At 60.9% G+C, this 115,343-nt stretch carries 96 protein-coding genes, 1 tRNA gene and 1 pseudogene (2 of these 98 cut by a window edge); 24 read left to right on the forward strand and 74 right to left on the reverse strand.

All coding sequences use genetic code 11. The features are described 5' to 3' along the window. Both gltX and INS93_RS12000 read right to left on the reverse strand, forming a co-directional pair. Window positions 1–251: the beginning of a glutamate--tRNA ligase gene (gltX, locus tag INS93_RS11995; protein WP_192982161.1), read on the reverse strand. It extends 1,231 nt beyond the left edge of the window; the window shows 251 of its 1,482 coding nt (coding positions 1–251); it begins with the start codon at window positions 249–251; the stop codon falls past the left edge of the window. A 33-nt stretch (window positions 252–284) separates the two neighbouring features. Then, complete coding sequence (locus tag INS93_RS12000; protein ID WP_059391720.1) at window positions 285–1,205, reverse strand: LysR family transcriptional regulator; 921 nt, start codon at window positions 1,203–1,205, stop codon at window positions 285–287. Window positions 1,206–1,312: 107 nt separating this feature from the next. Between INS93_RS12000 and INS93_RS12005 the strand changes: the two genes are divergently transcribed. Then, window positions 1,313–2,362, forward strand: coding sequence for an HlyD family secretion protein (locus tag INS93_RS12005; RefSeq protein ID WP_192982164.1), 1,050 nt, complete (start codon window positions 1,313–1,315; stop codon window positions 2,360–2,362). A gap of 49 nt (window positions 2,363–2,411) precedes the next feature. After that, complete coding sequence (locus tag INS93_RS12010; RefSeq protein ID WP_192982420.1) at window positions 2,412–3,905, forward strand: MDR family MFS transporter; 1,494 nt, start codon at window positions 2,412–2,414, stop codon at window positions 3,903–3,905. Window positions 3,906–4,306: 401 nt separating this feature from the next. Here the strand turns inward: INS93_RS12010 and uvrB are convergent, their stop codons facing one another. Beyond that, window positions 4,307–6,322 (reverse strand): excinuclease ABC subunit UvrB, encoded by a 2,016-nt coding sequence (uvrB, locus tag INS93_RS12015; RefSeq protein ID WP_160016679.1) that lies wholly within the window; start codon window positions 6,320–6,322, stop codon window positions 4,307–4,309. A gap of 245 nt (window positions 6,323–6,567) precedes the next feature. Between uvrB and INS93_RS12020 the strand changes: the two genes are divergently transcribed. Together INS93_RS12020 and INS93_RS12025 are read left to right on the forward strand one after the other, a co-directional pair. Next, window positions 6,568–7,764 (forward strand): amino acid aminotransferase, encoded by a 1,197-nt coding sequence (locus tag INS93_RS12020; protein WP_192982167.1) that lies wholly within the window; start codon window positions 6,568–6,570, stop codon window positions 7,762–7,764. A gap of 227 nt (window positions 7,765–7,991) precedes the next feature. Further along, window positions 7,992–8,067 (forward strand) — tRNA-Asn (locus tag INS93_RS12025). Between the two features lie 421 nt (window positions 8,068–8,488). Here INS93_RS12025 and INS93_RS12030 read toward each other — a convergent pair. From INS93_RS12030 to INS93_RS12050, 5 genes are all read right to left on the reverse strand, one after another. Beyond that, a complete protein-coding gene (locus INS93_RS12030; protein WP_192982170.1) occupies window positions 8,489–10,096 on the reverse strand; it encodes a malate:quinone oxidoreductase in 1,608 nt (535 codons plus the stop codon). Between the two features lie 297 nt (window positions 10,097–10,393). Further along, window positions 10,394–11,077: an LrgB family protein gene (locus tag INS93_RS12035; protein WP_160016681.1), complete on the reverse strand. Its 684-nt coding sequence runs from the start codon at window positions 11,075–11,077 to the stop codon at window positions 10,394–10,396. After that, the gene (locus INS93_RS12040) at window positions 11,074–11,427 is read right to left on the reverse strand and encodes a CidA/LrgA family protein (protein WP_017674822.1); all 354 of its coding nucleotides are present in this window, start codon (window positions 11,425–11,427) and stop codon (window positions 11,074–11,076) included. Before INS93_RS12040 ends, INS93_RS12035 begins: the two co-directional genes overlap by 4 nt. Continuing rightward, window positions 11,424–11,942: a DUF934 domain-containing protein gene (locus INS93_RS12045; RefSeq protein WP_192982173.1), complete on the reverse strand. Its 519-nt coding sequence runs from the start codon at window positions 11,940–11,942 to the stop codon at window positions 11,424–11,426. Before INS93_RS12045 ends, INS93_RS12040 begins: the two co-directional genes overlap by 4 nt. Then, window positions 11,939–13,606 (reverse strand): nitrite/sulfite reductase, encoded by a 1,668-nt coding sequence (locus tag INS93_RS12050; RefSeq protein WP_192982176.1) that lies wholly within the window; start codon window positions 13,604–13,606, stop codon window positions 11,939–11,941. Before INS93_RS12050 ends, INS93_RS12045 begins: the two co-directional genes overlap by 4 nt. On the opposite strand from INS93_RS12050, the gene INS93_RS12055 reads away from it, so the two are divergent. The 3 genes from INS93_RS12055 to mapR all read left to right on the forward strand — a co-directional run bounded on the left by INS93_RS12055 (window position 13,605) and on the right by mapR (window position 17,127). After that, window positions 13,605–13,934, forward strand: coding sequence for a hypothetical protein (locus tag INS93_RS12055; RefSeq protein WP_192982178.1), 330 nt, complete (start codon window positions 13,605–13,607; stop codon window positions 13,932–13,934). The two genes, INS93_RS12050 and INS93_RS12055, sit on opposite strands and share 2 nt — an antisense overlap. 12 nt (window positions 13,935–13,946) lie before the next feature. Then, a complete protein-coding gene (gene ccoG / locus INS93_RS12060) occupies window positions 13,947–15,359 on the forward strand; it encodes a cytochrome c oxidase accessory protein CcoG (protein ID WP_192982181.1) in 1,413 nt (470 codons plus the stop codon). A 355-nt stretch (window positions 15,360–15,714) separates the two neighbouring features. Then, on the forward strand, window positions 15,715–17,127 hold the full coding sequence (gene mapR / locus INS93_RS12065) for a GntR family transcriptional regulator MpaR (protein WP_192982184.1): 1,413 nt from the start codon (window positions 15,715–15,717) through the stop codon (window positions 17,125–17,127). Between the two features lie 341 nt (window positions 17,128–17,468). Here mapR and INS93_RS12070 read toward each other — a convergent pair whose 3' ends face one another. From INS93_RS12070 to INS93_RS12105, 8 genes are all read right to left on the reverse strand, one after another. Then, the gene (locus tag INS93_RS12070) at window positions 17,469–18,707 is read right to left on the reverse strand and encodes a carbohydrate porin (RefSeq protein WP_192982187.1); all 1,239 of its coding nucleotides are present in this window, start codon (window positions 18,705–18,707) and stop codon (window positions 17,469–17,471) included. A gap of 169 nt (window positions 18,708–18,876) precedes the next feature. Next, window positions 18,877–20,037: an ABC transporter ATP-binding protein gene (locus INS93_RS12075; protein ID WP_192982190.1), complete on the reverse strand. Its 1,161-nt coding sequence runs from the start codon at window positions 20,035–20,037 to the stop codon at window positions 18,877–18,879. 10 nt (window positions 20,038–20,047) lie between these two features. Next, window positions 20,048–20,875 (reverse strand): carbohydrate ABC transporter permease, encoded by an 828-nt coding sequence (locus tag INS93_RS12080; RefSeq protein ID WP_192982193.1) that lies wholly within the window; start codon window positions 20,873–20,875, stop codon window positions 20,048–20,050. A gap of 70 nt (window positions 20,876–20,945) precedes the next feature. Beyond that, window positions 20,946–21,854: a carbohydrate ABC transporter permease gene (locus INS93_RS12085; RefSeq protein WP_192982196.1), complete on the reverse strand. Its 909-nt coding sequence runs from the start codon at window positions 21,852–21,854 to the stop codon at window positions 20,946–20,948. 262 nt (window positions 21,855–22,116) lie between these two features. Then, complete coding sequence (locus INS93_RS12090) at window positions 22,117–23,370, reverse strand: ABC transporter substrate-binding protein (protein WP_192982199.1); 1,254 nt, start codon at window positions 23,368–23,370, stop codon at window positions 22,117–22,119. Window positions 23,371–23,534: 164 nt separating this feature from the next. Beyond that, entirely contained in the window at window positions 23,535–24,977 is a 1,443-nt protein-coding gene (locus INS93_RS12095) for an ATP-binding protein (protein ID WP_192982202.1), read from the reverse strand. After that, window positions 24,967–25,701, reverse strand: a complete 735-nt coding sequence (locus INS93_RS12100) for a response regulator (RefSeq protein ID WP_192982205.1) — start codon at window positions 25,699–25,701, stop codon at window positions 24,967–24,969. Before INS93_RS12100 ends, INS93_RS12095 begins: the two co-directional genes overlap by 11 nt. A gap of 55 nt (window positions 25,702–25,756) precedes the next feature. Then, window positions 25,757–26,743: a glucokinase gene (locus INS93_RS12105; RefSeq protein WP_192982208.1), complete on the reverse strand. Its 987-nt coding sequence runs from the start codon at window positions 26,741–26,743 to the stop codon at window positions 25,757–25,759. Window positions 26,744–27,061: 318 nt separating this feature from the next. Here INS93_RS12105 and ubiM point away from each other — a divergent pair, with 318 nt between their 5' ends. After that, a complete protein-coding gene (ubiM, locus tag INS93_RS12110) occupies window positions 27,062–28,231 on the forward strand; it encodes a 5-demethoxyubiquinol-8 5-hydroxylase UbiM (RefSeq protein WP_192982210.1) in 1,170 nt (389 codons plus the stop codon). A gap of 67 nt (window positions 28,232–28,298) precedes the next feature. Here the strand turns inward: ubiM and INS93_RS12115 are convergent, their stop codons facing one another. The 3 genes from INS93_RS12115 to INS93_RS12125 form a co-directional block, all read right to left on the reverse strand. Beyond that, window positions 28,299–28,955, reverse strand: coding sequence for a TIGR04211 family SH3 domain-containing protein (locus INS93_RS12115; protein ID WP_192982213.1), 657 nt, complete (start codon window positions 28,953–28,955; stop codon window positions 28,299–28,301). Window positions 28,956–29,184: 229 nt separating this feature from the next. Beyond that, the gene (locus INS93_RS12120) at window positions 29,185–30,546 is read right to left on the reverse strand and encodes a putative bifunctional diguanylate cyclase/phosphodiesterase (RefSeq protein ID WP_192982216.1); all 1,362 of its coding nucleotides are present in this window, start codon (window positions 30,544–30,546) and stop codon (window positions 29,185–29,187) included. 176 nt (window positions 30,547–30,722) lie between these two features. Continuing rightward, on the reverse strand, window positions 30,723–31,622 hold the full coding sequence (locus INS93_RS12125) for a LysR family transcriptional regulator (RefSeq protein WP_192982219.1): 900 nt from the start codon (window positions 31,620–31,622) through the stop codon (window positions 30,723–30,725). 102 nt (window positions 31,623–31,724) lie between these two features. On the opposite strand from INS93_RS12125, the gene INS93_RS12130 reads away from it, so the two are divergent. From INS93_RS12130 to INS93_RS12150, 5 genes are all read left to right on the forward strand, one after another. Beyond that, on the forward strand, window positions 31,725–32,588 hold the full coding sequence (locus INS93_RS12130; RefSeq protein ID WP_192982222.1) for an MBL fold metallo-hydrolase: 864 nt from the start codon (window positions 31,725–31,727) through the stop codon (window positions 32,586–32,588). Window positions 32,589–32,867: 279 nt separating this feature from the next. Beyond that, complete coding sequence (locus INS93_RS12135; protein WP_192982225.1) at window positions 32,868–34,646, forward strand: acyl-CoA dehydrogenase C-terminal domain-containing protein; 1,779 nt, start codon at window positions 32,868–32,870, stop codon at window positions 34,644–34,646. 130 nt (window positions 34,647–34,776) lie between these two features. Next, window positions 34,777–35,322 (forward strand): chalcone isomerase family protein, encoded by a 546-nt coding sequence (locus tag INS93_RS12140; protein WP_192982227.1) that lies wholly within the window; start codon window positions 34,777–34,779, stop codon window positions 35,320–35,322. An 8-nt stretch (window positions 35,323–35,330) separates the two neighbouring features. Next, window positions 35,331–35,864 (forward strand): DUF3833 domain-containing protein, encoded by a 534-nt coding sequence (locus tag INS93_RS12145; RefSeq protein WP_192982229.1) that lies wholly within the window; start codon window positions 35,331–35,333, stop codon window positions 35,862–35,864. Further along, the gene (locus tag INS93_RS12150) at window positions 35,861–36,559 is read left to right on the forward strand and encodes an SDR family NAD(P)-dependent oxidoreductase (protein WP_192982231.1); all 699 of its coding nucleotides are present in this window, start codon (window positions 35,861–35,863) and stop codon (window positions 36,557–36,559) included. Before INS93_RS12145 ends, INS93_RS12150 begins: the two co-directional genes overlap by 4 nt. Window positions 36,560–36,586: 27 nt before the next feature. On the opposite strand, the gene INS93_RS12155 is transcribed toward INS93_RS12150, so the two are convergent. Further along, window positions 36,587–37,138 (reverse strand): TetR/AcrR family transcriptional regulator, encoded by a 552-nt coding sequence (locus INS93_RS12155; RefSeq protein ID WP_160016702.1) that lies wholly within the window; start codon window positions 37,136–37,138, stop codon window positions 36,587–36,589. Window positions 37,139–37,310: 172 nt separating this feature from the next. On the opposite strand from INS93_RS12155, the gene INS93_RS12160 reads away from it, so the two are divergent. From INS93_RS12160 to INS93_RS12170, 3 genes are read left to right on the forward strand one after another with little or no spacing between them, the layout of a single operon-like run. Then, window positions 37,311–38,483 carry an efflux RND transporter periplasmic adaptor subunit gene (locus INS93_RS12160; RefSeq protein ID WP_192982233.1) on the forward strand — a complete coding sequence of 391 codons (1,173 nt, stop codon included), beginning with the start codon at window positions 37,311–37,313 and terminating at the stop codon, window positions 38,481–38,483. A gap of 15 nt (window positions 38,484–38,498) precedes the next feature. Next, on the forward strand, window positions 38,499–41,633 hold the full coding sequence (gene tmexD, locus INS93_RS12165; RefSeq protein WP_192982235.1) for a multidrug efflux RND transporter permease subunit TMexD: 3,135 nt from the start codon (window positions 38,499–38,501) through the stop codon (window positions 41,631–41,633). Between the two features lie 4 nt (window positions 41,634–41,637). Continuing rightward, window positions 41,638–43,038: an efflux transporter outer membrane subunit gene (locus tag INS93_RS12170; protein ID WP_192982237.1), complete on the forward strand. Its 1,401-nt coding sequence runs from the start codon at window positions 41,638–41,640 to the stop codon at window positions 43,036–43,038. 234 nt (window positions 43,039–43,272) lie between these two features. On the opposite strand, the gene INS93_RS12175 is transcribed toward INS93_RS12170, so the two are convergent. Continuing rightward, window positions 43,273–43,674 carry a hypothetical protein gene (locus INS93_RS12175; RefSeq protein WP_192982239.1) on the reverse strand — a complete coding sequence of 134 codons (402 nt, stop codon included), beginning with the start codon at window positions 43,672–43,674 and terminating at the stop codon, window positions 43,273–43,275. Between the two features lie 117 nt (window positions 43,675–43,791). Here INS93_RS12175 and INS93_RS12180 point away from each other — a divergent pair, with 117 nt between their 5' ends. Beyond that, complete coding sequence (locus tag INS93_RS12180; RefSeq protein ID WP_116618157.1) at window positions 43,792–44,469, forward strand: DUF4197 domain-containing protein; 678 nt, start codon at window positions 43,792–43,794, stop codon at window positions 44,467–44,469. 33 nt (window positions 44,470–44,502) lie between these two features. On the opposite strand, the gene INS93_RS12185 is transcribed toward INS93_RS12180, so the two are convergent. Both INS93_RS12185 and INS93_RS12190 read right to left on the reverse strand, forming a co-directional pair. Further along, entirely contained in the window at window positions 44,503–45,858 is a 1,356-nt protein-coding gene (locus INS93_RS12185; RefSeq protein ID WP_192982241.1) for an ATP-binding protein, read from the reverse strand. Then, on the reverse strand, window positions 45,855–46,568 hold the full coding sequence (locus tag INS93_RS12190; protein ID WP_160016707.1) for a response regulator: 714 nt from the start codon (window positions 46,566–46,568) through the stop codon (window positions 45,855–45,857). Before INS93_RS12190 ends, INS93_RS12185 begins: the two co-directional genes overlap by 4 nt. Before the next feature lie 167 nt (window positions 46,569–46,735). Between INS93_RS12190 and INS93_RS12195 the strand changes: the two genes are divergently transcribed. After that, window positions 46,736–47,536, forward strand: a complete 801-nt coding sequence (locus tag INS93_RS12195; RefSeq protein WP_226945490.1) for a VacJ family lipoprotein — start codon at window positions 46,736–46,738, stop codon at window positions 47,534–47,536. Continuing rightward, complete coding sequence (locus tag INS93_RS12200; protein WP_160016708.1) at window positions 47,523–47,783, forward strand: hypothetical protein; 261 nt, start codon at window positions 47,523–47,525, stop codon at window positions 47,781–47,783. The genes INS93_RS12195 and INS93_RS12200 overlap by 14 nt, the downstream gene beginning before the upstream one ends. 87 nt (window positions 47,784–47,870) lie before the next feature. On the opposite strand, the gene INS93_RS12205 is transcribed toward INS93_RS12200, so the two are convergent. From INS93_RS12205 to mtnA, 50 genes and pseudogenes are all read right to left on the reverse strand, one after another. Then, the gene (locus INS93_RS12205; RefSeq protein WP_192982243.1) at window positions 47,871–48,650 is read right to left on the reverse strand and encodes an EAL domain-containing protein; all 780 of its coding nucleotides are present in this window, start codon (window positions 48,648–48,650) and stop codon (window positions 47,871–47,873) included. 51 nt (window positions 48,651–48,701) lie between these two features. Beyond that, complete coding sequence (locus INS93_RS25100; protein WP_420707304.1) at window positions 48,702–49,565, reverse strand: methyl-accepting chemotaxis protein; 864 nt, start codon at window positions 49,563–49,565, stop codon at window positions 48,702–48,704. Beyond that, window positions 49,557–50,333, reverse strand: a pseudogene (locus tag INS93_RS25105) (CHASE3 domain-containing protein); the annotation flags it as partial. The pseudogene INS93_RS25105 and the gene INS93_RS25100, both read right to left, overlap by 9 nt. A gap of 200 nt (window positions 50,334–50,533) precedes the next feature. Continuing rightward, window positions 50,534–52,495, reverse strand: coding sequence for an acetate--CoA ligase (gene acs, locus INS93_RS12215; protein WP_192982249.1), 1,962 nt, complete (start codon window positions 52,493–52,495; stop codon window positions 50,534–50,536). 365 nt (window positions 52,496–52,860) lie between these two features. Next, the gene (locus INS93_RS12220) at window positions 52,861–53,184 is read right to left on the reverse strand and encodes a helix-hairpin-helix domain-containing protein (RefSeq protein WP_192982251.1); all 324 of its coding nucleotides are present in this window, start codon (window positions 53,182–53,184) and stop codon (window positions 52,861–52,863) included. Window positions 53,185–53,274: 90 nt separating this feature from the next. Continuing rightward, a complete protein-coding gene (locus INS93_RS12225) occupies window positions 53,275–55,275 on the reverse strand; it encodes a nucleoside-diphosphate sugar epimerase/dehydratase (protein ID WP_192982254.1) in 2,001 nt (666 codons plus the stop codon). Window positions 55,276–55,284: 9 nt separating this feature from the next. Beyond that, window positions 55,285–55,872: an acetyltransferase gene (locus INS93_RS12230; RefSeq protein ID WP_192982256.1), complete on the reverse strand. Its 588-nt coding sequence runs from the start codon at window positions 55,870–55,872 to the stop codon at window positions 55,285–55,287. Further along, window positions 55,869–56,885 (reverse strand): MraY family glycosyltransferase, encoded by a 1,017-nt coding sequence (locus tag INS93_RS12235; protein WP_192982260.1) that lies wholly within the window; start codon window positions 56,883–56,885, stop codon window positions 55,869–55,871. Before INS93_RS12235 ends, INS93_RS12230 begins: the two co-directional genes overlap by 4 nt. Continuing rightward, window positions 56,882–57,844, reverse strand: coding sequence for a UDP-glucose 4-epimerase family protein (locus tag INS93_RS12240; protein WP_192982263.1), 963 nt, complete (start codon window positions 57,842–57,844; stop codon window positions 56,882–56,884). Before INS93_RS12240 ends, INS93_RS12235 begins: the two co-directional genes overlap by 4 nt. 2 nt (window positions 57,845–57,846) lie before the next feature. After that, complete coding sequence (wecB, locus tag INS93_RS12245; RefSeq protein ID WP_192982266.1) at window positions 57,847–58,974, reverse strand: non-hydrolyzing UDP-N-acetylglucosamine 2-epimerase; 1,128 nt, start codon at window positions 58,972–58,974, stop codon at window positions 57,847–57,849. Further along, the gene (locus INS93_RS12250; RefSeq protein ID WP_192982269.1) at window positions 58,967–59,977 is read right to left on the reverse strand and encodes a nucleoside-diphosphate sugar epimerase/dehydratase; all 1,011 of its coding nucleotides are present in this window, start codon (window positions 59,975–59,977) and stop codon (window positions 58,967–58,969) included. The genes wecB (INS93_RS12245) and INS93_RS12250 overlap by 8 nt, the downstream gene beginning before the upstream one ends. Window positions 59,978–60,095: 118 nt before the next feature. Next, a complete protein-coding gene (locus INS93_RS12255) occupies window positions 60,096–60,953 on the reverse strand; it encodes a dTDP-4-dehydrorhamnose reductase family protein (RefSeq protein WP_192982271.1) in 858 nt (285 codons plus the stop codon). Window positions 60,954–60,961: 8 nt separating this feature from the next. Continuing rightward, window positions 60,962–63,373, reverse strand: coding sequence for a hypothetical protein (locus INS93_RS12260; RefSeq protein WP_192982275.1), 2,412 nt, complete (start codon window positions 63,371–63,373; stop codon window positions 60,962–60,964). Next, window positions 63,374–64,591, reverse strand: a complete 1,218-nt coding sequence (locus INS93_RS12265) for a glycosyltransferase family 4 protein (protein WP_192982277.1) — start codon at window positions 64,589–64,591, stop codon at window positions 63,374–63,376. It lies immediately after the preceding gene. Then, complete coding sequence (locus tag INS93_RS12270) at window positions 64,588–65,892, reverse strand: glycosyltransferase (RefSeq protein ID WP_192982280.1); 1,305 nt, start codon at window positions 65,890–65,892, stop codon at window positions 64,588–64,590. The genes INS93_RS12265 and INS93_RS12270 overlap by 4 nt, the downstream gene beginning before the upstream one ends. Window positions 65,893–65,953: 61 nt before the next feature. Further along, complete coding sequence (asnB, locus tag INS93_RS12275) at window positions 65,954–67,783, reverse strand: asparagine synthase (glutamine-hydrolyzing) (RefSeq protein ID WP_264294426.1); 1,830 nt, start codon at window positions 67,781–67,783, stop codon at window positions 65,954–65,956. 99 nt (window positions 67,784–67,882) lie between these two features. Continuing rightward, window positions 67,883–69,343 carry an oligosaccharide flippase family protein gene (locus INS93_RS12280; RefSeq protein ID WP_192982285.1) on the reverse strand — a complete coding sequence of 487 codons (1,461 nt, stop codon included), beginning with the start codon at window positions 69,341–69,343 and terminating at the stop codon, window positions 67,883–67,885. Further along, window positions 69,336–70,586: a glycosyltransferase gene (locus tag INS93_RS12285; protein ID WP_192982287.1), complete on the reverse strand. Its 1,251-nt coding sequence runs from the start codon at window positions 70,584–70,586 to the stop codon at window positions 69,336–69,338. Before INS93_RS12285 ends, INS93_RS12280 begins: the two co-directional genes overlap by 8 nt. 80 nt (window positions 70,587–70,666) lie before the next feature. Further along, on the reverse strand, window positions 70,667–71,179 hold the full coding sequence (locus tag INS93_RS12290) for an acyltransferase (RefSeq protein WP_192982289.1): 513 nt from the start codon (window positions 71,177–71,179) through the stop codon (window positions 70,667–70,669). Window positions 71,180–71,192: 13 nt separating this feature from the next. Then, window positions 71,193–72,281 carry a DegT/DnrJ/EryC1/StrS family aminotransferase gene (locus INS93_RS12295; protein WP_192982291.1) on the reverse strand — a complete coding sequence of 363 codons (1,089 nt, stop codon included), beginning with the start codon at window positions 72,279–72,281 and terminating at the stop codon, window positions 71,193–71,195. Next, on the reverse strand, window positions 72,278–73,255 hold the full coding sequence (locus INS93_RS12300) for an NAD-dependent epimerase/dehydratase family protein (protein ID WP_192982293.1): 978 nt from the start codon (window positions 73,253–73,255) through the stop codon (window positions 72,278–72,280). The genes INS93_RS12295 and INS93_RS12300 overlap by 4 nt, the downstream gene beginning before the upstream one ends. After that, the gene (locus INS93_RS12305; RefSeq protein ID WP_192982295.1) at window positions 73,252–74,205 is read right to left on the reverse strand and encodes a Gfo/Idh/MocA family protein; all 954 of its coding nucleotides are present in this window, start codon (window positions 74,203–74,205) and stop codon (window positions 73,252–73,254) included. Before INS93_RS12305 ends, INS93_RS12300 begins: the two co-directional genes overlap by 4 nt. 4 nt (window positions 74,206–74,209) lie before the next feature. Continuing rightward, window positions 74,210–74,716 carry an acyltransferase gene (locus tag INS93_RS12310; RefSeq protein ID WP_192982298.1) on the reverse strand — a complete coding sequence of 169 codons (507 nt, stop codon included), beginning with the start codon at window positions 74,714–74,716 and terminating at the stop codon, window positions 74,210–74,212. Then, the gene (locus INS93_RS12315) at window positions 74,706–75,779 is read right to left on the reverse strand and encodes a DegT/DnrJ/EryC1/StrS family aminotransferase (RefSeq protein WP_226945491.1); all 1,074 of its coding nucleotides are present in this window, start codon (window positions 75,777–75,779) and stop codon (window positions 74,706–74,708) included. The genes INS93_RS12310 and INS93_RS12315 overlap by 11 nt, the downstream gene beginning before the upstream one ends. 265 nt (window positions 75,780–76,044) lie before the next feature. Next, window positions 76,045–77,280 carry a glycosyltransferase family 4 protein gene (locus tag INS93_RS12320; RefSeq protein ID WP_192982300.1) on the reverse strand — a complete coding sequence of 412 codons (1,236 nt, stop codon included), beginning with the start codon at window positions 77,278–77,280 and terminating at the stop codon, window positions 76,045–76,047. Continuing rightward, window positions 77,277–78,515: a glycosyltransferase family 4 protein gene (locus INS93_RS12325; RefSeq protein WP_192982303.1), complete on the reverse strand. Its 1,239-nt coding sequence runs from the start codon at window positions 78,513–78,515 to the stop codon at window positions 77,277–77,279. The genes INS93_RS12320 and INS93_RS12325 overlap by 4 nt, the downstream gene beginning before the upstream one ends. Next, the gene (gene asnB / locus INS93_RS12330; RefSeq protein WP_192982306.1) at window positions 78,508–80,439 is read right to left on the reverse strand and encodes an asparagine synthase (glutamine-hydrolyzing); all 1,932 of its coding nucleotides are present in this window, start codon (window positions 80,437–80,439) and stop codon (window positions 78,508–78,510) included. The genes INS93_RS12325 and asnB (INS93_RS12330) overlap by 8 nt, the downstream gene beginning before the upstream one ends. A 12-nt stretch (window positions 80,440–80,451) precedes the next feature. Continuing rightward, window positions 80,452–81,468, reverse strand: a complete 1,017-nt coding sequence (locus tag INS93_RS12335) for a hypothetical protein (protein WP_192982308.1) — start codon at window positions 81,466–81,468, stop codon at window positions 80,452–80,454. Between the two features lie 35 nt (window positions 81,469–81,503). Continuing rightward, window positions 81,504–82,805 carry a D-glucuronyl C5-epimerase family protein gene (locus INS93_RS12340; protein WP_192982310.1) on the reverse strand — a complete coding sequence of 434 codons (1,302 nt, stop codon included), beginning with the start codon at window positions 82,803–82,805 and terminating at the stop codon, window positions 81,504–81,506. A 14-nt stretch (window positions 82,806–82,819) separates the two neighbouring features. Further along, window positions 82,820–83,986: a hypothetical protein gene (locus INS93_RS12345; protein ID WP_192982313.1), complete on the reverse strand. Its 1,167-nt coding sequence runs from the start codon at window positions 83,984–83,986 to the stop codon at window positions 82,820–82,822. After that, entirely contained in the window at window positions 83,970–85,295 is a 1,326-nt protein-coding gene (locus INS93_RS12350) for a glycosyltransferase (RefSeq protein ID WP_192982315.1), read from the reverse strand. Before INS93_RS12350 ends, INS93_RS12345 begins: the two co-directional genes overlap by 17 nt. Before the next feature lie 9 nt (window positions 85,296–85,304). Beyond that, complete coding sequence (locus INS93_RS12355) at window positions 85,305–87,719, reverse strand: methyltransferase domain-containing protein (protein ID WP_192982317.1); 2,415 nt, start codon at window positions 87,717–87,719, stop codon at window positions 85,305–85,307. Further along, window positions 87,716–89,470, reverse strand: a complete 1,755-nt coding sequence (locus INS93_RS12360) for an ABC transporter ATP-binding protein (protein WP_192982319.1) — start codon at window positions 89,468–89,470, stop codon at window positions 87,716–87,718. The genes INS93_RS12355 and INS93_RS12360 overlap by 4 nt, the downstream gene beginning before the upstream one ends. After that, window positions 89,463–90,245: an ABC transporter permease gene (locus INS93_RS12365; protein ID WP_192982321.1), complete on the reverse strand. Its 783-nt coding sequence runs from the start codon at window positions 90,243–90,245 to the stop codon at window positions 89,463–89,465. The genes INS93_RS12360 and INS93_RS12365 overlap by 8 nt, the downstream gene beginning before the upstream one ends. A gap of 1 nt (window position 90,246) precedes the next feature. Beyond that, window positions 90,247–91,335 carry a non-hydrolyzing UDP-N-acetylglucosamine 2-epimerase gene (gene wecB / locus INS93_RS12370; RefSeq protein WP_192982323.1) on the reverse strand — a complete coding sequence of 363 codons (1,089 nt, stop codon included), beginning with the start codon at window positions 91,333–91,335 and terminating at the stop codon, window positions 90,247–90,249. Then, window positions 91,332–92,423 carry a DegT/DnrJ/EryC1/StrS family aminotransferase gene (locus INS93_RS12375; protein ID WP_192982324.1) on the reverse strand — a complete coding sequence of 364 codons (1,092 nt, stop codon included), beginning with the start codon at window positions 92,421–92,423 and terminating at the stop codon, window positions 91,332–91,334. Before INS93_RS12375 ends, wecB (INS93_RS12370) begins: the two co-directional genes overlap by 4 nt. Next, window positions 92,420–93,004: a UDP-2-acetamido-3-amino-2,3-dideoxy-D-glucuronate N-acetyltransferase gene (gene wbpD, locus INS93_RS12380; RefSeq protein ID WP_192982326.1), complete on the reverse strand. Its 585-nt coding sequence runs from the start codon at window positions 93,002–93,004 to the stop codon at window positions 92,420–92,422. Before wbpD ends, INS93_RS12375 begins: the two co-directional genes overlap by 4 nt. A 5-nt stretch (window positions 93,005–93,009) precedes the next feature. Beyond that, entirely contained in the window at window positions 93,010–93,960 is a 951-nt protein-coding gene (locus INS93_RS12385) for a Gfo/Idh/MocA family protein (RefSeq protein WP_192982329.1), read from the reverse strand. A gap of 66 nt (window positions 93,961–94,026) precedes the next feature. Continuing rightward, a complete protein-coding gene (gene wbpA, locus INS93_RS12390; protein ID WP_192982425.1) occupies window positions 94,027–95,328 on the reverse strand; it encodes a UDP-N-acetyl-D-glucosamine 6-dehydrogenase in 1,302 nt (433 codons plus the stop codon). Window positions 95,329–95,411: 83 nt separating this feature from the next. Beyond that, on the reverse strand, window positions 95,412–96,104 hold the full coding sequence (locus INS93_RS12395; protein ID WP_226945493.1) for an MBL fold metallo-hydrolase RNA specificity domain-containing protein: 693 nt from the start codon (window positions 96,102–96,104) through the stop codon (window positions 95,412–95,414). Between the two features lie 297 nt (window positions 96,105–96,401). Then, window positions 96,402–96,686: an integration host factor subunit beta gene (gene ihfB / locus INS93_RS12400; protein ID WP_003243558.1), complete on the reverse strand. Its 285-nt coding sequence runs from the start codon at window positions 96,684–96,686 to the stop codon at window positions 96,402–96,404. Window positions 96,687–97,101: 415 nt separating this feature from the next. Then, window positions 97,102–98,784: a 30S ribosomal protein S1 gene (gene rpsA, locus INS93_RS12405; protein WP_017677358.1), complete on the reverse strand. Its 1,683-nt coding sequence runs from the start codon at window positions 98,782–98,784 to the stop codon at window positions 97,102–97,104. A gap of 149 nt (window positions 98,785–98,933) precedes the next feature. Further along, window positions 98,934–99,599 (reverse strand): (d)CMP kinase, encoded by a 666-nt coding sequence (gene cmk, locus INS93_RS12410; RefSeq protein ID WP_079783982.1) that lies wholly within the window; start codon window positions 99,597–99,599, stop codon window positions 98,934–98,936. Beyond that, window positions 99,596–101,836 carry a bifunctional prephenate dehydrogenase/3-phosphoshikimate 1-carboxyvinyltransferase gene (locus INS93_RS12415; protein ID WP_192982333.1) on the reverse strand — a complete coding sequence of 747 codons (2,241 nt, stop codon included), beginning with the start codon at window positions 101,834–101,836 and terminating at the stop codon, window positions 99,596–99,598. The genes cmk and INS93_RS12415 overlap by 4 nt, the downstream gene beginning before the upstream one ends. After that, window positions 101,833–102,942: a histidinol-phosphate transaminase gene (gene hisC / locus INS93_RS12420; protein WP_192982336.1), complete on the reverse strand. Its 1,110-nt coding sequence runs from the start codon at window positions 102,940–102,942 to the stop codon at window positions 101,833–101,835. Before hisC ends, INS93_RS12415 begins: the two co-directional genes overlap by 4 nt. Before the next feature lie 39 nt (window positions 102,943–102,981). Next, window positions 102,982–103,578, reverse strand: a complete 597-nt coding sequence (cysC, locus tag INS93_RS12425; protein WP_319017546.1) for an adenylyl-sulfate kinase — start codon at window positions 103,576–103,578, stop codon at window positions 102,982–102,984. Continuing rightward, on the reverse strand, window positions 103,579–104,685 hold the full coding sequence (pheA, locus tag INS93_RS12430) for a prephenate dehydratase (RefSeq protein WP_178094176.1): 1,107 nt from the start codon (window positions 104,683–104,685) through the stop codon (window positions 103,579–103,581). Next, entirely contained in the window at window positions 104,685–105,770 is a 1,086-nt protein-coding gene (gene serC, locus INS93_RS12435) for a 3-phosphoserine/phosphohydroxythreonine transaminase (RefSeq protein WP_192982338.1), read from the reverse strand. Before serC ends, pheA begins: the two co-directional genes overlap by 1 nt. A 157-nt stretch (window positions 105,771–105,927) precedes the next feature. Next, window positions 105,928–108,696 carry a DNA gyrase subunit A gene (gene gyrA, locus INS93_RS12440; protein WP_192982341.1) on the reverse strand — a complete coding sequence of 923 codons (2,769 nt, stop codon included), beginning with the start codon at window positions 108,694–108,696 and terminating at the stop codon, window positions 105,928–105,930. Window positions 108,697–109,043: 347 nt separating this feature from the next. Next, a complete protein-coding gene (gene mtnA / locus INS93_RS12445) occupies window positions 109,044–110,120 on the reverse strand; it encodes an S-methyl-5-thioribose-1-phosphate isomerase (RefSeq protein ID WP_192982343.1) in 1,077 nt (358 codons plus the stop codon). Window positions 110,121–110,280: 160 nt separating this feature from the next. On the opposite strand from mtnA, the gene INS93_RS12450 reads away from it, so the two are divergent. The 5 genes from INS93_RS12450 (at window position 110,281) to INS93_RS12470 (ending at window position 115,136) form a co-directional block, all read left to right on the forward strand. Continuing rightward, entirely contained in the window at window positions 110,281–111,600 is a 1,320-nt protein-coding gene (locus INS93_RS12450) for a TRZ/ATZ family hydrolase (protein WP_192982345.1), read from the forward strand. Window positions 111,601–111,771: 171 nt separating this feature from the next. Beyond that, window positions 111,772–112,470 (forward strand): bifunctional 2-polyprenyl-6-hydroxyphenol methylase/3-demethylubiquinol 3-O-methyltransferase UbiG, encoded by a 699-nt coding sequence (ubiG, locus tag INS93_RS12455; protein ID WP_192982348.1) that lies wholly within the window; start codon window positions 111,772–111,774, stop codon window positions 112,468–112,470. Continuing rightward, window positions 112,470–113,141 (forward strand): N-acetylmuramic acid 6-phosphate phosphatase MupP, encoded by a 672-nt coding sequence (mupP, locus tag INS93_RS12460; RefSeq protein ID WP_192982350.1) that lies wholly within the window; start codon window positions 112,470–112,472, stop codon window positions 113,139–113,141. Before ubiG ends, mupP begins: the two co-directional genes overlap by 1 nt. Before the next feature lie 86 nt (window positions 113,142–113,227). Then, window positions 113,228–113,968 (forward strand): YciK family oxidoreductase, encoded by a 741-nt coding sequence (locus INS93_RS12465; RefSeq protein WP_125878914.1) that lies wholly within the window; start codon window positions 113,228–113,230, stop codon window positions 113,966–113,968. 241 nt (window positions 113,969–114,209) lie between these two features. Continuing rightward, window positions 114,210–115,136, forward strand: coding sequence for a GGDEF domain-containing protein (locus tag INS93_RS12470; RefSeq protein ID WP_192982352.1), 927 nt, complete (start codon window positions 114,210–114,212; stop codon window positions 115,134–115,136). A gap of 114 nt (window positions 115,137–115,250) precedes the next feature. On the opposite strand, the gene rluB is transcribed toward INS93_RS12470, so the two are convergent. After that, on the reverse strand, window positions 115,251–115,343 hold the final stretch of the coding sequence (rluB, locus tag INS93_RS12475; RefSeq protein ID WP_160016736.1) for a 23S rRNA pseudouridine(2605) synthase RluB. It continues 1,065 nt past the right edge of the window; the window shows 93 of its 1,158 coding nt (coding positions 1,066–1,158); its start codon lies off the right edge, out of view; the stop codon is at window positions 115,251–115,253.

The following is a 115,343-nucleotide window of genomic DNA, read 5'->3' on the forward strand; positions in this document are numbered from 1 at the left end:
TGCCGGTACGGACCGTGCGGGCCGCCGACATCCGGGCCCTCGTCCCATTCGATGCCCAGCCAGCGCAGTGCATCGAAAATCTGCTGTTCGGACTCACGAGTCGAGCGAACCTGGTCGGTGTCTTCGATGCGCAGGATGAACTGGCCACCGTGCTGACGAGCGAAGCACAGGTTGAACAACGCGATATAGGCGGTGCCGACATGGGGGTCGCCAGTGGGCGATGGCGCGATACGGGTACGGACGGTGGTCATGAATGCTCTCGGAAGGAAGACACGAGGTTTGAATCAAGCGGGCGATGTTAGCAGGCCGACGGCCCCCGGCTCCAGCAGCCCGCCACGGGTGATCGGCAAGCTGGCGATGAGGAAGTCGAGGAAGGTCTTGACCTTCATCGCCTGGAAGCGCCGTGACGGGTAGATGGCGTAGACCTCTCCCACCGGCAGGCGCGCCTCGGGCAGCAGCTCGACCAGACGCCCGCTGCGCACCGCCTCCTCACTGATCATCACCGGCAGCCCGCAAATCCCGGCCCCTGCTAGCGTCGCCTCACGGGCAAAGGTGATGTTGTTGCAGGTCATCACCCGCTGGCACGGCAGATGCTCGCCCAACAGCGGCCAGTAACGCGGAGCGTCATGCTGCAGGAGTATCGCCCGATGCCCCTCCAGCCCGGCAACGCTGCGCGGCGTCCCGTGCGCCGCCAGATAGGCGGGACTGGCGCACAGACGCCGGCCACTTTCGAACAACTTGCGCGCGATCAGCGTGGAGTCCTGCGGCTGGCCGACCTGGATGGCGATGTCCACGCCCTCCTCCAGCGGGTCCACGGATCGCGAAGTCAGCTCCACCTCGGCGTCGATCTGCGGGTACTGACGCATGAACTCGCCCAGCACTCGCCCGAGAAACAGCTGGCCGAACTCGATCGGTGAAGTGATGCGTAACAGTCCGGACGGCTCGCGCTGCAGTTGCATCACGGCCTGCTCGGCCTCGGCGAAGTCGAGCATGATCTGCCGGCAACGCTCGTAGTAAGCCTGCCCCACCTCGGTCAGGCGCAACTTGCGCGTGGTGCGATTGAGCAGACGTACGCCAAGACGCTCTTCCAGCAACGCGATACGCCGGCTCACCGTCGATTTCTGCATCCCCAGGCTGGTCGCCGCCTGCGTGAAACTGTGGCACTCCACCACCCGGGTGAAAATCAAAGCATCATCCAGCCCCATGATTGTTCCTCATACGCAACAAAGCATGCCAAGCCGAGAGTCTACTAGCGAAAAGGGAACGCTGTTAAATTTACTTACATTTCTCCGACGCATCCCGAGCCTCAAGCATGCCCGCCAAACTGCAACGCCGCCTTCTTGTATTCGTGATCCTGCTGGCGTTGATCGCCGGCGCCCTGCTCGCCCACTGGCTGCTGATCGGTCGCTACCACGAGAGCACGGACAACGCATACGTGCAGGGCGAGATCACTCGCGTCTCCAGCCAGTTGAACGCACGAATCGAGAAAGTACTGGTACGTGACAACCAACACGTGGAGGCCGGCCAACTGCTGGCCGTTCTGGAGGACGCCGACTTCCGGCTGGCTCGCCAGCGCGCCCTCGCGGCTCTGCAAACCCATCAGGCCGAGCGCGCCCAGGCGCAGAGCAAACTCGACCAGCAGGCCAGCCTGATTGCCGCCAGCCAGGCCGACGTCGCAGCCAGCCAGGCCACCCTGGACCGCTCCAGGCTCGATCTCGGCCGCGCACAGACCCTACGCAAACCGGGTTACGTCTCCGAAGAGCGCGTCACCACCCTGGCCGCCGACAACCGCGTGGCCCGCTCGCAAGTGGCCAAGGCCCAGGCCGATCTGCAGGCTCAGCGTCAGCAGATCGCCAGCCTGGAAGCCGAACTCAAGCGCCTGGACGCACTGATTCTTTCCGCCCAGGCCGACCTGGAACAGGCCGATCTCAACCTGTCGCGCACGCAGATCCATGCGCCGATCAGCGGCCTTGTCGGCCAGCGTTCGGCCCGCGAAGGCCAGGTGGTGCAGAGCGGCGCCTACCTGCTGTCGCTGGTGCCGGATCAGGACATCTGGATCCAGGCCAACTTCAAGGAAACCCAGATCGGCCGCATGCGCCCGGGACAGAAAGCCGAACTGCTGTTCGACAGCTACCCCGATACGCCCATCGAAGGCCGCATCGACAGCCTGTTCGCCGCCTCCGGCGCGCAGTTCAGCCTGCTGCCGCCGGACAACGCCACCGGCAACTTCACCAAGGTGGTGCAGCGCATTCCGGTCAAGCTGACCTTCGCCGCCGACAATCCGCTGCACGGTCTGATCCGCCCCGGTATGTCGGTGGAAGTCAGCGTCGACCTGCGTGGCGACGAACACCATGGCGGGTGATGCGCTGATCCGCCCCACGGCGGAACCCAGCCGCCGCGACTGGATCGCCGTGATGAGTGCCATGCTCGGCGCCTTCATGGCGGTGCTGGACATCCAGATCACCAACTCCTCGCTCAAGGACATCCAGGGCGCGCTGTCCGCGACGCTGGAAGAAGGCTCGTGGATCTCCACCTCCTACCTGGTGGCCGAGATCATCATGATCCCGCTCACCGCCTGGCTGGTGCAGCTGCTCTCGGCGCGGCGCCTGGCGGTGTGGGTATCGGTGGGCTTTCTGATCGCATCCTTGCTCTGCTCCCTGGCCTGGAGCCTGGAGAGCATGATTCTGTTCCGCGCACTGCAGGGCTTCACCGGCGGCGCGCTGATCCCGCTGGCGTTCACCCTGACGCTGATCAAACTGCCCGAGCACCACCGCGCCAAGGGTATGGCCCTGTTCGCCATCACCGCCACCTTCGCCCCCTCCATCGGCCCAACGCTGGGCGGCTGGCTGACCGAGAACTGGGGCTGGGAATACATCTTCTACATCAACGTGCCGCCCGGCCTGATCATGATTGCCGGCCTGCTCTATGGCCTGGAAAAGAAGGCGCCGCACTGGGACCTGCTGAAAACCACCGACTACGCCGGCATCGTCACCCTGGGCCTGGGCCTGGGCTGCCTGCAGGTGTTCCTCGAGGAAGGTCATCGCAAGGACTGGCTGGAGTCGCAACTGATCGCGGGGCTCGGCAGCATCGCGCTGGTCAGCCTGATCCTGTTCGTGCTCCTGCAGATCTCGCGGCCCCACCCGCTGATCAACCTCGGCGTACTGCGCGAACGCAACTTCGGTCTGGCCAGCATTTCCAGCCTTGGGCTCGGCGTCGGTCTCTACGGCTCGATCTACGTGCTGCCGCTGTACCTGGCGCAGATCCAGGGCTACAACGCCATGCAGATCGGCGAAGTGATCATGTGGATGGGCGTGCCGCAGCTATTTCTGATTCCGCTGGTGCCCAAGCTGATGAAGATCATCTCGCCGAAATGGCTGTGCGCCCTGGGTTTTGCCCTGTTCGGCGCGGCGAGTTTCTTCTCTGGCGTGCTCAACCTGGACTTCGCCGGCGAACAGTTTCAGCACATCCAGATCATCCGCGCCCTGGGCCAGCCGCTGGTGATGGTCACCGTGTCGCTGATCGCCACCGCCTACATCCTGCCGCAGGACGCCGGCTCGGCCTCCAGCCTGTTCAACATCCTGCGCAACCTCGGCGGCGCCATCGGCATCGCCCTGCTGGCCACCCTGCTGGATGCTCGCGCCAAGGTCTATTTCGACTACCTGCGCGAATCCATCGTGCCGACCAACCCGCAGGTCGAAGAACGCCTGCACCTGCTGACGCAGACGCTGGGCAGCGAACAGGCCGCCCTGGCCAAACTCAGCCAGATCGTGCACGAACAAGCGGTCATCATGGCCTACAACGACGCCTTCCACTTCATCGGCATCGCCCTGGGCGTGAGCATGCTGGCAATCCTGCTGACGCGAAAGCTGCCGCAGAACATGGCAGGCGGTAGCGCGGCGCATTGAACCTACTCTGTAGGAGCCGCGCCCCGCGGCGAATCGAAAGAACACCGCAAAGCCAAAAGCTTCGCGCCGGGGCGGGGCTCGAACAGGACCGTAGTCCGGATGTAATCCGGGGAGCCCGGGCTGCTGGCCCCGGATTGCATCCGGGCTACGCGGTCTGCGGTATCAACCTTTGTGGGAGGCGCTTTAGCGGCGATGGTTTGTCGCGGCTGAAGCCGCTCCTACAGTTTGCGGCGGTCTTCTAGGCGGGGCATTTCGCGGCTGAAGCCGCTCCTACACACATTCCACAGCCACCCCCCCCTGACGGAGCTGCGCCACGCGGCGAATCGAGAGAACACCGCAGAGCCAAAAGCTTCGCCCCGGGGCGGGGCTCCTACACGGCAACCCCGCGCCACGCGACAACATCAAACCTGCAACAACCGATCCCTCAGCTTCTGAATCTCGTCACGCAACTGCGCTGCGGCCTCGAACTCCAGGTCGCGCGCCAGGGCGTACATCTTCTCTTCCAGCTGACGAATACGCTTGGTGATCTCGCTCGGCGAGCGCAGCTCGTTCTCGTAACGCGCGCTCTCCTCCGCCGCCTTGGCCATGCCCTTGCGCTTGTTGCTGCGCGAACCTGGCACCACGGCACCTTCGAGGATGTCCTTGACGTCCTTCTGCACGCCCTTGGGCACGATGCCATTGGCTTCGTTGAAGGCGATCTGCTTGGCACGGCGCCGTTCGGTCTCGCCGATGGCGCGCTGCATCGATCCGGTCATGTTGTCGGCGTAGAGAATCGCCCGGCCGTTGAGGTTACGCGCCGCGCGACCGATGGTCTGGATCAGCGAACGCTCACTACGCAGGAAGCCTTCCTTGTCCGCATCGAGAATCGCCACCAGCGACACCTCGGGCATGTCCAGGCCCTCGCGCAGCAGGTTGATGCCCACCAGCACATCGAAGGCGCCGAGGCGCAGATCGCGAATGATCTCCACCCGCTCGACGGTATCGATGTCCGAATGCAGGTAGCGCACCTTGACGTCATGATCCCCCAGGTAATCGGTCAAATCCTCGGCCATACGCTTGGTCAGGGTCGTGACCAATACGCGGTCCCCCGCCGCCACGCGCAAACGAATCTCCGAAAGCAGATCATCGACCTGAGTGCGCGCCGGACGCACCTCGATCTGCGGGTCGACCAGGCCCGTCGGTCGCACCAACTGCTCCACCACTCGCCCGGCATGCTCGCCCTCGTATGGCCCAGGCGTGGCGGAAACGAAAATGGTCTGCGGGCTGGCCGCCTCCCATTCCTCGAAACGCATCGGTCGGTTATCCAGCGCAGAAGGCAGACGAAAACCGTACTCCACCAGTGTTTCCTTGCGCGAGCGGTCGCCCTTGTACATCGCGCCGACCTGCGGCACCGAGACGTGGGATTCGTCGATCACCAGCAGCGCCTCGTCCGGCAGATAGTCATAAAGAGTGGGTGGCGGCGCGCCGGATGGGCGGCCCGACAGATAACGCGAGTAGTTCTCGATACCGTTGCAGTATCCCAGCTCGAGAATCATCTCCAGATCGAAGCGCGTGCGCTGCTCCAGGCGCTGCGCCTCCACCAGCTTGTTCGCCCCACGAAGGTACTCCAGGCGCTGCTGCAGCTCGACCTTGATGTGCTCAACCGCCTCCAGCAGCGTTTCACGCGGCGTGACGTAGTGGCTCTTGGGGTAGAAGGTGAAGCGCGGCAGCTTCTGGATCACCTCCCCGGTCAACGGGTCGAAGGCACTGATGCTCTCCACTTCGTCATCGAACAGCTCGACGCGAATGGCTTCGAGATCCGACTCCGCCGGGAAGACATCGATCACATCGCCACGCACGCGGAAGGTGGCACGAGCGAAATCCATATCGTTGCGCGTGTACTGCAGCTCGGCCAGGCGCCGCAGCAGCGCGCGCTGATCCATCTTGTCGCCACGGTCGAGGTGCAGCACCATTTTCAGGTACTCCTCGGGGCTGCCCAGGCCATAGATAGATGACACGGTGCAGACCACGATGACGTCCTTGCGCTCGATCAGTGCCTTGGTCGCCGACAGGCGCATCTGCTCGATGTGATCGTTGATCGAGGCATCCTTCTCGATGAAGGTGTCCGACGACGGCACATAGGCTTCCGGCTGGTAGTAGTCGTAGTAGGAGACGAAGTACTCCACCGCGTTGTTCGGGAAGAACGCCTTGAACTCGCCATAGAGCTGCGCCGCCAGGGTCTTGTTCGGCGCCAGAACCAGCGTCGGGCGCTGCACTTGAGCGATCACGTTGGCGATGGAGAAGGTCTTGCCCGAGCCGGTCACGCCCAGCAGGGTCTGGTGCGACAAACCGGCCTCCAGCCCCTCGACCATCTGCCGGATCGCCTCGGGCTGATCGCCGGCAGGTTTGAAGCGGGTCACCAACTGAAACTCGGACATGCAGCACCTCGACAAATGGCTGTGACGCATCCTCTCGGACTGCGTCAAAAGCCATGAATTGCGGGGCGATTCAGCGATAGTTCCAGGTAGAGTCAAATTACCTGGCAAAAGGCCTTAATTCAGGGCTTTGCGCTGTCGCCCCCTGGATTCAGGGCCGTTATACTAACGCCCCGTTTACGCGCCCCCTAGCGCTTTTGTCGGGGACGCCTGGCCACCCACCCCTCACTCGAGTTGCCGCACCCATCATGAGTCTCTTCTCTGCCGTCGAAATGGCTCCGCGCGATCCCATCCTGGGCCTCAACGAAGCATTCAACGCCGACACCCGCACCACCAAGGTCAACCTTGGCGTGGGCGTCTACTACAACGAGGAGGGGCGAATTCCGCTGCTGCGCGCCGTCGCAGAAGCCGAAAAAGCGCGTATCGAGGCCCACGCGCCGCGTGGCTACCTGCCGATCGAAGGTATCGCCGCCTATGACAAGGCCGTGCAAGAACTGCTGTTCGGCAAGGGCGCCGCGCTGATCGAAGCCGGCCGTGTGATCACCACCCAGGCCCTGGGCGGTACTGGCGCACTGAAAATCGGCGCCGACTTCCTCAAGCGCCTGCTGCCGGACGCCACCGTGGCCATCAGCGACCCGAGCTGGGAAAACCACCGTGCCCTGTTCGAGTCCGCCGGCTTCCCGGTGCAGAACTACCGCTACTACGATCCGTTCAGCAACGGCGTAAACCGTGGCGGCATGCTCGAAGACCTGCGCAACCTGCCGGCCCGCTCCATCGTCGTACTGCACGCCTGCTGCCACAACCCGACCGGCGTCGATCTGCAGCTGGAAGACTGGAAGGCCGTGCTGGACGTGCTGCGCGAGCGCGAGCATGTGCCCTTCCTCGATATCGCCTACCAAGGCTTTGGTGACGGCATCGAGCAGGACGCCGAAGCCGTACGCCTGTTCGCCGAGTCGGGCCTGGAGTTCTTCGTCTCCAGCTCCTTCTCCAAGTCGTTCTCGCTGTACGGCGAGCGTGTCGGCGCCCTGTCGCTGGTCACCAGCAGCCGTGAAGAGTCGACTCGCGTCCTGTCGCAGCTCAAGCGCGTGATCCGCACCAACTACTCCAACCCGCCGACCCACGGTGCCACCGTGGTCGCCAGCGTACTCAACAGCCCCGAGCTGCGCGCCATGTGGGAAGCCGAGCTGGGCGAAATGCGTGACCGCATTCGCAGCATGCGCCTTGCCATGGTCGAGCAACTGGCCTCACTGGGCGCCAAGCGCGATTTCGGCTTCGTCGCCGAACAGCGCGGCATGTTCTCCTACTCCGGCCTCACCGTGGAGCAGGTAGAGCGCCTGAAGGAAGAGTTCGGCATCTACGCCGTCGGCACCGGCCGCATCTGCGTCGCCGCGCTGAACAAAGGCAACCTGGACAGCGTCACCCGCGCGATCCACGCCGCGCTGTAAGTCTCTGCGATAAACAAGAACGCCGGCCCATGAGCCGGCGTTTTTGCATGCACCAAAGCCATACACCTGCAGGAACGGCTTCAGCCGAGATCTGTCGCGGGCCAACTGCTGTCGCGGCTAAAGCCCCTCCCACGACACCACCGCTGAACACCCCGAATTCTGACCACATAGATATCGCGGCAAAGTGTTGACTTCTCTTTTTTAATCAGTAACATACGCGCCGTTGTTCCGCGATAGCTCAGTCGGTAGAGCAAATGACTGTTAATCATTGGGTCCCTGGTTCGAGTCCAGGTCGCGGAGCCAAATTCAAGAACCCAGCCTAACCGCTGGGTTTTTTATTGCCTGCGGACTCTCACCAGGGACCATGTCCCAGGTTATTCGCTTCGCTCACCCCTCCGGGGCCGCGCTGAAGCGCGTTCAGCTGCGCTGTCGAGTCCAGGTCGCGGAGCCAAATTCAAGAACCCAGCCTAACCGCTGGGTTTTTTATTGCCTGCGGACTCTCACCAGGGACCATGTCCCAGGTTATTCGCTTCGCTCACCCCTCCGGGGCCGCGCTAAAGCGCGTTCAGCTGCGCTGTCGAGTCCAGGTCGCGGAGCCAAATTCAAGAACCCAGCCTAACCGCTGGGTTTTTTATTGTCTGCGGACTCTCACCAGCCTGCGAAAAACCAGAAAAAACCCGCCGAGCGCAGGACGCAGGGCGGGTTCTGGTGCAACGTGATTGCCTTACAGCGTCACGGCTGCCGGCTCGGGCTCAGCGGCCATTTCCACGTCCGGAGCCACTTCGATGTGCTGCAGCTCGAGACGCTCGCTGCTCCACTGGCGAATGCGGTTGGTCAGCGCCAGGTCATCGTTCAGCTTCTGCCCGTAGGACGGGATGATGCCCTTCAGGCGCTCCTGCCACTCAGGGGTGGCGACCTTGTCGGCGAACGCCTTCTCGATCAGGTGCAGCATGATCGGCGCAGCAGTGGACGCACCCGGCGAGGCGCCCAGCAATGCGCTGATGCTGCCATCGGCAGAGGTCACCACTTCGGTGCCGAACTGCAGCACGCCACCCTTCTCGGCATCCTTCTTGATGATCTGCACGCGCTGGCCAGCATTGATCAGTTCCCAATCGGCATCCTGCGCCTGTGGGAAGTACTCGCGCAGCGAGGCCATGCGGTCTTCCTGGCTAAGCATCAGTTGACCCATCAGGTAGGTGCTCAACGACCAGTTGTCCATGCCGGCATTGACCATCGGCATGAAGTTGTCGGTGGTCATGCTGCTGAACATGTCGAGCAGCGAGCCGTTCTTGAGGAACTTGGTGGAGAAGGTGGCGAACGGGCCGAAAAGCAACACGTTCTCGCCGTCGATCACACGGGTGTCCAGGTGCGGCACGGACATGGGCGGCGAGCCGACCGAAGCCTTGCCGTAAACCTTGGCCAGGTGCTGAGCCACGATGTCCTGGTTACGCGTCATCAGGAACTGGCCGCCGACCGGGAAGCCCGCGTAGCCCTCGGCTTCTTCGATGCCGGACTTCTGCAGCAGCTTGAGCGCGCCACCACCGGCGCCAATGAAGACGAAGCGCGCGTTGATGCTCTGCTCGGCGCCGTCCTTGGCCAGGTCGGCCACGGTCACGCGCCAGGTGCCGTCATCGTTGCGCTGCAGGTCGCGAACTTCGTGCTCCAGGTGCAGGCTGGCCTGCTCCTTGCCGATCAGCGAGTCGATCAGCTGACGGGTGATTTCGCCGAAGTTGACGTCGGTCCCAATGGCCATGCGCGTGGCAGCGACCTTCTGCTGCGGATCACGACCTTGCATGACCAGCGGCACCCACTGCGCGATCTGCGCCTGGTCCTCGGTGAACTCCATGCCACGGAACAGGTTGCTGTGCTGCAGCGCAGCATGGCGCTTGCGCAGGTATTCGACGTTGTCGTCACCCCAGACGAAGCTCATGTGCGGAGTGATGTTGATGAAGCTCTTGGGCTTGCTCAGCACCTCGCGTTCGACCTGGGTGGCCCAGAACTGCTTGGAGATCTCGAACGACTCGTTGATGGCGATGGCCTTGCTGATGTCGATGCCACCGTCGGCGGTTTCCGGGGTGTAATTCAGCTCGCAGAACGCCGAGTGGCCGGTGCCGGCGTTGTTCCAGCCGTTGGAGCTTTCGGCGGCTACCTTGTCGAGGCGCTCGTAGATTTCGATGCTCCAGTCCGGCTGCAGCTCGTGGAGGTAGGTGCCGAGGGTGGCGCTCATCACGCCAGCGCCGATCAGCAGCACGTCGACGGTTTTCTCGGGCTCGCGGGGCTTGGAGCAACCGATCACGCTGAGACAAAGCAGCGTCAGCAGGATTTTTTTCATGGGACAGTCCAGTTCATCGCACGACGACAACAGCCGTGCAGGCAAGGTTTCGGGCAGCGGCCGTTTGGGCCGCACATGGGCGATAGCCGCAGATCTGCGGCGCGGCGGGAGGAAGGGTGTTTCCAGGCCTCTTGGCGGGCATATTCCGATCGCGCCGCGGACTGGAGCAATATGCGTGCCGCTGAAAGGATTCAGCAGCCCCGATGCGGCTTTCTGCCACACAGCAGATTCCAGGCTGGCGGGAACTCGCCAGTTCCACGGGAGTAGCCCCCTGGAAATGGCGGAATCCCGCCCGAATCAGGCCAACAGCAGTGGCAATAGCAAGGCGGTGCCGATCCCCAGCAGGCTCATCGCCAGGGCGGCGAAAGCGCCGCACTCCTCGCCTTCCTGCAAGGCATGCGCGGTGCCGATGGCATGGGCATTGATACCGTAGCTAAGGCCACGGGCCGCCGGGTGATCCACCCCGGCCCAGCGCAGCAGCAACGGCCCCATGGCCGTGCCGATCACGCCGGTAAGCATGACCATCACCGCCGCCAGCGAAGCGACACCGCCAATCTGCTCGGCCACCGGCATGGCAATCGGCATGGTCACGAACTTCGGCGCCAGGCTCATCACCACGCTCCAGTCGGCGCCCAGCGCCCAGCCGATGGCCAGGGTCAGCGCCACCGACAGAGCACCACCGGCCGTGAGGGTGATCATCACCGGCCAGAACAGTTGGCGGATGCGCTTGATGTTGTGCTGCAGCGGCACTGCCAGGGCAACGGTGGCCGGCCCCAGCAGCCAGGCCACGGGCTCGGCGCCGGCGCGGTAGGTGGCGTAATCCACCCCACAGAGCAGCAAGGTGGCGACGATCAGCGTCACCGATACCAGCACCGGCTGCAGCACCAGCCAGCCGCTGCGGCGATAGAGCCAGGCGGCGATCAGAAACGCCGCCAGCGTGAGGGCGATGGCGAACAGCGGATGATGAGTCAGCAGCGTCATCCCTTGCGCTCCTGACGGCGGATCAGCGTCTGCAACAGCCAACCGCAGAACGGTACGGTCACCAGCAGCGACAGCACCAGCGCCGTGGCGATCACCGGCAGTTCACCGAGCAGCAGGTCACTGCTGGTCATGATCCCCGAGGCTGGAACGGCCAGCAGCAGCGGCAGGTAAGGCAGTAAACCACCTGCGGCCTGCTGCAGCGGCTCAGGCACGGCGCCGCGCCACATCAGCCAGACCGAGAGCAGCAGCAGGCCGATGATCGACGCTGGCAGCATCGGCAACAGCCAGTGATTGAGAGCTACGCCGAACAACTGCAGCAATACCAGCCAGAACAGGCCACGCACCATCATGATCTCGACTCCTCCTTATGGCGCCCCCGACGAAACAGCGGACGCGGCTCGATAACCGAGCGACCATACAACACACTGAGCCCTTGCAGGCCCTTGAGTGCATCCTCCAGCGATTTGTCGGCGCGTACGGCGAAGGCATCGAAGCCGCACTGGCGCATGTGCGCCAGTTGGTCGCGCAGTACATCGCCCACCGCGCGCAACTCACCGCGCCAACCCAGTCGGGTACGTAGCAGGTAGGCCTGGCTGTAGCCACGGCCATCGCGAAAGCTGGGGAAGTCGATCGCGATCAGCGGCAGGCTGGCGAGAAACGGCTGCAGCGCCTCCGGCTCGTCATCCACCTGCAACAGCAGGCCGTCGGCGCTAACCACCCTACCCTCCAGCACCGCAGCAGGCTGCCGCTCGCGCCAGGCTGCCAGCGGCAGGATCAGCGGCGCGTCCCCTTCAGCATCGAGTTGCCAGGGATCATCACTGACGATGCAGGCCTGGCCCTCGACCAGGCGAATCAGGTTGTTCATGCCACCTCCTCGCGGCTGTACACGCGCTCCTTGAATGGCTCCAGGCCGATGCGCTGGACGGTGTCGAGAAAGCCCTCGTTCACCTCTCGGTAATCGACGTAGGTACGCACGATGCGCTCGATCACCTCGGGCACCTGTTCGGCGGCGAACGACGGGCCGATCACCTTGCCCAGCGCCGCCTGCTGGCCCTGGCTGCCGCCTAGGGTGAGTTGGTACCACTCGCTGCCGTTCTTATCGACGCCGAGGATGCCGATATTGCCGATATGGTGATGGCCGCAGGCGTTCATGCAGCCGGAGATGTTCAGGCTGATATCGCCGAGGTCATGCAGGTAATCGAGGTCGTCGAAACGCTGCTGGATGGCCTGGGCAATGGGGATCGACTTGGCGTTGGCCAGCGAGCAGAAGTCGCCACCGGGACAGGCAATGATGTCGGTAAGCAGGCCGGCGTTGGCCGTGCCCAGCCCCGCCGCCTGCGCCTCGCTCCAGAGCGCATGGAGATCGCTCTTGCGCACGTCGGGCAGCACCAGGTTCTGTTCGTGAGCGACGCGAATCTCGCCGAAGCCGTAGCGCTCGCTCCAGTCAGCCAGCGCGTCCATCTGCTCGGCGCTGACGTCACCGGGCGGTGCACTGATGCCTGGCTTGGTCGACAGCACCACGCTGAGGTAGCCAGGCACCTGATGCGCCATGACGTTGCGCGACACCCAGCGGGCGAAGGCCTCGTCGCGCGCCAGGTGCGTGCCGAAGTCGAGGTCGAGGGCGTCCTGCGGCACGTAGGCCGGTTTGTGGAAGGAGGCGGCGACGCGCTGGTACTCGTCATCGGTGAGGCGCGCCGGGCCATCCTTGATCGGCTGCCACTCGCGCTCCACCTCGGCGGCGAAGGCGTCGATGCCGAGGGCCTTGACCAGGATCTTGATGCGCGCCTTGTACTTGTTGTCGCGCCGGCCGTGGCGGTTGTACACGCGCAAAATGGCCTCGACGTAGGACAGGCAGTCCTGCCAGTGCAGGCCCTCGCGCAGAGTCTGGGCGATGATCGGCGTGCGTCCCAGGCCACCACCGACCAGCACACGCAGGCGCAGTTCGTTGGCCACATCGCGATAGAGCTGCAGGCCGATGTCATGCACCTGCACCGCTGCGCGGTCCTGTTCGGCCGCGCACAGGGCGATCTTGAACTTGCGCGGCAGGAACAGAAATTCCGGATTGATCGTCGACCACTGCCGAAGGATCTCGGCCAGCGGGCGTGGGTCGAGGTACTCGTCGGCGGCGACGCCAGCGAAGGCTTCGGTGGTGATGTTGCGCACGCAGTTGCCGGAGGTCTGGATGGCATGCATGTCGTGCTCGGCCAGCCAGTCGAGGATGTCCGGCACGCGCTCCAGCTCGACCCAGTTGAACTGGATGTTCTGCCGCGTGGTGAAGTGCCCGTAGCCCCGGTCGTACTCGCGGGCGATATGCGCCAGCGCGCGCATCTGCCTGGCCGACAACGTGCCGTAAGGGATCGCCACACGCAGCATGTAGGCATGCTTCTGCAGGTACAGGCCGTTCTGCAGGCGCAGCGGCAGGAACTCCTCCTCGCTCAGCTCGTCGGCCAGGCGCCGCTGTACCTGGTCGCGGAACTGGGCGACGCGCTCGCGCACCAGCGCGCGGTCATAATCGTCGTATTGGTACATGCCGGCAGGCCTCCTGATCACGGGGCGTCGACTATGCCTGCCGGGCGCGTACCGAAAACAGCGCCAGAAAAGCCTTAAAAAACCGGATCAGATCGAGACGAGAGTGGCCGGCGCAGAGCACGTATTGGCGCGGCGCGATGTCGCAGGGTGGTCTCTGCATCGCTCGACATTGAGGCTCCTGGCGCCAGAAGTGACGCGGTTCGGCGGCCGGTCAGCGGTTTTACCCGGAGCACCACTCGATCATCTGATCCGCTTTTTTATCGAAAACCTGAGTCTGTTTTGCGAACAGTTCCACTCGGATCATGGCGCCAGCCTGATAAACGCCTGATGAGGGCACGACATGACCGATCTGATCCCCGTGCGGGCCGTCGAGAGCATCGACCCCGCCAAACCGATTCGCCTGACACCGGCCCAGGCCGGTGGCCCGATCCACACGCGCAGCTTCACCGGGCGCTTTCGCAACCTGCGCCTGCTCGGCGCCGGCCTGCTGTTCCTGCTGTTCTTCGGTACCGCCTGGATCGACTGGAACGGCCGCCAGGCCGTGCTCTGGGACCTGGATAACCGCCAGTTCCATATCTTCGGCGCGACCTTCTGGCCGCAGGATTTCATCCTGCTCTCGGCCATCCTGATCATCGCTGCCTTCGGCCTGTTCTTCATCACCGTGCTGGCCGGCCGCGTCTGGTGCGGCTACGCCTGCCCGCAGAGCGTATGGACCTGGGTCTTCATGCGCGTCGAGCAGATCACCGAGGGCGACCGTGGCCAGCGCATCAAACTCGATGCCGCGCCCTGGTCGCTGCAGAAACTGGCTCGGCGCAGTGCCAAGCACGGCCTGTGGCTGGTGGTGAGCGTGGTCACGGCGATGGCCTTCGTCGGCTACTTCACGCCGGTACGCCAGTTGACGCTCGACCTGGCGACCCTCGAAGTCGGCGCCACCACGGCGTTCTGGGTGCTGTTCTTCACTGCCGCCACCTACATCAACGCTGGCTGGCTGCGCGAGAAGGTATGCCGCGACATGTGCCCCTACTCGCGCTTCCAGAGCGTGATGTTCGACAGCGATACGCTGGTCATCTCCTACGACGCCGCCCGTGGCGAGAACCGTGGCCCGCGTCGCAAGGACGCCGACTACAAGGCCGAGGGCCTGGGCGACTGTATCGACTGCACGATGTGCGTACAGGTCTGCCCCACCGGCATCGACATCCGCGACGGCCTGCAGCTGGAATGCATCGGCTGCGGCGCCTGCATCGACGCCTGCGACAGCGTGATGGACAAGCTCGGCTATGCCCGCGGCCTGGTGCGCTACAGCTCCGAGAATGAGCTGGCCGGCGGCAAGACCCACTGGCTGCGCCCGCGCCTGATCGGCTACGCGGCGATGCTGGCGGTGATGATCGGCGCCTTCGTCTGGGCGCTGGCCGAGCGGCCACTGATCTCCCTGGACGTGACCCGCGACCGTGGCCTGTTCCGTGAGAACGCCCTGGGCCAGATCGAGAATATCTACAGCCTGAAGATCATCAACAAGACCCAGCAGCCACGCAGCTACGCCATCTCGCTGGCCCAGGCCGGCGACTTCGAACTGCATGGCCCGAGCACACTGAAGCTGGCGCCGGGGGAGATTCGCGACCTGCCGGTGAGCGTCGCGCTGACGGCATCGCACAACGCGGCCGGCCCGCAAACCCTGCGCTTCGAGGTAAGCGATCAGGCCGATTCGCAGAGCCGCGTGAGCACCCAGAGCACCTTCCTCGCGCCGTTGCGTTGAGGCCTCGGATGCAATGGCTATGTCCCTGTTAGCTGTTGCCGGGGTTCCAAGGAAGGCTCGGGAGCCAGGCAGGGTGGGCTTTACACCGCTGGTGGGCTAAAGCCCACCCTTGTATCTACGGACTGTTCACTTAATGAAAGATGAATGCGATCAATCCCCTCTCCCCTCCGGGGAGAGGGGAGCAAGCGTCGCAGCCCGGATGCAATCCGGGGCGGTTCAAGGTCCTTCCCCAGGTTGCATCCGGGCTACGGTTGCCACAACCGTGATACGTCCCCCTTCACGAGGCACTGCCATGTCTGCCGCTCACCCCGTAAAGTGTTCGCCCGTACCCTTTGCCTCGGTGAACCAGGACAGGATGAAACGCTACGAAAAATTCGCCGACGAGCTCGCCGAGCTGATCCGCACCGGCGTGCTCGGCCCCGGCGAGAAGGTGCCCTCGGTACGCCATGCCAGCCGCACCTACGGGGTCAGCCCGTCCACCGTGTTCCAGGCCTACTACCTGCTGGAGGATCGCGGCCTGATTCAGGCGCGCGCACGCTCCGGCTACTTCGTGCGTGAACACGCCAAGCGCCCGCTGCACGAGCCGGAACTGACTGCCCACGCGGCGCAGACCACCGAAGTGGACGTCAGCGAGCTGGTGTTTTCCGTGCTCGCCTCGCTGAAGGACCCGCACACCGTGCCCTTCGGCTCGGCATTCCCCAGCCCCGACCTGTTCCCCCTGCCGCGCCTGGCCAAGAGCATGGCGCACGCGCTGCGCAGGCTCTCGCCACACGAGATCATCGCCGACATGACCGCCGGCAACGCCGACCTGCGTCGACAGATCGCCCTGCGCTACATGGTCAGCGGCGTGATGCTGCCGATGGAGGAGCTGGTGATCAGCAACGGCGCCATGGAGGCGCTCAACCTCTGCCTGCAGTGCGTGACCCAACCGGGCGACCTGGTGGCCATCGAGTCGCCGACCTTCTACGCCTGCCTGCAGGTGCTGGAGCGGCTACAGCTCAAGGCCGTGGAGATTCCCGTGCACCCGCGCGAAGGCATCGACCTGGGCGCCCTGTCGGAGAGCCTCAAGCAACTGCCGATCAAGGCCTGCTGGTTCATGAGCAGCCTGCAGAACCCGCTGGGCGCTAGCATGAGCGAGACCAAGAAGCAGGCGCTGTACGAACTGCTGGTCGAGCATCAGGTGCCACTGATCGAGGACGACGTATACGCCGAGCTGTACTTCGGCAGCCACCCACCCAAACCGGTGAAGAGCTTCGACCGTGAAGGGCTGGTGATGCATTGCAGCTCCTTCTCCAAGAGCCTGGCGCCGGGCTATCGCATCGGCTGGGTGGCCGGTGGGCGTTATGCCGAGCAGATCGCCCGACTCAAGCTGATGACCACCATCTCGCCTTCGGTACCGGCCCAGGCGGCGCTGGCCGACTACCTGCAGCACGGCGGCTACGACCGCCACCTGCGCAAGCTGCGCCACGCCCTGGAAATGCAGCAGAGCGCGATGCTGGCCTCGGCTGCCCGGCACTTTCCTGCCAGCACGCGGGTCACGCGGCCGGCGGGCGGTTACTTCCTCTGGTTCGAGTTCCCCGAGCGCCTGGACTCGCTGCAACTGCTGCGTCTGGCGCTGGCCCAGGGCATCAGCCTGGCGCCGGGGCCGATATTCTCCGCCAGCCAGGGGTTTCGTCACTGCGCGCGGCTGAACTACGGCCACCCCTGGAGCCCGCGCAGCGAACAGGCCATGGAGGTGCTCGGGCGCCTGGTGGCGGGGTTGCTCTGACACCTGGTGCGCACCCTAGGATCAGCGGTGCCCTTCGTAGGGTGGATGACGCCGTTTTCATCCACCATCCCGGCATCCACGGTGGATCGGTGAAGCGTGATCCACCCTACGTCTGGCTACGCGCACCCCAGCATCAGCGGCGCCCTTCGTAGGGTGGATGACGCCGTTTTCATCCACCATCCCGGCATCCACGGTGGATCGGTGAAGCGCGATCCACCCTACGTCTGGCTACGCGCACCCCAGCATCAGCGGTGCCCTTCGTAGGGTGGATGACGCCGTTTTCATCCACCATCCCGGCATCCACGGTGGATCGGTGAAGCGCGATCCACCCGGCGCATAAGCTACTTCCACCAGTACTCGACCTGAACGCCGAAGTTGGAGCCGTTGCGCGCGCTGCCGAAAGCGCCGTTCTCGGACAAGGCCGAGCCGTCGGCCAACAGGTTGGCGGCTTGCTGCGCTGCGCGGTTCCAGCTGGCGTAGGTGTAGTACAGGCGAATTTCCGGACGCGCCCAGAAACCGGGGCCGGCTGGCGACCAGGTCGGCGCGATGGTGAACTTGGTCAGCTTGCGCGTGCCGCCGGGCGCCTCGACCTGATCGCGGCCGATCTCGCCGACCAGCTTGAACTGCTCGGTGAAGGCGTAGCTGGTACGGCCGCCGATGGACAGCCAGTTCTGATCCGCACCGTCCGGGCGCTTGTCCTTCTGATAAACAAGCTGCACCTGGCCACCGAGGCGCGGCGTCATCTGGAAGTCGAAGAACTCCACCAGGCGCCAGCTGCTGTTGCTGCTGTCGAGCGTCGGGTCGCCGGTGTAACCCAGCGCGGTGCCCGGCCCGCGGCCGTATTGCAGGGCGACGGTGTTGACCCCGCCGAAGAAGCCCTGCTGCTTGTGCTGCGCGCTCACTGCCCAGCCGCTATTGGCGTCGGTGCTGTCCGGCTTGTCGATGTAGCTGACGCCCACTTCCAGCTCGCCACCGGGGTTGATCTGGAATCCGCCGACGTTGAAATCGTGGCGATTGATGTAGGGCTCCTGGTCGTAGTTGTCCTTGCGCGAGAACACGTAGCTGTACTTGAGGTCACCGATCTTCATCTCGTCGATACCGAAACCGGTAGCGCTCTGGTTCCAGTAATAGAAGTCGGAAATGTGGATGTCGTTGCGCTTGTAGAAGCGCCGCCCGGCCCACAGCGAACCGCCGCCCAGCGCCGGCATGTTGCTCCACTCGGCGTACATCTGGTTCATCCGCGCGAAGCCGTAGTCACCGGTGAATTTGGGCGTGTGGCCGTACTGGTTGTAGAGCTGCGCCATGCCCTCGACGCTGATCACCGAGCCGTCGTCCAGGCGAAACAGGTCCTGGCGCAGGTCCAGCTCGATGTACTGCTCGCACTCGTTACCCAGGCGATACTTCGATTGCGCGCCCGGCAACTGGAAGCACTGCTGCGTGCCACCGGTATCCGCCCCGCCGATGCCGCTACGCACATAACCGCTGAACTCGACGGCCTGTGCCTGCAGCGTGGTCAAGGCCAGTGCCAGCAGGCAGGGAACGCCGACTGAACAGGTGAGGGTTTGTTGTGTGGTCTTCATCGTTGCTCCTGATTGTTTTTATTGAGCGATGCTGCGGATTACCGCCGCAGCGACGGTTTTTTCGTTTTTCTGGTGCACACGGCGCACCCTACGTGACTGGGTGCGCCGCATAACCTGAATGCAATCGGGGGGTTATTGGGCAGCCCCCGGATTGCATCCGGCTACGCGGCTAACCGGCCTTGAACTGGGCCACCTTGTTGTCAGTGGCCTGACGCTTTCCCGGGCGCAGGCGCTCACCGCTGGCGGCGTCAAACAACAGCACGCGCGCCGGATCGAACTGCAGGTCGAGGCTGCTGCCGGCCTGCGGCGCAGCGTCCGGCGCCAGGCGGCAACACACCTTGGTCTGGTTGAGGCTGACGAACACCAGGGTGTCCGGCCCCGTCGGCTCGACCACCTCGACCTCGGCGCGCAGGCTCGGCAGCGCTGCTGCGGCAGCGGCCAACTGGATCTGTTCAGGACGCACCCCAAGAATCAGCTCGCGCCCTTCCAGTTCGGCCGCCGCGCCCAGCGGTAGCTCGCAGCACGCCTGCCCCTGAGCGCCGGCCGCCGAATCCAGCCGCCCAAAGCACTGGCCATCGCGCACCTGCACGCGCAGCGGGATGAAGTTCATCGGCGGCGAACCGATGAAGCTGGCGACGAACTGGTTGGCCGGGTCGTTGTAGATCTCTTGCGGGGTGCCGAACTGCTGGATGATGCCGTCCTTCATCACCGCCACCTTGTCGCCCAGGGTCATGGCCTCGATCTGGTCGTGGGTGACGTACACCGTGGTGGTCTTCAGGCGCTGGTGCATCAGCTTGATTTCGGTGCGCATCTCCACGCGCAGCTTGGCGTCGAGGTTCGACAGCGGTTCGTCGAACAGATAGATCTTCGGTCGCCGCGCCAGCGCCCGGCCCATGGCCACGCGCTGTTGCTGGCCACCGGACAGCTGGCCGGGCTTGCGCGACAGCAGATGTTCGATCTGCAGCAGCTTGGCCACACGCGCCACCTCGGCCTCGATCTCGGTCGGCGGCAGCTTGCGCATCTTCAGGCCGAAGGCGATGTTGTCCTTCACCGTCATGGTCGGGTACAGCGCGTAGGACTGGAACACCATGGCGATATCGCGATCCTTCGGGCTCATGCCGCTGATGTCGGCGCCATCGACCAGGATCGCCCCGCCGCTGATACTTTCCAGGCCGGCGATGCAGTTCATCAGGGTTGATTTGCCGCAGCCGGAGGGACCGACCAGGATCAGGAACTCACCGGAGTCGATGGCCAGTTCGATGTTCTTCAGGGTGTCTGCCAGACCGCTGCCGTAGGATTTGTTGACGTTGCGCAGTTCGAGGGTAGCCATGGTTATTACCTCAACCTTTGACGGCGCCGGCCGTCAGGCCGCGCAGGAAGTACTTACCGGCCAGGATGTAGACCAGCAGAGTGGGCAGCCCGGCGATCATCGCCGCGGCCATGTCGACGTTGTATTCCTTGGCCCCGGTGCTGGTGTTGACCAGGTTGTTCAGCGCCACGGTGATCGGCTGGGTGTCGCCGCTGGCGAACACCACGCCGAAGAGGAAGTCGTTCCATATCTGGGTGAACTGCCAGATCAGGCAGACCATGATGATCGGCACCGACATCGGCAGCAGGATGCGCCCGAAGATGGTGAAGAAGCCGGCGCCATCCAGGCGCGCGGCGCGCACCAGCGCCTCGGGAATGCTCACGTAGAAGTTGCGGAAGAACAGCGTGGTGAAGGCCAGGCCGTAGACCACGTGCACCAGCACCAGGCCTTCGGTGGTGTTGGCCAGGCCGAGCTGGCCGAGGGTGAAGGACGCCGGCAGCAGGATCACCTGGAACGGCAGGAAGCAGCCGAACAGCAGCAGGCCGAAGAACAGCTGCGAGCCGCGAAAGCGCCACATGGCCAGCACGTAGCCGTTCAGCGCGCCGAGCAGCGTGGAGATCAGCACCGCCGGGATGGTGATCTTCACCGAGTTCCAGAAGTAGCCGCCGACGCCGTCCCAGGCCTTGACCCAGCCGATGAGGGTGAACACGTCCGGGATCGACAGCAGGTTGCCGCTGCGGATGTCGTCGGGGGTCTTGAAGCTGGTCAGCAGCATCACCAGCAGCGGCACCAGGTACACCGCGCAGGCCAGGATCAGGGTGGTGTGGATGGCTATACGGCTGAAGCTGAATGCCCTCATCCGGCGCTTCGCGCCACCTTCTCCCGGAGGGAGAAGGACATCAGAAGATCGTCGCTGCGCGACGCTCACACTAGTCATGGCGTTTGCCTCGCAGTTCGGAATACAGGTAGGGCACCAGGATCGCCAGCACCGCGCCGAGCATCAGCATCGCGCTGGCGGCACCGAGGCCCATCTGGCCGCGGGTGAAGGTGTGGGCGTACATGAACATCGCCGGCAGATCGGAGGCGTAGCCGGGGCCGCCGGCGGTCATCGAAGCGACCAGGTCGAAGCTCTTGATGGCGATATGGGCGAGGATCATCAGCGCGCTGAAGAACACCGGCCCCAGGCTCGGCAGGACGATGCGCAGGTAGATGCTCGGCAGGCTGGCGCCATCGACCTGGGCGGCGCGGATGATCGATTGATCGACGCTGCGCAAGCCGGCGAGAAACAGCGCCATGACGAACCCCGAGGACTGCCACACGGCGGCCATCACCAGGCAGTAGACGACGCGATCCGGGTCCACCAGCCAGTCGAAGCGAAAGCCCTCCCAGCCCCAGTCGCGCAGCAGCTTGTCCAGCCCCAGACCGGGATTGAGCAGCCACTTCCAGGCGGTGCCGGTGACGATCATCGACAGCGCCATGGGGTAGAGAAAGAGGGTGCGAATGAAGCCTTCGCGGCGGATGCGCTGGTCCAGCAGCACCGCCAGAAACACGCCAATGACCAGGCTGATGGCGATGAACAGGCCGCCGAACAGCAGCAGGTTCTGGCTCGCCACCCACCAGCGGTCGTTGTCCCACAAGCGCGCGTACTGCTGCAGCCCGACGAAGTTGTAGCTGGGCATGAAACGCGAGTTAGTGAACGACAGCAGGAAGGTCCAGCCGATGTAGCCGTAGAAGCCCACCAGCACGATGACCATGCTCGGCGCCAGCACCAGCTTGGGCAGCCAGCGCTGCAGGACGTCCAGCGGTGAGGCTTTGGTGATGACTGCGGTTGAACTCATGGGTGACTCCATTGCGTCAACGGTGGAAACAAGCCCCCTCTCCCTCGGGAGAGGGTTGGGGTGAGGGGAGGCGGTGCGCCGAAAAATCCGAGTTGCCCAAGTCCCTCACCCCCGGCCCCTCTCCCAGAGGGAGAGGGGTGGAAAGCACGGCGCGGCCGATCCCGTGGCGCAGGCATGAAGGCATGCGCCAGGGATGGAAGGCTCGGAACCGGCGGGGTTTAAACCCGCACTATGGCAAGGGCCGCCTAGGCGGCCCGCAGACTCACTGCACCGCCTGGATCGCCGCCGCCAGTTGCTGGGCGGCGCGCTTCGGGTCGGCCTCGGGGTCGTTGAAGAAGTTGGTCACCACGTCGAACACCGCACCCTGCACGTAGCTGGAAGCGGCCATGCCGTGAGCCAGGCTTGGCTGCAGGCCGCCACCGGAAGCGGCCGCCTTGAAGTCAGCCATGGACTTCTGCGCGCAAGCGTCGAAGCTGCTCATGTCCTGGTCCATTCGCACCGGGATCGAACCTTTGTTCTGGTTGAAGAACGCCTGGAATTCGTTGCCGATCACCGTGCGCGCCAGGTCTTCCTGGGCCTTGCGGTTGTCAGCGTCGTTCAGCTTGAACATGGCCAGCGAGTCGATATTGAAGGCGAAGCTGCCCTGGGTGCCGGGGAAGGCCAGGCATTCGTAGTCCTTGCCGGCGACCTTGCCGGCAGCGGTCCACTCGCTCTTGGCCCAGTCGCCCATGATCTGCATGCCGGCCTTGCCGTCGATCACCAGGCCGGTGGCGCTGTTCCAGTCACGCCCGGCGGCGTCGGCGTCGATATAGCCGCGCAGTTTCTGCAGGGCGGCGAACACTTCGACCATCTTGTCGCCGGTCAGGGTGGCGCGGTCCTGCTCGACGAAGGCCTTGCGAAAGCCGTCGGCGCCGAGAATGCTGAATGCCAGGTCCTCGAACACGGTGCCGTCCTGCCAGGGCTGGCCGCCATGGGCGATGGCGATGAAGCCGGCGGCCTTCAGCTTGTCGGCGGCGGCGAAAAATTCGTCGAGGGTGGTGGGCGGCGTGGCGCCAGCCTTGGCGAAGACTTCGGGGTTGATCCACAACCAGTTGACCCGGTGCACGTTGACCGGTACCGCCACGTAGTCGCCCTGGTATTTCATCACCTCGATCACCTGCGGCGGCAGCAGCTCATCCCATTTCTGCTCGGCGGCGACACCGTTGAGGTCAGCGAGCAGGCCCAGCTCGCCCCACTCCTGAATATCCGGCCCCTTGATCTGTGCAGCAGCGGGCGGATTGCCGGACACGGCGCGGGTCTTCAGCACGGTCATGGCCGCTTCGCCACCGCCACCGGCCACGGCAAAATCCTTCCAGGTGTGGCCCTGGGCTTCGACCAGTTTCTGCAGGGTATCGGCCGCACGCTTCTCGCCACCGGAGGTCCACCAGTGCAGCACTTCGACTTCACCGGCATTGGCGGACAGGGGCAGCAGAACAGCGAGGGAGATGGCACAGGACAGGCGAGAGATCGCTTTCATGGGATAAGGCACCTTGTTGTTGTTATTCGCGAGCACGTCGTGGTGCTTGCATTGCGAATGAGTCTACCCAGCCCCCATAGCGCTGGGGGTAACAAAGGGTATTGGAACGTCACCAAGCCGTTACAAAGCAGTGCGAGCACGTGACATGGGGCGCAAGGGCACGTTCAGCGACTCTGACGCGGCAACCAGAGGGTGACGCGCAGCCCACCGTCGCGCAGGTTGCGCAGGCTCAGCTCGCCGCCGTGGCTGTGCGCCAGGTTGCGTGCGATGCCGAGCCCCATGCCGTAGCCCTGCTGCTGGCTGGCCAGGCGAAAGTGCGGCTCGAACACCTGCTCGAGCTTCTGCTCGGGCACACCCGGGCCCTCGTCATCGACATGCAGGACGAACGCCTCGGCGTCGTCCTCGATGTGCAGATGCGCACGCTCGCCGTACTTCAGCGCGTTGTCCAGCAGGTTGCCGATACAGCGACGCAAGGCCAGCGGCTTGCCGGGATACAGATCACGCGCCGCGCCATCGAGGGTCACCCGGCCCGAGCCGAGGTAGGGTTCGGTCAGCCCATGCAGCAGGTGATTGAGGTCAACCGGCTCGATGTTCTCGTGAATGTCGGTGTCCTTCACGCATTGCAGCGCGCCTTTGACCAGCAGCTCGAGGTCGTCCAGATCACGCCCGAACTTACTCTGCAGGCTTTCGTCATCGAGCAGTTCGACGCGCAGGCGCAGGCGTGTGATCGGCGTGCGCAGGTCATGGGAAATGGCGCTGAACAGCTGGCTGCGCTCGGTCAGGTAACGGCTGATGCGCTCGCGCATGGCATTGAACGCGCGGGCCACCTCCACCACCTCGCGGCCGCCGCCTTCGGCCACTGGCTCCACTTCCGCGCCCAGCGACAGGTGCCGCGCGGTACGCGCCAGGCGCTTGAGCGGACGGCTCTGCAGATGCACCAGCAAACCGATGAACAACAGCAAAAAGGCAGTGGTCAGCAAGATGAACCACAGCTGCTGGGTCGGCAGGATGGGTTCCTCCAGGCTGGTGTAGGGCTCCGGCAGCAGCGATGCTATATACAGCCATTCCCCCGGCGCCAGCTGGATCTGCGTCACCAGCACGGGTGGATTGACCGGCTCCAGGGTCAACGCGTAATGCGCCCAGGAGCGCGGTAGTTCGTCGAGTTTCAGGCCGCCGTTGAAGATGCGCAGATCATCCGGGCTGACGAAGGTCACCGAAATGTCGGCGGCATTGCCCAGCGCCTGACGCAGTACCTCGGTCACCGCCTCGGTCACCGCCTGCTTGCGTGGCGTGGCTGGCAGCAGCTTCATCTGCAATGGTCGGTCATTGAGGCTGACGACGAAGCGTGTGCCGCCCATGCTGCGTAACTGGTCGAGCACCAGCGGCCGGTAATTCACCGGCAGCGAACGAAAGTAACGCACGCTGGCGGACATCGAATGGGCCAGGCTGCGCGCGGTGGTGACCAGGCCTTCGAGCTGGGTGGCGCGCAACTGCGACAGCCAGATCACGCTGGACAGCGTCTGCGCCGCCAATATCGCCAGCAGCGTGAGCAGCAGCATGCGCCCGAGCAACGAGCGCGGCAGCCAGCGCCGTGGGTTAACGCCCATCGCCAGCCTGCAGGCTCACCGTGGCCGCCAGTTGGTAGCCGCTGCCGCGCACGGTGCGAATCAGCCGTGGTGGTTTGTCGGTGTCGCGCAAGCGCTGACGCAGGCGACTGACGGCCATATCGACGATGCGCTCCAGTGGCATCACCTCGCGGCCACGGGTGGCGTTGCCGATGGTGTCGCGGTCGAGAATCTGCTGCGGGTGATCGAGAAACAGCTTGAGCAGGGCGAAGTCCGCACCGGACAGAATCACCTCCTCGCCGTCGCGGTGGAAAAGCCGATGGCTGACCATGTCCAGGCGCCAGTCCTCGAAAGCCAGCACCTCACCGCTGCGCTCCTGAGTGAACTGGGCGCGGCGCAGCAAGGCCTTGATTCGCGCCAGCAATTCGCGCGGGCTGAACGGTTTGCCGAGGTAGTCGTCGGCGCCCAGTTCCAGGCCGATCACGCGGTCGGCTTCGTCGGAGCTGGCAGTCAGCATGATCACCGGCACCTGGGCGAAGCGCTGATGTTCGCGCACCCAGCGGCACAGGCTGAAACCGTCCTCGTCGGGCAGCATCACGTCGAGGATGACCAGATCGGCCGACTCCGCACACAGACTCTGGCGGAAGGCGGCACCATCAGCGACGGCGCGCACCTGAAAGCCGACGCGGCTCAGGTAGGTATCGAGCAGTTCGCGAATTTCCTGGTCGTCATCGACCAGCAGAATCGATTTGCCGGGCTGGCTCATGGTCCGCCCCCTTTCTTGTTCTGGCTGGGTAACCCGGATGAAATCCGGGGCTCTATCAACGGCTCTCCCGGATTGCATCCGGGCTATGGTCCGGCGCTTGTTGCAAGGCCACACCAGCCCCCGTCAGGCCGGGATACTCGGCCGTCACCAGCCACACCGGAATGCCGTGAAGGTAATCGCTCATGCAACCCTTGTCGCGGAAACTCTTGGCAAAACCGCTGGCCAGAAAGCGCTCGGCGAAACGTGGCACCACGCCGCCGACGATATACACCCCACCGCGTGCCCCCAGCGTCAGCACGTCGTTGCCGGCGACACGCCCGAGCCAGCAACTGAACTGTTCCAGTACTTCGCCCGCCACAGGCTCGCCCGCCAGGCCAGCGGCGGTGATGGCCGCCGGCGTCGCGTGCTGCAACGGCTTACCGTCCAGTTCGCAGATGGCCCGATACAGCACCAGCAAGCCGTTGCCACTGAGCACGTCTTCGGCGCGCACATGACCCAGCTGTCGATAGAGGACCTGCCAGAGTTCGGCCTCGCGCGGGCTGCCAATGGGCAGGTCGACGTGGCCGCCCTCGCCCGGCAGCACCAGCCAGTTGCCATCTGCTTGCGCGAGCAGCGTACCGACACCGAGGCCAGTGCCGGCGCCGATCACCAGGGCCGGACGGTCTGCCTGCGCCTCCCCCGGACACACCTGCACACGCTCGTGCTCGGCGATGCGGGTCATGCCCAGGGCCATGGCGGAGAAGTCGTTGACCATCAACAAACGGTCGATCTGCAACGTTTGGCAGAACGCCGCACGATCGATACGCCAGTGATTGTTGGTGAAGCGAAACAGGTCACCGCTGACCGGTCCGGCGCAGGCCAGGCACACAGAGCCTATGGCGCTCAGCGGCAGGTCCTGGGATTGCAGATAAGCAGCGATGGCCTGTTCCGGCCCCTCGAAATCGGCGGTCGCCAGCACCTGCACCGCCTCCAGTTGTTCGTCACGCCACAGGGCAAAGCGTGCATTGGTACCACCGATATCGCCGACAAGAGCCAGTTTCACGAGAACGACTCCTGAGCGAAGGCCGTTCGCTGATCGGCACCTGCAGAAAAATGAGGATGCATGGCATCGACTCCAAACCCGAATTATTTTTGTAATTCAAACAACGCGCATCACAGTAAACCCGAAAATTACGCCTATCAAGACGGGTAAACTTGTAATAACAACAATATTGAATGCCAGTTCATCGCCATCGACACGCGCAACACATTCAGCCCACGGAATGATCCCGGACAATATCTGCGGCGCAGCTGCGACCTAGACTCGCACTTCGCATCTGCGTCACCCGCCCTACTGGTCACACGCACGGAGAGCTGCAGCATGTCACCCGATATCGTCATAGTCGGCGCCGGCCCGGCGGGCCTGTGCCTGGCACGTGCCCTGTCCGGGCACGGTCTGTCCATCGTGGTACTGGAACGCCAGGCCGAGCAAGTGCTGGCCGAACCGGCCTTCGACGGCCGCGAGATCGCCCTCACCCACGGCTCGCAGGCCCTGCTCGAACGCCTGGACTTATGGTCACGCCTGCCCACCGAGGAGATCTTCGTACTACGCGATGCCCAGGTGTTCAGCGGCCCCTCGCTGTTCGCCCTGAAGATCCGCGCCGAGCAGGCCGGCGCCGAGCGCCTCGGCCATCTGGTAGCCAACCAGGCCATTCGCCGCGCGGCCTATCAGGCCGTGAGCGACTGTGCTGACGTGCAGCTGTTGTGTAACACCAGCGTGCGCGCCATTCAGGCCAGCGAGCACGAGGTGAAACTGGTGCTGCAGGACGGCCAGGTGCTGCAGTCGCGCCTGCTGGTCGCTGCCGACAGCCGCTTCTCGGAAACCCGCCGCCAGCTCGGTATAGGCGCGCAACTGAAGGACTTCGGCAAGAGCATGCTGGTGTGCCGCATGCAACATGAAGAGGATCACCAACACGTGGCCTGGGAGTGGTTCGGCTACGGCCAGACCCTGGCCCTGCTACCGCTCAATGGCCGGCAGTCGTCGACCGTACTGACCCTGCCACCGCGCGAGATCGAACGACTGCAGAAGCTCGATGAAGTCAGCTTCGCCCGCGAGATGGAACGGCGCTTCGACCGCCGCCTCGGCGCCATGCAACTGCTCAGCAGTCGCCACGCCTACCCGCTGGTAGGCGCCTATGCGCGGCGCATGGTCGGTGCCCGCTGCGCCCTGCTCGGCGACGCCGCGGTGGGCATGCATCCGGTCACCGCGCATGGCTTCAACTTCGGTCTGATCGGTGTGCAACTGCTCAGCGATGCACTGCTGGCGGCCCACGCCAAACGCCAGGACATCGACGCAGCCGCCTCACTGGCCCGCTACGAGCGTCAGCTACGCCTGGCGACCTGGCCGCTTTACCAGGCCACTAACCTGCTGGTAGAGCTGTACACCAACGACCACCTGTCCGCACGCCTGCTGCGCGGTGCCGGCCTGCGCATGGCGCAGGGTCTGCTGCCGTTGAAGAAGGGCATCGCCCGTCATCTCACCGCTCACTAGGAGAGTGAACGAGATTGGTCGCCATTTCTGGACAATGCCTCCAGAACCGAGGCGCTGAAAACAGGCGCTACACCCACTGATCATTACGTTTGCGCTTGACCCGCAGCATGGTCGGCAGGATCAGCCCGAGCAGCAGCCCGGCGCCGGCGATACTGCCGCCATAGGCCATGTAGCGCATGAGCGCCTGCTGCTGTTCGTTGCCCAGTTGCGCCTGGGCATCGCGCAGTTGCGAACGGGTAGTGGTCAGTTCAGCATCCAGCGCGCCGCGGGCGGCCTGCAGCTCGTCGATGAGCTTCTTGCGCGAGTCCAGGGTTTCCTGCATGCCTTGCACACGGATCTTCCAGGCGTCGTCGATGCCTTTGAGCTCCGCGCTGAGGTCAGCGACTTTCTGTTCCAGCTGCGGCAGGCGCTCGGCCTGGCCTGGTACCGATTGCAGGTCGCGACTGGGAATCCAGACACTGTTGCCGTTTGCGCTACGCACCTGGCTGTAGTCGCCCTGAGTGCGCAGCAGCTCCACCTTCTCCCCGGAGACCAGGGTGCCGACGATGCGATAGCCATCGGTGGGGCCGCTGCGCACGTACGTATTCAGGCTGTCGCTGACCCAGCGCTGGTTACCAGCCGTCTCTTCGGCCAGAGACGGCTGTGCGCCGCCGAGCAGGCCACCGAGCAGCAGGCAGGCACCGAGAATGCGGGGTTGGAATGGAGCATGACGAGATAAAAACATGGGCAATTTTCACGTGGCAGTCAGACGAACCCGGCGAACGGGATGGACGTTGCCGGCCACGCGTTCAAGAACACGCTCGAGCATGATGCAGGCAGAATTCGCGACGTAGACGCCACACTAGCGGCCAATAGCCATCTATTCCTGCCGGTACGGGCCGACAGCAGACAGACCTTGGCCACTTGCTTCAAGTTCACTCCAGGCAGGAGATGGTAGATGGACGGAGGCGGATTCAGCCGTTGTGGCGCTGAACGAAGGCACAGAAATCCGCCAACGGCATCGGCCGGCCGAGCAGATACCCCTGGAACTGACTGCAACCGTTGTCAGCCAGAAACTGCCGCTGTGCCTCGGTTTCAACGCCCTCGGCGATCACCGTCATGCCCATGCTCTGCCCCAGGGCGATCACCGTGCGCACGATGGTTTCGCTGTTGGCGTCGGTGAGCACGTCGCAGATGAACGAACGGTCGATCTTCAGTTTGCTCAACGGCAGGCGCTTGAGATGGCTGAGGGAAGAAAAGCCGGTACCGAAGTCATCCAGCGAGAAGCGCACGCCATGCTCGACCAGCGCCGTCATCTTGCGCGTGAGGTCCTCCATGTCATGCACGATCAGCGTCTCGGTCAGCTCCAGTTCCAGGCGCCGGGCGTCGATGCCGTGGCGTTCGATGAGGCCGAGAATCTCGGCGACGAAACTGCTCTGCGAGAACTGCTTCTGACTGATGTTCACCGCCAGGCCCAGGTCGCCGAAGAGCGGGTCATCCGTCCACTGACGCAGGCGCGCGGCCGTTTGCTCCAGCACCCATTGACCGATGGGGATGATCAGCCCGGTATTCTCGGCGTGATCGATGAACTCGCCGGGCGCCAACAGCCCGCGTTGCGGGTGCTGCCAGCGAATCAGCAACTCGGCGCCGATGACCCGCCCGGCACCATTGAGCTGCGGCTGGTAATACAGCACGAACTGCTGCTCGCGAATGGCCGCGCGCAGGTCACGATCCAGCTCCGAGCGCTCGGCGGTGTCGCTCTGCAGGATATGCAGGAGCAGGAAGAACAGCGCCATGGCGGCAACGCCCTGTACCCAGGAGCCGACGATGCGCACATCGTCCGGCAGCGCATAAAGATCGGTGGGCCGCCAGTTGGACGCGGCCAGGGCGACGAACAACAGCAGGCAGAACAGCGACATGCCGTAACGCAGCCACAAGGGTTCATCGCGGAAGGCCATCAACGCGCCGACAGCCACCGGAAGCAGATAGAGATGCGTCGCACGCGGCGCCGTTAGGGTCGGTGGGTCGAGCAGCAGGGTCGAGGCGACGACGATAAGGATCAGCGCACCGAACAGAATCAGGTTGGCGCTGCGGGCCTGGTTGCGCAGGGTCAGCGCGAAGACCGCCACACCGCTGAGGACGATGGTCACATCCATGATGACGATGGCCCAGTAGCCGCGAGAGGAAAAGAACAGCCCCCACAGCAGGCCCATCACGATCATCACCAGACTCGACAGCATGCGCATGCGGCGCTCGCGGCGCTGACCGACCAGAGCCAGGTCTGCACCATGCCAGAGTTTGCGAACGCGTCTGCCGAAGCTCGAGAGTGATGGCATGGTGAAATCCTGATCCGATCACTTCATTCTTGAAGCTGCGTGGCCGAATGCAAGTTTCCGGCGCAGCTTTTAACAGGCGGTTAACAGGCCGTTGAAAAACGTAGGCGACGACTGCATGGATGCAGGAGGTAGAGCGAAGCAGGAAGCCAAAGCCGAGGTAGTTTTTCAACAGCCTGCTAATGCTGCCAGTGCGCCTCGCTGGCCAGGCGTTCGGCAATGAAGTCCAGCAACAGGCGCATCGCTGGCAGCATCTGCCGACGCGTGCCGTACAGGGCATGAATGCCCAGTTCAGGCGGCCGATAGTCCGCCAACAGGCGCACCAGTCGTCCTTCACGCAGCGGGGCAGCCGCCGAGTACAGCGGCTGCAGGCTGATACCGGCACCAGCCAAGGTCGCCTCCAGCAATACCATCGACTCGTTGGCGCTAAGGCTTCCGGACACCGAAACGGCACTCGCCTCCCCTCGATGCTCGAACTCCCACAGGCTGCGGCCGAAGTAGGCGTAGGCCAGACAGTTATGCCGGGCCAGATCCTCCGGGCGCTGCGGCGTGCCGTGTCGCTCCAGGTATTGCGGGCTGGCACAGACTACCGAGCGACACACCGCCAGGCGCCGGGTGATCAGGTTCGGGTCGAGCTGATTGGTGATGCGCAGCGCCAGGTCGATGCGCGCCTCCACCAGATTGACCGCCTCACTGCCGACCAGCAAGTCGACGTTGACCTGCGGGTAACGCTCGGTGAAGGCCTGCAGCGTATGCACCAGCCAGGCCTGGGCGAAGGACTGGCTGCAGGTGATGCGTAGCGTGCCGCGCGGCGCATCATCCGCAGCTTGACCCATTGCCTGCATGCGCTCGGCCAGCGCCAGCATCTCGCGGCATTGCGGCAGCATTTGTTCACCCGCGCCCGTCAGGCTCAGTCGTCGTGTACTGCGGTGCAGCAAGCGCACGCCGGCCCAGGCTTCCAGCTCGGCGAGGTAGCGCGAAACCATCGCCCGCGACATGTCCAGCGCCTCGGCAGCAGCCGTCTGACTGCCCCGCTCCAACACCTCGACGAACACCCGCGCCGCCGTCAGTCGATCCATTATTCGCTCGATTCATGCAACAAATATGGCCAGCTTACGGGGCTTTTCGCTCGCCAGGTAGCACATAAGATGCGCCGCATCCTTATCTGTCTGGAGATCACCATGTCCCACGTTACCCGTTTGCTCGCCGGCCTCGGCCTGCTCGCCGCAGCCAGCGGCGCCCTCGCCCAACCGCTGACACTGGACACCTACAACCCACGCGAAGCCGCTGTATTTCCGGTCAGCTCGACACTGATCAGCGGTGAGAAGGACGCCATCCTGGTGGATGCGCAGTTCTCCAACGATGAGGCGCAGGAACTGGTCGAACGTATCCGTGCCAGTGGCAAGCGCCTGACCACCATTTTCATCAGCCACGGTGACCCGGATTTCTACTTCGGTCTCGACGTTCTGACCCGCGCCTATCCCGAAGCCAAGGTGCTGGCCACACCGGCCACCGTCGCCTACATCGAGAAGACCCGCGCCCCCAAGCTGGCCTACTGGGGGCCGATTCTCAAGGACAGCGCACCAGCCCGCACCCTTGTACCCGAAGCCCTGCAAGGCAATCGGCTGGAGCTGGAAGGCCAGCCTATCGAAGTGCTCGGGCATGACCCGCAGCACACCAGCCTGTGGATTCCCGGCATCAAGGCCGTGGTCGGCGGCGTGCTGACCAGCGCCAACATCCACTTGTGGGTCGCCGATGCACAGAGCGTTGAGGCCCGCCAGCGCTGGCTGAAGTCGCTGGATGAACTCGAAGCCCTGCAACCGACCAGCCTGGTGCCAGGCCACTACCTGGGCCAGCCGGCGATGGACCTGGCCGACCTGCGCTTCACCCGCGACTACCTGCTGGCTCTGGAGCAGGAACTGCCGAAAGCCAAGGATACCCAGGCGCTGATCACGGCGATGAAGGCACGCTTTCCGGGGCTCCAGGATGACAGCAGCCTGGAGCTGAGCGCCAAGGTACTCAAGGGCGAGATGCAGTGGCCTTGAGGCTTTGCGCTGCCTGACGCGGCAACGTTAGCGCCCTTGTCGAACATCAGGGCCGCCCCCTGCCCTGATGTTCGCACCCGTGATGCATACGCCCGACAGCGTCTCTGACCTGTCGGGCGTTGTCGTTTCAGGACCGGCAAAACCTGTACAGCCTGCACAACCACCGGCGTGACTCGGCAGCCATTGCACGAACGTGCACGAAAGGGCTTGCAAAGAAGGGCAAACGGCTATACAAAAACTGTACATAAATAATCATTGTACAGCTTTGGGTAAATCGACATGCCGTCCTACCGTGCTCCGCTGCGTGATATGCGCTTCGTGTTCGAAGAATTGCTCGACGCCTATACCCTGCTGCAAACGCTGCCCGAACAGCGTGAGTTCACTGCCGACCTCGGCGGCGCAATTCTCGAAGAGGCGGCCAAGCTGGCCGAGAACGTACTGGCCCCCCTCAATGGCCCCGGTGACAAACAGGGTTGCCAGTACGACCCACAGACCCGCAGCGTGCGCACCCCCGACGGTTTCAAGGCCGCCTATCAGCAGTTCGCCGAAGGCGGCTGGACGGCACTGGCCTGCACGCCTCGGTTCGGCGGCCAGGGACTGCCCCACGTACTCAACATGCTGGTCGAGGAGATGACCTGCTCGGCCAACCTGTCGCTCGGCATGTACCCCGGCCTGACCCACGGTGCCATCAACGCCCTGACCAGTCACGGCACGCCCGAACAGCAGGAGACCTACCTGCCGCGCCTGATCAGCGGCGAGTGGACCGGCACCATGTGCCTGACCGAACCCCAATGCGGTACCGATCTCGGCCTGATTCGCACCCGTGCCGTGCCGCAGGCCGACGGCAGCTACGCCATCACCGGTACCAAGATCTGGATCACCGGTGGTGAGCACGACCTGGTCGACAACATCGTCCACCTGGTGCTGGCCAAGCTGCCGGACGCACCGGACAGCGTCAAAGGTATCTCCCTGATCCTCGTACCCAAGGTGCTGGAGGACGGCAGCCGTAACCCGGCCTTCTGTGGCGGCCTGGAGCACAAGATGGGCATCAAGGGTTCGGCCACCTGCGTGATGAATTTCGAAGGTGCCAAGGGCTGGCTGATCGGCGAGCCGAACAGGGGCCTGAGCTGCATGTTCACCATGATGAACTCGGCGCGCCTGATGGTCGGCATGCAGGGCCTGGGTGTGGCCGAAAGCGCCTACCAGATCGCCCTGGGCTTCGCTCGCGAACGCCTGCAGAGCCGCTCCATCTCCGGGCCGAAGGCCGCCGACAAACCGGCCGACCCGATCACCGTGCACCCGGACGTACGGCGCATGCTGCTGCGGCAGAAAGTGATGATCGAAGGCTGCCGCGCCCTCGCTTACTTCGCCGGCCTGCAGCAGGACATCGCCCACGGCGCCGAAGATGCCGAAACGCGCAGCCGCGCCGACGATCTGGTGCAATTGCTCACTCCGGTGGTGAAGGCCTTCCTCACCGATGAAGGCTTCACCTGCGCCAACGAGGGCCTGCAGGTGCTCGGCGGCTCCGGCTTCACCGAAGACTGGGGGATCGAGCAACTGGTGCGCGACAGCCGCATCACCCGTATCTACGAAGGCACCAACGGCATCCAGGCGCTCGATCTGGTCGGCCGCAAGCTGTCCCTCGGTGGCGGTCGCGCCGTACGCGCCTATTTCGCTCTGGTCGAAGGCTGGCTCAAGAACAATGCCGAAGCCCCGCACACAGCGGCTGTCACCCAGGCACTGAAACAACTGCAGCAAGCCACCCTGTGGCTGGCCAGCGAAGGCAGCAAGGACCCGGAGCAGGCTGCGGCAGCGGCCACGCCCTATCTGCGCCTGTTCGGCCTGACCAGCCTGGCCTGGTTGTGGTCGCAACAAGCCCAGCTGGCCCAGCGCCAACTCGATGCCGGCAGTTCGGAAACCCATTTCTATGCGGCCAAGATCAAGTCCGCCGATTTCTTCATGGCCCGCATCCTGCCAGAAGCCGACGCTCTGCTCAGCGAAATCAAGGCAGGCAAGGCGACGCTGATGGCCTTCACCGACGAGGAGTTCGCCGCCTGATCGCAGGCGGCACTGACAAGCTGCGCAATCCGACAACCCACCTCTCCCCTTTTTGGTTGTCGGATTTTTTTATTCAGTACCCGCGGCCAGTGTCTGGCCGCAGTGAATACCCACTGTGCAAGGAGGGATCATGGCCAACCGGACGTCGCGTCTCTGTTCGACTCTGCTGCTGACGCTGATGCTCGCCGGCAGCCTGGCGCACGCCAACAGCCAGGCTGGCTGGCGTGAGCAATTGCCTCAGGCCAACCTGGTCGGCAGTGGTGATTTCAGCTGGTTCGGGTTCTCGGTCTACAACGCCAAGCTATGGAGCCCGGTGCAGCAGGTGGATTTCACCCAGCCCTTCGCTCTGGAACTGACCTACCGACGCACCATCAGCCGGGAGACCCTGGTCGACACCAGCCTCGACGAAATTCGCCGGATCAACGGTGAGCCCCTCGACCGCGAACAGCAGGCCGAGTGGACGCAACAGATGAGCCAGGCGTTCGTCGACGTGAAGGATGGTACGCGCATCACCGGCGTATTCCTGCCCGACCAGGGCTGCCGCTTCTATGTCGACGGCAAGCTGCAGCACGTCATCGATGATCAAGAGTTCGCCCGCGCCTTCTTCTCCATCTGGCTCGATCCGCAGACCCGCAGTCCGAAGCTGCGCGCGGCATTGCTCGGCCTTAACCCCTGAGGTATTGCATGAAAACCCTGTTGATTGTGCTCAGCAGCCTGCTGCTGATCAGCTGTGGTCAGGTACCGGTCGAACGCTACGCCAACGAAAAACCCGTGCTGGATCTGCCCACTTACTTCTCCGGGCCGGTGCAGGCCTGGGGCATGTTCCAGGACCGCTCCGGTGAAGTGATCAAGCGCTTTCACGTCGATATCCAGAGTCGCCGCGAGGGCGACAAGCTGATCCTCGATGAGCGCTTCCTGTACAGCGACGGCACCCGCCAGCGTCGGGTCTGGACGCTGACGCCCGACGGCGCCGGCCGCTGGATCGGCACCGCTGACGATGTGGTGGGCGAAGCCATCGGTGAAGTGGCCGGCAACGCCTTGCGCTGGCGTTACCACCTCAATCTGCCGGTGGATGACAGCACCTACGTCGTCTACTTCGATGACTGGATGTACCTGATGGACGATGACACCCTGATCAATCGCTCGGTCATGAGCAAGTTCGGTATCGAACTCGGTCAGGTCACGCTGTTCTTCCGCCGTGGCGCCGCTCAGCCATGACCCTGCACAGCCTGGGCAACGGCTACAAGGCGCTGGTGATTGGCGCCAGCGGCGCCATCGGCCAGGCCTTCTGCCAGTTGCTGCGTGCCGACCCCAACTGCGCCGGCGTACGTGAGCTGAGCCGCAGCAGCTCACCGGCGCTTGATCTGGAAACCCCCACCAGCATCGCCGAAGCAGCAGCAGCTTTGGCGGACGAAGGGCCGTATCAGTTGATCCTGCTCACGGCCGGACTGCTACATCGCCCGGGCATAGCGCCGGAGAAAAGCCTGGCCGCCATCGAGGCCGAGGCCTTGCAGGCGGTATTCCAAGTCAATGCGCTGGGGCCGGCTCTGGTGCTGCGCCATTTTCTGCCTCTGCTGGACAAACAGGGCGCCATGGCCATGCTTTCGGCCAAGGTCGGCAGCATCGGCGACAACCGCCTCGGTGGTTGGTACGCCTACCGCTCGTCCAAGGCGGCGCTGAACATGCTGATCAAGACCGCCGCCATCGAGCTGGCACGCAGCAAGCCCAAGGCACGGCTGCTCAGCTTGCATCCCGGCACGGTCATCTCTCCCCTGTCGCAACCCTTTCGCGGCGCCAGCGCTGCGCGTCCGGCCGAGCATGCCGCCGCTGAAATGCTGCGAGTGATCGATGCGCTGGGGCCCGAGCACAGCGGCAGCTTCCACGCCTACGACGGCCAGCGCTTGCCGTGGTGACAGCAGCCAGGCAACGGGGCTTGGGCATCAGGGGCGCGGCTGCCCGGCGCCCTTGAGAAAGAACTGCTCCAGTATCGCCAGCGAACGCGCACTGGCGGCGCGGCCACGGCGCTCGGCATCGACCATGCCATAGATCAGCGACACGAACAGTTCGGTCAGCAGCTCGGCGGTGATGTCGATGCGGAAGTATCCCTCCTGCTGTCCGCGCAGAAAGAAGCTGTCCAACGCATCGGTGTAGGCGATCCAGCGCGCACCGTCCTTGTCCGGGTCGAGGCTGTCCGGGCGGTACTGGAAGATCATGAACACCAGCAATTCGCGGTGTCTGAGGTGATTCTCGATCAGATTACGCAATGCCTGCGCCACATCGGCGACCTGCAGGTCGGCGTCCTCTATCACCTGATTGAGCGCTGCCTGACTGTGATTCATCAGGCGCTCGACCAGGCTGTCACGCGTACCGCAGAAACGATGCAAGGTGGCCTTGCTGACGCCCGCGGCTTCGGCCAGATCTTTCAGCGTCGCCCGCGGGCGGTCGACGATGGCAACGGCCAGGGCCTTGAGCAGTTTTTCATCATTGGACATCGAAGGCCCTCCGCTTGAGCAGCGCGCATTGTGCAGAAAAAGTCCCCAGACTCAACGGGGACTTACAATTTTGCCCACAGAAGATTCATATGAGTCAATATTGACTCATTTTAGCCAAAGCATGATCATTCGCGCCTTTCAGGGAAAATGGATCTCACTCCAGGTGACAGGCATGAGCAGAATTCGCGGACGTTACGTTTTTTCAGTGGTCGCTCTACTGGCGGCAATCGGCCTGGCCGGCTGCGACCAAGGCGAGCAAGGATGGGGTGAGTCGCCACCACGCGAGGTCGACGTGCTGACCGTCAAGACCGAGCCGTTCACCGTGATCGCCGAACTGCCAGGCCGTATCGAGCCGGTACGGGTGGCAGAAGTACGCGCCCGGGTCGCCGGCATCGTGCTCAAACGCACCTTCGAGGAAGGCGCCGACGTCAAAGCCGGCGACCTGCTGTTCCAGATCGACCCGGCGCCGTTCAAGGCCGCCCTGTCCCGTGCCCAGGGCGAACTGGCCCGGGCCGAGGCGCAGCTGTTCCAGGCGCAGGCCACGGTCAAGCGCTACGAGCCGCTGGTGAAGATCGATGCGGTCAGCAAGCAGGACTTCGATGTAGCCAGGGCGGCCCTGCAAAGCGCCCAGGCCGACAAGCGCTCGGCGCAAGCCAGCGTGGAAACCGCTCGCCTGGACCTGGGTTATGCCGAAGTGCGCGCGCCCATTGCCGGCCGCATCGGCCGCGCCCAGGTGACCGAAGGCGCGCTGGTCGGCCAGGGTGAAGCCACCCTGCTCGCCCGCATTCAGCAGCTCGACCCGGTCTACGCCGACTTCACCCAGCCGGCCGCCGATGCCCTGCGTCTGCGCGCCGCCATCGCCGATGGCAAAGTTGCCGGTGCAGCCGATCAGCCCTTGTCGCTGCGCGTCGATGGCACCGATATCGAGAGCAAAGGCACCCTGCTGTTCACCGACATCTCGGTGGATCGCAGCACCGGCCAGATCGCCCTGCGCGGCCGCTTCGACAACCCGCAAGGCGTGCTACTGCCCGGCATGTACGTGCGCGTGCTGACGCCGCAGGGGCTCAATCAGAACGCCATCCTGGTACCTCAACGCGCCGTGCAGCGTGCCGCCGACGGCCAGGCCAGCGTGATGCTGCTGGGCGAAGACGACACCGTCGAGGTTCGCCAGGTCACCACCGGCGCCATGCACGGCTCACGCTGGCTGATCGCCGAAGGCCTCGAGGCCGGCGACAAGGTGATCACCAGCTCGCTGGCCGCCATCAAGCCCGGCGCCAAGGTCGTGCCGCGCGGGGAAGCTGCCGCAGCATCCGACGCGATCGCTCCACAACCCCAGGCGCAGTAAGCCGGAGAGAACCTCATGTCCCTGTTTTTCATACGGCGCCCCAATTTCGCCTGGGTGGTCGCCCTGTTCATCTCGCTGGCCGGCCTGCTGGCCATCCCCTTCCTGCCGGTGGCGCAGTACCCCAACGTGGCGCCGCCACAGATCACCGTCACCGCCACCTATCCCGGCGCCTCGGCGCAGGTGCTGACCGACTCGGTGACCAGCGTCATCGAGGAAGAGCTCAACGGCGCGAAGAACCTGCTGTACTTCGAGTCCACCAGCAACGCCAACGGTATCGCCGAGATCACCGTGACCTTCCAGCCGGGCACCGATCCTGAGCTGGCTCAGGTCGACGTGCAGAACCGCCTGAAGAAAGCCGAGGCGCGTATGCCGCAGGCCGTGCTCACCCTGGGTATCCAGACCGAGCAGGCCACGGCGGGCTTCCTGCTGATCTACGCGCTGAGCTACAAGGATGGCGGCAAGGACGACAACACCACGGCGCTGGCAGACTACGCCGCGCGCAACATCAACAACGAAATCCGTCGCGTCCCTGGTGTAGGCAAGCTGCAGTTCTTCGCCTCCGAAGCCGCCATGCGGGTGTGGATAGACCCGCAGAAGCTGGTCGGCTATGGCCTGTCGATCGACGATGTGAACAACGCCATCCGCGCGCAGAACGCGCAGGTGCCGGCCGGCGCCTTCGGCAGCACGCCAGGCTCCAGCGAGCAGCAACTGACCGCGACACTGGCGGTCAAGGGCACCCTGGACAACCCGGATGAGTTCGCCGCCATCGTGCTGCGCGCCAACCAGGACGGCTCGCGCCTGACCCTGGGCGACGTGGCGCGCATCGAGGTCGGCAGCCAGGACTACAACTTCGGCTCGCGCCAGGACGGCAAGCCCGCCGTCGCCGCCGCCGTGCAGCTGTCGCCCGGTGCCAACGCCATCCAGACTGCCGAGGCGGTGAAACAGCGCCTGACCGAGTTGTCGGTGAACTTCCCGGACAACGTCGAGTTCTCGGTGCCTTACGACACCTCGCGCTTCGTCGACGTGGCCATCGACAAGGTCATCATGACCCTGGTCGAGGCCATGGTACTGGTGTTCCTGGTGATGTTCCTGTTCCTGCAGAACGTGCGCTACACCCTGATCCCGTCCATCGTCGTGCCGGTGTGCCTGCTCGGCACCCTGACCTTCATGTACCTGCTGGGCTTCTCGGTGAACATGATGACCATGTTCGGCATGGTGCTGGCCATCGGCATCCTGGTCGACGACGCCATCGTGGTGGTGGAGAACGTCGAGCGGATCATGGCCGAGGAAGGCCTGGCGCCGGTGCCGGCGACCATCAAGGCGATGGGCCAGGTGTCCGGGGCGATCATCGGCATCACCCTGGTGCTGTCGGCGGTGTTCCTGCCGCTGGCCTTCATGTCCGGCTCGGTCGGCGTCATCTACCAGCAGTTCTCGCTGTCGCTGGCGGTGTCGATCCTGTTCTCCGGCTTCCTTGCCCTGACCTTCACCCCGGCGCTGTGCGCGACGATTCTCAAGCCCATCCCAGAGGGGCATCACGAGAAGACCGGCTTCTTCGGCGCCTTCAATCGCCTGTTCACTCGTCTGACCGGGCGCTACACCGCGCTCAACGGCAAACTGGCGCCACGCGCCGGCCGCGTCATGTTCATCTACCTGGGCATCGTGGTGCTGATGGGCTTCTTCTACCTGCGCCTGCCGGAATCCTTCGTGCCGGTCGAAGACCAGGGCTACATGATCGTCGACATCCAGCTGCCACCGGGCGCCACCCGTGAGCGCACCTCGGCAGCCGGCGAGGAACTGGAAGAATTCCTGATGGCCCGCGACGCCATCGAGACCTCCTTCCTGGTGCTCGGCTTCAGCTTCTCCGGCATGGGCGAGAACGCCGCCATCGCCTTCCCGCTGCTCAAGGACTGGTCGGAGCGTGACTCCACCCAATCACCGGAGGCCGAATCGACAGCGGTCAACCAGCACTTCGCCAACCTCGACGACGGCGCCATGATGGCCGTGCCGCCACCACCAATCGAAGGCCTGGGCAACTCCGGTGGCTTCGCGCTGCGCCTGCAGGATCGCGCCGGTCTCGGTCGCGACGCCCTGCTCGCCGCACGCGACGAGGTGCTGGGCAAGGTCAACGGCAACCCGAAGTTCCTCTACGCCATGATGGAAGGCCTGGCCGAGGCGCCGCAGTTGCGCCTGGTCATCGACCGCGAACAAGCGCGTACCCTCGGTGTGAGCTTCGAGTCGGTGAGCAGCGCACTGTCTACCGCATTCGGTTCCTCGGTGATCAACGACTTTGCCAACGCAGGTCGCCAGCAACGCGTGGTTGTGCAGGCCGAGCAGGCCGAACGGATGACCCCGGAAAGCGTGCTCCGGCTGCACGTGCCCAACGACAGCGGCGGCCTGGTGCCCCTTAGCGCCTTCGTCACCACCCAGTGGGAAGAAGGCCCGGTGCAGATCGCCCGCTACAACGGTTATCCGTCGATCCGCATCGCTGGCGACGCCGCCCCTGGCGTGAGCACCGGCGAGGCCATGGCCGAACTGGAGCGCATCGCCGCCGAACTGCCGGAAGGCATCGGCTACGAGTGGACCGGCCTGTCGTATCAGGAGCGCGTCGCCAGCGGCCAGGCAGTGATGCTCTTCGCCCTGGCCATCACCGTGGTGTTCCTGCTGCTGGTAGCCCTCTACGAGAGCTGGGCGATCCCGCTGAGCGTGATGCTCATCGTGCCGGTCGGCGCCCTCGGCGCAGTGCTGGCGGTGACCGCCATCGGCCTGCCCAACGACGTCTACTTCAAGGTCGGCCTGATCACCGTGATCGGCCTGGCGGCGAAGAACGCCATCCTCATCGTCGAGTTCGCCAAGGATTTGTGGGAAGACGGCTACTCGCTGCGCGATGCCGCCCTCGAAGCCGCACGCCTGCGTTTCCGCCCGATCATCATGACCTCCATGGCCTTCATGCTCGGCGTGGTGCCGCTGGCCATCGCCACCGGCGCTGGCGCCGCCAGCCAGCGCGCACTGGGTACCGGCGTACTGGGCGGCATGCTCAGCGCGACCATGCTCGGGGTGATTTTCGTGCCGATCTTCTTCGTCTGGGTGCTGTCGCTGCTGCGTACCAAACCTCAGCAAACCGACAACCATCCCCTGCACAAAGCGGAGTAATGCGATGACCTCTCACCTCATTCTGCGCCCCGCTCTGCTGACCCTGGCCGTCGCCCTTGGCGGCTGCTCCCTGGCGCCTCATTACGAGCGGCCAGAGGCGCCGGTCGCCGCTGACTGGCAGGTGGCCGACGCCAATGGCAGCCGCGCACAAGCGCTGGACTGGCAGACTTTCATCGTCGATGCCGACCTGCGCCGCGCGGTGGATACCGCACTAAACAACAACCGCAGCCTGCGCCAGGCGCTGCTGGATATCGAAGCGGCGCGTGCGCAGTACCGCATCCAGCGCGCCGACCGCCTACCGTCGCTCAATGCCAACGCCAGCGGCAACCGCCAGCGCTTGCCGGCCGATCAGTCGCAGACCGGCCGTTCGGAAGTCGCCAGCGTCTATCAGGTCGGTCTGGGTCTGGCCGAGTACGAGGTCGACCTGTTCGGCCGTGTGCGCAACCTGTCCGAGGCCGCACTGGAAACCTACCTGGCCACCGAGGAAGCGACCCGCGCCACGCAGATCAGCCTGATTGCCGAGGTGGTCCAGGCCTACCTGACCCGCGATGGCGCACTACGGCGCAAGGCGCTGGTGGAACAGACCCTGGACAGCCGCCTGGCGTCACTGGAGCTGGTCAGCAGACGCCGCGAAGTAGGCGCCGCCACCGCTCTGGATTACCAGGAAGCGGTCGGCCTCGCCGAGCAGGCCAGGGCCGAGCGAGAAAGCACCGAGCGCCAGCTGCGCCAGGCGGACAACGCCCTGGCGCTGCTGCTCGGCACGCCAGACGCCGGGCAACTGTTGCCGTCGACCCCACGCGACGAGCTGATGGTGCTGCAAGACATCGCCCCCGGCACCAGCTCGGAACTGATCGAACGGCGCCCCGACATTCTTGCCAGCGAACATCGCCTCAAGGCGCGCAATGCCGATATCGGCGCGGCCCGTGCGGCGTTCTTCCCGCGCATCACCCTGACCGGGTCGGTGGGCAGCTCCAGTACCGAGTTGTCCGGGCTGTTCGAGGGCGGCTCGCGGGCCTGGAGCTTCGCCCCGACGCTGTCGCTGCCGATCTTCGCTGGCGGCCGCAACCGCGCCAACCTGGATCTCGCCGAAGTGCGCCAGGACGCCGCCGTGGCCGACTACGAAGGCACCATCCAGACCGCCTTCCGCGAAGTCGCCGACGCCCTCGCCGCCACCGACACGCTGCGCCGTGAAGAAGCCGCGCGGCGCGCACTGGCCGAGTCCAGCCGAGCGGCCGAAGCCCTGGCCGAAGCTCGCTACAGAGGTGGTGTGGATGACCACCTACGCTACCTGGATGCCCAGCGCAGCAGCTTCAACGACCAGACCACGCTGATCCAGATCAGCACCGAGCGCCAACTGGCGCTGGCCGATCTGTTCCGGGCACTGGGTGGCGGCTGGCAACGCTAGCAGGCCGTTGAAAAACGTAGACGAGGCAGGCAAGACAAGGAAAAAACGGCCGAAAAAGCGCAGTTTACGAGTTGTAAATGAGCATTTTGATCGGACTCGCGCACGAGGCCGTTTTTGACGCAGCATTGCCAACGCAGGTAGTTTTTCAACAGCCTGCTAGCCTGTTCATCTGCCACAAACGACAAGGCCACGCATCAGCGTGGCCTTGTCGTTTTCGATCAATGCGTACTCGACCTAGCCAGCTCCCAGCAAATCGTTGGCATCGAGCAGACGCCAGGCGATTTCCGGCCTTTTCTCCATCGCCCGTCGGATCGCCGCCGGAATGCTCTGCCGGGTCTTTCGACACAGTCCCGGGTGGGCATCGAAATGCATGTGGATACCGCGCATGCTGCGCACCTCGCCATGGGCCGGCTCGATATGCAGGCGAATGCCCAACTGCTCGAACATACGCTGCCGCATGCGCTCGAGATCATCCAGGCTCTGCAGGTTTTCCAGACGCTCGAGCAGGCGCTGCTCCTCGCTGCGGTTCAGCAGCAAAATGCGCGTGTCGGCGCCAGGCCTGTCCAGCAGCTCGTCACGCTGACAATCGCAGGCACCCGGTGGGCAGGGAGTACGCAGGGGCAATAGTGAATTCATGGTCCTGATCATAGCCATAGCCAGGCGCGCTGCCCATCCACTCCCATCGCTTGGCTTGCCTACGCTGCAGACTCCGTTAAGCTCACAGCATTCCCCCCCGATGCAAGGATGAACACCATGCTGCGCCTCACCACGTTCGCCGCTGGCCTGCTGCTTTCGGCCAACGTCTTCGCCCTGTCCCTCTCCGACCTGAGCCAGCAGGACGCCAGTGGCGGCCTCAAGGATGCCCTGATCCAGGGCGCCCAGGTGGCCGTCAAGCAACTGGGCACCCCCGGCGGTTTCAGCAACAACCCGGACGTGCGCATCGAGCTGCCCGGCACGCTCGGCAAGGCTGCCAAGACCATGAAGATGATGGGCATGGGCGCCCAGGTCGATCAGCTCGAAGCGAGCATGAACAAGGCCGCCGAGGCTGCCGTGCCACAGGCCCAGGCGCTGCTGGTCGACGCAGTGAAGAAGATGACCGTGGCCGACGCCAAGTCGATTCTCAGCGGCCCGCAGGACTCGGCCACCCAGTACCTGAACAAGAGCAGCCGCGAGCAGATCCGCGCCAAATTCCTGCCCATCGTCAAGCAGGCCACCGACCAGGTCGGTCTGGCCCAGCAGTACAACGCCTTCGCCGGCCAGGCCGCCAGCTTTGGCGTGGTCGACGCCAAGAGCAGCACGGTGGAAAGCTACGTCACCGAACAGGCGCTCGACGGCCTGTTCGAGATGATTGCCAAGCAGGAGGCCAGCATCCGCCAGAACCCGGCCGGTGCCGCTACCAGCCTGGCGAAGAAGGTATTCGGCGCGCTCTGAGTGCCCTGGCGGCGGATGCTCTCCGCCGCCACGCTAGGCAAATGGCAGCATCACCCGCACCTCCAGCCCGCCCTCCGCTCTATTGCCGAGGATCAGCCGACCACCATGCTCCAGCACCGTGGCGCGCGCAGCCGATAACCCCAGGCCGACGCCGCCAGTGTGTTTGTTGCGTGAGGCCTCCAGACGGTAGAACGGCGCAAATACCGCCTCCTGCTGCTCCACAGGGATACCCGGCCCACGGTCGAGCACGCGGATTTCGACACCCTCATCATCGGCCTGCAGCATCACCTGCGCTTCACGTCCGTATCTGACGGCGTTCTCCAGCAGGTTGACCAGCATGCGCTTGATCGCGATCGGCCGACCGACATAGACCTGGCGCCTGGGCACCTGTATCGCCACCTCAACGCCGGAATCCCTGAAGTCGTCGACGATGGTGCGCAGCAGCTCACTCAGGTCGAAAGCCGTCGCCGTTTCGAGGCGAGCCTCATCACGAAAGAAATCCAGCGCCGAGTTGACCATCGCCTGCATTTCGTCGACATCGCTGAACAGTTTCGCCTGCTGCTCCGCATCCTCGATGAACTCGCCACGCAGCCGCATGCGCGTCAGCGGCGCCCCCAGATCATGGGAGATGGCTGCCAGCATCTGCGTACGATCATCGAGAAAGTGCCGTAGCCGCGACTGCATGGCATTGAACGCGACGATGACCTGACGGATTTCCTGAGGCCCCACTGGCGTTATCGGCGGTGCCCTGAAGTCCACCCCGAAACGCTGCGCGCCCTGCGCGAAACGCTCCAACGGAGCAGCCAGGTAGCGGGTGGCAACCAGTGCCACGATGATGGTCGAGATCATCATCAAGACCAGATACACCAGACTGCGCGGTACCCTCTCCAGCCCCCAGACGCGAGACGCCGTGGAGAACTCCATCCAGCTGCCATCGGCCAGTTCGATCATCAGCACATAACGGCTTTCATCACGCGGCGACGGCCAGTCCTTCGGTTCATAGGCCTCGATCCTGGCCTGCGGCCGCTGCAACAACTGCTGCAACACGTCAGCGCCGTAACGGAAAACAGAATCATCGATCGCCGGGACCTGAGCGTCACTGTGCTGCCGTAACCATCGGGCGTTGAATGCCTCATCGCCAGCGGCATCAGCCGCCTTCTGCCTCTGCTCGGGCGGTAGCGCATCGGCAATCCGGGCAATGCCGGCCATGCGCTCCATCAATCCCGCCTCCAGCAATGGCGGTCGCGCCCATACGCCTGCCAGCAGACTGAGCAGCGAACTCAGCAGCAAGGCGGTCAGCATCGAAGCCAGGGTGGTCAGGGCGATCCAGCGCGCGACGGTGTCACGCGTCAGCCAGATACCGCCCTTTAGTCGCGACAACCACCTCATCGTTTCACCACTACACAGGGCGTGAAGAGATAGCCGATATGACGGATGGTACGAATCATCGAACTGCGCGTGGGCTCGGCATCGAGCTTGCGCCGTAACCGACTGACCTGCACATCGACGCTTCGATCGAAAGCGTCATAGGCTTCACCGCGCGCCATGTCGAGCAGCTGCTGACGACTCAGCACACGCTGCGGATGCTCGGCGAGTACCAACAGCAGTTCGAACTCGCCAGCCGAAAGGGGAATCAGGACTTTGTCCGGTGAGCGCAGCTCGCGGCGGGTCACGTCGAGCTGCCAGCCAGCGAACTCCAGGATCGGCCGTGGCCGCTCATGCAGTACGCTGCGTACCTCGCCGGTACGACGCAACACCGCACGCACCCGCGCCAGCAATTCGCGGGCATCGAACGGCTTGCTCAGGTAGTCATCGGCGCCCAGTTCCAGCCCCACTACCCGATCACTCAGCTCGCTCATCGCCGTCAGCATGATGATCGCCATCGAGTGCTCGGTGCGCAGGCGCTGACACAGCACCAGGCCACTGTCGCCGGGTAGCATCACGTCGAGGATCACCAGATCCGGCAGTTGCCGCTCGAGCGCGCGCCACAGCGCCTGTCCGTCGGTGGCAACGTCCACGCTATAGCCGTGCTGCTCGAGAAACCTCTTCAGCAGAGCAAGAACTTCGGTGTCGTCGTCCACCAGCAACAAGCGACTCACGGCCAGCACACCCTCGATGCATTTGCGAGCGCCTATCTAAAACCATCGAACGCCTGCCGTCATATATTTCAATCCGGCAACAAAGCTTCCTGTTGGCAACAGAGCGGACATCCCCGGGCAAAAATGTCTTGGCAACCTCGGCGCAGTTTCCTATCGAGGTGTTCCGCATGTCCGTCACAGCATTCGCATCCCCTGCCGTGCGTCCTCTCACGCTCGCCATGACCCTACTACTGGCCAGTGGTTGTGCCAGTAACCCGCCACCTGTCATCGACTCGGCGGGCTGCATCGCCACGCCGGACCATGTGGTGAACGACCCAGCCGAATCGATCAACCGTGGCATATTCGTGTTCAACCGAGCGCTCGACGACTACCTGCTCGCCCCCGTTGCCCGCGGCTACCGACAGCTGCCCGACTTCGCCCAGAGCGGGGTGCACAACTTCGCGGCCAACTTCGGCGAGCCGATGGTGTTCATCAACGATCTGTTGCAGGGCAACCCCAAGCGCTCGATGGTCACGGCCACGCGGTTCATTACCAACAGTACGGTGGGTGTGGTGGGGCTGGTCGACGTGTCGAGCCGATTTGGCCTGGAGCGTCATCGAGCCGATTTCGGCCAGACCTTCGGCGTGTGGAATATCGCCGACGGCCCAATCATCGAACTGCCGCTGTTCGGTACGGCCAACCTGCGCGACGCCACCGGACGTGTACTGGGTTTTGCCATAGACCCGTTCGGCAGCAACAGCGATACCCTGGATACGCTAGGCACCATCAGCACTGTCGGCGGCACGGTCGACGGTCGTGCGCAGCTTCTGCCCATGACCGACGCTCTGCAACAGCAGCCTGACTACTATGCGGCACTGCGCGATACCGTGGCCGAACGCCGCGCGCAGTTCGTCGCAGAAGGTAAGCTCGGTGCGGCACTGGACGCTTCGATTAACTGCGAAGCGGAAATGGCCGATGAGCAGAACTGAAGACTCACTGCTGCTCTATCAGCGGATCAGGAATCCCGACTCGCTATCGCTGCATTGCCGGGAGATCGAATTGCGCCTGAGCGATGACCGCTGCCACCTGGTGCTCAGTCGTTACGTCGAACTCTACGTCAGCGAATGCACGCAATGGGAAATGGTCAGCCATCACCAGGTCAGGCTCACTGATCTGCTGCGCTGGATGATTCTGCACAGCCAGCGCGTGCCGCCACGGGCTAATCCCGACGGGTGAAACACTGCTGTCCCATAAACTCGAAGGACGAAAGCCAAGCGGCCGGGCAGGTACCGCAAGACCTGCCCATGCCCACCTCACACCTCATCAGACGCCGCAGAGCCTGTCCAACGCAGGCCTGGCGAAGAAAAAACCCTGCATGTAGCGGATACCAAGCTCGATCAGCGCATCACGCTCACCAACACTTTCGATGCCCTCGGCGATGATGCGAATGCCCAAGCGCTGCGCGACCAGCACGATACCGGCGACGATGGCCTGGCGCACCGGGTCCTGATCGATGCCTCGAGTCAGGGCCATGTCCAGCTTGAGTACGTGCGGCTGGAATTCGGCCAGCAGATTGAGCCCGGAGTAGCCCGCGCCAAAATCGTCGATAGCTGTGGTGAAGCCCTGCTTGCCGTACTCGGCGAAGATCCGCTTTAGGTGCTCGGCATCATGGATCTGCTCGCCTTCGGTAACCTCGAACATCAGCCGCTCGCGCGGGAAGTCAAAGCGCTGCGCCGCCTCCAGCGTGGCGCGAATGCAGGTCTCGGCGCGATACACCGCATTGGGCAGGAAGTTGATGCTGAGCAGACAATCCGGAATGTCGAGCAGCCCGAGCCTGGCGGCCTGCTCGATGGCCTTGACCCGACAGGCCTGATCGAACCGGTAGCGGTTACCGTCGTTGACCCGTCCGAGCACTTCACCGGCGGACTCACCATTGCAGCCCCGTACCAGGGCTTCATAGGCGAACGGCCGTTGCTCCTCGATATCGACGATCAGTTGAAAAGCCATTGTGAAATCGAAACCCAGGGCCTCGGCGTTTCGGCATTCGGCGCAACCCACAGCCCGAAATGGCTGAGGAAAGATGCTCTGGCTGACTATATCCATCGGCGCTTCCTTATAAAACAGTCTTGGAGACTCCCACCCTTGTCATCCTAGTCAAAAGCGAAATGAAGCCACCTGTTTTTCCAAGGTCAAAGCCAGTTGTTGCAAGCCTTGCGCGGTGCGCGATGTATCGGCCACTGCCTCACTGTTCTCCATCGACATCTGTGCGATGCGCTCAACATTGCGCGCTACGTCCTGACTGGCGACCGTCTGCTCACGCAGCGCCAGGGAGATCTGATCGACCACACCGACCACACTGGCGGAAGCCTGGCGAATGGTGACGATGGCATCACCGGCCTGGCTGGCTTGCTCCACCCCGCTGCTGACCTGCTGCACACCGATTTCCATGTTGCTCACCGCGCTGCGCGTACCCAGCTGAATCTTCTTGATCATCTCGGTGATCTCCTGGGTCGAGTTGGCGGTACGCTGCGCCAGCAAACGCACTTCATCGGCGACCACGGCAAAGCCGCGACCCTGCTCGCCCGCCCGCGCCGCCTCGATGGCGGCATTGAGCGCCAGCAAGTTGGTCTGATCGGCGATTTCCTTGATCACGTTGACGATCGAGGAAATCTGATCCGAATGTTGGCCGAGCTCCACGATCTGGGCCGCTGCGCCCTGCACCGTGTCAGCGATGCGCTGCATGCTGGCGAGGGTTTCCTGGATCACCGCGCCGCCCTCGGCCGACTGCCTGCCCGAATCGCTGGATAGGCCGTGTGCTTCCTTGGCGTTGTCGGCGACGTGATTGATGCTCACGGTCAGTTCCTCCACCGTCGCCGCCATGCTCGAAGCGGCCTGTGACTGCTCCTGGGTGGAAACCGACAGCTGGGTGGACGCACTGGAGATGTTCTGCGCAGCTTCAACCAACTGTACCGCGCCGGTCCGGATCTGCCCGATCATCTCGCGTAGCCGCTCCTGCATGGTGGCAAAGGCCTCCAGCAGCACGCCGATCTCATCACCTCCAATCCGTTCGATACGCGAATCAAGACGCCCCTGAGCAACATTACGGGCTACCTCGACCACCTGCTTCAAACGGCCGGCAACGCTACGCGATAGCAGAAAGGCCACGCTGATGGCAAGCACCGTGGCAAGCAGCCCACCGATCAGCAGGATCATCAGCGACAGGGACTTGGCCGCATTCATCGACGCTGTGCGCTGTTCCAGCAGCACATTCTCCTCGGTCTGGATCTCGCTCAGGATGCGACGCATGGCATCCATCTTGACCTTGGCGCCACCTGCCGAAACCCGCTCGATCAGGGCATCGAAGCTCTGCGTGCCCGCGCCCACCTGGCGGCGCAATTCAAGATTGCCGTTGATGTCTTCGCCACTCCATTGGTCATGCAACGCCTGCAACTCGCCGAGACGGCGCTGCTGAGCAGGGTTGTCTCTGGTCAGCTGACGCAGTTGCGCCATATGCAACTGGAAATCTCTCTCTCCGGACTCCATAGGACCAAGGAACTGGTCACGCCCGGTAATGACGAAGCCTCGAGCACCGGTTTCGATATTGATCAGGCTGGCCAGCAGGCCAGACGACTCGTTGATCACGTCATAGGTGTGGATGTTAAGCCGCACCGCACGCTCGACCTGATCGAAACCGCGCCATGTGGACAGCACCAGCAGGAGGATGATCAGCAGGACGACACCGAAACCCGCGTACAACTTCTGGGAGATGTTGAGATTGGCAAACATGTGGACCTCTGAGTCGTCAGGTAAGAACGGACAGAGGTGCGTTATTCGATCGCACCATCTGGCATTGCGCCATTATGCGTATCTATACAATAATTGTACAAACTAAATATATCGTACAAGTTTAAGCAAATCCTGCCACATAGAAATGAAAAACCCCGCCGGGCTTTTGGCCGGGCGGGGTTTTCGTTTGCCGTTGCCGATCAGGCGCAGGCGGCTTGCATCTGGCGATGCGTATCGATGAGGTGCTGCACCACGCCAGGATCGGCCAGCGTGGAGATGTCGCCGAGAGTATCGTATTCGGCGGTGGCGATCTTGCGCAGGATACGGCGCATGATCTTGCCCGAGCGGGTCTTCGGCAGGCCGGGGGCCCACTGAATCACGTCCGGCGTGGCGATCGGGCCGATCTCCTTGCGCACCCAGTTGCGCAGTTCCTGACGCAGTTGCTCCGATGCTTCCTCGCCAGCATTGAGGGTGACGTAGACGTAGATGCCCTGCCCTTTGATGTCGTGCGGTACACCGACCACTGCGGCCTCGGCTACTTTCGAGTGGGCGACCATGGCGCTCTCGATCTCGGCGGTACCCATGCGGTGGCCGGAGACGTTGAGCACGTCGTCGACACGGCCGGTGATCCACCAGTAGCCGTCTTCGTCGCGGCGCGCACCGTCACCGGTGAAGTACATGCCACGGAAGGTCTTGAAGTAGGTGTCGACGAAGCGGTCATGGTCGCCGTACAGGGTACGCGCCTGACCCGGCCAAGAGTCGATGATCACCAGATTGCCTTCGGCAGCGCCTTCGATGATGTTGCCCAGGTTATCTACCAGCGCCGGCTGTACGCCGAAGAACGGACGCGCAGCGGAGCCCGGTTTGAGGCCATGAGCGCCCGGCAGCGGAGTCATCAGGCAGGCGCCAGTTTCAGTCTGCCACCAGGTGTCGACGATCGGGCAACGGCTCTGACCGACGTTCTCGTAGTACCACTGCCAGGCTTCCGGGTTGATCGGCTCACCAACCGAACCGAGCAGGCGCAGGCTGGAACCATCAGCGCCTTCGACCGCGGCCTTGCCCTCGGCCATCATGGCGCGAATGGCAGTCGGGGCGGTGTAAAGGATGTTGACCTTATGCTTGTCGACGATCTTGGCAACGCGCGAAACGTCCGGATAGTTCGGCACGCCTTCGAACATCACTGTAGTGGCGCCGTTGGACAACGGCCCATAGACCAGATAGGTGTGGCCGGTGACCCAACCGATGTCGGCGGTGCACCAGAAGACTTCGCCCGGACGGTAGTCGAACACGCGCTCATGGGTCAGCGAGGCGTATACCAGGTAGCCACCAGTGGTGTGCAGCACGCCCTTTGGCTTGCCGGTCGAACCGGAGGTGTAGAGGATGAACAGCGCTTCTTCTGCGCCCATTTCCTTGGGTGCGCAGACACTGCCTGCGACCTTCATCAGGTCTTCGTACCAGATGTCACGATGCTGGTTCCATTTGATTTCGGAACCGGTGCGCTGCACCACGATGACTTTCTGGATGCTGCGGGTCTCGGGGTTGGTCAGGGCGTCGTCGACGTTGGCCTTGAGCGGTACTTTCTTGCCGCCACGCAGCCCTTCGTCAGCAGTGATCACCACCTTGGATTGGCAATCGATGATGCGGCCGGCCAGTGCCTCGGGCGAGAAGCCACCGAACACCACGGAGTGGATCGCGCCGATACGCGCACAGGCCAGCATGGCCACCACGGCTTCCGGGATCATCGGCATGTAGATGGTCACCACATCGCCGCGGTGAACGTCCTGGCCGCGCAGGGCGTTGGCGAACTTGCACACTTGCTCGTGCAGTTCGCGGTAGGTGATTTCCCGGTGCTCGGACGGATCGTCGCCTTCCCAGATGATCGCGATCTGGTCACCGCGCTCTTCCAGATGACGGTCGAGGCAGTTGTAGGAGACGTTCAGGGTGCCGTCGGCGAACCACTTGATGTCAACGTGGTGATCATCGAAGGTGGTCTGCTTGACCTTGTTGTAGGGCTTGATCCAGTCGATCCGCTTGCCCTGCTCGCGCCAGAAACCCTCGGGGTTGACCACGGACTGTTGGTACATGGCCTTGTAGGTGGCCTCGTCAGTGAGGGTCCGCGCGGCCACTTCGGGACGCACAGGGTAAAGAGACGCAGCACTCATGAAATCACCTCGACGGGGAGTTGTTTTTGTATGGTGCATGTTGTATCCCCCGACCCTTCGTGAGGCCATTCGACCATGGTCTTACCGCTCTAAGACCATGGTCTTGAAGCCCTGCCCGGCACATGTGAAGCCGATTCGACGGCATCATGGATATATCAAGGCGCGCGGATAAAAAGGTTCATCGTACCCTTCGGGGTAGGCGACCTTGATTTTCAGGAAGAAGCTGGCCAGCAAGCCGCTGGTTGGAAGAATCGGGGCGGTGTGTTTTTCAGGTGCATACAACCAATCCGCTCGAACAAAACCCTCGCCCTACAAACACAAAAGGCCGGTCAAAAGACCGGCCCAGACAACAACACCGCCAGGTATCAGTTAACACTCAACCTGTCACGGTTCTTCTCCAACGTCGCCTCGCCGATACCCTTCACCTCCAACAACTCATCGACCGAGGCGAAATTACCGTGCTCCTCCCGATAAGCCACAATAGCCTGCGCCTTGGTCGCACCAATCCCCACCAACTCACTCTGCAGTGTTGCAGCATCAGCGGTATTGAGATTGACCACAGCAACCTGCGCCACCTGCATGGCAGCCGGTTTGGCGCGTTCGGCTTTTGGGGTTTCAGCTGCGGCAGCAGCCAGAGAGAAGGAAGCGAGAACAGCGAACAGAAGGGAAGATAGACTGACTTTAAGCATGGGGAAACACTCCTTTGTTTATAAAAAACGAGGCAACCATGGCCTCGTTTTTTAAACTAGACGCTATCTCCCAGCTGTCAAATCAAAGCTTCAACGCTCCCGGTTTCTGAGATGAATCCAGTCCACGATCTCACCTTCCGGCACATAACCATGCACCGTTTCGCGCAGCAGTATTCGCACGCGAGCATAGTCATCCTCACTGACCGCCGCCAACAACTCCTGCAAACGAGCCTTGAGCTCGTCCCAGGGCAACATGTCCTCTTCCGCGCGCATGATCATCGGATGCTCGGTCGGCTTCACATCCTCGCCGATCAGCAACTCCTCGTAGAGCTTCTCACCCGGACGCAACCCGGTGAACTCGATACCGATATCGCCATGCGGGCTGTGCTCATCACGTACAGTCAGGCCCGACAGACGAATCATCTTTTCGGCAAGATCGGCGATTTTCACGGGCTCGCCCATATCCAGCACGAACACATCCCCCCCCTGCCCCAGCGAGCCCGCCTGAATGACGAGCTGCGCCGCCTCAGGGATCGTCATGAAATAGCGGGTGATGTTCGGATGTGTCACCGTCACCGGCCCACCCCGCTTGATCTGCTCCCTGAACAACGGAATCACCGACCCGGAAGAACCCAGCACATTACCGAAACGCACCATGGTGAAACGGGTCTTGTTGACGTGATGAACGCCTGAATCATCAGCGAACAACACGGGCGCAGATTCACGACTCAGCGCCTGCAGCACCATCTCAGCCAGGCGCTTGGTGCTGCCCATTACATTGGTAGGCCGCACCGCCTTGTCGGTAGAAATCAAAACGAAATTGGCAACGCCCGCCCTGATCGACGCCTGCGCGGCGTTGAGCGTACCGACGAGGTTATTGAGCACGCCCTCGGCGACGTTATGCTCGACCATCGGCACGTGCTTGTACGCAGCGGCGTGATAAACGGTATTGACGCGCCAGGTCTGCAGAATGTCGAACAAACGCTCGAAATTACGGATAGACCCGAGAATCGGCACCAGCTTGATCGGCAGCGACTCCCGCTCGATTCGCTGCTGCAATTCGCCATGGATACTGTAGAGATTGAATTCGCTGTGCTCGAAAAGCAGCAAGGTACGCGCACCGCTCGCCAGGATCTGCCGACACAGCTCAGAACCGATGGAGCCACCAGCGCCGGTTACCAGCACGACCTGATTCTTGATGCAGCGCTCGAACAGATCTTGCCGAGGCGGTACGGCGTCGCGCCCGAGAAGATCGGCGATATCGACTTCCTGCAGGTCTTCGACCTTTACCCGCCCACTAGCGAGATCCATAAACCCGGGGATGCTGCGTACATGGAGGGCGTAAGGCTCCAACGCCTCGAGTATCTCTCGTCTGCGCGCGCGGGGAATCGAGGGCATTGCCAGCAAAACCTCTGTCACCCCCGTTTCATTGATCATTTGCTGAATATGCTTGGGCGAGTAGACGCGCAGGCCCGCAATCGTGCGAGTAGCAATACCGGAATCATCATCAATGAATGCAGCCGGGCGCATCGCTTTACCCAAACGTAAAGCGGCTACCAGTTGGTTACCCGCCGCCCCTGCTCCATATATGGCAACCTTGGAAGTGCCAGACTCGATATCACGGCGGCGAGCAATTGGCTCGAACCAATCCCCTATAAAGAACTGGCGCATGGTCAAGCGCAAACCGCCCAACAGCAGCAGGCTCAGCCACCAATAATTAAAAACCATGGACCTTGGAACGAGAGCCGTCGGCCCGCGATACCAATAAACCGCCAGAGACAGCACCAACGCAGACAAGGTGACCGCCTTGGCTATCGTCATAAGCGCATCGTTGCCTACGTAGCGCATTACCGCACGATACATACCCAGTCTGATGAAAATGGGAAGTGCAATAACAGGCGCCAGTAGAAACAGCCAACCATGACCCGAAAAAGGTCTGGCAGCATCCCAACTCCCCACGCGAACGGCAAATGACAGCCACAGCGCGACCCAAATAAGCACTACGTCAACAGCCAGTTGAAGAACCCGCTTTTCCCGACGAGACAAATGCAAAAGAGAGTGGCGTAATAACTCTATTCGTCGACGAATCATCTCAACACCTCAATCCTTGGCAATCAGAGCCTTGCCAGGCTCGATAACTAAACCCGGCTCGATAACGACACCATATCCAGCACTGCAACCTGCCTGCAGCCAAGCAGCCGCGCCGACTGCGACTCCGCCAGCCAGACAGACACCTACACCAAGATGCGCATAGTCGCCCAAGGTCACATCATGGTCGGCCACCGCTCCCGCGTTAATGATCACCCCTTGCCCCAGCCGAGCCTCAGCCCCCACGACTGCCAGTGACATGATGGCTGAACCAGGGCCGATTGAAGCTGAAGCACTCACGCAAGCACGAGGGTGAACTACGCTGACCAACGAAATGCCGGAGGCGGTAATCTTTTCTTGCCAGGCACGGCGCAAGCCATTATTCCCAACTGCCGCAATAGCTCCGTCAGTCGCCCCTGCTTTTTCAGCCAAATGACTCAGGTCACCGACCACCGGCATGCCACAAACAAGGTTGATCTCAGGCCATCTATCATCGAGGAAAACCACCTGCTGCCACTCGCCAGAAAGTAACGCAGCCTCCGCGACGGCCTTGCCGTGACCACCGGCCCCAAGAACAAGCAATTTTCGCAACTGGCTCATCTACGCTCCAATTCGCCAGCACGAAACTTGATAGCCAGTGCTATCAGAGGCACGTAAGCCAACAATAGTCCGACCAAACCATCGCCGCCTTGCGCTACCCAAATTGCCACCGGCAACAGCCAGCAGAGATTGATCGCGGCTACCGCCAGAGTAACCGGCAAATGGCGACCGAACTGACGCGAAGCGTATTGATACGCATGGCTTCGATGAGCTTCATAAACCTTGTCTCCGCGCAGTAAACGCCGAAGTAGAGTAAAGGTCGCGTCCACAACAAAAACACCCAACAAGATCAGCCAGCCCCAAAGCAAGGACTGATCGATCCACGCCGCCTGCAAGGAAAGAACGCCAAGCACAACACCTAGAAAACCGCTACCAGCATCGCCCATGAAAATTCGCGCCGGCGGGAAGTTCCAGTAAAGAAATCCCACCACAGCAAACGACAGCAGCAGTGGCAGCACCGCTGCGTCGGCATGCCCCTGGAGGGCATATAACAGAGCGCCACCTACACAAACACAGATAGCTTCGATGCTGGCAATGCCATCGATTCCATCCATGAAGTTGTAAAGGTTGAGTAACCAAACCAGATACAAAGAGGCCAGCAAATAACCCAACCAACCAAAATCAATTGAGTGGCCAAGTATTGCCATCGGTGGTAGCCCACCGAGCCAGAAGAGTGCCCAAGCTGCAGCAGCGAAATGCCCGAGCAAGCGCCAGCGAGCGGCAATGTGCCCGTGGTCATCCAGGAATCCAAGCAATGCAATTGCCGAGCCCGCACCTAGCAGCGAGTAATAAATCTCAGTGGGTAGATCCAGACCTGCAGCGGACGCAACGCACAACCCCAGGAGGAATGCCACGACAATGGCGACGCCTCCTCCACGAGGCGTTGGTTGACTATGCGAGCTACGCGCGTTGGGTATATCCATCAGGCTGCGGGCCAGCGCATAGCGTCGCAGCAACGCTGTCAGCCCCCACGCCAAGACAGCAGTAACCACCATCAGAACCATAACTTTCATTTAGATATTTCTTTTAAATAATGCGCAGCAGTCTTGGCCAAAGCCTGATCAACGGTAAGAGGTGGAGTCCACCCCAGTTGTTCGCGCGTCTTGTCCATGCTGATCTGTAACGAACCGCACAGACGCTGGTTAAGCTGGCGACGCCCCAGCAAGATCGCAGCCCGCTCAATCAACGCCTGCGGCACTGGCAATAGCCTTGCAGAGCGCCCGAGAGCGGCGCTCAAACGTCGTAACAGCTCCGTGGTGGACAAATCCTCGCCGTCGCTGACCAGAAAACGCTGCCCGCTGGCCGCCGGATGGGTAAGGCACACCACCAGCAAGTCCACCAGGTTATCCAATGCAACCAGACTGCGGCGGTTGTCTATGGCCCCGAACGGCAACGGCACACCCCGCTGCAGCCAGCGCATCATGCTCAAGAAGTTGGCCTTGACCCCGGGACCATAGATCAAGGGCGGGCGGACGATGGCCACCTCCAGCCCTGTTTCAGCAGCAAGAGCCAGCAATTCATCTTCAGCCTCTCGTTTTGAGATGCCGTAAGGGTCCGTCGCATTCGAAACATCATCGGCTCTATAAGCCTGCCCCGGAAGAGTCTGCTCACCGTTGACCTTGATCGAGCTGACGAAGACGAAACGCCGCACGCCCGCCGCCACAGCCTGATGAGCAAGGCGTAGCGTGCCCTCGACGTTGGCTCGACGAAACTCCGCCAGTGGATCGGCAGCCTTTTCATGCATCACGTGCACCCGCGCTGCACAGTGAATGACTGCATCGACTTCCGCGAGCGCCTGCGACCAGTCGGCCTCCGCATCCAGCGACGGAGCCAGGCAGTACTCCACCCCGACAAGTGGAGCAACCGGTGCATTGCGCTGGGCGCAGCGCAACCGATGCACGCCATCGGCCAGCAAGCGCGCCTGTACGCCACGGCCGACGAAACCGCTGGCGCCAGTCAGCAGAACACGCATGTTCAGTCCTTGCGCCAGACGGTACGGTTCACGTAGTCGGTGTAACTGAGCACCACCCGCACCACTTGCAGCGACACTGGCCCGCCCTCGTAGTCGGGCACCAGCGGAATCACCCGCTTGCCGGCATGGTGCTGGCTGGTGATGACCTTGACCGCAGCCAGCACCGAGTCCTTCTTCAGCCCGCTCATGATAAGCGTGCCCTGGTCCATGCCCTCGGGCCGTTCATGGGCATTGCGCAGCGTCACCGCCGGCAGGTTGAGCAGCGAGGCTTCCTCGGTGATGGTGCCGCTGTCGGAGAGCACACAGAAGGCGTTCATCTGCAGCTTGATGTAATCGAGCAGGCCGAATGGCTTGGAGAAGCGGATCAGTGGGTGCTCCAGCGATTCGCCCAGCGCCTCCAGTCGCTTACGTGTACGCGGATGGGTCGAGACAATCAGCGGGAAGCCATATTCGTCGGCCAACGCTCGCAAGGTGGCAAGCAGATCGCGCAGGTTGTCCGGAGTGTCGACGTTCTCTTCACGGTGGGTGCTGACAATGAAGAACTTTCCGGCCTCGAGCTCCTCACGAGCAAGCACGTCGGAGGCCTCGATCTTCGGCCGGTAGTAATCCAGCACCTCATGCATGTGCGAGCCAGTCTTGATAATGGTCTCGGGGCGGATGCCCTCAGCGATCAAATAGCGACGGGCATGCTCGGTAAGCACCAGGTTGATGTCGGAGAGATGGTCGAGCACCTTGCGGTTGAGCTCTTCCGGCACACGCTGATCAAAGCAGCGGTTGCCCGCCTCCATATGGAACACCGGAATCTTGCGGCGCTTCGCAGCGATCACCGCCAGGCAAGTATTGGTGTCGCCATAGAGCAGCAACGCATCAGGCTTTTCCAGCTCGAACACGGCGTCCGCCTTGGCAATCACCTCGGCGATGGTCTGAGCGGCGGTCTCGCCGGCGGCACCGAGGAAGTGATCGGGCTTGCGGATCTCCAGATCGTCAAAGAAGACCTGGTTGAGCTCGTAGTCGTAATTTTGCCCCGAGTGCACCAGCACGTGGTTGACCTGGCGGTCCATCTCGGCAATCACCCGGCTCATCTTGATCAGTTCCGGGCGGGTTCCGACCAGTGTCATGACCTTAAGCATCGAGCTGCTCCTTGATGTAATCGAGCTTCAGCAGGAGCTCCTTGATGCCGGGTACGTCCAGACGATGGGTATTGTGTGAGGTGTAGTCGTCCAGCTCGGAGATCTTCTCCTCGCCCTCGACGAAGTATTTCTTGTAGTTCAGATCGCGGTTATCGGCTGGTATGCGGTAGTAGCGCCCCATATCCTCGGCCTTGGCCATTTCCTCGCGCGATACCAGCGACTCGTAAAGCTTCTCGCCATGCCGAGTACCGATGACTCGCACCGGATTGTCATGACCGAACAACTCTTTGAGCGCCTGGGCCAAATCTCCGACGGTTGAGGCAGGTGCCTTTTGCACGAACAAGTCGCCTTGTTCGCCATGCTCGAAGGCATGCAGCACCAGATCGACCGAATCCTCCAGCGACATCAGAAAACGTGTCATCTGCGGGTCAGTCACGGTCAGCGGCTCACCGCTGCGCAGTTGGTCGATGAACAGAGGGATCACCGAACCACGCGAGGCCATCACGTTGCCGTAGCGCGTGGCACAGACCACGGTGCCGCCCTCGGGAATCATCCGCGACTTGGCGACCATCAGTTTCTCGGCCATGGCCTTTGAGATACCCATGGCGTTGATCGGGTACACCGCCTTGTCGGTCGAGAGCACCACCACACGCTTTACGCCGTTGGAGATAGCGGCATTGAGCACATTCTCGGTACCGTTGACGTTAGTGCGCACCGCTTCCATCGGGTAGAACTCGCAAGAGGGCACCTGCTTGAGCGCCGCCGCGTGGAAGATGTAATCAACACCGACCATGGCCTGCTTCAGGCTGTCGTAGTCGCGAACATCACCGATGTAGAACTTGACCTTGTCATTGGCCAGGGCAATGCGCATGTCCTCCTGCTTCTTCTCGTCGCGGGAGAAGATGCGAATCTCACGCACATTGGTATCGAGGAAGCGCCGCAACACCGTATGCCCAAAGGAACCGGTGCCACCGGTGATCATCAATACCTTGTCGTCAAACATAAAACCTTCCAGGCCACGGGCGCAGGCTTGTGCATGCGCGACTATTGTAATGTAGTTAGGCTCCACCCTACGGGAGTGGGGCTGATGCGAGGGAGACAATCATCGCCCAACGCCCTTGTTACCGTTGCTCGTGCATCCGACGAATCAGCTCGGGCCAGGCCGGAGCCAGATACCCTGTAGCTGCGGAGAAACGTGAGCCGTTCAGGGAACGGTCTATGACCAGTGTGTCGTCGGGTTGAATCTCGATTGTCTTGCGATATTGCGCCGCCACCAACTGCAGCAGGTCCAATTTGGCGATGGGCTCAGCGGCGACATGATACAACCCGCTCAGCTCAGGGTGTGGCACCACAAAATCTTTCATTACCCGAGCCAGCTCGACCGTCGGCAACCCCGAGAAAATGGCCCGTGAGAAACCCTTCACCGCCCCTTGCTGGGAAAGGAACCAATCGATCAGCGCGTAATTCGAACTCAGCTCATGACCAATGATAGAGGTACGCAAGGTAATCGCCTGCGGCTGATCATTGAGCTCACCGATGAACTTGGATTTTCCGTACAGGTCCTCGGCGTCGGAAAGATCACTTTCCAGATAGCCACCCTTGCGGCCTGAAAACACACAATCGGTGCTTACGTGAATCAATCGCGCCCCGGCCAGCGCACAGAGACGAGAAAGACGATGCGGCAGCATGGCGTTTATGGGCAATGCCGTGAGAGGGTCCTTGGCATCAGCCAGTTGCTTGATCAGGCCCACGCAGTTGATCACTACATCTGGCCGCACCTTGCCCAGGACGGCAATCAGCGTGTCCTGATCCAACACATCGACCCCTGGCATCAAACGCGCCTGATCGGCCTCTACAAAGAACTTAAGCCCCGAGCGGTTGCGTAGGGTTCCCCAGGTTTCATATTGAGCCTCCTGGGCGAACACCCGGAATACCGCGCTCCCCAACATACCCGTTACGCCCAGAACCAGAATCTTCATCGCTTGTGTTATCCGTTTTTGGTGGGGGCAATTTCTGCTGCATCCGTGCCAGATGCATCCAGACGGAACAACCAGGCTACTAGCACACCCCATAGAAAGAACGTAATGATACCGGGATATGGCTGACGCATCCCGACCTTGAGGCTGTTGTCTGCCAGCAAAAGAAACACTACGACACCAGCAACACCCAATGTAGCCGGGTGATTCCATAGCACTCCAAAATGACGCAGGAGCCGGTGTAACGTCCATGCAAGCAGGCTCAGTATCGGCAAAAGCGCCAACAGGCCAAAGTTATAGGTGAAGTCCAGATAATAATTATGGGCACTGGGGTAGCTGTTGCGATCTGGGGCGTTGAGATGCCCCAACAGCAGTGAGTAACCACTCTCACCGATCCCGGCCAGATAGTAGCGCCAGTAGACGATACGTTCCTGCAGGTTTTTCGGTCCACCGCTCTCTATGTCAACACCGAATTTTTGCGCCAGAACGTGAGCGTTCGCAACGTAGTAAAACCCGAGCACCAGGCTTATCAACACCAGTACAAACACCCATGCCGAGCGTCCCGACGAGACGCGCAGGTAACGCACTGAAAAACAGGCCGCACCAACCAATAGAAGGGCCATTGCAAGCATTGCCAAAGAAAGCGCTGCATAAAGCCCCATCAGCAGCGAAAGCAGCAGAAGCCAGGGCTGCATACGCGGGCGCTCCCATAAAGCGAACAGCGCAATCAAAAATCCCCCGACAAACAATACCGGCACATACTGCAGATGCTGATAGATACTGAATAAAAAAACCGAAGGAGACAGATAGCTCAAACCAGAGCCAAGCGTAAAGGCCAACTGCAAGGGGATAATTACCAGTAACATCCAGAACAACACAAGCCCCAGATAATTCAACGCCTCGCGACGACAACCAAACTGCTGCCCCAGGACAAGCGCGAACATCGGCAATATATACTGGATCAATAGGATCAACTTGGCTCGTTCGTAAGCACCATGCTCCGAGGCAAGCAATACCGTACTGAGCAACATACCCATGAACGTCAGGAACACCACCACCAGCGTACCCCGCGCCCGGGCATACCCTCCCAACAAAACGATCCCGGCACAACACGCAGCAATGGACAGAGGTAAAGGCAGCAACGACAAATTGCCCTCGCTATTGAACTGGCCGGATATATCGCGAAACAAACCGTTCGATAGCTGAAAGAACACCGGAACAAACACCAAGAATGCGAGTACCGGCAATACCCAGTGATTGATTCGTGACATAAATTCCCTATCCATAAACAAACCCTTGGCCTCACTGGCATAGAAAATCAGCGAGAGCAGCGCGCCCAACAAGTACAGGGCGGCCAGCGACTCGATACCCAAACCATAATAAAAAAATGGCACGCAACTGATCAGCAGCACATTAGCGAGCATGTCCGAACCAAATACATCCTGCCCGGCACTATTCTGAAGAATCCGCAAGCGAATCCGTTGTGCCAATACCATGACCACACCACCAATAAGCGAACAACCTACGGCAAACCAGAACAGGTTGCCTTTACCTGTCCAGTCGAGTGCGGCCGGGAATACGAGCACAACACCTGATAACGCAATTCCTCCGGACAACGACAGTGCACAGGCAATCGTCAACACTGTCGGCAACAGAGGAGCGCCGCCAGCATCCCGCTCGGCTTTGACCAGGGTAGGCCCGAGGACCTGCGAAAAGACCGCCCCGAGAATGCCGCCGAGGGCAAACGCGGCAAACAAATCCCCGGCGACCGGTTTACCAGTCAGGTGCAGAATGAATAGCCGAAATACATAGACGCAGACACCGATAACTGCGGTGGAGCCCAGGTGCGGCAACATGCTGCGCACAATGAGCATATTGCGGTGACTACTCCACGCCGAATGAAGCAAGCTCCCACGCACACTCCAGAGCAGAGGAGAGAATGCCCAGGCCGCCAAAACGGCCAGCGAGAATGGCGCATCAAATCCCAACGCCAGAAGCAGACCCAGGCTTAATGCGCCCTGGGTCAGGAAGAACCGCAGCACCAGGTTGCCGGACCTGTTGACCTCATGCTCACTGAGAAACACCTCAGCGAGCCACTCACAAGCGCGGCGGCTCACGAGCAGCAAGGCAATCGGCCATTGCACGTCCACGACCCCCACACTGAGCGCGAATGCCAGAACAAAGAGCGGGGCCAGCATCAGGCTGCGAAAACGCAGAATATCAACAGCACCAATCTGGCTACCGCCGATAATCAAGCTACGAGCATTACCGGAGAACGCATAAAACAAGGCGACAGTAGCGCCGTGAACGATCCCGAAATCAGCCGCCAGCTCGGATCGTCCCAAAAGACTCAAGCCGATCATCACCAACATCATGGCAAATGTGTTGGCCATGAATGCTGCGGGAAACAGGTACAAGGTCATTTATTTACACGCCTGCTCTAGTAACTCCGTGAGGCGGCGGGTTTGCATTTGCATTTCAAAATGCTCAGTAAAATATGCCTGCCCGGAGCCTCCCATTGCGGCGCGAGCTTCAGCACTCAAAGCAAACATGCTGCGAATGTTCGCGACTAGCGGCAGCACCTGCCCGGCCGGAGATGCCAACCCTGCTTTCGCCTCATGCACGACACGCGCTCCCTCGCCATCAAGGGCTGCAACTATAGGCCTACCAGCAGCAAGATAAGCCTGAATCTTGCTGGGTATGGTCTGGGCAAATATGGGTTCTGCATTAAGGGAAACCAGCAGCGCGGATGAACGCTCGAAGATCGATGGCATGGCCTCCATGGGGAAGCGCCCAGGAAGGATCAGATTATCCAGCCCGTGGGCCTGCTTTTGTGCCTGGAGCCAGGGCAAGCGACTACCGCTGCCCACCAACACCAGGCGAATATATGGGTCATCACGCAGATGAACAGCGGCTTGAACCAGGGTTTCCAGGGCCTGAGCCGTCCCGAGATTGCCGGCAAAGGTCACGCAAAAGTGATTATCCAGGGTCTCGATCAAATCCTCTGGGATGCCGACTACGCGAGAGGCTTGGGCGTCAATGGAATTGGGGTAATAAATAATTTTCTGACGTTCCGCATAGCGGGCGACCGGCTCGACAAAAGCCCGGGACTGCACCAACAGAAGGTCGCAGCAGCGATAGATGGCCTTGACCATCCAACCTACTGCCTTGAGCACACGAGGATTACTGATGAACCCGGTGGCGGCAAGACTTTCTGGCCAGAGGTCCTGCACCCACAGCGCCAGTTTCGCCCGCTTCAACCACTTGAGCAGGATCGCCGGGATCGCCTGGGTGATCGGTGATGGAGCGAATACCAGGATGGCGTCGAACTCACGACCACGTAGCATCCAGGGTAGACACAGCAGACCGCTGAATACAAAGGACAGGTAATTGAGGATCAGATTCTTCGCGCCCCCCTGCCCACGCGGCCACAGCGGCACCCGCAGCACCTCGATACGCCCCAGGTACCGTTCACGCTGGGTACCCGCAGCACGATAACCATCGAAGACCTTGCCGTCGGGATAGTTGGGCTTGCCGGTGGCCACTATCACCTCGTGGCCCTGCTCATCGAGCGTGCGCACGATGTCGTTGATGATGAAGCTTTCCGGCCAAAAGTACTGCGACAGTACGAGAATCCTCATAGGCGATCGCCATCCTTGAGGGTTCTCACGTGATCCAGTAGCACGGCAGCCTGGACGCTGCGTCTGAACGGGTCAAGGTAGTCCATATTCGGTTGCACCTTGGCCGTTTCACCCTGAACGGCAGCAAGCAGGCGCTGCCTAATTCGCGCAACGTCAGCGGCATAATGGGTGCCGACAGCTGCTTGGCGCAGCATGTCCGCTACCAACATGTCGTCGGTAACACCCACGGCCAGCACCTCAGTGCCAGATATCAGGTACTCGAAGATCTTGCCGCTGACCACCCCCTTGGTCGAACCGACACCATCAGCTACTGGCTGCGAACCGAGGAAAAGCAGGAAGTCAGCGCTCTTCTGTACCGCCAGGATTTCCTGCCGAGGCACCTTGCCGCCGAGTCTCACGAAAGGCGCCACAAGCGGATCGCGGGCAACTGGGAAGTCGTCCAGCGCGGCATAGTCCCCATAGAAAGAGACGGCCAGGTCGCCCTCGGCCAGCAGCCCTTCAGTCACCAGTTGACGAATTGCCAAAAACAACGGGGTTGGATTCTGCAGGCCCGGCAGGATGCTCCCGGCATAGACGATGTTCACCTTCGCCGGCAGGCTGACCCGAGCAGCGTTGCGGAACACTTCAACCTCGTTATCCTCGAAGCCGTTGGGCAGTTCCAGGTAGTTGCGCGGACCATGCAGTTCACGCAACTCCTGCAGCAACGGCGCATTGATCGAACAGATAAGGTCGGCGCGGGCCAGTACCGTGCGCTCGTGCCGGCGCTCGAAGGCCCGCACCGGTGCACAGCCGGGAAAGATCGGGTTGCCAGCCCACAGATCGCGATAGTCGGCGACCCAGAACAGCTGTCGATTCGCCTGCTTGATCAAGGCCGCCGCAGAGTGCGCGGTGTACGACGGTACCGTCGAATAGAGCAGGTCGAAGTGCTGTTCACGCAGCAGGCTCCGCCCGACCAGCGCCGCGCGCGGCCACCAGAGCACCCGCGGATCGAGGTAATTGCTCAGCAGCCGGCGCTTGAGCCAGTACTGGAAGGACAGCAGCGCCCGGCGCCAGCCCTTCACCCCCTTGGAATAGCCTTGGACACCACCTGCCTGGCCGCCGCGAATCAGCCAGGGGGCGATCTGCTGTACGTGAATACGCGGATTGTCTCTGAGTCCGGCAGGTAGCTCCCCGGTGAAAGGCATGGTCAGCACATGCACGTCATGCCCCTGGCGAGACCAGTGGTTAGCGAACGCGTTGACCCTGAGCACGCCAACGGAGGTTTCCGGGCCAAAGTAACTGGAAATAATGAGGATCTTCACGCCACACGCCTAACTGATGAACAACCGAGGGTAAAAGGATTGATGCCGTCCATCGGACGGCCTAGTCCATGAACGTGCGATACCAACGACAGAAATTGATCCAGCGCCAGACCTGCCAGGAGAACGCCTGCCGGCCCGCCACCACGCGGTCGAACTCGGCTAGCATGGCTGTCTGATCGAGGAACGGTAGCTGCAGGTCTTCGACAAGCCAGCTGCGCACCTGGCCGGCCATGCCCAACAGCCATTCCTGTTCGGGCGTGGCGAAGCCGATTTTGTCGCGGCGGTCGAGAATATCATCCGGCACTATTCCTCGCATGGCTGCGCGGAAAATGTGCTTGGTCTCGCCCTGCGGGGAAATCAGGTAGGACTCGGGCATCGACAGCGCCAGCTCGACCATGTCCAGGGTGAGAAATGGCACACGACTCTCAACCGAGAAACGCATCGAGTTGCGATCCCCATGGCGTAGCAGCGCCGGTAGCCCGCGCTGAGTGAGGCACAGGGCCAGTTCGGCCATCACCCGCCGCCCGGCACTGCCGGCCTGAGCGCGCTGGCGCGGGTAGCGACGGATGATACCGCGCTCCTCCAGCGACGCCGAACGAATCCAGTGCGGCAGGCTGTCCATACCGTTGAACCGGCGCAGGACATCGTAGAGCGCGCCCTGACTCATTTCCGCCGCCGCGCGCTTGGCTCCGCCCATACGGCTGCGCCCCGGCCAGCGCGCCCACTGGTCGAGAAAGTGCCAGGCTTCGGCCAGCCGGCCTTTTTCCAACAGGCTGCGCAGGCGCTGCCCCGGATAACCGTTATAGCCGGCCAGCATCTCGTCGGCGCCCTGTCCGTCCAGGGTCACGGTCACACCCTGCTCGCGGGCCAGTTGGAATACTCGGTACTGAGCGTAGATGCTGGTACTGCCGAAAGGCTCGCCCTGCGCGGCGATCATGTCGTCCAAATCTCGGGCCAGTTCGTCGCCGCTGACCTTCACCTTGTGCGGCCTGGCCCCGACATGCTGGTTGACCCGGTCCACCCACACCTCTTCGGACATCGCGCTGCCATGGGCGATGTAGCTGAAGGTGTTGATCGGCAGGTCCGGCTCCACATGGCGCATGGCGCAAACCACCGCCGATGAATCAATGCCACCGGACAGCGCCGCGCCCAACGGCACGTCGCTGCGCAGATGCAGGCGCACGCTGGCCAGGAAGCGCTCGCGCAACTGCTCGGTTGCATCGGCAAAGCTGAGGTCGCTGCGTTCCTCGATGCTTGGCGTCCACCAGCGCTGCGGCTCACCCAGCGCACCAGAAGTCAGATCCAGCTCAACCAGGTGGCCGGGCAACAGGTGCAGCACGCCATCGAGGAAGCTGTGCGCGCCACTGTCGTAGTCGGCATGCACCAGGTAGTCGTAGGCGCGCTGCCAGTCCAGTTGCACCCGCTCCTGCTTGAGCGCCTTGATCGCCGCCACCTCGGAGGCGAACAGAAAGCTGCCCTGCTCACGGGTGTAGAAGAACGGCTTGACGCCAAAGGCATCGCGCACGCAGGTCAGGGTACCCCGCGCGCTGTCGAACACCGCAAAGGCAAACATGCCCACCAGCCGCGGCAGGCACGCGCGCCCCCACTGACGCCAGGCAGCCAGTAGCACCTCGGTGTCCGAACCGGAGACGAAGCGATGCCCCAGCGGCTCCAGCTCCGCGCGCAGCTCACGGTAGTTGTAGATCTCGCCGTTGAAGACGATCGACACGGCCTTGTCTTGCGACTGCATAGGCTGATGCCCTGCAGCAGAAAGATCGATGATCGACAGCCGTGTATGCCCGAGCGCAGTCACCCCGCCCCGGCTTGTGTACAGCTCGTAGCCATGGTCATCCGGGCCGCGCCTGTGCATCGCCGCCAGCGCCTGGGCCAACCTCTCATCCAGCGTGGCCGGCCGGCCAGGCCACCATCCCCCCGTGATACCGCACATGACTATCCAATCTCCAAAGACAAGGCGATCCCGCCTTGCAAATCACACACGAGCAGAGCCGCCCACGCGACGTCTCAGTTGCTGCAGCACGGCCCGCAGGTCCGCCAAGGGCAACAGCCCGCACACCACGACCAACCCCAGCAGCACACACATCAGCAGGCCCTTGAGCAAAAGCGTCAGAGGCAGCGCCAGACCCATTGCCTCAAGCTGCACGCCCGCCCCGGCGCACACCACGAAACCCAGGCTCGACAGCAGCAACGCCCGCCAGGCATAGGGAATCCTGTACAAACGTTGACTGAGCGACAGCCAGCAAAGGAAGAACAGCGAGGATGCCAGCAAGGTGGCTAGCGCCGCCCCCCAGATGCCCCACAGCGGTACCAGCAGCCAGTTACCGGCCACGCTGGCCATCGCCGACAGCAGCGTCACCCAAAGCTGCCAGTGGGTCTTCTTCGCAATGGCGATGCCTGGCGCGAAGATGTACATCTGCGAGAGCAGCAGCGACGGCGCCAACACACCCACCAGCGCCGCACCGGCCATGAACTCGGGGGTGGCGAACAGCATCAGCAGCTCGCGGGCGAACAGCGCCAGGAACAGGCAGCCGGCCAGTGCCACCGCCATGAACCAGCTGAACAGCCTAGCGATCTGGCCCGGCGTCTGCGGCTCGCGATAGTGCTGGTAGACCAACGGCGTCAGCGCCGCCTGAATCCCCAGGATCAGCAGTGCCGCCAGGCCGGCGATACGACTACCGATACCGAAATGCCCCACATCCTCCAGGCTGCCGAAGTGATTGAGGGCAAAGCGGTTGATATACAGACTGATGAAAACCGCCAGGCCGGCCGGCACCAACGGTGCCGAAAAGCGCAGCATGGCGCGCAGCTGGCCCGCATCGAACAGCCAGCCGAAGGTCCGCCGTAGTAGCCACAAACACAGCAGGCCGGCCAGCAGCGCCGCTATTAGCTGGGCCAGCATCACCCCGACCAGCCCGAGGCCCAGCCACAGGCAGAAGACCAGGGCAAACAGCAGTGTGAACACCGCATAAGCCACGCTGGCCAGTGCATAGGCCTTGCTGCGCAGCTCCCAGCGGAACTGGTTGAGCAGCAGGTAATAGATGCCGTTGACCGCAATGAAGCCGACCCCCAGGCGAAACGCATCGAGATACCGGGCATCCCCCAGGACCAGCGCATTGAGCTGCGGCGCAGCCAGCAGGCCGATCAGCAGAAACACCCCATACATCAGCACGCTGAACCACAGGCTGGTGCTGGCCAGGCGCTTGCGCGCAGCCGGCTCGGGTGCATCGGCCCAATAGCGCGCCAGCCCCTGGGTAATCTCCAGGGCCACCACCAGATTGGCCAGCGCCCCGATGGTAATCAGCAGGTCATAGGCGCCATAGTCGCCCGGTGAAAGCACGCGGGTGTAGAGCGGCAGCAGGAAGATCGCCAGGCCCTTGGACAGCACCGACGCCAGGCCATAGACGAGACTGTCGCGCAGGACAGCCTTAAGCATTTGCCTGCTCCTCGTCCACTCCGGCAAACTCGACCAGGGCACTTTCCAGCCAGGGCTTGTCCTGCACCTGCAAGGCACTCGCGCCGAAGTGCTCAAGCAGCAACGCCACCAGCTTTCTGCTGCGTCCCTGTGGTAGCCCGCATCCGCTTAGATAGCGCACCGCAGCAGGATCACACCACCACTGGCCGGGAATATCGTCATTCAGCAACTGCAAATAGCGCCCCGCTACGCCCGCCAGGCTCCAACGAGACAGAACGAACTGTCGCGCCTGCTCACCCAACTGCAGACGAAACGCCGAGTCCACCACCAACCGCTCGATGGCCATTTCAAGATCATCCGGCGCAACAAACAGACTGGGAGGAACATCGACTGAGTCAAGACACTGGTCGATCACCCCGGCAAAGTAACCTCCGACAACGGCCGGCTTGCCAAAGAAAGCCGCTTCGGTGGCAAGAGCCGCTAAAGGTGTGTCCGCGTACAACTGATCGACAACGAAGTCGCAGTGAGCCAGTTCCTGCAGCACGACCTCGTTCGGCATGCCCTGAACTTTCACCAATTCAATCGAATGTCCTTTGCGCCGCAGCCGGTCCAGCACCTCAAGAATCTCGGCCGTGCCCTTGACCAGAGGGTTCGACGGCCCGTGCAGCACTCTTACAGGGCCCGGCCTGCCAGCATGCTGCGGAGCAATCCCGGGGCAGACAGGCAATGCCTTGGGAATGCCCAGGGCAAACCAGTTAATGTACGGACGCTCATGAAAGTGCGCCGTTGCGGGTGAATTAACCAGATAGTCGGCATAGCGCTCGTGCAGACGGAGCTTTCGCTTGCAGCGGCGGACAGTACTCAGCAATCTTGTAGGTAAAGGCAGTTCATCTGCCACCCGGCCAGGAAACCAGCCGCCATCCATATAGGGCGGCCGACTATCGCTGCCGGTGTAAACGAACACGATCTTTCGCCCCAGGCGCCTGAGCAACCAGAGCTCAAAAGCCGAGTTGGTAATGGTCTGGCCGTAAATGAAGATGAAGGCATCAAAGCGGGTAATAACCCGCAGCAGTACGAGCCACCCCCACAGGTCATGCGCAGCCACCAGCAGCAATTTGCGCAGCAGGTTAGCGCGCGTTGTCGCATTGCGGGCAGCTCCAATCCGTTGCCATGTCCTGACCAACCACGAACGGGATTCATCGCCATATTTGAACGGATGGGCAATGGAGAGCATGAGCTGTGCATCGACATGCAACGCACGCAAGCCCTCCACCAGAGCGCCTGCAATACCTGCGATCTCTACAGGCCCGACAAATACCCGTGGTATCTTTTGCCCAGTAAAACTCAAGAGCGTCCCACCACCCGACAGGGCGTACCAAAAGCCTTGCTGCCTGCCGGAACATCTTTCAGCACCAAGCTATTGGCACCGATGACCACGCCATCGCCAATGGTCACACCTTTAGCGATCACGCTATTAGGGCCGATGTAGCAGTTGGAACCGATGCGAGTCGGCGCGGTAACTATCGGGGCCTTACCACCGCTCAGAGAGCGCTCCACCGTATCGTGGGTATAGATCTGCACACCGGCCGAGATCGAACAGTGCGAACCAATCTCCAGGCCACCGCCCGATCCATCCAGCAGGGTGAACGGCCCGATCCAGGTGTGCTCGCCCACGCGGACATCACCAAACACCAGACTGCTGTCATAGATCGAGGTGCCCTCGCCAAAACCTAGCTCACGGGCCTTTTCCCAGCGATCCACGATGTAGTCGGCCAGGGGCAGAGTGCGCTTGAAACGATCGTTCACCTCACGCCGGCGTTCCAACCAGAAGCGCTTCAACTGGTTAAGCAACTCCACCCTCGGTCCTCCCTCAACGCAAAGTGGCACGCACGGCTGAAGCCACTGCGTCCACGTCCAGCCCAGTAAAGCAGGGAAAGGTTATGGTAGTGGCTTCGAGTTTTGTCGCCGTTGGTTGCGCATCACTGTATTTGTTCAGGAAGTAGCTACCTGAACTCAGGGCATAGGTACCAATGGTTGTTTCCACCGTGCCACGCAGATCCGCAATGAGCCGGTCCCGATCACATCCTTCGGGTACCCTGAACACCATCGACTGCACGTTGTAGGCTACGCAGGGGCCAACCTTCTGCGCAACGAAACCCAGCTCGGAAAGCTGCTCCACATATTGGTCACGGATGCCGTTACGTTCTCGGACGATGTCATCGATCTTTGCCAGCTGCTTGCGTCCCATCACCGCCTGCAGTTCGGACAGGCGGAAGTTGTAGCCGTAATCGACAAAATCCAGCGCCATGCCCTTCATGCCGGAGGCGCCATGCGCCAGCTTGACGGCAAGCCATTGCGCCCACTCGTCGCTATGAGTCGTGATCGCACCGCCCTCCCCCGTGCTAATAAGCTTGCGCGGATGGAAGCTGAAGCACGTCAGGTCGGCAATGGCGCCACAGCGAACACCATTCTCCGAGCTGCCGATGGCACAGGCGGCGTCTTCGATCAAGGGTATGCTCCGCGACGAGCAAATGCGCTTGATCTCAGTAATGCCGGTCGGATTGCCCAGCGCATCGACGAAGATGACCGCCTTGGTACGCGGACCGATCAGGGCATCGAGCACTTCGGGACGCATGTTGAAGGTTTCCGGGCAGACATCGGCGAATACCGGTCGTGCGCCCAGATCCTCGATCACGTTAGCCGACGCTGGGAACGAGAAGTCGGAAACGATCACCTCGTCGCCCGGGCCGACTTCCAGCAACTTCAGGCACATCCAGAGCGAAGTGGTTGCTGAAGTGGTCAGGAAAGCATGCTTGGCGCCGGTATAGGCAGCCAGCTCGGCCCGAAACGCTTCGACATGCTGACCTCGGGTGAAAATGCCGCTATCGAACACATCGCGGAACTCGGCTTCGACTTCATCGAAGCCGATATAGGGTCTCATCAAACGGATCTGGCTCATGCGCGACTTCCGATCAGATGGGTGTACCAGTCCAGGGTTTGCGCCAGGCCCTGCTCGAACGGGGTCAGCGAATACTGGATCAGCCCCTTCACTCTCTCGTTGCTGGCGTTGTGCGAAAGCACGTCGGAATGACGCGCAGGCTTGCGCAAGATCTCGCCGCTGTAGCCGTAGTGAGCGCAGATGCGCGGGATCAGCTCGTTGATCGAGATCTGGTTGTCGGTGGAGATGTTCACCGTTTCGCCAGACGGCAGCACGGCATGCAGCTTGACCACGGCATCCACGGTGTCATGGACATAAATGAAGTCGCGGCTCTGAGTGCCTTCGCCATGAATCTCCGGGGTGCCACCCGTGAGCAGGCGCACGGCGGTGATCGGGATCACCCCGGCCAGCATGCCCTTGTGGTTCTGCCGTGGCCCGTAGTTGTTGAACGGACGGACGATGTAGGCATCCAGGCCGAACATGCGCACGTAGCTTTCCACCGCCAGGTCGGCTGCTGCCTTGCCGGCGGCATAGGTGGTAGTGGGGTTGCGCGGATGGGCCTCGTCCATCGGCTCATACACCGCCGAGCCGTACACCTCCGAGGTGGAGAAGTGGCAGAGAGTCTTGAACAGCCCGCGACGCTGCAGCTCGAGCAGATTGAGTACCACCTTGACGTTGGTGTCGAAGGCATTGGCCGGATTGAGGAAGGAGTAGTTCAACGCCTTGGTTGCGCAGTTGAACACCACGTCGATGGCGTGGTTGGCGAAGATGTATTCCAGGCTGGTGCTGAGTTCGGCGTCATCACGGTAGAAGGTGACCTTGCCGCTGGCCAGGGCCTCGACCAGGTTGTCTTCGGAACCGACGAAGAGGTTGTCGATCACCACCACGTGAGCGGCACCTTCGGCCAGCAAGCGGTCCACCAGGTGGCTGCCGATGAAGCCGGCGCCGCCCGTGACCAGAACACCCTTGCCCGCAAAACCTTCTCGAATCGTCATGCCTGAACCGCCGCCTGAATTTGTGCACATATCTTCATTGCGTCGACGCCAGCGTCGACCCCCGGAACCTCGCCAGCTGCCGGTTGACGGCAACTGGCCATGAATGCCTGCAGCTCGGTCAGCAGGGCTTCCTGCGGCGGGACGGCGACAGCCTCCTGGATCGCCGATATGGCATAGGGCAGGCTACCGATGTCACGCGCCTCGGACTGGCGGTTGATCAGGATTTCCTTACGCAGAAGGTCACAGTCGACGAACATGTCGACGCAGGTGCCTTCGATCTGGCGGATTTTCTTGTCCGTCACGCGGCTGGCCTGGATGCGCGAAAACTGGCCGTTCTCGTGGGTGATGAGTGCCGAGGCGAAGTCGATCATGTTGCCGTGTGCGAAGCCGTGGGCGGCTACCGACTGGGCCGGGCCGTTGAGGTACAGGGCCAGGTCGATGTCGTGGATCATCAGATCGGTGACCACATCGACATCGGTGATGCGCGCGCTGACTTTGTTGGTTCGGGTGAAGTCCAGGCTGATGACGCGTTCGGTACGGTCAAGCACCGTCTTCAGCGCCTGCACTGCGGGATTGAAACGCTCAATGAATCCGACCTGAACGTTGAGCCCCTTGTCCCTGGCAAAGGTCGCGATTTCCCGCGCTTCATCCAGGGTGGCGGCCAGCGGCTTCTCGACGAAGATGTTCTTCACATGGGCTGCAGCAAGGCGAATGTAGTCGGCGTGGGTCACGGTTGGAGTACAGATCACCACTGCATCGACGTCGGCCAGCAGCGGTGTCGGGTCGACCACGCCCGGGATGCCATGCGCCTCGCCGGCCCTGGCGGCGACTTCGGCATTGGCATCGGCGACAAAGGCCAAGTCGACCCCCTTGAGCATCGACAGTACGCGCAGGTGGTTGCGCCCCATGTTGCCGAGGCCGATCAGACCTACCTTGAGTACTTGTTGCATAACGTCAAACATCTCCGGAAACGCGGTTACCTTCGCGGTCGATACGAGCCACCGCACGTGCGGGGTTGCCCATGACCAGGGTGTAGGGCGCAACGTCCTTGGTCACCACGCTGCCGGCGGCGACCATGGCGAACTCGCCGATGGTGATGCCGCATACGATGGTGGCGTTAGCGCCGATGCTGGCACCGTCGTCGATGCGCGTCGGAGTGATCTTCCAGTCGGCATTGAAGGCGCGCGGCACCTTGTCGTTAGTGAAGCAGGCATTGGGCCCGACGAACACGTCGTCACCGATCTCCACGCCGTTGTAAACCGAGACGCTGTTCTGGATCTTGCAGCGGCTGCCGATCTTCACTGCGTGGTCGATGTAGACATCCTTGGACAGGATGCAGCCCTCGCCGATCACTGCGTTCTCGCGGATCTGTACGTTGATCCAGATCTTGCTGCCAGCACCGATGCTGGCCTTGTCCGAAACGTTGGCGCTGGGATGGATGTAGACGTCGTTAGCGGACATTGCCACCTCCGAGAACCGAACCGACCACTTCGACCACGCGCAGTTGCTCGGCTTCCGTCATGTAGGGGAACAGCGGCAGGTTCAACACCGAGGCGCACAGCTGCTCGCCGACCTGGCCACCAAAGTGGCCCTTGATGTAGGCTGCAGCGCCCGGCTGACTGGACATGACGCTGGGATAGATGTTGCCAAAACCAATACCCTCGGCCTTGAGGCGGGCCTCCAGGCTGGCCTTTAGTGCGGCATCCGGCACCAGGCAGACATTGCAGTAGCCGTTTTCTTCATAGCCGGCAGGCGCATTCATCAGCTGGATGCCGGTGGCCGGCAGGTGCTTCTGGTAAAACGCCACGGCTTCGCGGCGCGAGGCGACCCGTGCCTCGATGTGATCCAGCGCCAGGTTGAGGAAGGCCGCCTGCAGCGAGTCCAGGCGCGAGTTCCAGCCCACGTCACCGTAGCCGTAGTGAGCAGTGCGGCCATGGTTGCCCAGGCGGCGGACCTTGTCGGCCAACACGGCATCGTCGGTGAACACTGCACCGCCGTCACCGGCAGCGCCCAGCACCTTGGCCGGATAGAAGGAGGTAGTGGAGATGTGCGCGCCCTTGTAGATGGGCTCGCCCTGATAACGGGCGCCAAAGGACTGGGCGCCGTCCTCCACCAGCACCACGCCCTGGTCGCGGCACAACGCACGCAATTCGAGCAGGCGGGCAGTGCCCCAGCCATACAGGTGCGCCACCAGTGCCGCCTTGGGCCGGGACTCGCGAATGGCCTGAGCAAAGGCATCGAAACACACGCCGCCATCGCTGAGGTCGGCGTCCACCGTCACCGGCTTGGCGCCGACGTTCACTACCGCCTCGAAGGTTGCCCAGAAGGTCACGTTCGGCACCAGCACCACGTCGCCCTCGCCCACGCCAACCGCACGCAACGCCAGTTGCAGGGCGTCGGTACCGTTGGCGCAGCTCACCGCATGCGCGACCTGCAGCTCGGCCTGCAGACGGCTTTCAAGCGTAGCTACCTCAGCACCGCCGATGAATTGCGCGCCCAGGGTCATGGCATGGAATTTTTCCATCAGCGCCGCGTGGAAACCCGGCTCAAAGCGCTTGAGGTCAATAAAGGGAACGTTAATTTTTCAATCTCCTCAGAAACGCACTGCAGAAAACATGGCACAGGCCCAGCCACAGAGCGTCAATTCAGCGGCTGCCTGCCAACATATGCACCGTAGTGCCTCAAGTGAGCCGCCCAATTAAATGGCGTGACATTATGGAGATTTTCCTCTCCATTTCACACCATCTCTTGCGCGAGAAAGAAGACTGCTCAGCAGTCAATGACCGAAGCTAACGCGATGGCACCGAGTTCGCGACCTCAGCGAGGGTCGCCGCCATTCTCGCTCGGTTAACCTGGGCATTGAAATAAGCACGCACGTAGCGACCGCCGTTCTCTCCCATGACGCGACGCCGCTCCGGATCGGCCAGCAATTCCATCATCGCGGCAACGAGCCGATCTGCAGAGGGAGCAAATACAACACCCGCCCCCGAAACGCTGACTATCTCAGCAGCCTCACCCGAAATACCGCAGAGAACAGGGCACTCACAGGCCATGTAATCGAGCAACTTGGTGGGGATCGCCCCCCGGAACAGCGGAATATCCAACAGCGTGACAAGGCAAATGTCAGCGGCGCTGATATAAGCCCGTGCCATAGCCTTGGGAACCGACGGCAGGATCATCACATTAGCGAGACATTCGGCCTGAACCCGCGCCTCCAGATGCAGGCGCTGCATCCCGTCCCCCACCAATACGAACAGGACGTTATCATCCTCGCATCTGCATGCCGCATCGAGGATGAGGTCGAGGTTGTTAGCCTGCCCCATGGCCCCGAGATACAACACCACATTGCGCTCACCCCATCCATGCTCAAGACGAACCTTCTGCCCTGCACAAGGATCAGGAAACAACATCTTTAGATCTACACCACAGGTGATCACCTTCAGCTTTTTTGCAGGCCATCCTCGGCGCTCGATATCGTCATGAATACCTTGAGTCAGCGCAACGACCAGATCGCATTGATCATAGAGCACACGCTCCATCCACGACATGACGGCAATCAGCGCGCGGTTACGCAAAATCCCCATCTGCACCGCCGACTCCGGCCACAGGTCACGCACCTCAAAAACCATTGGAATACGTCGCAGCTTGCACACGAGCCAGATCGAAAACACAGGGAAGATGGGAGGTGAAGACGCCAGTAGCACATCCGGCTTATCGGAACGTAAAAGTCCGATCGGCGCCGTCAGAGAAAACGAAATGAAACTGATCAGGCGTCCCAGATAGCTGCGATGCAATTCGCTGTAGGTATAGGTCCGAATAACCTTGACCAGGCCGTCACGCTCAATACGCAGCAAGCGCTTATACCACGGTCGCTTTGACTGATCAGGGCGCATATAGCCGGTCTCGCCGGAGATCACTGTGACCTGATGCCCCTGCTCAGCCAAATGCTGCGTATATTCATAAATCAGCGAATGCCCTGGTGCAGAATGCCCCTGGTAATACTGATAAACCACTGCGATTTTCATGCAAGCGCCTCATAGATTTCCTTGAGCCGCTCTCCCTCACACTGCCAACTCAGCTGTTCGCGAACAACTCTCAGGTTATCGCGCCACGCATCAATCCGCTCACTGGCAGAGAAAAAGTCGGTGATGGCCTGCGCAATTTTCTCGGGCCTGGATAAATCGAACACCTGCCCAATGTCGTGCCCTACCACCAGGCGCCTGAGCTCTGGCAGATCGCTGGCCAGAATCGGCAAACCTGCAGCAATGAACTCGAATAATTTGTTAGGAGTGCAATAGAAATTATTCAAACAGATAGCCTGATAAGGGATAACTCCCGCATCTGCGGACGCAGTAATCGCAAGCAGGTCCGCCTGAGCCACAGCCGGATGAAAATGCACGCGCGCAGACAGCCGCCGCCGTGCGACCAATGCTTCAAGTGTTCCTGCCAGTTGACCATCTCCCAGCACAACCAAATGAACCGGGCAGTCCTCGAGCAACGCCATCGCCTCGATCAGTTCGACCAGATTACGCCCCGCCGACAGTCCTCCCTGGAACAGCAAAATTGGATGCTGCCGGGCTATGGAGAAACGCTCGTGCAGATACCAGGATCGAGCACCCAGCGGCCCGACACGCTCAGCGTTATAAATCACCTGCACGTCATCCAGTCCGTACCGAGCCTTCAGCTCACGCGCAATAGACGGGTTGACGGTGATAACACGATCACAAGCATGAATATGGCGTCGCTCGACCCTGGCCCAACTGATCTGCTGTCCCCGAGAAAACTCCTGCTCGCAATACAACTCATGACTGTCATAGACCAAGCGCGCACCGAACTCTCTGGCCAGCGTACGACCTACCACCAACATGGGCAGGTCATGCGCCACTACTACATCCGATTCGAAACGGCGACCGTCCGCTAGAAAGAGATTCAGATAGAAGCGCTCATGATCGACAAGAAACTGCCAGGCAAGAGATTTCAACCGCCGCATCAGCGCGCCATTCATCGCCAGGCGACGACGTACCAGGCGATAGCACGAAAGGACAATGTGCTCACGACGCACAGACGAACCTGCCGCCGCACCGATACGGCACACGCGCGGGTCGGAATCCACCCTGCCGTCATCCAACGGCATAGCCAGGATCACGACCTGCCAACCCGACTCCTCCAGGCTATCGGCCTGAAGGAGAATGCGGCGGTCGATCTGGCGATCATTGCACAGCATCAGCACACGACGGGGAGAACTCTTGCGCTCAGACACCACTAGGCTTCATATCCCCGTCAATGAACACGCGATGCCACAACTCAAGGTTAAGCAGGCCCCAGACCACGCGCCCGAACTCACTCTCGCTCGCCAACGCCCGTTCGACCGCCTCGACATTGAACAGCCCGCGCTCCCGAGCCCGCTGAGACAACAACGTATCCCTCACAAAATCGCGTGCCGGCCCTTTCGTCCATTGGGTCAAGGGCGTCGGAAAGCCCATCTTGTCCTTACGCTCGAAAATACTAGTCGGCACAGCACTGCGAATGGACTCTTTGAAGAGATGCTTCATCCGACCGCCCGCAAACTTGATGTTTGGTGGAACCGTGGCCATGAACTCAACGATGCGGTGATCCAACAGTGGAACCCTGGATTCGATAGAGGCCGCCATACTGGTACGATCCTCCACATGCAACAACGCTGGCAATGAGCCCTTGAGGTCGAAGTAGGTCATCTGGTTGACCAACGAGTGCAACTCATCGCGATTGAAGATGCGCTGGAAGGACTCGAACGGTGAATAGCCACACTGACCACGAATCGCATCCTGGTTGAACAGGTGACTCACCCCCCCGCTGCGATCTACGAGACTGAAATAACGTTGATCCCGCGGACCAAACAGACCGTCCTTCCATAATCCTTGCAGCATTGGCTGATAGGTCGCCAACAGGGGTAAGTTGGGAACGATCGACTCCAAAGAAACCGCGTAACGATTCTGGTCAGCCGTTTGATAGATCGCACCGGAGAGGCACTTCTCAAGGTAGGCTGCCATATAGCGAGCGTAACCGATGAACAGCTCGTCACCGCCTTGCCCCCCCATGACCACCTTCACATGCTGGCTGGCCAACCTAGAGACGTAGTACTGCGGAATAACACCCGGCCCTGCCAATGGTTCATCCATGTAATACATCAACCGAGGCAGCACTTCAGATAGTTCGTTACCTGCAGGAATATATATCTCGTTGTAAGCCGTACCGGCGAATGAGGAAACATCCTTGGCATAGGCAGTTTCATCGAACTGCGCCCCTTCGGCGAAGGCACCGGTGAAGGTCTTTATCTGCTCTCCATTCAACATCCGAGCGGCCAGGCAAACGATTGCGCTGGAATCGAGACCGCCTGAAAGGTGCGCGCCCAGCGGCACATCCGAACGCATATGCAAACGCACGGAGTCATCGATCAGCCCGGCCAGGGTATCGATGAAATAACGCTCATCATGCTCTTCATCGATGTGGTAATGCAGATCCCAGTACTGGCGGACCTGTATCCGAAGCTGATTCGACCCATCATATGTAGCCGACAGGCAATACCCCGGCTCCAGCTTCTCTATCCCCTTGAATAGCGTTTTCTCGTTCAAGCAAAACTGGAACGTAAGGTAATCCTGAAGCCCCTGCGTATTGGCCTGTGCCTTGACGGAAGGATCGGCCAGAATCGCTTTGATCTCTGAGGCGAACAACAGGCGCTGCCCATCAAAGTGGTAATAGAACGGTTTGATACCAATGCGATCACGTGCACAGAACAGTTTCTGATCATGCTTGTCCCAGATCGCGAACGCGAACATGCCGACCAATCGATCGACGAAGCTCTCGCCCCACTCCCGATAGGCGTAGAGCAACACCTCGGTGTCTGAGTAGCTATGAAGCGGATGCCCCTTGCCTACCAGCTCGCGCCGCAACTCCAAGTAGTTATAGATGGCACCATTGAACACCACGATATAGCGGCCGTCCTCGGTCACCATCGGTTGCTTGCCGTGCTCCGGATCAATAATAGCCAGGCGTACATGCCCCAACCCAACAGGACGGCGCTCATCCAGCCAAACCCCTTCACCATCGGGGCCGCGGTGACGGATGACTGCCAGCATATTCCTTAGCCCATCAGAAATTTCTTGCTTAACGCCAAAGCCAGATACAACACCTGCTAAACCGCACATACCAACCCCAAACTATTTACCATCCAATTTTCGGTACGCATTAAAGTAATCCTGAATACCAGAATAAGTACTTTGAATAGTTGCTCCCGGATAAAAATCAGCACCCTTGTACCGCCACAAAATCGGATTATATGTGTCCGTATATATAGCCTTGGAAAAATCGCACGTCCCGGCCTGCATAGATGAATAAGAGCAAAAATACAAGGCCCCCAGCGTTGGGTCTGCTGTATATTTGCCTGCAGGATAGTCAACCTCCACAACAGTGTGAGCAGCCTTTAAATTGGAAAGCGCACCGACCGCAGTCCAGTCATATTCACTCTCTATGCCATGCGCGAATATATAACTGTAATTCCCACAATGCAGAGAGCTTGCAGACTTCAAGCCCGAGACCAGGGCATCAACATCTCTTGCATCTGTTTCGGCCACCCCAATCCCATAAGGCGCAATCACAGACACACGATGGATATCACTTAAAAGCGAAGCAACATCCTCATCAACAGAGATTTTAAAAAATGGGGCAGCCGCCCGAAGCAGCAACCGGTCCTGCCCAGCACCCGACACATAATTCACACGAAACCTGGAAAACCGCGAAGGCGAATCAAAATTAATTTCCGAATAGAAAAACCCAGACAAAGACTTCACAGTAACAGGCTTTTCCTTAGCCCAGAGAACCTCGCCTGAGGCTTCATCTTCCCCCTCCACAAGACCTAAAACCTCGATAGAACGTGGCGCCTCTGCCTGTGAATACCACACAAGTTTCAAACTACCAAGCTGAGAGGCATCAGCAACATTGAAACAAAAGCTGGAGCCCTGCGCATTTACTGCCGCCACATAGTCATTCAGACTTGCAGTATCAAGCGCCTCCACACCATGTCCAGAATAATACCGAGAATCATTACAAGAATAAAAATCAACAGGCTGCTGCAAATTAAAGACAGAACCATCCTGATGCAGGGACTGGAAATAAATACCACTCACCACCCCAACACCAACCAGGAACAGAAGCACAAGAAGAATATATCGTTTCAAAACACTCTCCAGAACCCTAGACAGAACAGTTAAAACTACGGCCGATATGACTCCAAAGATACACCCGGCACACGATAGGCATCAATCGATTTCCAGCTCGCAACATACCCCCTCCAACGCTCTGCATACTCCTTAAAAACATCATCCCCTGTATACCTATAAAGCTTCATCAACTCATTAATATGTATAAAATGATATACATTGTATTTTTTATCGCCAATTTTTTTCGTGAACGCAGTAGGATACGCAACCAGATATGCCTTGCTCCACGGAAGGGACACAGCAACCTTATTCCCGACAACTGAGAAACTGCCAACCCTATCCCACTGCCTAACCGCAAGAGATGTAACTAAGGGATTATAAGAAGACCCACCCATATCAACATTTAGAACCCCATCAGACGCAGTGGTAATATGCAACACATTTGGCTGCGGGGCAGAAACATACCCAAGAACAGCATGGAGACCCTGCGCTCCAGACAGCGGATATAAGTAATTACTCCACTGCCGCCCCACGCCCTGTACATCATCCAGCGGAAAAACCCCCTCCCCAGGGATTTCAACTTTCACATCGACAACCTTGACACCTGTAAATTTTATTTTCGCCACATTAGCCAACTGATATCGACTATTTGAAAGCGCAGGCAAATCGTACAGAGGCAACATTTTTCTCAGCGCATGCAAATTCCCATCAATCAACCCACGCGCATTTAAGTTTCCACTTCGTTCAGCATATTCAATTATAATATTTAACGCCGTAAGCCAACCATTCAACGTATACAGCGGAACCTTATGGGGATACTCCTCGATAGAAACGCCCCCTTGAACCTCTTTTAGAACTCCACCTTGATCGACAGGAATACTAAGGCTCAAGAAAACCTTATCGGCCATATCTCTAAAGTACAAATCACCATTCAGCTCATATATTTTACTAAAAGCATCAAGCCAACGAGACTGGGTTAAGGCGCTGTAGAACTTATCAGGCAGTGGTGTGAGACCGGATTCCGGGCGATAATAAAAAACCAATGCATCGCCAACATCCTCCATCCTGCTCGCCCCGGCTCTAGCAACACTGGCAGCAGCATCAAGATAACGAGAGTCAGCAGTCCTCTTATATTCTCTAAGATAATCATAAATCACATACGTACCGTAAATAGGATGAGCAACCAATCCGTTATCGGTATACTTCCCCGGATACCCATCCGCAAGCCAGCCCAACTTGTAGTACGCATATATTTCTGCGCGAGACTCAGGAAGAGGCATAGGTGCGCGCCCATCAGAAAGCGCACAGGAAATATTTGAAATGAAAACCGTAACAACAAAAACAAACCTAAGCATAAAAATATCCAACACTAAAAGCCTAATACACTGCGTTCACGCCGTGCAATGCCCAGCGCAATATGCCCTTGTACCCGAGGAAAAAAAACCCTTTCACCCACATTCAACCCGAAGACCCCTCCACCATAGTCATAATCAGGCAATACTTTTATAAATCGATCTGCATCATTGAGGCGGCCCTGATCAGACAAAACGAATATCATCATACCCACCCCCCAAGACCTCGCCCTCCGTGACGACAGCGAGGGGGCTAAGGATTCAAGATGGTTATATTCGAAAGCCACGCCATTCGATACAAAGCCAAGAAGATACTCACAGGCCCGTTCAAGGTCTAATTTTTCGCCCACCACTTGCGAATAGACAGACAACCCATAAACAACATAGGCAGCATGCACAGAATCATTTGGCCTGTTGGAAAAATCACTGTACCTCCAATGCATCCCTTTCCCATCATCATGACGCGCCCCCCAGACGCCTCGAAACGCAAGAGCAGAAAGTTCAGCATATGCTTTTTTATTTAACAACTTTCCCGCCCGCGCGTACTGACCTGCAAGCATCGCAGAAACATTATGGACATTCTTGTCATCTGAACCACTATCCGAATACCAGAAATACCCCCCAGCCGGCGTAACGGAAAAGCTGCCCATATAATAATCAAGCACCGACTCAATCAGCCAAACGTACTTGTCAGAACCGGTTCCCTCAGTAAAATCCAAGAGAGCCTTGACCCCCCATGCGACTGTAATGCCATAGACTGTATTTCGCGAGTTCACACTGCCATCCGAAAAGGCATCCCATTCAAATGGCAAGCCCCATCCGATACCCTCGTTACTATTCGTAGCCAGCCACTCCAGAGCCACTTCAGCCTTGCGATAATCTTTATTTAGAACCTGAGCCGCCGCATAGAGCGCATACCCCATAGCGTGGTCCAAGACCTGATGATCATAAGAATCCACGCCACGCCCCGGGTGGTCAGCATTGAAATGACTGAGCACCAGCCTGGAGTCATACTCAGCATTGGGCTGAACACTATCCCCCCATGCGAACGGGGCCACTCCCAACGACAGCAACAATAGCCATATTCGAGATCTGACCGTAAATAAACACCAATAGAAACGCATCAAAAAACGTCCGATTTTCACAAGCCCCGTGAACAGCGCATGCTCAAGCAAATTCTGCAAGAACAGTATTGATCGAGGAGATATAAACTCCTCCTTGCTTCTTCCAGGCTAAATCTTCTCTTTTCAGGGAAAGATTCATACGCCAACGCGCAGCGTCCGCAGCACAAAAAACCTCATCAATTGCCAGCGCCATCCTTTTCGGATTATCCATCCTTGCCGAGTATCCAAAATCATTATCTTTTACAAAGCGGTTTAGCTCTGGAGAGTCATTCGCCAGTATCGGCAGACCAGCCTGTATAAACTCAAACAGTTTATTCGGTGTACAGTAATAGGAATTCAGATCCACATGTGGATACGGAATTATCCCGACGTCGGCCGAGGCACTGTGTTGCAAAAGCTCAGCTTGCGGCACAGCTGGAAGGAAGTGGACACGTGTTCCCAACAAACCGAGCCGCGCAGCTTTTTCTTTCAGCACCTCCCCAAAAGTGCCAAACCCCATCATCACCAGATCGACATCGGCAGACCGAACGTGCGTCATGGCCTCTATCAGCACCTCAAGATTACGGTGAGGGGCAAAACCACCCTGGAACAATAGAATTCGCCGTTGCGCCGATAGACCCAGCCTTTCGCGCAACAGGTCGTAACGTGCTTCCGGGTCGAACTCTGAGGGCGGATCGATCGCGTTAAGCAGGGTCACCGGTTGCGGGATTTGGTAACGTCGAGACATTTCCTCGCCAATGGACTGGTTCACCGCAAAGACAAGATCGGCATTCTTGATCAGGCGCCGCTCAGCCTTCGAGCATATATTGCGCTGCGCTCGCGAGAAGGACTTCTGCTCCGGATACAGTTCGTGGGCGTCGTAAACCAGTGGCACTTTCCATAGACCGGCCAGTTCGCTCCCTGCCTCGAGGGCTGGCAGGTCGTGAACCTGTACCAGATCACAGGGGTATTCGATGCCATGGCTGACAAATGCCTGGCGAAAGGGCAAGGGATCGTGCAGAGAACGATTGTGATAACGAGCCAGAAGCAAAACCTTATAGAGCTGCCAGTTCAATTGGCTCGCATAGTTGAATAGGCGCTGAAATACCCTCTGTCTGCGCACGTAGCGATTCGTCATCCAATTCAAGATGTCGTTCAACTTGTGCTGGCGCTTGATGTACCCCTTGTATATGGGGTTTTCCGGAATAATGTGGTTCAACCCGATTCGTGTTAACTGGATGCCTTCCGGCATCAGCTCATGGGTGGTCTGAGCGTCGAACGAAAGGGCCAGCAAATGTACGGAATGGCCTTCTCGAATAAGGGTAACAGCTTGCGCCACGACACGGCGGTCGAGGTGCTGGTCGTGGCAGAGCATCAATACACAAGCCATAAGGCTCTCCTACTTATCTTTTACCAGTGCTTTCATCAAGCGCCTGGTAATGGCTCCTAGCCGGTTCTCGAAGTGTTGGCTTAACTTTTCTAATTGTGTTCTGCAGGCACGCAATTCATCTTCCAGTGATTGCTTTTCTGCTTCATACAGATCTTGTTGGTTTTGTTTGGTACGCAGTGCTTCTTCCGCCTCCCTCAGACGGTTTCGCAGTTGCTCTTGCAACGCATCTTGTTCTTGCTTTTGGAAAGAAAGCTCGGTTAATCGCTGCTCCGCAAGCGCTGCCTGTTCTGAGAAGGTATCGCGCTCAGCAGCCAGGTTTTGTAACTTCACGGCCTGCACATCTACCAATAGCGCCTTTTGCAGCAGAGCGTCATGTCCTGCCGTCAGGTTCTGATGCTCGACCGACAACCTGTCAGCCTCGGTTACCCTGGCATGCAGGATCTCAAGTTCAACCTCCAGGTTCTGCAAACGCACTGCCTGGCTTTCGACCAGATACGCCTTCTGCAGCAGCGCGTCGCGCTCGGCAAGCAGGTTCTGCTTGTCTACTGCCAGTTGATCCGTCTCCGCAGCACGCAAGAGAAGCACGGCGCGCTCTGCCAGGAGATTCTGGTTTTCCACTGCAAGCTGATCCATCTCCCTGGCACGTTCAAGCAAGGCATCGCGCTCCGCCACCAGATTCTGCCTTTCCACTGCAAGCTGATCCGCTTCCCTGGCACGCTCAAGCAAGGCATCACGCTCCGCCACCAGGTTCTGCCTTTCCACTGCAAGCTGATCCGCTTCCCTGGCACGCTCAAGCAAGGCATCACGCTCCGCCACCAGGTTCTGCCTTTCCACTGCAAGCTGATCCGCCTCCCTGGCACGCTCAAGCAAGGCATCACGCTCCCCCACGAGGTTCTGCTTATCGACGGCAAGCCTGTCGGCTTCCCGGGCTCGCTCCAGCAGTCCTTCGCGCTCTCCGTTGAGATTCTGGATGTGCACCTGTAACTGGTTGACTTCCTGCACCAACCTCGGAGGCGAGTCGCTGCCATGTGAGGCCAGATGAGGCAACATTCTTTCCAAACTCTCTTGTATGCCCCTCAGCACGCGTTCCGGTTCAGGCCGCAGCGATTGGTCGTCGCATTCCAGGCTCGCCGAGTCGAACCAGAGCGGCTGACTAACCTGGATGAACAACGGGCTGGCGCTGTGCTGCAGTTCCATATACGCCGCCTCCTGAGAGGCTGGGACCTGCAAGCGCTGGAAAGCAGGGCCCTGTCCCAGGCGTATGGAAGCGAAAGGCTCATCTGCGGAGCAGGACGCGAGAATGCCGTAGTAGCCCGCAAAAGGCTGACGGGGCAGCTCGTGAAGCTGACGATCTACACCCTCTGCAAGGACGCACCCCTCGTACAGGCATCCGATTGCGTCCTCCAGGACGAGATGCAACGCCTCCCGAGAGCCAGGTAGGCGGCACACCTCAAGCAACGGAGCAGGCTCGTAAAGCGGAAACTGGATACGCCAGCCCCCGTCACTTGCCGCCACGTGTTGAGCAACCTGACAAAATGATTGCAAATCGAGCGCAGCGGGCTGCCGGGTAAAATCCACACAAGTAGCCAGTTGCTCGCGCTGCTCCGCAGCCGGAGGTGGGGCGATTTCCAGCACGCACCCTTCTCGCTGGAAAACGACGAGTATCTCGCTATGGCTTCGGCAGTATCGGCGTTTTGCAAGCTCGGGATAGAGCTGTTCGGCCAGGCTTGCAGCCAGGAGAGTCGGCAACGGTTCAAGGGCAGGCGCCGCCTGACCAGCGGCTCCGCAGCTAGGGCACATTGCCAACTCCCAGCCCGCCCACTCATTCAGCGCATAACGGCGCAACCTCGTCTCCGGCGGGAGCATAGCGTTCCAAGGCTCCCCGGCAAGAACGGTGGCACGAATGCTCCAGCCCTCGGGGGCCCGCCGCCAGAGATCGTTCAGGTCATAACTACGTTGGTGCCAGTTGACGTGATAGCGGTAACCGCATGATGAACAACAAGCCGAAGCATCCAGCAACTCCTCCCGAAACGGCACAGCCACGATGACGGCCTTGGAAGCCACACGGAACAGCTCATTCCATGCAGCCACCTCCTCATCATCGGGCATATGCTCGAGAGCATCGGTGCTCATGGCCGCGTCAAACGCTCCCTCCGGGAACGGCAGAGCCTGCGCATCGCCTCGCACACCTGGGAAAGGCAGGCGTGAAAGAGCCTCTTCGCTGCTATCGAGACCCACGATAGTCAGCGCTTCCGACTCCAGCAGCTTGGATGTCAACTTGCCATCTCCACAGCCGACATCAAGCAAGGAGTGGACGTTCTTCGGCAGAAAATCGCGAATGGCCTGCAGGAGGTTGCGCTGGCCCAACTGCAGAGGTTGATCCCAGATCTGCGCAGCATTGTAGAGACGTATGTCCTGGCTCACCGGATCAGCCCCCATTGGGCAGGTTGATTGACCACACCGATCTGCACATGGATCCCCGGCGGCGGTAGAACCTTCAATGCATGGCAGCGGTCATGGAGATCGTAGGAAGCTGGCTCCACCGAAGAGGCCAGATTCAGCTCACGAAACAGAGCGATCGACACCAGATAGTCACCCGGCCCGAGCAGAAGAGGGGAAAAGTCGATACGAATACCTCCTTTTCCCTCAAGACGATCGAAACGGTGGCCACTCATGCTGGCAATGACCTGCATCGCACAGGTTCCGTCCGGACGATAAATTGCCATCACCGGCACAGGGTCCAATACAGGCTGGTTCGCCTCGAATGCGATCACCGCAAATGCCGGCTCACCGCTGATCAGGGTATGGCGCCGCGCGCCTTCTTCATCGAAGAATCCCAAGCCGGTGATGCGTGCTTCGCCACTACCGTAGCGGTCGTCACTACCGAGTTCCTGCAAGTCTGCCAGCACTGCGGCCGACTTGCTTTGAGCAAGAGCAGCATCCGTCTGCAATGGAGCACGTACGCTCTGCCATTCTTGCGCATTGTCACCGTTGATTTCGGCCAAAGTGCAGTATTGCTCCTGCGCAGAGTCATACTGCTCGAGCGAGATGGGCTTACCTGCGCCACCCCGTACCTCCAGCTGCACCCAAGCGCCATCAGGAATGCCGTTTGGCCACGCTATCTGTAGCGGCGCATGTTGATAACGCCCACCGTAGTCACCGAATGCCCAGCAAGCCTGGTCGATACGCTTCCAGTTCATAAACTGCTCATCGACTATCAGGCAGGAACCACTGGCCTGACCTCCATCCATATCGATACAACCAAGCTCTCCCTGAGCGTCTCCGTATCGAATTGCGCGAACCAGCAGCGGCTCTGAGGGTGGAATCCCATCTGCTCCGGTCAGGCGCAACAGGCTGCTTTGTGTTCCATCTGCCGTCAGAACAGACAACTGACCACGCGTCAGCGACATACTCTTGGCACGAACACGCCGCTCCTCCTCCTCTCGTACGCTGGCCAGGTAGGCTTTGCTTACCGGCAAAAGACGCCCATCCTGGCGAATCCGCCCCCCTTCCAGCCAGATACCGCGATCACACAGCATTTGAACTGAGCTGATGTCATGTGAGACGAACAGAATTGTCGCCCCCTGACTGGTCAGCGCTTTCATTCGCTGGATGCATTTCCCGAGAAAATAGGCATCGCCTGCGCCCAGAATCTCGTCAATGATCAGCACCTCAGGGGTAATGGTGGTCGCCACTGCAAAGGCTAAGCGCGCATACATGCCCGCCGAATACTCTTTCACGGGCCGCTGCAAAAACGTGTCCAGCTCTGTGAAATCAGCTATTTCCTCAACACAATCGTCCATTCGTGAAGGGCTGACGCCCTGATAAGCCAGTGCAGAGCGGATGTTCTCGATTCCCGTGAAATCCGGATGAAATCCGGTTCCCAAGGTCATCAGCGCCTGTACCTGACCATTCACGACGATCTGACCACTGTCTGCACGCATCTGACCGGAAATAAGGCGCAATAGAGTGCTCTTGCCGGCACCGTTTCGACCGATCAGCGCGACCTTCTCACCGCGAGCAATGTCGAGGTTTACATCGAAAAGTGCCTGAAATAAGTCATAGCGCTTGTGCGACACAGGCCAACCGAGCGCATCGAGCGCACGCCAACCGGGGTGCTGGAAACGTCGAAATACCTTGCTTACCCCGCGAAGGGAAATCGCTAAATCAGACATAGTCGGCAAACAGCGGCTTGAGTCGAAGAACCAGCGCTCCGCCGAGAGCGAATAAGGTGCAGGCAAACAACGTGAACAGTCCCAGCTGTTCCAGAGGTACCACCCCTTTCATCAGGCATGCGCGATAGAGCTCCATCAGCCAGGCTAAAGGATTGAAGAACAGGACGCCCTGCAAGCCCTCAGGAACCATTTCGGAGGTGTAACCGATCGGCGAGATCATCATCAGAAACAGCACCAAAATCGGGATGGCCTGCTGAAAGTCGCGGAAGAATACCGTCAGACTCGCGGTGATCCAGACCAGCCCCAGCACCATCATGATCTGGAGCAGATAGATCAGTGGCACCAGCAGGTGCGTCCAGTGCAGCGAATGGAAATGCAGAACCGCCCCCCACAGCAGGAGCATGCCCATACCCATCGTGGTGTGGCCGATGAGAACCTCACGAGCCACGACCAGTTCAATGGGGAACAGAGTGTTCATCAGCAGATCACGGTTGCCGACAATGCTCACCGTACCCGCTCCAAAGGCCTCTGCGAACGCCAAGAAAGGCACCAACCCGGAAAACACAACGAGAATGTAGTCCGAGGTACCCAAACCCGGAATTCGCACTTGCAATATCTGCACGAAGACCAGGCTATACATCCCGAGGAACAGGAGCGGATAGAGCAAAAGCCATAGCGCGCCCAATACATTGCCACTGGTTCTTTTCTTCAGCCCCTGCGCCACGGTCGAGTAAAGAACATGGCGATGCTTGATCAGACTGACCAGAACATTCATCTCAAGAAAATCTCGTGAGTTCTTCGAGAATCAAGCGGCTGGCAAAGCCTTTACCGTAGGGAGTGCCATGGTCCCCCACCGGGGCGTCGGCAAGGCTTGCATAAGACTGGAGAATCGCAGAACGGCTAGCCCCTACCAGTTGATTCCAGCCCAACTCCACCGTTTCCACCCACTCTGTCTCGTCACGCAACGTGATGCAGGGCACCTGATAGAAAAAGGCTTCCTTCTGTACTCCGCCAGAGTCGGTCAGGATCACCTTGGCCGCCTGCTCAAGCGCCACCATGTCCAGAAACGGTAGAGGCTCTACGACTGTCAGGTTCGCCAGATAGCGTTCCAGTCCATATTGCTCAAGGAGTTTTTTGGTGCGAGGGTGCAACGGCAGTACGACAGGGATATCGCGCGCGATTTCAGCCAAAGCGGAGACGATGCCCTCCAGCCGGGCGAAATCATCGGTATTCTCAGCACGATGACAGGTCGCCAAAGCGTAGCCCTTTTCCACCAAACCGAGCGTCTGCAGAATACGACTGTTGGCGCGCGCCCTTTCACGATAATAGAGCGCTACGTCGTACATGACGTCACCTACGTTGTGCACCCCCTGACTAATCCCCTCTCGTGCCAGGTTGCGCACCGCTACCTCGGTCGGACAAAGAAGCAGGCTGGACACACGATCGGAAAGAATACGATTGACTTCCTCCGGCATGCGCATGTTGAAGGAGCGTAGGCCGGCCTCTACATGTGCGACAGGAATGTGCAGCTTTGCCGCAGCCAGGGCACCTGCCAAGGTAGAGTTGGTATCGCCGTAGATCAGCACCCAGTCCGGCTTCTCGTCGAGCAGAATGTGCTCGATACCTTCAAGCATCCGCCCGGTCATAGCACCATGGCCGCCCCCTGAGACCTCCAGGTTATAGCGCGGCGCCGGGATTTCCAGCTCGTCGAAGAAAACCTGGGACATGTTCGGGTCGTAATGCTGACCGGTATGTACCATGACCTCTTCGAGGGCCCCAGGATGCTTTAGAATCTCTCGCGAAATAGCCGCAGCCTTGATGAATTGTGGGCGTGCACCCACGATGGTGACGATCTTACAAGTCATGCGTCCAGACTCTCTTGCAATGTTTGGATGATGAAACGCCGCGAGGCGTCATCGAGATAGGGATGCAGAGGCAGGCTCATGACCCGCTGGGCAAGGGCTTCGCCAACCGGCAAACGGACGGCATCATCCTTGACCGCAGGCTGGCGGTTGAGCGGGATCGGATAGTGTACAGCCGTAGGGATACTGGCAGCCTTGAGGCGCTCCTGAACCTGCTCACGATTTGCGATCTGTACCGTGTATTGAGCCCAGGCACTGAAGTTGTGCGCCTCGATGAAGGGTGCCGCAATACCAGCCTCTTGCAGCAGCCGAGAGTAGCTTTGAGATACCTGCTCGCGAAGCTCCAGCTCACGCGAGAAGATTTCTAGCTTGGGTAACAGGATGGCGGCCTGCAGGGTATCGAGTCGGCTGTTCACCCCCACACGAATATGGTGATAGCGACGATCCTGTCCATGACGTGCGATCTGGCGCATTACTTTGGCCAACTCGTCATCATTGGTGAAAATCGCTCCGCCATCGCCATAGCAACCAAGGGGTTTGCTGGGGAAGAAACTGGTGCAGGCAATAGTGGTCAGGTTGCAGGAACGCTTCCCCTTGTACGTAGCACCGAAGCTTTGTGCAGCGTCCTCGATCACGGGGATGCCATGCCGGGCAGCGATGGCGTTGATTGCATCGAAGTCAGCGCATTGGCCATACAGCGAAACGGGAATGATCGCTTTGGTACGCGGCGTGATAGCGGCCTCGAGCAATTGCGGGTCCAGGTTGTAGGTGCGCGGATCGACGTCCACGTATACCGGCTTGGCCCCCAACAACGCGACGGTTTCTGCAGTAGCGATGTAGGTGAAACCCGGGGTGATCACTTCATCGCCCGGACCGATGCCCAGCGCCATCTGCGCAATTTGCAACGCATCGGTGCCGTTAGCCACGCTGATGCAGTACTTGGCACCCACGAAGGCCGCCAGCTTCTCCTCCAACTCGGCCACTTCAGGGCCGAGAATATACTGACCATGGGCCAGCACCCGCTGGATATTGGCGTCGATCTTGTCTTTGATCAGTGCCTGCTGAGTCTTGAGGTCGATGAACTCGATCACTGGGCTTGCTCCTTGCTCAGAATATTGCCGCAGAGCACATAGCGCTCCCCGGAGTGAATGCATGGTGCACTCCCCTCCCCGGTAAGCGGCAGATCCAGCTGCTCGCCATGCTCGCTCATCCAGCCTATATGGCGGGCAGGAACACCTACCATCAGCGCATAGGCCAGAACGTCCTTGTTGACTACCGCACCTGCACCGATGAAGGCGAACTCCCCGATGGTGACGCCGCAGACGATGGTGCAGTTGGCACCCAGCGTGGCGCCTTTCTTCACCAATGTGTCACGGTATTCGCTCTTGCGTTCGATCAGCGACCGCGGGTTGTAGACGTTGGTGAATACCATGCTCGGGCCACAGAAGACGCCTTCCTCGAGTGTGACGTTGTCGTACACCGAGACGTTATTCTGGATCTTGCAGTGATCGCCGATCAGCACCTTGTTGCCGACGAATACGTTCTGCCCCAGAGATACACCTTTGCCGATTCGGGCTCCCGCGCATACATGGACGAAATGCCAGACGCGCGAGCCCTCGCCGATCTGAGCGCCTTCATCGACGATGGCGCTGGGATGCTGATAATGGCTCATAGGGTTCAACCCAGCAGGCGCGCAAGGAACGGGTGATCTTCACCGCTCTGAGCACGAGTAGCGGCCAATGTGCGGATGGTTTCTACGGTTTCCACGCAGTGGCGAGCATCCTCGATCCCATAGCCTTTGCCATCGAGAATGGCTTGATAGCTGACAGTGTGCAGGTCAGTAAAGCCCTCGGAAAACTCGATCTCGACACCATCGCAGGTGATAGAGCGGTAAGTCGGCTTCTTGCCCTTTACCGCATCAGGCAGGTCGTTCGCATCGATGGAGAGGAACCAGCGAACGCGAGCATTTTCGTACTCCAGGTAGCCGGTGGCCTTGTAGTTATCGACGTAATGCACCACGTTGCGCTGCAGCGCGCCAAAGATGAAATGCAGCATGTCGAAGAAATGCACACCGATGTTCGTGGCGACGCCAAAGGATTTGCGCGGATCGCCCTTCCAGCTTTCCATGTACCACTTGCCGCGACTGGTAATGTAGGTCAGCTCGACTTCGTGCTTGTGCGCTTTGTCGTCGGCGCTCACGCGCTTTTTCAGATCAATGATGGCTTGGTGATGCCTAAGCTGCAGAATGTTGTAGAGACGCTTGCCCGTTTCACGCTCTACCAGAGAAAGGTCATCGAGCAGTTCAGTGGTCGGCACCAGCGGCTTTTCACAGATGACGTCGCAACCGAGACGCAAGCCAGCCGTGATGTGCGGATGGTGCAGATAGTTCGGCGAGCAGATCGAGATGTAATCGAGGGTAGTCGACGGATCACGCTTTAGGCGCGAAGCATAATCATGGAACCGCTCGAACTCGGTGAAGAACTCGCTCTGCGGCGAGATGCTGTCGATGATACCGACCGAGTCATTGATGTCATAAGCACAGACCAGCTGGTTGCCGGTGTCCTTGATGGCGCGCATATGGCGCGGAGCGATGTAGCCGGCAGCGCCGAGCAGAGCGAAATTTTTCATGTTTGTTTCTCGCGATGGAGGAGCAGGCCGGCATGCACAGCGCGCACGCTGACCTGCATACCAGAATCAGGCCTTGATGATGTTCGCATGCGGAATGCGATATTTCCCGCGGGTATCGACGATCAGTCGCGCCTGAGACCGGATCAGCTCGTAATCGAAACGTTCATGGTCGGTGGCCAAAACCACGGCGTCGAAGCTGGCGATGTTCTCGGCGGTCAGAGGCTCGCTGCTCAGGTCGAAGTGATGCTCGCGCATCTCCGGGAACGAAGGCACGTGCGGGTCGCTGTAGGCAACGATGCCGCCCTTGGCCTGAATGAGTTCCATGATCTCCACCGAGGGAGATTCACGCATGTCGTCTACGTTCTTCTTGTAGGCGATACCCAACACCAGGACACGGCTACCCTTGAGTGCCTGCCCACGATCATTCAATCCATCCATCAGTTTGCCAAGCACATACTCGGGCATGGCTTGGTTGACCTCGCCTGATAGCTCGATAAAGCGGGTATGCAAGCCGTACTCACGCGCTTTCCAGGTCAGATAGAACGGATCGATCGGGATACAGTGCCCGCCCAGGCCCGGCCCGGGATAGTACGGCGTGAACCCAAAGGGTTTGGTCGCAGCTGCATCGACCACCTCGAAAATATCGATACCCATGCGATCAGCGACCACTTTCATTTCATTGACCAGGCCGATGTTCACCGCACGGTGAATATTTTCCAGCAACTTGGTCATTTCCGCAGCTTTAGTTGAGCTAACCGGCACGACTTGGTCGATTGCCTGCTCGTAAAGAGCAATACCGACTTCCAGACATGTCGGAGTATGGCCACCGATGACCTTGGGAATGGTCCGTGTTTCGAAATTGGGGTTGCCCGGATCTTCACGTTCCGGCGAATAAATCAGAAAAATACTCTCGCCGACCTTCAGGCCTGTCGACTCGACACGCGGCAGCAATTCTTCTTCAGTTGTGCCGGGATAAGTAGTACTTTCCAGCGAAACTACCTGACCAGCGCGGAGGTAAGGCGTGATCGCGTCCGTCGTATTGATCACGAAGCTCATATCAGGCTCGCGATACTTGTTGAGTGGAGTCGGCACACAAAGAATCAATGCATCACATTCACTGGCTCGGGCAAAATCGTAGGTCGCCTCAAAACCGCTCGCACGCGCGTTCGATATATGTTCACTGGCAATATGCTCAATGTAACTCTGACCAGCATTGAGCTTATCTACCTTGACAGTATCGATATCAATACCGAGCACGCGAAAACCGATGGCGTTATAACGCAGCATCAATGGCAAGCCGACATAACCGAGACCGACGATCCCTATCAATGCATCCCGACTTTTGAATTTATCGATATACGCCTGCAGCGAATCAGCCTTCACTCTTACACTCCATCACACACTTTACGAAATAACGACTTTAGAGTCTTGTCAGTAGTGCCGTAGCACTACTACAAAACCGTTGTAAATTGCTGCTTGGCGTCAAGCTCGCCATGCACGACACGAAGCTCTGACGGCCAGTGCATCATTCTGGTAACAAAGCTAACAAGCCCCTTCTGATCCGCACGGGCAGAATAACCACCTATGGTATGCACCTGAGCCCGAATGTCATAGCGCTGCCCGTCAAATTCCAAATAGCCACTACGCGGGCCAAAGTGCTGGATCTGTCGACCCGGCGCACCGCCAGCCTGGCAGCCAACGAACAGCACATCATGCCGCTCACCACCCTGCATGGTTTTGAGTTGATTGACGATACGCCCACTTGAGCACATTCCATTGCCAGCGGCGATAACGATAGCGGGCTGGGCGGTTTGCGTTAAGGCGACGATGCGCAGCTCGGTCAGCTTTAGGTCACGCCCTATGTGCTTCCGGTCGCGGCTGGAACCGAGCTTGAATGCCCCCTCGAGGACAATGGGCAACAACCTGGCCGACGACTCGCTGCAGAAAATCGAGCCGTTGAAGCCGGATTGAAGCAAGTAGGCTATACGACCCACGCGGCCGACATGAGCATGGGTTGCGACCAGCGCCTTGCCGTCCAGAGAGAAATCGGGTGCGAGGCTGCCTGCGCCTGCCCGGCCCGCAGAAGAGGTATCGGCACCTTGGAAGAGGCCGCAGTCAATCAGTAGCGCATGCTCATCGCCCATTTGCAGCTGATGACATGAGCCCGTCACGCCTGATATGGCGCCGTCATGAACAATGGAGGGGTACCGCACGAGTCAATCCCTTAACGCTGGCGAAATTTAAAGGGACTCAGCCCAGTAGTGCGGATAACTGTTCAGAAAATTGTAATTAACTGAACCAGCTGGAAATGCGGAAACACGCATAATGTGAAATCCCGCACATTTTTGCCGGTTTCCCATGATTTCGCAAGCATTACAAAAATTGACGCCAGGCGATCACCTGATCAGGAGAATTGCACCAGCGAGAAGAAAAAAACACAGTCACTCGTCCTCATTGACCCGGTCACGCAGCTCCTTACCCGGCTTGAAATGCGGCACGAACTTGCCATCCAGGCGGACAGATTGGCCGGTTTTCGGGTTGCGCCCAACGCGCGGCGCGCGGTAATGCAGCGAGAAGCTGCCAAAGCCGCGAATTTCGATGCGATCCCCCGTGGCCAGCGCCTGGGACATTTGCTCCAGCATGGTCTTGATGGCTAACTCGACATCCTTGGAGGACAGCTGACCCTGATGAGTGACAATTCTTTCGATCAACTCCGACTTGGTCATGGTTTTCCCTTCTTTTTCAAGCGGCTAGAAGACTCGACGGTTCGGTTGTAGCACGCGGGTCAGCTTTTGAACAGCCTAAAAAACAAGGTGTTAGCGCAATCTGAGGACAGAACCGCGCCACACGACACGCAAGAGGCTCACATCGGAGACATAAAACGGTTTGTCGACCCCGGGACTGGCAAGCCCCCCCCTGGACGGCCGAACCAAAGCGCATCCGCACACCCAGTGATCAACGACAGGCAAAAAGCTTCGCGAGCAGCGCTTTCCCCAACCAGCAGCGCTCCATGACGGCTCCCAGACAATGGAGGGATGCACTGCTTACCAGAGCCAAACATCGCCTGCGCGCGGCGCTACGGGATACGGAAACGAAAAAGGGCGGCCCGAGGGCCGCCCTTTTTTGATGAATTACCCGAACTTAGTTCTGGTTTTCCATCTGTGCACGGATCAGATCACCAATGGTGGTCGGGCCGGTGCTTTCAACGTCTTGCTTGTTACGCAGTTCCTTCATCGCGTCTTTCTCGTCTTCAACGTCTTTCGACTTGACGGACAGACTGATGACGCGGGACTTGCGGTCGACGCTGATGATCTTGGCTTCTACTTCGTCGCCTTCTTTCAGGACGTTGCGCGCGTCTTCAACGCGGTCACGGCTGATTTCGGAGGCTTTCAGGGTAGCTTCGATCTCGTTGCCCAGGTCGATGATGGCGCCCTTGGCGTCTACTTCTTTCACAACGCCACGGACGATGGTGCCCTTGTCGTTGATGGAGACGTAGTTGCTGAACGGATCGTCTTCCAGCTGCTTGATGCCCAGGGAGATGCGCTCACGCTCCGGGTCAACCGACAGGATGACGGTTTCCAGCTCGTCGCCCTTCTTGAAGCGACGCACGGCTTCTTCGCCGGCTTCGTTCCAGGAGATGTCGGACAGGTGAACCAGGCCGTCGATGCCGCCGTCCAGACCAATGAAGATACCGAAATCGGTGATCGACTTGATGGTGCCGGAGATCTTGTCACCCTTGTTGAACTGACCGGAGAAGTCTTCCCACGGGTTGGTCTTGCACTGCTTGATACCCAGGGAGATACGACGACGCTCTTCGTCGATGTCCAGAACCATGACTTCCACTTCGTCGCCGACGTTGACGACTTTCGACGGGTGGATGTTCTTGTTGGTCCAGTCCATTTCGGAAACGTGTACCAGGCCTTCCACGCCCTCTTCCAGCTCGGCGAAGCAGCCGTAGTCGGTGAGGTTGGTGACGCGGGCAACAACACGGGTGTTTTCCGGGTAACGAGCCTTGATGGCAACCCATGGGTCTTCGCCCAGTTGCTTCAGCCCCAGGGATACGCGGTTACGCTCGCGATCGTACTTCAGAACCTTGACGTCGATCTCGTCGCCAACGTTGACGATCTCGGACGGGTGCTTGATACGCTTCCAAGCCATGTCGGTGATGTGCAGCAGGCCGTCTACGCCGCCCAGGTCAACGAACGCACCGTAGTCGGTGAGGTTCTTGACGATACCTTTGACTTGCTGACCTTCCTGCAGGGATTCCAGCAGAGCTTCGCGCTCGGCGCTGTTCTCGGCTTCCAGGACACTGCGACGGGAAACGACAACGTTGTTGCGCTTCTGGTCCAGTTTGATGACCTTGAATTCCAGCTCTTTGCCTTCCAGGTGAGTAGTATCACGCACCGGACGGACGTCAACCAGGGAACCCGGCAGGAACGCGCGGATGCCGTTGACGTCAACAGTGAAGCCGCCTTTGACCTTACCGTTGATAACGCCCTTGACCACTTCTTCAGCGTTGAACGCAGCTTCCAGAACCAGCCAGGACTCAGCGCGCTTGGCTTTCTCGCGGGACAGCTTGGTTTCACCGAAGCCATCTTCAACCGCGTCCAGCGCGACATGGACTTCGTCACCGACCTTGATGGTCAGCTCGCCTTGTTCGTTGAAGAACTGGTCGAGCGGGATGACGCCCTCGGACTTCAGACCGGCGTGGACAGTAACCCAGTCACCGTCGATGTCGACCACGATACCGGTGATGATGGCGCCCGGTTGCATGTCGAGGGTTTTCAGGCTTTCTTCAAATAGTTCTGCAAAGCTTTCGCTCATGTTGATTCCTGTTGATCAAGGGCGGGGATTCGCCCAAACCACATTCCAGACCATGTGGGTTCGTTCATGTAAAAAGAGGCCTACGGGACAAGGACTGGTCTCCCGTATGCCTCCTTGCGAGTCCGTCAGCTTATAGCAGCTGCGACTCTCTACCCGGCAAGATCGCGATCAGCGACCTCGCTCAGAATTCGTTCAAGTACCTGCTCGATGGAAAGCTCGGTGGAATCCAGCACGATTGCGTCGGCTGCCGGCTTGAGCGGAGCCACCGCGCGCTGGGTATCGCGCTCGTCGCGCGCCCGTATCTCGTCGAGAAGACTCGCGAGATTAACATCATCGCCCTTGGCCTTCAACTGCAAGTAACGGCGACGGGCACGTTCCTCGGCGCTGGCGGTCAGAAAGATCTTCAGCGGCGCGTCGGCGAACACCACGGTGCCCATGTCGCGACCGTCTGCCACCAGGCCGGGCATTTCCTGAAACGCACGCTGACGCTGCAGCAGCGCTTCGCGCACAGCAGGCAGCGAGGCGACCATGGACGCGCCCGCCCCTATCTGCTCGTTACGGATGGCGTCGGTCACCTCTTCGCCTTCGAGGATGATGCGCTTGTCGATGAACTGCACATCCAGATGTGCGGCCAGTTGCTTGAGCGACTCTTCGTTGGTCAGATCGATGCCGTGGTTGCCAGCGGCGAAGGCCAGCAGGCGATAGAGCGCACCGGAGTCGAGCAGGTTCCAGCCCAACTGTTTGGCCAGCAGCGCGCAAAGAGTGCCCTTGCCCGACCCGCTCGGCCCGTCGACGGTGATTACCGGGGCGCTCATGCGTTGCCCTCTACGGCCACATTGATACCGACTTCGGCCGCCAGAGCGAGGAAGTTGGGGAAGGAAGTGGCGACGTTGGCGCAGTCATGGATACGGATCGGCGCACTGGCGCGCAGCGAGGCGACGCTGAAGGACATGGCAATGCGGTGATCGCCATGCGCCCAGACTTCACCGCCGCCGATGGCGCCGCCTTCGATGATGATGCCGTCCGGTGTCGGCTCGGCCTTCACACCCAGCGCGACCAGGCCGTCAGCCATGACCTGGATGCGATCGGACTCTTTCACCCGCAGCTCTTCGGCGCCGCGCAACACGGTGCGACCTTCAGCACAGGCGGCGGCGACGAACAGTACCGGGAATTCATCGATGGCCAGCGGCACCAGGTCTTCCGGAATGTCGATACCCTTGAGCTTGGCCGCACGCACACGAATGTCAGCCACTGGCTCACCGCCGACTTCACGCTGATTTTCCAGGGTGATGTCGCCGCCCATCAGCTTGAGAATGTCGATCACACCAGTGCGGGTCGGGTTGATGCCAACGTGCTCGAGCACCAGTTCGGAGCCTTCAGCGATGCTGGCAGCGACCAGGAAGAATGCCGCCGAGGAAATATCCGCCGGTACTTCGATGCGCGTGGCGGTCAGCTTGTGGCCGGACTCGACGCTGGCAGTGCTGCCTTCGACGCTGACCGGATAGCCGAAGCCGCGCAGCATGCGCTCGGTGTGATCACGAGTCGGCGCCGGCTCGGTCACCGAGGTGCTACCGGCTGCGTACAAGCCGGCCAACAGCAGGCAGGATTTGACCTGGGCGCTGGCCATGGGCATTTCGTAGGCCATGCCGGTCAGGCGCTGACCACCTTTGATGGTGAGCGGCGGACGACCTTCCGGGCCAGTCTCGATCACCGCCCCCATTTCACGCAGCGGCTTGGCCACGCGATTCATCGGCCGCTTGGACAGCGAAGCATCACCGGTGAGGGTGGTGTCGAACGGCTGCGCCGCCAGCAGACCGGAGAGCAGGCGCATGGAGGTGCCGGAGTTACCCATGTACAGCGGGCCAACCGGGGCTTTCAGGCCATGCAGACCGACGCCGTGGATGGTCACGCGACCATGGTGCGGGCCTTCGATGACCACGCCCATGTCGCGGAACGCTTGCAGCGTGGCCAGGGCGTCTTCGCCTTCGAGGAAGCCTTCGACCTCGGTGGTACCTTCAGCCAGCGAACCCAGCATGATCGAGCGGTGCGAGATGGATTTGTCACCCGGTACGCGGATACGTCCAGCCAGCGAGCTACCAGGTTTTGCCAGGAAAATCAGATCGGTCGAGTGCATAGCGTCCACATAGGCCCTGCGGGCCAGAATTTTGCTGAAATGTTCGCGGGCCACGCGGGCGCGCGTGAACACGCCCAGCAGTTGATGCCCATCCCCGGCGTCGACCGCGTCGCGCAGGGCGTCGAGGTCGTCGCGAAACGTATCCAGTGTGCGTAGCACGGCCTCGCGGTTGGCGAGGAAGATATCGTGCCACATCACCGGGTCACTGCCGGCGATCCGCGTGAAGTCGCGGAAACCACCAGCGGCATAACGGAAAATTTCCAGGTTCTCGCTGCGCTTGGCCAGCGAGTCAACCAGGGTAAAGGCCAGCAGGTGCGGCAGGTGGCTGGTGGCAGCGAGCACCTGGTCGTGATGTTCGACCTCCATCGACTCGACATCCGCACCCAGCTCGCGCCACAAACCTTCGACCAGCGCCACAGCCGCTTCATCGCTGTGCTCACTGGGCGTCAGGATGACCTTATGGCGACGGAACAGCTCCGCGTTGGCCGCCTCTACCCCGCTCTGCTCGGAGCCCGCAATGGGGTGGCCGGGCACCAGACGCACAGCCTTGCCGGAAAATGCCAGGCGCGCCGCACGCACGACATTCCCCTTGGCACTACCGACGTCGGTCAATACGGCATTGCCGAGATCGATCCTGGCCAACTGGGCAAGCACCTTCTCCATGGCCAGGATAGGCACTGCCAGCTGGATGACATCAGCCCCCTGACAGGCGGCTGCAAGGTCGCTCTCGCAACGATCGACGACGCCCAACTGCACCGCCAGGCGACACGATTCCGCGTCCAGATCGACCCCCACGACCTCCCGGCACAGGCCGCGCCCACGCAGCCCCTTGGCGAAGGAACCACCGATCAGGCCGAGGCCGACCACCACCAGGCGGCCGATCTTAGGGGTATTCGATTGCACTGCAGTGACAGTCACGCCGACAGCACCTTGGCCAGTGCCTCGAGGAAACGCGCGTTCTCTTTCGGCAGGCCGATGGAGACGCGCAGGAAATTCGGCATGCGGTAACCGGCCATCGGCCGCACGATCACCCCTTCACGCAGCAGTGCCTGGTTGATCGCGGCGGTGTCGCGAGCAAAATCAACAGCGATGAAATTGCCCTTGGAGGCAATCCAGCTCAGGCCCAGGGCCCGCAAGCCCTCTTCCAGCTGCTGCATGCCGGCATCGTTCAAGCGACGACTTTCGGCCAGGTAATCGGCATCGGCCAGCGCAGCGCAGGCTGCGGCCAGCGCAAGGCTGTTTACGTTGAACGGCTGGCGCACGCGGTTGAGCACATCGGCGATGGCCGGCGAGCTGATGGCATAGCCGACACGCAACGAAGCCAGGCCGTAGGCCTTGGAGAAGGTGCGCGAGACCAGCAGGTTCGGATAGCGCGCCAGGTAATCAAGACCGTCTGGCAGCTCGTCGCCTTCGGCGTACTCGATATAGGCTTCGTCCAGCACTACCAGCACCGATTCCGGCACCTTGGCCAGAAAGGTCTCCAGTGCATCCGGGCCGAACCAGGTGCCGGTCGGGTTGTTGGGGTTGGCGATGAAGACGACGCGGGTGTTGTCGTCGATGGCGGCAAGCATCGCCTGCAGGTCGTGAGCGTAATCCTTGGCTGGCACGATCTTGCCCTGCGCGCCGACTGCCTGGGTGGCGATGGGGTATACCGCGAAGGCGTAGTCGCTGAACACGGCGTTGAGGCCGGGCGCCAGATAGGCACGGGCAACCAGCTCGAGGATGTCGTTGGAGCCATTGCCCAGGGTCACCTGCGCGGTGTCAACGCCGTAGCGAGCGGCCAAGGCAGTCTTGAGAGTGAAGCCATTGCCATCCGGGTAGCGGGTCAGTTCGTCCAGTTCAGCACGAATCGCTGCCAGCACCTTGTCACTGGGGCCAAGCGGATTCTCGTTGCTGGCCAGCTTGACGATGCCGACCGGATCGAGCCCCAGCTCACGGGCCAGTTCATCGACTGGCTTGCCAGGCACGTAGGGGGACAGCTTTTGCACGCCTGGCTGAGCCAGGGCTAGGAAATCGCAACTCATGAATGGAGGCTCTTCTCTAACGCAATACGTTTGACCAAATCACAGGGCATGACGGCTCCTGAGGTAGTCGTGGATCTGCTGCACGGCCTCTGCAACCGAACAGCTGCTGGTATCGAAACGCAATTCGGCAGCCTGCGGCGCCTCGAATGGAGAATCAAGCCCCGTGACGTTCTTGATCAGGCCGGCCCGTGCCCGTCGGTAAAGTCCCTTCGGATCACGGGCTTCGCAAACGTGCAGAGGCGTATCAATGAAGACCTCGACGAATCGACCGGGCAACAACTGACGCACAGCATCGCGATCAACACGAAAAGGCGAAATGAACGCAGCCAGCACGACCAGACCTGCATCGACCATCAATGCCGCCACCTCACCAGCACGACGAACATTCTCTTGCCGATCATGCTCGGAGAAACCCAGATCACGATTCAGACCGAGACGCAGACGATCTCCATCGAGTAGATAGGTATGCCGACCCTCGGCTTGCAGGCTGCGCTCCAGCGCTCCGGCCAGAGTCGACTTTCCCGCACCACTGAGCCCCGTGAACCAGATGACGAAAGGCTCCTGCTGCTTGCTCAGTGCCCGTTGGTTGCACTCTACAAGCGAGGAGCCCAGCGGCACCTGAAGCCCAGGCTCCACTCAAAGCACCGCCTTCGGATACGACCCCAGCACCTTCAACGCCACGGCCTCCTGCGCGAGCTTCTCCAGCACATCCTTGATCAGCGGATCGCGGTGATGTCCGACAAAGTCGATGAAGAACACGTAAGTCCACTTGCCGCTGCGCGACGGGCGGGTCTCGATGCGAGTCAGGTCGATACCGTTGTTGTGGAACGGCACCAACAACTCATGCAGCGCACCCGGTTTGTTGCGCATGGAGACGATGATCGAGGTCTTGTCGTCGCCGGTCGGCGGCACTTCCTGGCTGCCGATGATGAGAAAGCGCGTGGAGTTGTCCGGGCGATCCTCGATCTTCTCGGCCAGCTTGGTCAGGCCGTACAGGTTGGCCGCCATGTCGCCGGCAATGGCAGCGCTGTTCCACTCGCTTTTTACTCGCTTGGCCGCGTCGGCGTTGCTGGAAACCGCCACGCGCTCGACGTTCGGATAGTGCGCGTCCAACCACTTGCGGCACTGCGCCAGCGACTGGGCATGGGAGTAGATGCGGGTGATCTTGTCGGTCTTGGTGGTTTCACCGACCAGCAGATGATGGTGAATGCGCAGCTCCACCTCACCGCAGATGACCATGTCGTGCTCGAGGAAGCTGTCGAGGGTGTGGTTGATCGCGCCTTCGGTGGAGTTCTCCACCGGCACCACGCCGAAGTTGACCGCACCGGCAGCCACCTCGCGGAACACTTCGTCGATGGCCGCCATCGGCACGCTGATCACAGCGTGACCGAAGTGCTTCATCGCCGCAGCCTGGCTGAAGGTGCCTTCAGGACCGAGATAAGCGACTTTCAGCGGGTTTTCCAGCGCCAGGCAGGAAGACATGATTTCGCGGAACAACCGCGCCATTTCCTCATTGCCCAACGGCCCTCTGTTGCGCTCCATCACGCGTTTGAGCACCTGAGCTTCGCGCTCGGGGCGATAGAAGACGGGCGACTCGCCCTCCTTCAACTCCTTCATCTTCACACGGGCGACTTCTTCAGCGCAGCGCGCACGGTCGCTGATCAGCTCGAGGATACGTTCGTCGAGGTTATCGATGCGCACACGCAGCGCTTGCAGTTCCTGCTCGGAGATTACATCCGTCATTAGCCATGCTCCTTCTCGAACTCGGCCATATAGGCCACCAGCGCTTCGACCGCATCCATGCCAACAGCGTTGTAGATCGAGGCGCGCATGCCACCGACCGAACGATGCCCTTTCAGGTTGAGCAGACCGCGCGCATCGGCGCCAGCCAGGAAAGCCTTGTCCAGCTTCTCGTCAGCCAGGCGGAACGGCACGTTCATCCAGGAGCGCGCGTTATGGGCGATGGGGTTGCTGTAGAAGTCGCTGTCATCGATGGCCTTGTACAGCAGGTCCTTCTTGGCGCGGTTGATGCGTTCCATGGCCTCGACGCCGCCCTGCTCCTTCAGCCACTGGAAGACCAGGCCGGACAGGTACCAGGAATAGGTCGCCGGGGTGTTGTACATCGAACCGTTATCGGCGGAGATCTTGTAATCGAGCATGGTCGGGCAGCTGGAACGGGCGCGACCGAGCAGATCTTCACGGACGATCACCACCACCAGGCCGCTCGGGCCGATATTCTTCTGCGCACCGGCGTAGATCAGACCGAACTGCGACACATCCAGCGAGCGCGAGAGGATGTCCGAGGACATGTCCGCCACCAGCGGGATATCGCCGACCTGCGGCACCCAGTCGAACTGCAGGCCGCCGATGGTTTCGTTGCTGCAGTAATGCACGTAGGCGGCATCTTTCGACAGCTGCCAGTCGTTCTGCCCGGGAATGGCAAAGTAATCGTGCGCCTTGGCACTGGCGGCGACGTTGATGGCACCGTAACGACGCGCCTCTTCGATGGCCTTCTTCGACCAAATGCCGGTTTCGACGTAGTCGGCCACGCCGTCTTCCGGCAGCAGGTTCAGCGGAATCTCGGCGAACTGCTGGCTGGCACCGCCCTGCAGGAACAGCACCTTGTAGTCGTTGGGCACAGCGAGCAGATCACGTAGATCCTGCTCGGCCTGGCTGGCGATGGCCACGTACTCGTCGCTGCGATGGCTCATCTCCATCACCGAGAGGCCCTTGCCTTGCCAGTCGAGCATCTCGGCCTGGGCGCGTTGCAGTACAGCGGTCGGCAGCGCGGCCGGGCCGGCGCAGAAGTTAAAAGCTCGCTTGCTCACGTCTGTCTCTCTCAGATTCACAGAACGCCACCACCAGGCGATGGCATGTCCACACTGCTTGCCGATGGGTATCGCTGCGCTCAACCCACCCTACGCCCTGCGGGAGGTGCTTTAGCGGCGACCGTCGCGGCTAAAGCCCCTCCCACGGAGCCCGACTTTATTCCTCGCCGCCTTCCTCGGCGTCGGCGACTGGTGCTTCGGCGCTTTCGGCGACTTCAGCGCCCTCTTCGCCTTCGACCAGCTCGTCTTCTTCCACCGCAGTCGGCTCCTGCACACGCTCCAGGCCAACCAGGGTTTCGTCCTTGGCCAGCTTGATCAGGGTCACACCCTGAGTATTACGACCCGAGCTGGAGACTTCGTCGACACGGGTACGCACCAGAGTGCCCTGGTCGGAAATCAGCATGATTTCCTCGCCGTCCTGCACCTGGATGGCGCCGACCAGCTTGCCGTTACGCTCGCTGGTGACCATGGCGATCACGCCCTGACCACCACGACCGCGACGCGGGAACTTGCCCAGGCCGGTACGCTTGCCAAAGCCACGCTCGGAAGCGGTGAGGATCTGCGCACCGGACTCAGGAATCAGCATGGAGATCAGTTGCTGATCCTTGCCCAGGCGCATACCGCGCACACCGCGGGCGGTACGACCCATGGTGCGCACCTTGCTCTCGGCGAAGCGCAGCACCTTGCCGGCATCGGAGAACAGCATGACTTCCTTGGCGCCGTCGGTAATGGCGGCAGCGATCAGGGTGTCGCCCTCTTCCAGCTTCAGGGCGATCAGACCGGCGCTGCGCGGACGGCTGAACTGCACCAGCGGGGTCTTCTTCACGGTACCGAATGCGGTGGCCATGAAAATGAAGGCGCCAGTCGCTTCGGCGACCAGCTCAGGGGTTTCACCCTCGACTTCTTCGACTTCCTCTGCCTCGACCACTTCAACGGCTTCGCCTTCGATCACCACACCGTCGTCGTCCAGGTCTTCGTCGGCACCGGCGCTCTGCTGCAGCGCTTCGAGGTCGATCTGCAGCATCGCGGTGATGCGCTCGCCCTCATCCAGCGGCAACAGGTTGACCAGCGGACGACCGCGCGCGGCGCGCGAAGCCTCGGGAATCTCGAAGGTACGCAACCAGTACACCTTGCCCTTGCTGGAGAACAGCAGCAGGGTCGCGTGACTGTTGGCGACCAGCAGGTGCTCGACGTAGTCCTCGTCTTTCACCCCGGTGGCCGACTTGCCCTTGCCACCACGGCGCTGCGCCTCGTAGGCGGCCAGCGGCTGACTCTTCGCGTAGCCACCGTGGGAGATGGTGACGACGCGCTCTTCTTCGGTGATCAGGTCGGCAATGGTCAGATCCAGGCGCGAGGCGACGATCTCGGTGCGACGGGCATCGCCGAACTCGGCCTTGACCTTCTCCAGCTCCTCGCGGATGACTTCCATCAAGCGCTCGGGGCTGGTCAGGATGCGGATCAGCTCGCCGATCAGGCTGAGGATTTCCTGGTACTCGGCCAGCAGCTTCTCGTGCTCCAGACCGGTCAGGCGGTGCAGACGCAGCTCGAGGATGGCCTGGGCCTGTTCCGGCGACAGGTAGTACTTGCCGTCGCGCAGGCCGAACTGTGCATCCAGACCTTCAGGACGGCAGGAGTCGGCACCGGCGCGCTCGACCATGGCCTCCACGGCGGACGATTCCCAGGCCGTGGCAATCAGGCGCTCCTTGGCCTCGGCAGGAGTTGGCGAGGCCTTGATCAGCTCGATCACTGGATCGATGTTGGACAGAGCCACCGCCTGGCCTTCGAGGATGTGGCCACGCTCACGCGCCTTGCGCAGCTCGTAGACGGTACGACGAGTCACCACTTCGCGGCGGTGACGGATGAACACCTCGAGCATGTCCTTGAGGTTCATGATCTTCGGCTGACCGTCGACCAGCGCCACGACGTTGATACCGAACACGCTCTGCATCTGGGTCTGGGCGTACAGGTTGTTCAGCACCACGTCCGGCACTTCGCCACGACGCAGTTCGATCACCACGCGCATGCCGTCCTTGTCGGACTCGTCACGCAGTTCGGTGATGCCTTCGATCTTCTTCTCTTTGACCAGCTCGGCGATCTTCTCGATCAGACGCGCCTTGTTCAGCTGGTACGGCAGCTCGGTGACCACCAACTGCTGGCGACCGCCGACCTTGTCGATGTCCTCGACCTCGACGCGGGCGCGGATGTAGATGCGCCCACGGCCGGTACGATAGGCCTCGATGATGCCGGCACGGCCGTTGATGATGCCCGCGGTGGGGAAATCAGGGCCGGGGATGTACTGCATCAGGTCATCGACGGTCAGCTCGGCGTTGTCCATCAGCGCCAGGCAGCCGTCGATTACCTCGGTGAGGTTGTGCGGCGGGATGTTGGTGGCCATGCCCACGGCGATACCACTGGAGCCGTTGACCAGCAGGTTCGGCACCTTGGTCGGCATGACCGCCGGGATCTGCTCGGTGCCGTCGTAGTTGGGCACCCAGTCGACCGTTTCCTTCTCCAGATCGGCCAGCAGCTCATGCGCCAGCTTGGTCATGCGCACTTCGGTGTATCGCATGGCTGCGGCGTTGTCGCCGTCCACCGAACCGAAGTTGCCCTGGCCGTCGACCAGCAGGTAGCGCAGGGAGAAGTCCTGCGCCATACGTACGATGGTGTCATACACCGCGGTGTCGCCGTGCGGGTGGTATTTACCGATCACGTCACCGACCACGCGGGCGGATTTCTTGTAGGGCTTGTTCCAGTCGTTGCCCAGCTCGCTCATGGCGTAGAGCACACGACGGTGTACCGGTTTCAAGCCATCGCGCGCATCCGGCAGCGCACGCCCGACGATCACGCTCATCGCGTAGTCGAGGTAGGACTGTTTCAGCTCGTCTTCGATATTGACCGGGAGGATTTCTTTGGCCAGTTCGCCCATGAGAAGCCTGGTTCCTTTTTTCTGGTGAAACTCCGCGTCATTCTTCCTGAACGCCATGGAGCTCGTCGCGATAGCCTCAAGCCATCAGCGACTCACGACAAATCAACGAGTTATGTCACGATTCGATGCAGTGAAGGTGGCTGTAGTCAGCCCCCTTGAAAACTGCCGGAGATTACCACAAAGCGCGCCACACACCTACCCCGCGAACCCTCATCGAGAACCGAAGCTGGCGCGACGAAAACAGGCGAAACGACCGGCCTGCAGGAGCTGATGCACGACCAATGAGAGCAAAAGCTTCGCACCGGAGAACGGGGCTCCTACAGCGAGTAAGCTGCTGCCCGACCAGCTCAGTGCAAACGCTTGCGGCACATCAACTGCGCCAGCTTGGCGCTGTCGGGACGTTCGATCACGCCTTTCTCGGTCACTATGTAGTCGACCAGATCAGCCGGCGTCACATCAAACACCGGATTGACAGCATGCACATCCGCTGCAACCCGATGCCCCGCCACCTCCAGCAGCTCTCGACCATCGCGCTCTTCGAGCAGGATGTCTTCGCCGCTTTCCAGGCTCATGTCGATGGTCGAGCTGGGCGCCACCACCATCAGACGCACGCCATGGTGCATGGCGTTGACCGCCAACTGGTAGGTGCCGATCTTGTTGGCCACATCACCATTGGCCGTAATGCGGTCGGCCCCGACTATCACCCAGGTGATGCCCTTGGTTTTCATCAGGTGAGCGGCAGCGGCATCGGCATTGAGGCTGACCGGCACGCCGTCGCCAGCCAATTCCCAGACAGTCAGACGCGCCCCCTGCAGCCAGGGGCGGGTTTCATCGACATAAACCTGCTCGACCAAGCCTTCCAGATACGCCGCGCGGATCACCCCGAGCGCCGTACCAAAGCCGCCGGTCGCCAGCGCACCGGCATTGCAGTGAGTCAGCAGCACCTGCGGATTGCCCTGATGCTTGCGAATCAGCTCCATACCCAACTGCGCCATGGTCAGGTTGGCCTCACGGTCGCTGAGATGAATCCCCACCGCCTCGGCCTCCAGCAGCGCCAGGATGTCGTCGCCATCCTTGAGCCTCGCCAGGCGCTCACGCATACGCTGCAGGGCCCAGAACAGGTTTACCGCAGTGGGGCGCGAGCGCTCGAGACTAGCAAAATCAGCCTCCAGCTCCTCGCGCCAGTCACCACCAGCCTGCAGCCGAGCTCGGGCGCCCAGCACCAGGCCATAGGCAGCAGCGATGCCGATAGCCGGCGCGCCGCGCACCACCATGTCGCGAATCGCGTCAGCCACCTCGGTGGCAGAATCGAAACGCAACCAGGTCTGCCGATGCGGCAGCAGGCGCTGATCGAGCAGGTACAGCGCACCATCGCGCCACTCGATTGCCTGAACCTTCTCCACCGCCAGCAATTGCTCGCGCATCGCGCACTCCATCTGTCACCGCCAAAAAGTCGCGGATTATACGCAGACCGACTGAGGCCAGCCGAACAATCCGGCACCCCCTCACGACTTCAAGCTACGCGCATTCATCTATACACTGGCGCCCTTCCTCGCATCGATCAAGCCAGACGGACAATCCCCCATGCCCGAAGCCCCTCTCGACCTGCTGCTGCTGCCCACCTGGCTGGTGCCCGTTGAGCCGGCCGGGGTGGTACTGCGCGACCATGGTCTGGGCATCCGTGACGGACGCATCGCGCTGATCGCACCGCGCAGCGAAGCCATGCGCCACCCGGCAGCGGAGGTGCGAGAGCTGCCGCAATGCCTGCTCGCCCCCGGCCTGATCAACGCCCACGGCCACGCCGCGATGACGCTTTTGCGCGGCATCGCCGACGACCTTCCACTGATGACCTGGCTGCACGAACATATCTGGCCCGCTGAAGGCAAGTGGGTCGACGAGGATTTCGTTCGCGATGGCACCGATCTGGCCATCGCCGAACAGATCAAGGGCGGCATCAGCTGCTTCTCAGACATGTACTTCTACCCGCAGATCGCCGCCGAACGCGTGCACAAGGCCGGCGTTCGTGCGCAGATCACCGTTCCCGTGCTGGACTTCCCGGTACCCGGCGCACTCAACGCTGCCGAAGCGCTACGTACGGGCCTGCAACTGTTCGATGACCTCAAGCAACACCCGCGTATTCGCATCGCTTTTGGCCCCCACGCGCCTTACACGGTCAGCGACGACAAGCTCGAACAGATTCGCGTACTGGCTGACGAGCTGGATGCAGGCATTCATATGCATGTGCACGAAACCGCGCAGGAAGTGGCCGAAGCCGTCGCCAAGCACGGCGAACGCCCGCTGGCGCGCCTGGCTCGCCTCGGCCTGCTCGGCCCACGCTTCCAGGCGGTGCACATGACGCAGATCGATGACGAGGACCTGGCGCTACTGGTGGAGCACAACTGCAGCATCGTGCATTGTCCTGAGTCCAACCTCAAACTGGCCAGCGGCTTCTGCCCGGTCGAACGCCTGTGGCAGGCTGGGGTCAACGTCGCCATCGGCACCGATGGCGCCGCAAGCAACAACGACCTCGACCTGCTCGGCGAAACCCGCACCGCCGCCCTGCTGGCCAAGGCCGTCGCCGGCTCCGCCACCGCCCTGAACGCTCACAGCGCCTTGCGCATGGCCACCCTCAATGGCGCCCGCGCACTGGGACTGGAAACACAGACCGGCTCGCTGGAACCGGGCAAGCTGGCCGATGTGGTCGCCTTCGACCTTTCCGGCCTGGCTCAGCAACCGATCTACGACCCGGTATCGCAGCTCATCTATGCCAGCGGCCGCGACTGCGTGAAGCATGTGTGGGTTGGCGGCAAGCAGCTGCTGGATGACGGCCGCCTGACCCGCATGGACGAAAGCGAACTGATCGCCAAGGCCAAGGAATGGGGAGCCAGGATTGCCAAAAGGTAGCCCGGATGAAATCCGGGAAGAATGCAGCCGCCCCCGGATTGCATCCGGCTACGCTGACGAAACGACTGCGACAAACTGACATACATTGAACGAACCCGCGCCGCCCCACGCCCGTTCTTAAACTGGCAACATAGCGGCGATACGCTTTCCCTGCTTTGAATAGAGATGCTTATGAGCAACGTCGACCGCGCCGAAATCGCCAAATTCGAGGCCCTGGCACACCGCTGGTGGGACCGCGAAAGCGAGTTCAAACCCCTGCACGACATCAACCCGCTACGAGTCAACTGGATCGACGAGCGTGTCGACCTGGCCGGCAAACGGGTACTGGACGTCGGTTGCGGCGGTGGCATCCTCAGTGAGGCCATGGCCCAGCGCGGCGCAACGGTGATGGGCATCGACATGGGCGAAGCGCCGCTGTCGGTCGCCCAGTTGCACCAGTTGGAGTCCGGCGTCGAAGTCGACTACCGGCAGATCACCGCCGAAGCGCTGGCCGAGGAGATGCCGGGCCAGTTCGACGTCGTCACCTGCCTGGAAATGCTTGAGCACGTACCCGATCCCTCTTCGGTCATCCGCGCCTGCCACAGGCTGGTAAAACCGGGCGGCCAGGTGTTCTTCTCCACCATCAACCGCAACCCCAAGGCGTACCTGTTCGCGGTGATCGGCGCCGAATACATCCTGCGCCTGCTGCCACGCGGCACCCACGATTTCAAGAAGTTCATCCGCCCCTCTGAACTGGGCGCCTGGAGCCGCGCGGCAGGGCTGGAGGTCAAGGACATTATCGGCCTGACCTACAACCCGCTGACCAAGCACTACAAGCTGGAAGCCGACGTCGACGTCAACTACATGATCCAGACGCTGAGGAAAGACTGATGCGTTTGCGCGCTGTACTGTTCGACATGGACGGCACCCTGCTTGACTCGGCGCCGGACTTCATCGCCATCACCCAGGCCATGCGCGCCAAACGCGGCCTGCCGCCACTGGCCGACAAGACCATACGCGACCAGGTATCCGGTGGCGCACGCGCCATGGTCGCCTGCGCCTTCGATGAAGACCCGGACTCCGCCGCGTTCGAAGCCCTGCGCCAGGAATTCCTGGAGCGCTACCAGCAACACTGCGCAGTCCTCACCCGCCCGTTCGACGGCATCGAAGCCCTGCTCGACGACATTGAACAGGCGCGCCTGTTGTGGGGCGTCGCCACCAACAAACCGGTGCGTTACGCCGAGCCGATCATGCAAGGTCTGAATCTGGCCGAGCGCTCGGCCGTACTGGTCTGCCCCGACCATGTCGAGCAAAGCAAACCCGCACCGGACATGCTGCTGCTCGCCTGCCAGCAGATGGGCGTCAAACCCGAGGAAGTGCTGTTCATCGGTGACGACGCGCGCGACATCGAATCCGGCCGCGCCGCCGGCTGCCGCACGGCGGCGGTGACCTACGGTTATATCCACCCCGAGGACAACCCACGCAACTGGGGCGCCGACGTGGTCGTGGACCACCCCCAGGAACTGCGTGCGGTGCTCGATCGCGCTCTGTGCAGTTGCTGATCGCGCAGGACGGGTGAAACCCGTCACTCTCCAATTTGGCGGGTTTCACCCGCCCTACCCTCAAGAGTTCTCCGAAGGATCCTCACATGTTCGACTACACCGCCCGCCCTGACCTGCTCAAGGATCGCGTCATCCTGATCACCGGTGCCGGCCGCGGTATCGGCGCGGCCGCCGCCAAGAGCTTCGCCGCCCACGGCGCCACGGTGCTGCTGCTGGGCAAGACCGAAGCCAACCTGAGCCAGGTTTATGACGAAATCGAGGCAGCTGGTCACCCGCAGCCGGTGGTGATTCCCTTCAACCTGGAAACCGCCCTGCCGCACCAGTACGACGAACTGTCGGTGATGATCGAGAACGAGTTTGGCCGCCTCGATGGCCTGCTGCACAATGCCTCGATCCTCGGTCCGCGCACGCCACTGGAGCAACTGTCCGGCGACAACTTCATGCGTGTGATGCACGTGAACGTCAACGCCATGTTCATGCTCAGCAGCACCCTGCTGCCGCTGCTCAAACTGTCGGAGGACGCCTCCGTCGCCTTCACCTCCAGCAGCGTCGGCCGAAAGGGCCGCGCCTACTGGGGCGCCTACGCGGTATCGAAATTCGCCACCGAGGGCCTGATGCAGGTCATGGCTGACGAGCTGGACGGCATCGCCAACGTGCGCGCCAACAGCATCAATCCGGGCGCGACCCGCACCGCAATGCGCGCCCAGGCCTACCCGGGGGAAAACCCGGCGACCCGCCCACTGCCGGAAGAGATCATGCCGCTTTATCTCTACCTGATGGGCCCCGACAGCAAGGGCGTCAACGGCCAGGCGTTCGACGCCCAGTGATTACCTGTCATGGCCTGCCGCCAGTCAGCGGGCCATCGCCGACAAAAATCCGCCACTGACCTTGCCAGGCGGCAGCACATTGCCAGTATCACCGCCAGGCAACTGGCAAGCACTTGCCGATCAGCACTTTAAAAAACATCTAAGTGACTGACTTCACAAGACTTTAATCCCACTTGAACCACCTGGCACGAAATTCGCTCTAACCCTCTCGTCGCACCATCAGCGCCAGAGGTTCAGCTCCATGGTTCCCCCCAGCCAGTCCAACACCATCGATTTCGACGCTGCCAAGCTGCAGCGTCTCGGCTTTACCGGCAGTCGCAATTTGCCGCTAAAGCCCGCCAGCCTGATAGAGCTGCGCCACCAATTGAGTCTGCAACTGCAGACCAGCCTGGACGTGGAACGAATCCTCACTCTGTTCTTTCGCGAGGTGCAGCGCCTGGTGCCGCTCGATGCACTGGCTTTCCAGCATCCGTCGCACGACCTGCGCCTCGAGCTGGGCGAGCGCGCGCCCCACTCGGCCGGCTATCGCCTGAGCCATGAGGGGGAATACCTGGGCGAGCTGATTTTCCGCCGCAAGCAACGCTTTGCCGAAGACGAACTGATCCAGCTGGAAGCGCTGCTGGCGAGCCTGCTGTTCCCGCTGCGCAATGCCCTGCTCTACCGCACCGCGCTGCAAAGTGCGCTGCGCGACCCACTGACCGACACCGGCAACCGCATCGCCATGGACCAGGTGCTGCAGCGCGAGGTGGATCTGGCCCGCCGCAATCTGCAACCGCTGTCGCTGCTGATGCTCGACATCGACCACTTCAAGAGCATCAACGACAACCATGGCCACACGCTTGGCGACGAAGTACTGAAAGCGGTCGCTCAGACCCTGAAGAACCAGTTGCGCAATATCGATATGGTCTTTCGCTACGGTGGTGAGGAGTTTCTGGTGATTCTCTCCGGCACCAACCGCGAGGGCGCTGCGCTGGTAGGCGAGCGTTTGCGCTTTGCAGTGATGGAGCTGCAATGCCTGGATGCTGGCCGCGCCATCGACGTTTCCATCAGTCTGGGCTGCTCCAGCCTGCTGCCGGGCGAGTCCGCCGAAAGCCTGCTGCGCCGCGCCGATAACGCGCTCTATGTGGCCAAGCGCGAAGGCCGCAATCGCCTGTCCATGGCAGGCTGAGAGGCCGCCCTGTGTAGCCCGGATGAAATCCGGGAATGCTCTGAAGGCAATGGCTCACTACATCCGGGACAGCAGAATGAAAAAAGGGACTCCGCGGAGTCCCTTTTTCGTATCTCAGCGCTTGCGGCCGAAACCGGGGCGCTGGCCATCACCGGCGGGCGGACGCTTGCCGGGCGTTGCCGGACGCGGCTTGCGCGCCGGACGCTC

The sequence above is a fragment of the Pseudomonas sp. EggHat1 genome, from assembly GCF_014892995.1.
GTDB classification, from domain to species: domain Bacteria; phylum Pseudomonadota; class Gammaproteobacteria; order Pseudomonadales; family Pseudomonadaceae; genus Aquipseudomonas; species Aquipseudomonas chaetocerotis.

Coding starts and splice junctions, on each gene's coding strand:
- mapR (WP_192982184.1), top strand. CDS start 15,715: ATGAAACGCTACGAAAAATTCGCCGACGAGCTCGCCGAGCTGATCCGC.
- pheA (WP_178094176.1), bottom strand. CDS start 104,685: ATGACGGATGTAATCTCCGAGCAGGAACTGCAAGCGCTGCGTGTGCGC.
- INS93_RS12135 (WP_192982225.1), top strand. CDS start 32,868: ATGCCGTCCTACCGTGCTCCGCTGCGTGATATGCGCTTCGTGTTCGAA.
- mupP (WP_192982350.1), top strand. CDS start 112,470: ATGCGTTTGCGCGCTGTACTGTTCGACATGGACGGCACCCTGCTTGAC.
- INS93_RS12235 (WP_192982260.1), bottom strand. CDS start 56,885: ATGAAAGTTATGGTTCTGATGGTGGTTACTGCTGTCTTGGCGTGGGGG.
- INS93_RS12360 (WP_192982319.1), bottom strand. CDS start 89,470: ATGTCTGATTTAGCGATTTCCCTTCGCGGGGTAAGCAAGGTATTTCGA.
- INS93_RS12465 (WP_125878914.1), top strand. CDS start 113,228: ATGTTCGACTACACCGCCCGCCCTGACCTGCTCAAGGATCGCGTCATC.
- INS93_RS12115 (WP_192982213.1), bottom strand. CDS start 28,955: ATGTTTTTATCTCGTCATGCTCCATTCCAACCCCGCATTCTCGGTGCC.
- INS93_RS12310 (WP_192982298.1), bottom strand. CDS start 74,716: ATGTCCGCTAACGACGTCTACATCCATCCCAGCGCCAACGTTTCGGAC.
- asnB (WP_192982306.1), bottom strand. CDS start 80,439: ATGTGCGGTTTAGCAGGTGTTGTATCTGGCTTTGGCGTTAAGCAAGAA.
- uvrB (WP_160016679.1), bottom strand. CDS start 6,322: ATGTCCGAGTTTCAGTTGGTGACCCGCTTCAAACCTGCCGGCGATCAG.
- INS93_RS12240 (WP_192982263.1), bottom strand. CDS start 57,844: ATGCGTGTTCTGCTGACTGGCGCCAGCGGTTTCGTCGGCCGTGGCGTA.
- INS93_RS12255 (WP_192982271.1), bottom strand. CDS start 60,953: ATGAAGATTCTGGTTCTGGGCGTAACGGGTATGTTGGGGAGCGCGGTA.
- wecB (WP_192982323.1), bottom strand. CDS start 91,335: ATGACTTGTAAGATCGTCACCATCGTGGGTGCACGCCCACAATTCATC.
- INS93_RS12385 (WP_192982329.1), bottom strand. CDS start 93,960: ATGAAAAATTTCGCTCTGCTCGGCGCTGCCGGCTACATCGCTCCGCGC.
- INS93_RS12160 (WP_192982233.1), top strand. CDS start 37,311: ATGAGCAGAATTCGCGGACGTTACGTTTTTTCAGTGGTCGCTCTACTG.
- INS93_RS12200 (WP_160016708.1), top strand. CDS start 47,523: ATGAGCAGAACTGAAGACTCACTGCTGCTCTATCAGCGGATCAGGAAT.
- rpsA (WP_017677358.1), bottom strand. CDS start 98,784: ATGAGCGAAAGCTTTGCAGAACTATTTGAAGAAAGCCTGAAAACCCTC.
- mtnA (WP_192982343.1), bottom strand. CDS start 110,120: ATGCGCGAGCAATTGCTGGCGGTGGAGAAGGTTCAGGCAATCGAGTGG.
- INS93_RS12120 (WP_192982216.1), bottom strand. CDS start 30,546: ATGCCATCACTCTCGAGCTTCGGCAGACGCGTTCGCAAACTCTGGCAT.
- INS93_RS12450 (WP_192982345.1), top strand. CDS start 110,281: ATGCCCGAAGCCCCTCTCGACCTGCTGCTGCTGCCCACCTGGCTGGTG.
- INS93_RS12170 (WP_192982237.1), top strand. CDS start 41,638: ATGACCTCTCACCTCATTCTGCGCCCCGCTCTGCTGACCCTGGCCGTC.
- INS93_RS12150 (WP_192982231.1), top strand. CDS start 35,861: ATGACCCTGCACAGCCTGGGCAACGGCTACAAGGCGCTGGTGATTGGC.
- INS93_RS12195 (WP_226945490.1), top strand. CDS start 46,736: ATGTCCGTCACAGCATTCGCATCCCCTGCCGTGCGTCCTCTCACGCTC.
- INS93_RS12180 (WP_116618157.1), top strand. CDS start 43,792: ATGCTGCGCCTCACCACGTTCGCCGCTGGCCTGCTGCTTTCGGCCAAC.
- INS93_RS12320 (WP_192982300.1), bottom strand. CDS start 77,280: ATGAAAATCGCAGTGGTTTATCAGTATTACCAGGGGCATTCTGCACCA.
- INS93_RS12265 (WP_192982277.1), bottom strand. CDS start 64,591: ATGAGGATTCTCGTACTGTCGCAGTACTTTTGGCCGGAAAGCTTCATC.
- ihfB (WP_003243558.1), bottom strand. CDS start 96,686: ATGACCAAGTCGGAGTTGATCGAAAGAATTGTCACTCATCAGGGTCAG.
- INS93_RS12050 (WP_192982176.1), bottom strand. CDS start 13,606: ATGTACCAATACGACGATTATGACCGCGCGCTGGTGCGCGAGCGCGTC.
- wecB (WP_192982266.1), bottom strand. CDS start 58,974: ATGCTTAAGGTCATGACACTGGTCGGAACCCGCCCGGAACTGATCAAG.
- wbpD (WP_192982326.1), bottom strand. CDS start 93,004: ATGAGCCATTATCAGCATCCCAGCGCCATCGTCGATGAAGGCGCTCAG.
- INS93_RS12145 (WP_192982229.1), top strand. CDS start 35,331: ATGAAAACCCTGTTGATTGTGCTCAGCAGCCTGCTGCTGATCAGCTGT.
- INS93_RS12395 (WP_226945493.1), bottom strand. CDS start 96,104: ATGGGCGATGAGCATGCGCTACTGATTGACTGCGGCCTCTTCCAAGGT.
- ubiG (WP_192982348.1), top strand. CDS start 111,772: ATGAGCAACGTCGACCGCGCCGAAATCGCCAAATTCGAGGCCCTGGCA.
- cmk (WP_079783982.1), bottom strand. CDS start 99,599: ATGAGCGCCCCGGTAATCACCGTCGACGGGCCGAGCGGGTCGGGCAAG.
- INS93_RS25100 (WP_420707304.1), bottom strand. CDS start 49,565: ATGCAGGAGCGGCTACGCGAGATGATCGGGCAGATCCGGACCGGCGCG.
- INS93_RS12300 (WP_192982293.1), bottom strand. CDS start 73,255: ATGACGATTCGAGAAGGTTTTGCGGGCAAGGGTGTTCTGGTCACGGGC.
- gyrA (WP_192982341.1), bottom strand. CDS start 108,696: ATGGGCGAACTGGCCAAAGAAATCCTCCCGGTCAATATCGAAGACGAG.
- INS93_RS12365 (WP_192982321.1), bottom strand. CDS start 90,245: ATGAATGTTCTGGTCAGTCTGATCAAGCATCGCCATGTTCTTTACTCG.
- INS93_RS12175 (WP_192982239.1), bottom strand. CDS start 43,674: ATGAATTCACTATTGCCCCTGCGTACTCCCTGCCCACCGGGTGCCTGC.
- INS93_RS12295 (WP_192982291.1), bottom strand. CDS start 72,281: ATGAGCCAGATCCGTTTGATGAGACCCTATATCGGCTTCGATGAAGTC.
- hisC (WP_192982336.1), bottom strand. CDS start 102,942: ATGAGTTGCGATTTCCTAGCCCTGGCTCAGCCAGGCGTGCAAAAGCTG.
- INS93_RS12350 (WP_192982315.1), bottom strand. CDS start 85,295: ATGGCTTGTGTATTGATGCTCTGCCACGACCAGCACCTCGACCGCCGT.
- INS93_RS12340 (WP_192982310.1), bottom strand. CDS start 82,805: ATGCTTAGGTTTGTTTTTGTTGTTACGGTTTTCATTTCAAATATTTCC.
- INS93_RS12125 (WP_192982219.1), bottom strand. CDS start 31,622: ATGGATCGACTGACGGCGGCGCGGGTGTTCGTCGAGGTGTTGGAGCGG.
- INS93_RS12055 (WP_192982178.1), top strand. CDS start 13,605: ATGCCGGCAGGCCTCCTGATCACGGGGCGTCGACTATGCCTGCCGGGC.
- INS93_RS12020 (WP_192982167.1), top strand. CDS start 6,568: ATGAGTCTCTTCTCTGCCGTCGAAATGGCTCCGCGCGATCCCATCCTG.
- INS93_RS12185 (WP_192982241.1), bottom strand. CDS start 45,858: ATGAGGTGGTTGTCGCGACTAAAGGGCGGTATCTGGCTGACGCGTGAC.
- INS93_RS12090 (WP_192982199.1), bottom strand. CDS start 23,370: ATGAAAGCGATCTCTCGCCTGTCCTGTGCCATCTCCCTCGCTGTTCTG.
- INS93_RS12095 (WP_192982202.1), bottom strand. CDS start 24,977: ATGGGCGTTAACCCACGGCGCTGGCTGCCGCGCTCGTTGCTCGGGCGC.
- INS93_RS12155 (WP_160016702.1), bottom strand. CDS start 37,138: ATGTCCAATGATGAAAAACTGCTCAAGGCCCTGGCCGTTGCCATCGTC.
- ubiM (WP_192982210.1), top strand. CDS start 27,062: ATGTCACCCGATATCGTCATAGTCGGCGCCGGCCCGGCGGGCCTGTGC.
- INS93_RS12220 (WP_192982251.1), bottom strand. CDS start 53,184: ATGCTTAAAGTCAGTCTATCTTCCCTTCTGTTCGCTGTTCTCGCTTCC.
- INS93_RS12085 (WP_192982196.1), bottom strand. CDS start 21,854: ATGAGTTCAACCGCAGTCATCACCAAAGCCTCACCGCTGGACGTCCTG.
- INS93_RS12225 (WP_192982254.1), bottom strand. CDS start 55,275: ATGATTCGTCGACGAATAGAGTTATTACGCCACTCTCTTTTGCATTTG.
- INS93_RS12035 (WP_160016681.1), bottom strand. CDS start 11,077: ATGACGCTGCTGACTCATCATCCGCTGTTCGCCATCGCCCTCACGCTG.
- INS93_RS12315 (WP_226945491.1), bottom strand. CDS start 75,779: ATGGAAAAATTCCATGCCATGACCCTGGGCGCGCAATTCATCGGCGGT.
- ccoG (WP_192982181.1), top strand. CDS start 13,947: ATGACCGATCTGATCCCCGTGCGGGCCGTCGAGAGCATCGACCCCGCC.
- tmexD (WP_192982235.1), top strand. CDS start 38,499: ATGTCCCTGTTTTTCATACGGCGCCCCAATTTCGCCTGGGTGGTCGCC.
- INS93_RS12250 (WP_192982269.1), bottom strand. CDS start 59,977: ATGTTTGACGACAAGGTATTGATGATCACCGGTGGCACCGGTTCCTTT.
- INS93_RS12045 (WP_192982173.1), bottom strand. CDS start 11,942: ATGAACAACCTGATTCGCCTGGTCGAGGGCCAGGCCTGCATCGTCAGT.
- INS93_RS12005 (WP_192982164.1), top strand. CDS start 1,313: ATGCCCGCCAAACTGCAACGCCGCCTTCTTGTATTCGTGATCCTGCTG.
- INS93_RS12100 (WP_192982205.1), bottom strand. CDS start 25,701: ATGAGCCAGCCCGGCAAATCGATTCTGCTGGTCGATGACGACCAGGAA.
- INS93_RS12130 (WP_192982222.1), top strand. CDS start 31,725: ATGTCCCACGTTACCCGTTTGCTCGCCGGCCTCGGCCTGCTCGCCGCA.
- INS93_RS12075 (WP_192982190.1), bottom strand. CDS start 20,037: ATGGCTACCCTCGAACTGCGCAACGTCAACAAATCCTACGGCAGCGGT.
- INS93_RS12140 (WP_192982227.1), top strand. CDS start 34,777: ATGGCCAACCGGACGTCGCGTCTCTGTTCGACTCTGCTGCTGACGCTG.
- INS93_RS12470 (WP_192982352.1), top strand. CDS start 114,210: ATGGTTCCCCCCAGCCAGTCCAACACCATCGATTTCGACGCTGCCAAG.
- INS93_RS12070 (WP_192982187.1), bottom strand. CDS start 18,707: ATGAAGACCACACAACAAACCCTCACCTGTTCAGTCGGCGTTCCCTGC.
- INS93_RS12305 (WP_192982295.1), bottom strand. CDS start 74,205: ATGCAACAAGTACTCAAGGTAGGTCTGATCGGCCTCGGCAACATGGGG.
- INS93_RS12080 (WP_192982193.1), bottom strand. CDS start 20,875: ATGAGGGCATTCAGCTTCAGCCGTATAGCCATCCACACCACCCTGATC.
- INS93_RS12000 (WP_059391720.1), bottom strand. CDS start 1,205: ATGGGGCTGGATGATGCTTTGATTTTCACCCGGGTGGTGGAGTGCCAC.
- INS93_RS12260 (WP_192982275.1), bottom strand. CDS start 63,373: ATGACCTTGTACCTGTTTCCCGCAGCATTCATGGCCAACACATTTGCC.
- INS93_RS12030 (WP_192982170.1), bottom strand. CDS start 10,096: ATGAAAAAAATCCTGCTGACGCTGCTTTGTCTCAGCGTGATCGGTTGC.
- INS93_RS12040 (WP_017674822.1), bottom strand. CDS start 11,427: ATGATGGTGCGTGGCCTGTTCTGGCTGGTATTGCTGCAGTTGTTCGGC.
- INS93_RS12230 (WP_192982256.1), bottom strand. CDS start 55,872: ATGAGCCAGTTGCGAAAATTGCTTGTTCTTGGGGCCGGTGGTCACGGC.
- acs (WP_192982249.1), bottom strand. CDS start 52,495: ATGAGTGCTGCGTCTCTTTACCCTGTGCGTCCCGAAGTGGCCGCGCGG.
- INS93_RS12205 (WP_192982243.1), bottom strand. CDS start 48,650: ATGGATATAGTCAGCCAGAGCATCTTTCCTCAGCCATTTCGGGCTGTG.
- INS93_RS12280 (WP_192982285.1), bottom strand. CDS start 69,343: ATGCTTAAGGCTGTCCTGCGCGACAGTCTCGTCTATGGCCTGGCGTCG.